General features: G+C 72.1%; 111 protein-coding genes, 9 pseudogenes and 1 riboswitch (1 of these 121 running past the window's edge). Of the genes and pseudogenes, 66 read left to right on the top strand and 54 right to left on the bottom strand.

Annotated elements, in window-relative coordinates; all coding sequences use genetic code 11:
- Positions 1–3: 3 nt before the first annotated feature.
- A pseudogene (locus ACLZOT_RS08360) lies at positions 4–117 on the top strand (IS5/IS1182 family transposase); the annotation flags it as partial.
- Positions 118–181: 64 nt separating this feature from the next.
- Here ACLZOT_RS08360 and ACLZOT_RS08355 read toward each other — a convergent pair.
- Positions 182–919, bottom strand: a complete 738-nt coding sequence (locus tag ACLZOT_RS08355; RefSeq protein WP_416968117.1) for a phosphotransferase family protein — start codon at positions 917–919, stop codon at positions 182–184.
- 331 nt (positions 920–1250) lie between these two features.
- On the opposite strand from ACLZOT_RS08355, the gene ACLZOT_RS08350 reads away from it, so the two are divergent.
- The 3 genes from ACLZOT_RS08350 (at position 1251) to ACLZOT_RS08340 (ending at position 3401) form a co-directional block, all read left to right on the top strand.
- Positions 1251–1856: a dihydrofolate reductase family protein gene (locus tag ACLZOT_RS08350; protein ID WP_416968116.1), complete on the top strand. Its 606-nt coding sequence runs from the start codon at positions 1251–1253 to the stop codon at positions 1854–1856.
- 416 nt (positions 1857–2272) lie between these two features.
- On the top strand, positions 2273–2854 hold the full coding sequence (locus ACLZOT_RS08345) for a sugar O-acetyltransferase (protein ID WP_416968115.1): 582 nt from the start codon (positions 2273–2275) through the stop codon (positions 2852–2854).
- Positions 2855–2858: 4 nt separating this feature from the next.
- Positions 2859–3401, top strand: a complete 543-nt coding sequence (locus ACLZOT_RS08340; RefSeq protein WP_416968114.1) for a TetR/AcrR family transcriptional regulator — start codon at positions 2859–2861, stop codon at positions 3399–3401.
- 127 nt (positions 3402–3528) lie between these two features.
- Here ACLZOT_RS08340 and ACLZOT_RS08335 read toward each other — a convergent pair whose 3' ends face one another.
- The 4 genes from ACLZOT_RS08335 to ACLZOT_RS08320 form a co-directional block, all read right to left on the bottom strand.
- Complete coding sequence (locus ACLZOT_RS08335; protein WP_416968113.1) at positions 3529–4884, bottom strand: MATE family efflux transporter; 1356 nt, start codon at positions 4882–4884, stop codon at positions 3529–3531.
- Entirely contained in the window at positions 4881–5867 is a 987-nt protein-coding gene (locus ACLZOT_RS08330) for a phosphotransferase family protein (protein WP_416968112.1), read from the bottom strand. Before ACLZOT_RS08330 ends, ACLZOT_RS08335 begins: the two co-directional genes overlap by 4 nt.
- A gap of 102 nt (positions 5868–5969) precedes the next feature.
- On the bottom strand, positions 5970–6509 hold the full coding sequence (locus ACLZOT_RS08325; protein WP_416968111.1) for a GNAT family N-acetyltransferase: 540 nt from the start codon (positions 6507–6509) through the stop codon (positions 5970–5972).
- An 88-nt stretch (positions 6510–6597) separates the two neighbouring features.
- On the bottom strand, positions 6598–7092 hold the full coding sequence (locus ACLZOT_RS08320; RefSeq protein WP_416968110.1) for a MarR family winged helix-turn-helix transcriptional regulator: 495 nt from the start codon (positions 7090–7092) through the stop codon (positions 6598–6600).
- Between the two features lie 68 nt (positions 7093–7160).
- On the opposite strand from ACLZOT_RS08320, the gene ACLZOT_RS08315 reads away from it, so the two are divergent.
- The 4 genes from ACLZOT_RS08315 (at position 7161) to ACLZOT_RS08300 (ending at position 10952) form a co-directional block, all read left to right on the top strand.
- Positions 7161–7643 carry an allene oxide cyclase barrel-like domain-containing protein gene (locus ACLZOT_RS08315; protein WP_416968109.1) on the top strand — a complete coding sequence of 161 codons (483 nt, stop codon included), beginning with the start codon at positions 7161–7163 and terminating at the stop codon, positions 7641–7643.
- Positions 7644–7672: 29 nt separating this feature from the next.
- Complete coding sequence (locus ACLZOT_RS08310) at positions 7673–8317, top strand: NAD(P)-dependent oxidoreductase (RefSeq protein ID WP_416968108.1); 645 nt, start codon at positions 7673–7675, stop codon at positions 8315–8317.
- A gap of 129 nt (positions 8318–8446) precedes the next feature.
- Positions 8447–9679, top strand: a complete 1233-nt coding sequence (locus tag ACLZOT_RS08305) for a hypothetical protein (RefSeq protein WP_416968107.1) — start codon at positions 8447–8449, stop codon at positions 9677–9679.
- A 94-nt stretch (positions 9680–9773) separates the two neighbouring features.
- The gene (locus tag ACLZOT_RS08300; protein WP_416968106.1) at positions 9774–10952 is read left to right on the top strand and encodes a fructose-specific PTS transporter subunit EIIC; all 1179 of its coding nucleotides are present in this window, start codon (positions 9774–9776) and stop codon (positions 10950–10952) included.
- A gap of 11 nt (positions 10953–10963) precedes the next feature.
- Here the strand turns inward: ACLZOT_RS08300 and ACLZOT_RS08295 are convergent, their stop codons facing one another.
- Genes ACLZOT_RS08295 through ACLZOT_RS08280 form a run of 4 tightly spaced genes read right to left on the bottom strand, consistent with a single transcriptional unit; the run spans position 10964 to position 14208 of the window.
- Positions 10964–11647, bottom strand: coding sequence for a GntR family transcriptional regulator (locus tag ACLZOT_RS08295; RefSeq protein ID WP_416968105.1), 684 nt, complete (start codon positions 11645–11647; stop codon positions 10964–10966).
- A 34-nt stretch (positions 11648–11681) separates the two neighbouring features.
- On the bottom strand, positions 11682–12185 hold the full coding sequence (locus ACLZOT_RS08290; protein ID WP_416968104.1) for a flavin reductase family protein: 504 nt from the start codon (positions 12183–12185) through the stop codon (positions 11682–11684).
- 24 nt (positions 12186–12209) lie between these two features.
- Entirely contained in the window at positions 12210–12635 is a 426-nt protein-coding gene (locus tag ACLZOT_RS08285; RefSeq protein WP_416968103.1) for an ester cyclase, read from the bottom strand.
- Positions 12622–14208, bottom strand: a complete 1587-nt coding sequence (locus tag ACLZOT_RS08280; RefSeq protein WP_416968102.1) for a BCCT family transporter — start codon at positions 14206–14208, stop codon at positions 12622–12624. Before ACLZOT_RS08280 ends, ACLZOT_RS08285 begins: the two co-directional genes overlap by 14 nt.
- A 240-nt stretch (positions 14209–14448) precedes the next feature.
- Between ACLZOT_RS08280 and ACLZOT_RS08275 the strand changes: the two genes are divergently transcribed.
- The 10 genes from ACLZOT_RS08275 to ACLZOT_RS08230 all read left to right on the top strand — a co-directional run bounded on the left by ACLZOT_RS08275 (position 14449) and on the right by ACLZOT_RS08230 (position 25030).
- Positions 14449–15075 carry an amino acid synthesis family protein gene (locus ACLZOT_RS08275; RefSeq protein ID WP_416968101.1) on the top strand — a complete coding sequence of 209 codons (627 nt, stop codon included), beginning with the start codon at positions 14449–14451 and terminating at the stop codon, positions 15073–15075.
- The gene (locus ACLZOT_RS08270; protein ID WP_416968100.1) at positions 15072–15623 is read left to right on the top strand and encodes an amino acid synthesis family protein; all 552 of its coding nucleotides are present in this window, start codon (positions 15072–15074) and stop codon (positions 15621–15623) included. Before ACLZOT_RS08275 ends, ACLZOT_RS08270 begins: the two co-directional genes overlap by 4 nt.
- Positions 15624–15631: 8 nt before the next feature.
- The gene (locus ACLZOT_RS08265; protein WP_416968099.1) at positions 15632–16363 is read left to right on the top strand and encodes an alpha/beta fold hydrolase; all 732 of its coding nucleotides are present in this window, start codon (positions 15632–15634) and stop codon (positions 16361–16363) included.
- Positions 16356–17843 carry an aldehyde dehydrogenase gene (locus ACLZOT_RS08260; protein ID WP_416968098.1) on the top strand — a complete coding sequence of 496 codons (1488 nt, stop codon included), beginning with the start codon at positions 16356–16358 and terminating at the stop codon, positions 17841–17843. The genes ACLZOT_RS08265 and ACLZOT_RS08260 overlap by 8 nt, the downstream gene beginning before the upstream one ends.
- A gap of 1 nt (position 17844) precedes the next feature.
- Positions 17845–18060, top strand: coding sequence for a tautomerase family protein (locus tag ACLZOT_RS08255; protein ID WP_416968097.1), 216 nt, complete (start codon positions 17845–17847; stop codon positions 18058–18060).
- Positions 18057–19100: an LLM class flavin-dependent oxidoreductase gene (locus tag ACLZOT_RS08250; protein WP_416968096.1), complete on the top strand. Its 1044-nt coding sequence runs from the start codon at positions 18057–18059 to the stop codon at positions 19098–19100. Before ACLZOT_RS08255 ends, ACLZOT_RS08250 begins: the two co-directional genes overlap by 4 nt.
- 142 nt (positions 19101–19242) lie before the next feature.
- Entirely contained in the window at positions 19243–22950 is a 3708-nt protein-coding gene (locus ACLZOT_RS08245; protein WP_416968095.1) for a WD40 repeat domain-containing protein, read from the top strand.
- Positions 22951–23109: 159 nt separating this feature from the next.
- Positions 23110–23760, top strand: coding sequence for a hypothetical protein (locus ACLZOT_RS08240; RefSeq protein ID WP_416968094.1), 651 nt, complete (start codon positions 23110–23112; stop codon positions 23758–23760).
- Between the two features lie 3 nt (positions 23761–23763).
- The gene (locus ACLZOT_RS08235) at positions 23764–24633 is read left to right on the top strand and encodes a glycine betaine ABC transporter substrate-binding protein (protein WP_416968093.1); all 870 of its coding nucleotides are present in this window, start codon (positions 23764–23766) and stop codon (positions 24631–24633) included.
- 34 nt (positions 24634–24667) lie between these two features.
- Positions 24668–25030 carry a hypothetical protein gene (locus ACLZOT_RS08230; protein WP_416968092.1) on the top strand — a complete coding sequence of 121 codons (363 nt, stop codon included), beginning with the start codon at positions 24668–24670 and terminating at the stop codon, positions 25028–25030.
- On the opposite strand, the gene ACLZOT_RS08225 is transcribed toward ACLZOT_RS08230, so the two are convergent.
- Positions 25020–25757 carry a response regulator transcription factor gene (locus ACLZOT_RS08225; protein ID WP_416968091.1) on the bottom strand — a complete coding sequence of 246 codons (738 nt, stop codon included), beginning with the start codon at positions 25755–25757 and terminating at the stop codon, positions 25020–25022. The two genes, ACLZOT_RS08230 and ACLZOT_RS08225, sit on opposite strands and share 11 nt — an antisense overlap.
- Before the next feature lie 188 nt (positions 25758–25945).
- Here ACLZOT_RS08225 and ACLZOT_RS08220 point away from each other — a divergent pair, with 188 nt between their 5' ends.
- Positions 25946–26833, top strand: a complete 888-nt coding sequence (locus tag ACLZOT_RS08220; RefSeq protein ID WP_416968090.1) for a helix-turn-helix transcriptional regulator — start codon at positions 25946–25948, stop codon at positions 26831–26833.
- 22 nt (positions 26834–26855) lie between these two features.
- Here the strand turns inward: ACLZOT_RS08220 and ACLZOT_RS08215 are convergent.
- Positions 26856–27650, bottom strand: a pseudogene (locus ACLZOT_RS08215) (MFS transporter); the annotation flags it as partial.
- Positions 27651–27966: 316 nt separating this feature from the next.
- Here ACLZOT_RS08215 and ACLZOT_RS08210 point away from each other — a divergent pair.
- Positions 27967–28986: an aldo/keto reductase gene (locus tag ACLZOT_RS08210; RefSeq protein WP_416968089.1), complete on the top strand. Its 1020-nt coding sequence runs from the start codon at positions 27967–27969 to the stop codon at positions 28984–28986.
- 9 nt (positions 28987–28995) lie between these two features.
- On the opposite strand, the gene ACLZOT_RS08205 is transcribed toward ACLZOT_RS08210, so the two are convergent.
- Positions 28996–29235 carry a hypothetical protein gene (locus ACLZOT_RS08205; RefSeq protein ID WP_416968088.1) on the bottom strand — a complete coding sequence of 80 codons (240 nt, stop codon included), beginning with the start codon at positions 29233–29235 and terminating at the stop codon, positions 28996–28998.
- Between the two features lie 329 nt (positions 29236–29564).
- Positions 29565–30038, bottom strand: a complete 474-nt coding sequence (locus ACLZOT_RS08200; RefSeq protein ID WP_416968087.1) for an NADAR family protein — start codon at positions 30036–30038, stop codon at positions 29565–29567.
- A gap of 123 nt (positions 30039–30161) precedes the next feature.
- Between ACLZOT_RS08200 and ACLZOT_RS08195 the strand changes: the two genes are divergently transcribed.
- The gene (locus tag ACLZOT_RS08195; protein ID WP_416968086.1) at positions 30162–31172 is read left to right on the top strand and encodes a S66 peptidase family protein; all 1011 of its coding nucleotides are present in this window, start codon (positions 30162–30164) and stop codon (positions 31170–31172) included.
- On the opposite strand, the gene ACLZOT_RS08190 is transcribed toward ACLZOT_RS08195, so the two are convergent.
- From ACLZOT_RS08190 to ACLZOT_RS08180, 3 genes are all read right to left on the bottom strand, one after another.
- Positions 31169–31672: a hypothetical protein gene (locus ACLZOT_RS08190; RefSeq protein ID WP_416968085.1), complete on the bottom strand. Its 504-nt coding sequence runs from the start codon at positions 31670–31672 to the stop codon at positions 31169–31171. The two genes, ACLZOT_RS08195 and ACLZOT_RS08190, sit on opposite strands and share 4 nt — an antisense overlap.
- Positions 31672–32064, bottom strand: a complete 393-nt coding sequence (locus ACLZOT_RS08185; RefSeq protein ID WP_416968084.1) for a helix-turn-helix domain-containing protein — start codon at positions 32062–32064, stop codon at positions 31672–31674. Before ACLZOT_RS08185 ends, ACLZOT_RS08190 begins: the two co-directional genes overlap by 1 nt.
- An 87-nt stretch (positions 32065–32151) precedes the next feature.
- Positions 32152–32946 (bottom strand): SDR family oxidoreductase, encoded by a 795-nt coding sequence (locus tag ACLZOT_RS08180; RefSeq protein ID WP_416968083.1) that lies wholly within the window; start codon positions 32944–32946, stop codon positions 32152–32154.
- A gap of 111 nt (positions 32947–33057) precedes the next feature.
- On the opposite strand from ACLZOT_RS08180, the gene ACLZOT_RS08175 reads away from it, so the two are divergent.
- Together ACLZOT_RS08175 and ACLZOT_RS08170 are read left to right on the top strand one after the other, a co-directional pair.
- Positions 33058–33942 carry an aldo/keto reductase gene (locus ACLZOT_RS08175; protein WP_416968082.1) on the top strand — a complete coding sequence of 295 codons (885 nt, stop codon included), beginning with the start codon at positions 33058–33060 and terminating at the stop codon, positions 33940–33942.
- A gap of 106 nt (positions 33943–34048) precedes the next feature.
- Positions 34049–34417, top strand: a complete 369-nt coding sequence (locus ACLZOT_RS08170) for a cytidine deaminase family protein (protein WP_416968081.1) — start codon at positions 34049–34051, stop codon at positions 34415–34417.
- Between the two features lies 1 nt (position 34418).
- Here ACLZOT_RS08170 and ACLZOT_RS08165 read toward each other — a convergent pair whose 3' ends face one another.
- Positions 34419–34994 (bottom strand): TetR/AcrR family transcriptional regulator, encoded by a 576-nt coding sequence (locus ACLZOT_RS08165; protein WP_416968080.1) that lies wholly within the window; start codon positions 34992–34994, stop codon positions 34419–34421.
- A 136-nt stretch (positions 34995–35130) separates the two neighbouring features.
- Between ACLZOT_RS08165 and ACLZOT_RS08160 the strand changes: the two genes are divergently transcribed.
- Both ACLZOT_RS08160 and ACLZOT_RS08155 read left to right on the top strand, forming a co-directional pair.
- Entirely contained in the window at positions 35131–35895 is a 765-nt protein-coding gene (locus ACLZOT_RS08160) for an NADPH-dependent F420 reductase (RefSeq protein ID WP_416968079.1), read from the top strand.
- A gap of 32 nt (positions 35896–35927) precedes the next feature.
- The gene (locus tag ACLZOT_RS08155; RefSeq protein WP_416968078.1) at positions 35928–36434 is read left to right on the top strand and encodes a GNAT family N-acetyltransferase; all 507 of its coding nucleotides are present in this window, start codon (positions 35928–35930) and stop codon (positions 36432–36434) included.
- Between the two features lie 48 nt (positions 36435–36482).
- Here ACLZOT_RS08155 and ACLZOT_RS08150 read toward each other — a convergent pair whose 3' ends face one another.
- The 3 genes from ACLZOT_RS08150 to ACLZOT_RS08140 form a co-directional block, all read right to left on the bottom strand.
- Positions 36483–38876, bottom strand: a complete 2394-nt coding sequence (locus ACLZOT_RS08150; RefSeq protein ID WP_416968077.1) for a DHA2 family efflux MFS transporter permease subunit — start codon at positions 38874–38876, stop codon at positions 36483–36485.
- Positions 38877–38963: 87 nt separating this feature from the next.
- The gene (locus ACLZOT_RS08145) at positions 38964–39425 is read right to left on the bottom strand and encodes a MarR family winged helix-turn-helix transcriptional regulator (protein WP_416968076.1); all 462 of its coding nucleotides are present in this window, start codon (positions 39423–39425) and stop codon (positions 38964–38966) included.
- A 106-nt stretch (positions 39426–39531) separates the two neighbouring features.
- The gene (locus ACLZOT_RS08140; protein WP_416968075.1) at positions 39532–41193 is read right to left on the bottom strand and encodes a BCCT family transporter; all 1662 of its coding nucleotides are present in this window, start codon (positions 41191–41193) and stop codon (positions 39532–39534) included.
- Positions 41194–41656: 463 nt separating this feature from the next.
- On the opposite strand from ACLZOT_RS08140, the gene ACLZOT_RS08135 reads away from it, so the two are divergent.
- The 3 genes from ACLZOT_RS08135 (at position 41657) to ACLZOT_RS08125 (ending at position 44582) form a co-directional block, all read left to right on the top strand.
- Complete coding sequence (locus ACLZOT_RS08135) at positions 41657–41806, top strand: hypothetical protein (RefSeq protein WP_416968074.1); 150 nt, start codon at positions 41657–41659, stop codon at positions 41804–41806.
- Complete coding sequence (locus tag ACLZOT_RS08130) at positions 41803–42666, top strand: phosphotransferase enzyme family protein (protein ID WP_416968073.1); 864 nt, start codon at positions 41803–41805, stop codon at positions 42664–42666. Before ACLZOT_RS08135 ends, ACLZOT_RS08130 begins: the two co-directional genes overlap by 4 nt.
- Positions 42667–42815: 149 nt before the next feature.
- Positions 42816–44582 (top strand): ATP-binding cassette domain-containing protein, encoded by a 1767-nt coding sequence (locus tag ACLZOT_RS08125; RefSeq protein ID WP_416968319.1) that lies wholly within the window; start codon positions 42816–42818, stop codon positions 44580–44582.
- Positions 44583–44622: 40 nt separating this feature from the next.
- Here ACLZOT_RS08125 and ACLZOT_RS08120 read toward each other — a convergent pair whose 3' ends face one another.
- Positions 44623–45153, bottom strand: a complete 531-nt coding sequence (locus ACLZOT_RS08120; RefSeq protein ID WP_416968072.1) for a hypothetical protein — start codon at positions 45151–45153, stop codon at positions 44623–44625.
- Between the two features lie 145 nt (positions 45154–45298).
- Here ACLZOT_RS08120 and ACLZOT_RS08115 point away from each other — a divergent pair, with 145 nt between their 5' ends.
- Positions 45299–45856 carry a DinB family protein gene (locus tag ACLZOT_RS08115; protein WP_416968071.1) on the top strand — a complete coding sequence of 186 codons (558 nt, stop codon included), beginning with the start codon at positions 45299–45301 and terminating at the stop codon, positions 45854–45856.
- Positions 45857–45901: 45 nt separating this feature from the next.
- Here the strand turns inward: ACLZOT_RS08115 and ACLZOT_RS08110 are convergent, their stop codons facing one another.
- Both ACLZOT_RS08110 and ACLZOT_RS08105 read right to left on the bottom strand, forming a co-directional pair.
- On the bottom strand, positions 45902–46141 hold the full coding sequence (locus tag ACLZOT_RS08110) for a cellulose binding domain-containing protein (protein ID WP_416968070.1): 240 nt from the start codon (positions 46139–46141) through the stop codon (positions 45902–45904).
- A complete protein-coding gene (locus tag ACLZOT_RS08105) occupies positions 46138–47595 on the bottom strand; it encodes a cellulose-binding protein (protein WP_416968069.1) in 1458 nt (485 codons plus the stop codon). Before ACLZOT_RS08105 ends, ACLZOT_RS08110 begins: the two co-directional genes overlap by 4 nt.
- 297 nt (positions 47596–47892) lie before the next feature.
- Here ACLZOT_RS08105 and ACLZOT_RS08100 point away from each other — a divergent pair, with 297 nt between their 5' ends.
- Together ACLZOT_RS08100 and ACLZOT_RS08095 are read left to right on the top strand one after the other, a co-directional pair.
- The gene (locus ACLZOT_RS08100; RefSeq protein ID WP_416968068.1) at positions 47893–50052 is read left to right on the top strand and encodes an MMPL family transporter; all 2160 of its coding nucleotides are present in this window, start codon (positions 47893–47895) and stop codon (positions 50050–50052) included.
- Between the two features lie 37 nt (positions 50053–50089).
- On the top strand, positions 50090–50383 hold the full coding sequence (locus ACLZOT_RS08095; protein WP_416968067.1) for a DUF6479 family protein: 294 nt from the start codon (positions 50090–50092) through the stop codon (positions 50381–50383).
- Positions 50384–50389: 6 nt separating this feature from the next.
- Here the strand turns inward: ACLZOT_RS08095 and ACLZOT_RS08090 are convergent, their stop codons facing one another.
- Together ACLZOT_RS08090 and ACLZOT_RS08085 are read right to left on the bottom strand one after the other, a co-directional pair.
- A complete protein-coding gene (locus tag ACLZOT_RS08090; RefSeq protein WP_416968318.1) occupies positions 50390–51349 on the bottom strand; it encodes a glycoside hydrolase family 43 protein in 960 nt (319 codons plus the stop codon).
- A gap of 60 nt (positions 51350–51409) precedes the next feature.
- Positions 51410–52318 (bottom strand): TIGR03619 family F420-dependent LLM class oxidoreductase, encoded by a 909-nt coding sequence (locus ACLZOT_RS08085; RefSeq protein WP_416968066.1) that lies wholly within the window; start codon positions 52316–52318, stop codon positions 51410–51412.
- 145 nt (positions 52319–52463) lie between these two features.
- Here ACLZOT_RS08085 and ACLZOT_RS08080 point away from each other — a divergent pair, with 145 nt between their 5' ends.
- Entirely contained in the window at positions 52464–53051 is a 588-nt protein-coding gene (locus ACLZOT_RS08080; protein WP_416968065.1) for a hypothetical protein, read from the top strand.
- On the opposite strand, the gene ACLZOT_RS08075 is transcribed toward ACLZOT_RS08080, so the two are convergent.
- The 7 genes from ACLZOT_RS08075 to ACLZOT_RS08045 all read right to left on the bottom strand — a co-directional run bounded on the left by ACLZOT_RS08075 (position 52997) and on the right by ACLZOT_RS08045 (position 59060).
- Complete coding sequence (locus ACLZOT_RS08075; RefSeq protein ID WP_416968064.1) at positions 52997–53392, bottom strand: GNAT family N-acetyltransferase; 396 nt, start codon at positions 53390–53392, stop codon at positions 52997–52999. The two genes, ACLZOT_RS08080 and ACLZOT_RS08075, sit on opposite strands and share 55 nt — an antisense overlap.
- The gene (locus ACLZOT_RS08070; protein WP_416968063.1) at positions 53389–54117 is read right to left on the bottom strand and encodes a FadR/GntR family transcriptional regulator; all 729 of its coding nucleotides are present in this window, start codon (positions 54115–54117) and stop codon (positions 53389–53391) included. Before ACLZOT_RS08070 ends, ACLZOT_RS08075 begins: the two co-directional genes overlap by 4 nt.
- Entirely contained in the window at positions 54117–55040 is a 924-nt protein-coding gene (locus ACLZOT_RS08065) for a sugar kinase (protein WP_416968062.1), read from the bottom strand. The genes ACLZOT_RS08070 and ACLZOT_RS08065 overlap by 1 nt, the downstream gene beginning before the upstream one ends.
- A complete protein-coding gene (locus tag ACLZOT_RS08060; protein ID WP_416968061.1) occupies positions 55037–55669 on the bottom strand; it encodes a bifunctional 4-hydroxy-2-oxoglutarate aldolase/2-dehydro-3-deoxy-phosphogluconate aldolase in 633 nt (210 codons plus the stop codon). The genes ACLZOT_RS08065 and ACLZOT_RS08060 overlap by 4 nt, the downstream gene beginning before the upstream one ends.
- A gap of 104 nt (positions 55670–55773) precedes the next feature.
- Positions 55774–56973: a serine hydrolase domain-containing protein gene (locus ACLZOT_RS08055; protein WP_416968060.1), complete on the bottom strand. Its 1200-nt coding sequence runs from the start codon at positions 56971–56973 to the stop codon at positions 55774–55776.
- 128 nt (positions 56974–57101) lie between these two features.
- Positions 57102–58217, bottom strand: a complete 1116-nt coding sequence (locus ACLZOT_RS08050) for a GH12 family glycosyl hydrolase domain-containing protein (protein WP_416968059.1) — start codon at positions 58215–58217, stop codon at positions 57102–57104.
- 150 nt (positions 58218–58367) lie between these two features.
- Positions 58368–59060, bottom strand: a complete 693-nt coding sequence (locus ACLZOT_RS08045; RefSeq protein ID WP_416968058.1) for a FadR/GntR family transcriptional regulator — start codon at positions 59058–59060, stop codon at positions 58368–58370.
- 208 nt (positions 59061–59268) lie between these two features.
- Here ACLZOT_RS08045 and ACLZOT_RS08040 point away from each other — a divergent pair, with 208 nt between their 5' ends.
- Entirely contained in the window at positions 59269–61467 is a 2199-nt protein-coding gene (locus ACLZOT_RS08040) for an alpha-L-fucosidase (protein WP_416968057.1), read from the top strand.
- 107 nt (positions 61468–61574) lie between these two features.
- Entirely contained in the window at positions 61575–63347 is a 1773-nt protein-coding gene (locus ACLZOT_RS08035) for an ABC transporter ATP-binding protein (protein ID WP_416968056.1), read from the top strand.
- 82 nt (positions 63348–63429) lie between these two features.
- Here ACLZOT_RS08035 and ACLZOT_RS08030 read toward each other — a convergent pair whose 3' ends face one another.
- Entirely contained in the window at positions 63430–64356 is a 927-nt protein-coding gene (locus ACLZOT_RS08030) for an SCO2400 family protein (RefSeq protein ID WP_416968055.1), read from the bottom strand.
- Positions 64357–64891: 535 nt separating this feature from the next.
- On the opposite strand from ACLZOT_RS08030, the gene ACLZOT_RS08025 reads away from it, so the two are divergent.
- The gene (locus tag ACLZOT_RS08025) at positions 64892–65338 is read left to right on the top strand and encodes an SseB family protein (protein WP_416968054.1); all 447 of its coding nucleotides are present in this window, start codon (positions 64892–64894) and stop codon (positions 65336–65338) included.
- Positions 65339–65365: 27 nt separating this feature from the next.
- Here the strand turns inward: ACLZOT_RS08025 and ACLZOT_RS08020 are convergent, their stop codons facing one another.
- On the bottom strand, positions 65366–66100 hold the full coding sequence (locus ACLZOT_RS08020) for a GAF domain-containing protein (protein ID WP_416968053.1): 735 nt from the start codon (positions 66098–66100) through the stop codon (positions 65366–65368).
- Between the two features lie 24 nt (positions 66101–66124).
- Positions 66125–66877: a GAF and ANTAR domain-containing protein gene (locus ACLZOT_RS08015; RefSeq protein ID WP_416968052.1), complete on the bottom strand. Its 753-nt coding sequence runs from the start codon at positions 66875–66877 to the stop codon at positions 66125–66127.
- Positions 66878–67115: 238 nt separating this feature from the next.
- Here ACLZOT_RS08015 and ACLZOT_RS08010 point away from each other — a divergent pair, with 238 nt between their 5' ends.
- Entirely contained in the window at positions 67116–70202 is a 3087-nt protein-coding gene (locus ACLZOT_RS08010; RefSeq protein ID WP_416968051.1) for an amidohydrolase family protein, read from the top strand.
- Here ACLZOT_RS08010 and ACLZOT_RS08005 read toward each other — a convergent pair.
- The 7 genes from ACLZOT_RS08005 to ACLZOT_RS07975 form a co-directional block, all read right to left on the bottom strand.
- Entirely contained in the window at positions 70199–71248 is a 1050-nt protein-coding gene (locus ACLZOT_RS08005; RefSeq protein WP_416968050.1) for a 2-aminoethylphosphonate ABC transporter substrate-binding protein, read from the bottom strand. The two genes, ACLZOT_RS08010 and ACLZOT_RS08005, sit on opposite strands and share 4 nt — an antisense overlap.
- A gap of 20 nt (positions 71249–71268) precedes the next feature.
- Positions 71269–72066, bottom strand: coding sequence for an ABC transporter permease (locus ACLZOT_RS08000; protein ID WP_416968049.1), 798 nt, complete (start codon positions 72064–72066; stop codon positions 71269–71271).
- Complete coding sequence (locus ACLZOT_RS07995; RefSeq protein ID WP_416968048.1) at positions 72053–72835, bottom strand: 2-aminoethylphosphonate ABC transporter permease subunit; 783 nt, start codon at positions 72833–72835, stop codon at positions 72053–72055. The genes ACLZOT_RS08000 and ACLZOT_RS07995 overlap by 14 nt, the downstream gene beginning before the upstream one ends.
- Entirely contained in the window at positions 72832–73851 is a 1020-nt protein-coding gene (locus tag ACLZOT_RS07990; protein ID WP_416968047.1) for an ABC transporter ATP-binding protein, read from the bottom strand. Before ACLZOT_RS07990 ends, ACLZOT_RS07995 begins: the two co-directional genes overlap by 4 nt.
- Positions 73848–74501 (bottom strand): HAD family hydrolase, encoded by a 654-nt coding sequence (locus ACLZOT_RS07985; protein ID WP_416968046.1) that lies wholly within the window; start codon positions 74499–74501, stop codon positions 73848–73850. The genes ACLZOT_RS07990 and ACLZOT_RS07985 overlap by 4 nt, the downstream gene beginning before the upstream one ends.
- A 5-nt stretch (positions 74502–74506) precedes the next feature.
- Positions 74507–75631 carry a TIGR03364 family FAD-dependent oxidoreductase gene (locus ACLZOT_RS07980; RefSeq protein ID WP_416968045.1) on the bottom strand — a complete coding sequence of 375 codons (1125 nt, stop codon included), beginning with the start codon at positions 75629–75631 and terminating at the stop codon, positions 74507–74509.
- Positions 75632–75771: 140 nt separating this feature from the next.
- On the bottom strand, positions 75772–76527 hold the full coding sequence (locus ACLZOT_RS07975; RefSeq protein ID WP_416968044.1) for a GntR family transcriptional regulator: 756 nt from the start codon (positions 76525–76527) through the stop codon (positions 75772–75774).
- A gap of 112 nt (positions 76528–76639) precedes the next feature.
- On the opposite strand from ACLZOT_RS07975, the gene ACLZOT_RS07970 reads away from it, so the two are divergent.
- From ACLZOT_RS07970 to ACLZOT_RS07955, 4 genes are all read left to right on the top strand, one after another.
- The gene (locus tag ACLZOT_RS07970; protein WP_416968043.1) at positions 76640–77833 is read left to right on the top strand and encodes a cytochrome P450; all 1194 of its coding nucleotides are present in this window, start codon (positions 76640–76642) and stop codon (positions 77831–77833) included.
- Entirely contained in the window at positions 77827–78042 is a 216-nt protein-coding gene (locus ACLZOT_RS07965) for a ferredoxin (protein WP_416968042.1), read from the top strand. Before ACLZOT_RS07970 ends, ACLZOT_RS07965 begins: the two co-directional genes overlap by 7 nt.
- Positions 78043–78091: 49 nt before the next feature.
- On the top strand, positions 78092–78388 hold the full coding sequence (locus tag ACLZOT_RS07960; RefSeq protein WP_416968041.1) for a hypothetical protein: 297 nt from the start codon (positions 78092–78094) through the stop codon (positions 78386–78388).
- Between the two features lie 530 nt (positions 78389–78918).
- Positions 78919–79542, top strand: coding sequence for a TetR family transcriptional regulator (locus ACLZOT_RS07955; RefSeq protein WP_416968040.1), 624 nt, complete (start codon positions 78919–78921; stop codon positions 79540–79542).
- A gap of 272 nt (positions 79543–79814) precedes the next feature.
- Here the strand turns inward: ACLZOT_RS07955 and ACLZOT_RS07950 are convergent, their stop codons facing one another.
- The gene (locus tag ACLZOT_RS07950; protein WP_416968039.1) at positions 79815–80456 is read right to left on the bottom strand and encodes a maltokinase N-terminal cap-like domain-containing protein; all 642 of its coding nucleotides are present in this window, start codon (positions 80454–80456) and stop codon (positions 79815–79817) included.
- A 104-nt stretch (positions 80457–80560) separates the two neighbouring features.
- Between ACLZOT_RS07950 and bla the strand changes: the two genes are divergently transcribed.
- A complete protein-coding gene (gene bla, locus ACLZOT_RS07945) occupies positions 80561–81442 on the top strand; it encodes a class A beta-lactamase (protein ID WP_416968038.1) in 882 nt (293 codons plus the stop codon).
- 48 nt (positions 81443–81490) lie between these two features.
- Here the strand turns inward: bla and ACLZOT_RS07940 are convergent, their stop codons facing one another.
- Positions 81491–82162, bottom strand: a complete 672-nt coding sequence (locus ACLZOT_RS07940) for a hypothetical protein (RefSeq protein WP_416968037.1) — start codon at positions 82160–82162, stop codon at positions 81491–81493.
- A gap of 198 nt (positions 82163–82360) precedes the next feature.
- On the opposite strand from ACLZOT_RS07940, the gene ACLZOT_RS07935 reads away from it, so the two are divergent.
- The 7 genes and pseudogenes from ACLZOT_RS07935 to ACLZOT_RS07905 all read left to right on the top strand — a co-directional run.
- A complete protein-coding gene (locus tag ACLZOT_RS07935) occupies positions 82361–83878 on the top strand; it encodes an alpha-N-arabinofuranosidase (protein ID WP_416968036.1) in 1518 nt (505 codons plus the stop codon).
- 3 nt (positions 83879–83881) lie between these two features.
- On the top strand, positions 83882–84904 hold the full coding sequence (locus ACLZOT_RS07930; protein WP_416968035.1) for a LacI family DNA-binding transcriptional regulator: 1023 nt from the start codon (positions 83882–83884) through the stop codon (positions 84902–84904).
- Complete coding sequence (locus ACLZOT_RS07925; protein ID WP_416968034.1) at positions 84901–85851, top strand: glycosyl hydrolase; 951 nt, start codon at positions 84901–84903, stop codon at positions 85849–85851. The genes ACLZOT_RS07930 and ACLZOT_RS07925 overlap by 4 nt, the downstream gene beginning before the upstream one ends.
- 10 nt (positions 85852–85861) lie before the next feature.
- A riboswitch (cobalamin riboswitch) is annotated at positions 85862–86011 on the top strand.
- A gap of 35 nt (positions 86012–86046) precedes the next feature.
- Complete coding sequence (locus tag ACLZOT_RS07920) at positions 86047–86262, top strand: CbtB domain-containing protein (RefSeq protein WP_416968033.1); 216 nt, start codon at positions 86047–86049, stop codon at positions 86260–86262.
- Between the two features lie 22 nt (positions 86263–86284).
- Positions 86285–87031: a CbtA family protein gene (locus tag ACLZOT_RS07915; protein WP_416968032.1), complete on the top strand. Its 747-nt coding sequence runs from the start codon at positions 86285–86287 to the stop codon at positions 87029–87031.
- Between the two features lie 72 nt (positions 87032–87103).
- Complete coding sequence (locus ACLZOT_RS07910) at positions 87104–87388, top strand: hypothetical protein (protein ID WP_416968031.1); 285 nt, start codon at positions 87104–87106, stop codon at positions 87386–87388.
- 16 nt (positions 87389–87404) lie between these two features.
- Positions 87405–87623 (top strand): annotated as a pseudogene (locus ACLZOT_RS07905) (MFS transporter); the annotation flags it as partial.
- A gap of 103 nt (positions 87624–87726) precedes the next feature.
- On the opposite strand, the pseudogene tnpA reads toward ACLZOT_RS07905, so the two are convergent.
- Positions 87727–88152: pseudogene (gene tnpA / locus ACLZOT_RS07900) on the bottom strand (IS200/IS605 family transposase).
- A gap of 50 nt (positions 88153–88202) precedes the next feature.
- Between tnpA and ACLZOT_RS07895 the strand changes: the two are divergent.
- Positions 88203–88940: pseudogene (locus ACLZOT_RS07895) on the top strand (RNA-guided endonuclease InsQ/TnpB family protein); the annotation flags it as partial.
- Here the strand turns inward: ACLZOT_RS07895 and ACLZOT_RS07890 are convergent.
- Together ACLZOT_RS07890 and ACLZOT_RS07885 are read right to left on the bottom strand one after the other, a co-directional pair.
- Entirely contained in the window at positions 88924–89472 is a 549-nt protein-coding gene (locus tag ACLZOT_RS07890) for a transposase (RefSeq protein WP_416968317.1), read from the bottom strand. The pseudogene ACLZOT_RS07895 and the gene ACLZOT_RS07890 sit on opposite strands and share 17 nt — an antisense overlap.
- Complete coding sequence (locus ACLZOT_RS07885) at positions 89469–90008, bottom strand: winged helix-turn-helix domain-containing protein (RefSeq protein ID WP_416968030.1); 540 nt, start codon at positions 90006–90008, stop codon at positions 89469–89471. Before ACLZOT_RS07885 ends, ACLZOT_RS07890 begins: the two co-directional genes overlap by 4 nt.
- 66 nt (positions 90009–90074) lie before the next feature.
- Between ACLZOT_RS07885 and ACLZOT_RS07880 the strand changes: the two are divergent.
- Together ACLZOT_RS07880 and ACLZOT_RS07875 are read left to right on the top strand one after the other, a co-directional pair.
- Positions 90075–90566: pseudogene (locus tag ACLZOT_RS07880) on the top strand (RNA-guided endonuclease InsQ/TnpB family protein); the annotation flags it as partial.
- 28 nt (positions 90567–90594) lie between these two features.
- Positions 90595–91011 (top strand): annotated as a pseudogene (locus ACLZOT_RS07875) (MFS transporter); the annotation flags it as partial.
- A gap of 31 nt (positions 91012–91042) precedes the next feature.
- Here ACLZOT_RS07875 and ACLZOT_RS07870 read toward each other — a convergent pair.
- A complete protein-coding gene (locus tag ACLZOT_RS07870; RefSeq protein WP_416968029.1) occupies positions 91043–91702 on the bottom strand; it encodes a hypothetical protein in 660 nt (219 codons plus the stop codon).
- Between the two features lie 215 nt (positions 91703–91917).
- On the opposite strand from ACLZOT_RS07870, the gene ACLZOT_RS07865 reads away from it, so the two are divergent.
- From ACLZOT_RS07865 to ACLZOT_RS07840, 6 genes and pseudogenes are all read left to right on the top strand, one after another.
- Positions 91918–92673, top strand: a complete 756-nt coding sequence (locus ACLZOT_RS07865; protein ID WP_416968028.1) for an SDR family oxidoreductase — start codon at positions 91918–91920, stop codon at positions 92671–92673.
- A 33-nt stretch (positions 92674–92706) separates the two neighbouring features.
- Positions 92707–93393, top strand: a complete 687-nt coding sequence (locus tag ACLZOT_RS07860) for a TetR/AcrR family transcriptional regulator (protein ID WP_416968027.1) — start codon at positions 92707–92709, stop codon at positions 93391–93393.
- Positions 93394–93510: 117 nt separating this feature from the next.
- The gene (locus tag ACLZOT_RS07855) at positions 93511–94539 is read left to right on the top strand and encodes an aldo/keto reductase (RefSeq protein ID WP_416968026.1); all 1029 of its coding nucleotides are present in this window, start codon (positions 93511–93513) and stop codon (positions 94537–94539) included.
- 380 nt (positions 94540–94919) lie between these two features.
- Positions 94920–95390: a 2Fe-2S iron-sulfur cluster-binding protein gene (locus ACLZOT_RS07850; protein ID WP_416968316.1), complete on the top strand. Its 471-nt coding sequence runs from the start codon at positions 94920–94922 to the stop codon at positions 95388–95390.
- Positions 95333–96163: pseudogene (locus ACLZOT_RS07845) on the top strand (FAD binding domain-containing protein); the annotation flags it as partial. The gene ACLZOT_RS07850 and the pseudogene ACLZOT_RS07845, both read left to right, overlap by 58 nt.
- Positions 96164–96225: 62 nt before the next feature.
- Positions 96226–96315: pseudogene (locus tag ACLZOT_RS07840) on the top strand (sulfurylase large subunit); the annotation flags it as partial.
- A gap of 325 nt (positions 96316–96640) precedes the next feature.
- Here ACLZOT_RS07840 and ACLZOT_RS07835 read toward each other — a convergent pair.
- Together ACLZOT_RS07835 and ACLZOT_RS07830 are read right to left on the bottom strand one after the other, a co-directional pair.
- Positions 96641–97777: a globin domain-containing protein gene (locus ACLZOT_RS07835; protein WP_416968025.1), complete on the bottom strand. Its 1137-nt coding sequence runs from the start codon at positions 97775–97777 to the stop codon at positions 96641–96643.
- 74 nt (positions 97778–97851) lie between these two features.
- Positions 97852–98295 carry an RrF2 family transcriptional regulator gene (locus tag ACLZOT_RS07830; protein ID WP_416968024.1) on the bottom strand — a complete coding sequence of 148 codons (444 nt, stop codon included), beginning with the start codon at positions 98293–98295 and terminating at the stop codon, positions 97852–97854.
- A 72-nt stretch (positions 98296–98367) separates the two neighbouring features.
- Here ACLZOT_RS07830 and ACLZOT_RS07825 point away from each other — a divergent pair, with 72 nt between their 5' ends.
- The 3 genes from ACLZOT_RS07825 to ACLZOT_RS07815 all read left to right on the top strand — a co-directional run bounded on the left by ACLZOT_RS07825 (position 98368) and on the right by ACLZOT_RS07815 (position 102257).
- Positions 98368–99144 (top strand): aminoglycoside phosphotransferase family protein, encoded by a 777-nt coding sequence (locus ACLZOT_RS07825; RefSeq protein WP_416968023.1) that lies wholly within the window; start codon positions 98368–98370, stop codon positions 99142–99144.
- Positions 99145–99258: 114 nt separating this feature from the next.
- Positions 99259–101334, top strand: a complete 2076-nt coding sequence (locus ACLZOT_RS07820) for a PEP/pyruvate-binding domain-containing protein (protein ID WP_416968022.1) — start codon at positions 99259–99261, stop codon at positions 101332–101334.
- A complete protein-coding gene (locus tag ACLZOT_RS07815) occupies positions 101331–102257 on the top strand; it encodes a hypothetical protein (protein ID WP_416968021.1) in 927 nt (308 codons plus the stop codon). The genes ACLZOT_RS07820 and ACLZOT_RS07815 overlap by 4 nt, the downstream gene beginning before the upstream one ends.
- Here the strand turns inward: ACLZOT_RS07815 and ACLZOT_RS07810 are convergent.
- On the bottom strand, positions 102254–102949 hold the full coding sequence (locus ACLZOT_RS07810; RefSeq protein ID WP_416968020.1) for a TetR/AcrR family transcriptional regulator: 696 nt from the start codon (positions 102947–102949) through the stop codon (positions 102254–102256). The two genes, ACLZOT_RS07815 and ACLZOT_RS07810, sit on opposite strands and share 4 nt — an antisense overlap.
- A gap of 161 nt (positions 102950–103110) precedes the next feature.
- On the opposite strand from ACLZOT_RS07810, the gene ACLZOT_RS07805 reads away from it, so the two are divergent.
- Positions 103111–103926 carry an SDR family oxidoreductase gene (locus tag ACLZOT_RS07805; protein ID WP_416968019.1) on the top strand — a complete coding sequence of 272 codons (816 nt, stop codon included), beginning with the start codon at positions 103111–103113 and terminating at the stop codon, positions 103924–103926.
- Between the two features lie 6 nt (positions 103927–103932).
- Here the strand turns inward: ACLZOT_RS07805 and ACLZOT_RS07800 are convergent, their stop codons facing one another.
- Positions 103933–104973 carry an LLM class F420-dependent oxidoreductase gene (locus ACLZOT_RS07800; RefSeq protein WP_416968315.1) on the bottom strand — a complete coding sequence of 347 codons (1041 nt, stop codon included), beginning with the start codon at positions 104971–104973 and terminating at the stop codon, positions 103933–103935.
- Between the two features lie 77 nt (positions 104974–105050).
- Here ACLZOT_RS07800 and ACLZOT_RS07795 point away from each other — a divergent pair, with 77 nt between their 5' ends.
- From ACLZOT_RS07795 to ACLZOT_RS07780, 4 genes are all read left to right on the top strand, one after another.
- A complete protein-coding gene (locus ACLZOT_RS07795) occupies positions 105051–105548 on the top strand; it encodes a DoxX family protein (protein ID WP_416968018.1) in 498 nt (165 codons plus the stop codon).
- An 80-nt stretch (positions 105549–105628) separates the two neighbouring features.
- Positions 105629–106357, top strand: coding sequence for a response regulator transcription factor (locus ACLZOT_RS07790; protein ID WP_416968017.1), 729 nt, complete (start codon positions 105629–105631; stop codon positions 106355–106357).
- A gap of 166 nt (positions 106358–106523) precedes the next feature.
- Positions 106524–106991 carry a VOC family protein gene (locus ACLZOT_RS07785; protein ID WP_416968016.1) on the top strand — a complete coding sequence of 156 codons (468 nt, stop codon included), beginning with the start codon at positions 106524–106526 and terminating at the stop codon, positions 106989–106991.
- A 49-nt stretch (positions 106992–107040) separates the two neighbouring features.
- On the top strand, positions 107041–107859 hold the full coding sequence (locus ACLZOT_RS07780; RefSeq protein WP_416968015.1) for an SDR family oxidoreductase: 819 nt from the start codon (positions 107041–107043) through the stop codon (positions 107857–107859).
- A gap of 63 nt (positions 107860–107922) precedes the next feature.
- Here the strand turns inward: ACLZOT_RS07780 and ACLZOT_RS07775 are convergent, their stop codons facing one another.
- The gene (locus ACLZOT_RS07775; protein WP_416968014.1) at positions 107923–108105 is read right to left on the bottom strand and encodes a hypothetical protein; all 183 of its coding nucleotides are present in this window, start codon (positions 108103–108105) and stop codon (positions 107923–107925) included.
- A gap of 148 nt (positions 108106–108253) precedes the next feature.
- Here ACLZOT_RS07775 and mftR point away from each other — a divergent pair, with 148 nt between their 5' ends.
- Positions 108254–108847: a mycofactocin system transcriptional regulator gene (mftR, locus tag ACLZOT_RS07770; RefSeq protein ID WP_416968013.1), complete on the top strand. Its 594-nt coding sequence runs from the start codon at positions 108254–108256 to the stop codon at positions 108845–108847.
- On the opposite strand, the gene ACLZOT_RS07765 is transcribed toward mftR, so the two are convergent.
- Positions 108809–109250: the final stretch of a GMC family oxidoreductase N-terminal domain-containing protein gene (locus tag ACLZOT_RS07765; protein ID WP_416968314.1), read on the bottom strand. It continues 1028 nt past the right edge of the window; the window shows 442 of its 1470 coding nt (coding positions 1029–1470); its start codon lies beyond the right edge, outside the window; it ends in the stop codon at positions 108809–108811. The two genes, mftR and ACLZOT_RS07765, sit on opposite strands and share 39 nt — an antisense overlap.

Raw genomic sequence — 109250 nt, 5'->3', positions numbered from 1 at the left:
ACCGGTCCGTCCCCGGTGGACCGGGGCAGGCCGACAGCAAGCACCGGCGGCGACCGCGATGACGTCACCCAATTGATCCCGCTTGTCCGGGCAGCCCCGCCGATCCGCGGGAAGCGCGTATCCGCTGGGAGATCCGCGACGACATCCACCACGCGTTCGTAGTAGTCAGGTCCGCGCGGCCTCACATGCGGGATCTCAGCACGTCGACCTCGCAGCCTGGCGCGAAGGGATCGAGGCCCTGCTCGATCAGGGAGCGAACTATCAGCAGGCTTCGCAATGACCACCACGCGTGGATCACGTCGAGGTCGATGTCGGTGCCGTAGCCGGCGATGACGTCGTCGAGGTGCTCCTCGTGTCCGAGCGTGAAGGTGGCGAGGTCGAACAGGGCATCACCCTGGGCGGCCTCGGACCAGTCGATGATGCCCGTGACCTCGTCGCCGTCGACGAAGACGTGAGCGATCTGGAGGTCGCCGTGCGTGAACACCGGCGTCCACGGCCGGAGCGCGGCCTCGGCGACCTCGCGGTTGCGGGTGACCAGGTCCGCGGGCAGGACGCCGTTCGTCACGAGCCACTCGCACTCGCCGTCGAGATCCGCCACCAGAGCGGCGATGCTCCGGCCGGGCCGGGGCGGCAGCGGCGCGTCGTGCAGCTTCCGGATGGCGGCGCCCGCCGCTGCCCACGCCGCCGGCGACCCGGTCGACGGTCCGCCGAGGCGCCCGAGCGTCGTCCCTGGGAGTGCGGCGGTCGCGAGCACGGGCGGCTTGTGCCACAGGACCTCCGGGGTCGGGACCGGCGCGAGGGACATCGCCTCGATCTCGACGTCGATGCGCGTCTGATCGGTGTCCACCTTCAGGAACACATCGCCGACACGCAGCGTCGCGCGCTGGGAATGGGCGACGACGACTTTGACCTCATCCATGGGCGACCAGTATCCCGGGGGTGATCGCCGACGTCGCCGGGTTTCTCACGTGCGATGACGCGACTGACCGCGTTGCGAGGACATCTGCTGCAAGCCGGTCTCCACCGACCGACCCAAGGCGATTGCTGGCCAGGTCACTGCCGGGCCCGCGAGGAACAGCGGTGCGCACACGCTGTGCGACAGCACCAGTTTCTGGCGGTCGGATTCAGCCGTCACGTTGGTGAAAGAGGATGCGGTCGAAATGGATTCTCTGGTTGCTGCACGGCGCGGCCGATGAGTTTGTGGCTCCCGGCCGGTCCAAGCTCGTGACACCTAGGGAAAGGACCCCGTCATGTCGGAGCTTCTCGTCGACTTCATCACCTCCCTCGACGGCTACGCGTCGGGAGAGGGCTGGCCCGGGTTCTGGGGCCTTGAGGGGCCGGAGTACCTCGCGTGGCTCGGCGAGCAGCCCGAGGTCACCTATCTGATGGGGGCGAACACCTACCGCCTGATGTCGGGCTTCGCCGCAGGCGAAGTCCCCAGCGGCCAGGACGACTTCAGGCCCGAGGAGGAGGCGTCCGTCGACGAACTCACGCAAGCCTCCAAGGTCGTGTTCTCCTCCTCGCTCGCGGAGCCGCTGACGTGGGCCAACTGCACACTCGTCCGCGACGACGCCGTCGAGACGGTCCGCGCCATGAAGGCGAACGGCTCGGGGCTCCTCAGCACGATCGGCAGCGTCAGCCTGTGCCGCTCCCTCCTGAGCGCCGGACTCGTCGACCGCTTCCGGGTCGTGATGTTCCCGGTGATCACCGGGGCCACGGGCGAGGAACGCATCTACGACGGCTATCCGGACGTCGCCCTCGACATGACCGAGCACCGCACCTTCGACGGCCGCATCCAACTGGTCGAGTACAAGCCCCGCGTCCTCGAACACCCACCGCTCGCCGTCCCTGAGTGACGCCGCCCCGTCCGCCGGTCCGGACGCCCGCCAGGCCGGCGCCGACGGGTACGGCCTGAGAGCGGGGGACAGCCAACGTCAGAACGCGCGGTCCCTGCAAAGGAAGGCATGGCCCAAGGCAACAGCAGGACTGGAACCCGCCTTCTGGTGTAGGAGTTGATATGCCAGTTGTCTGTTGGCAAGGCGACCGGACCGCCGCGTCGGAGGACCTGCTTGGCGCGCTGGACGAAGAAGGTGCTTCCCGCGGACGCGGGGGTAAACCGACGGGCTCGTGCGCCGGGAGGTCTATGCCGAGGTACTTTCCGCGTTCGCGGAGGTGAACCGTGAGTGCGGCATCAAACCATGTCTGTCCATCCGTTAGCGCGTACTGCTTCTAGCCGAGGGACACGCGCCTCCCGGAGTGTACGATCGTACGCATGCCCACCGACCACTTCGCAGGCGACCCCCGCTCCAATCTGGAGCGCATGCGCGCGGGCGATCTCTACATCGCCGACGATCCCGAGTTCGCCGACCGGCAGCACCGGGCGATGCGGCTGGCCGCGCGTTATCAGGCAGTCTGTCTGGAGGCGCCGGAGAAGGCTCGGCCGGTGCTGGAGGAGTTGCTCGGCTTCGTGGGGGAGGGGGCCGAGGTGCGTCCGCCGTTGTTCGTCGACTACGGCGTCAATATCAGCATCGGCGCCCGGACCTTCGTGAACTACAACCTCACCGCGCTGGACGTCGCGGCGATCAGCATCGGTGAGGACTGTCAGATCGGTCCGAACATCCAGTTGCTGACGCCGACTCATCCCGTGGAGCCCGAGCCCCGGCGCGACAAGCTGGAGGCCGCGCGCCCGATCATCATCGGGGACAACGTCTGGCTCGGCGGCGGTGTCATCGTCTGTCCTGGTGTGAGTATCGGGGACGACAGTGTCGTCGGCGCCGGGTCGGTCGTCACGAGGAACATCCCCGCCGGTGTCGTCGCCGTGGGCTCGCCCGCCCGGCCCGTCCGCGACGTCTGAGTCGATGGCGACCGGATACGCAGACCCCCGGCGGCGCGAGCACATCCTCGCCGCCACGCTCGATCACATCGCCGCCGAGGGGGTCGCGGGCGTCTCGCACCGGAAGATCGCCGCGCGTGCGGGTGTGCCGCTCGGCTCGATGACGTACCACTTCACCGGTATCGACGACCTGCTCCGGGAGGCGTTCACACGGTTCGCGGACCATATCGTCGAGGTGTTCGACGAGTATCTGGGCGGCGCGGCCGACACCGAACAGGCCCGGCAGGCCGTCATCGACCTCGTCCACACGATCTCCGACGGCCCGCAGCGCGACCTCGTCCTCACCCAGGAGCTGTACACGCTCGCCGCCCGCCGCCCCGAGTACCGCGAGCTGACCCGTACGTGGATGGCCCGCAGCCGCGACCTCCTGGAACGGCACTTCGACCCCGACACCGCCCGCCAGCTCGACGCGCTCATCGAGGGCCTCACCCTCCACCGCGCCCTCGACACCGCTCCGCACGACCGCGCCCTGACGACCGAGGCGGTCCGGCGCATCACCGCCGCCTGAACGCGGCCACCGAACAGCCTGCGGGGGCACGAACCTGACAAGGTGCCCTCGCAGGCCCGTACGGCGTCACCTGACCCGTCTGCCTGCCGACCGCCTCCCCACAAGGCCGCCCGCCGACCCGCCCGCCTCACACCCCCGAAGCATCCCGGCGCAACCGCCGCAGCAGCAGGAGCGCGACCCCCGCGGTCGCCAACTCACCAGCTGTCAGCGCCCACCACACCCCGCCCGTGCCCAGCCGCCCCAGAACCGCGACCAACGGGACCTTGATGAGCAGCAGAGCCCCGATGGAGATCAGGTACGCGGGAGCAGGCCGTCCCAGCGACTGCGCGTACGCCGCCGTCAGCGGACCGATCCCGGCGACGGCCAGACCCAGTGAGAGGACACGCAGCGCCTGACCGGCGGAGGTGACGGTCGCGGCGTCGTTGAGGAAGAGCCCGGCCACCGGCTCGGCCAGCAGCGCGAGCGTCGCCGCGGTGAGCACCCCGTACACCAGCGACCCGCGCAACGCGAGGTCCCGCGCCTTCAGCGCACGGTCGCCCAGCCCCCGTCCGGCGTTGTAGCCGACGATCGGCTGAAGCCCCTGGCTGATCCCGGTGTGCGGCATCATCGCGAACGTCTGGAGGCGGGCGCAGACGGCGTACGCGGCCAGCGCGGTGGCCGAACCGGCGGTCGCGAGCGTGGAGTTGACGAGGACCGCCAGGAGCGTGACCCCCGTCCCGGCCAGGAACGAGGGCAGGCCGACGCCCAGGAGCGCCCGCAGCGTCGGGCCGTGCGGCAGCAGGTCCGGGAGGGCGATGCGGTAGGGCCGGTCGCGCCGGCCGAAGAAGAACCACAGGCTCATCGCCGTGGAGACGGCCTGCCCGCCGACGGTACCGAGCGCGGCACCCCGTACGCCCATGTCGAACCCGAAGATCAGCAGTGGGTCCAGGGTGATCTGGACGGCGACGGCCACGAGCCACAGCAGCGTCGAGTAGCCCACCCTGCCCTCGGCGCGCACCAGGCTGGAGAAGCCGGTGGAGACCAGCGCACCGCACAGGAGCACCACGGCGTAGGGGCGGGCGCTGTCCCGCAGTTCGCCCTGCGCGCCGAGCAGGGAGAGCAGCGGGTCCAGGAAGGCCAGGCCGAGGACGGTCGTGGCGGCAGCCGTGGCCCAGAACAGAACGAAGGAGTTGCCCGCGGCCCGCGCGGCCGACCGCCGGTCCCCCGCCCCGAGCGCGCGGGAGACCAGGGACGCGCCGCCCGCGCCGACGGTCGTGGACACCGCGCCGAGCAGCAGCATCAGCGGGGCGACCAGGTTGACCGCCGCCATCGCGCTGTCGCCCACGCCGTGGCCGACGAACCAGGCGTTGGTCAGCGCGTAGACGCCGTACACGCCGACCGCCGCCGTGGTCTGGGCGCAGGCGTGCCACAGCAGCCGGCCGACCGGCTCGGTGGCGAGCCGGGTCGTGTGGTCGGACGCGGTGGCGGTGGGCGCCGCGGTCACCGGCGGGTGCGGCCAAGGAGTGCCATGGCCTCGTCGAGGCGGGGGCGGGCCCAGTCGTACTGTGCGGTGTCGGTGTGGCCCCGGTACACGGTCTCGATGACCATGATCAGCATCAGGTGGAGGCAGTACAGGCGACGGCGGACCCGCTCGGTCTCCGTCAGCTCGGGGTGGCCGTAGCCGCGCATGAAGGGGGTCGCGTCGCCGAACGCGGGAAGCTGCGTACCGGTGAAGCCGGCCTCGATCAACGGGTCGCCCCAGAAGGCGCGTTCGTGGTCGATGACGCAGGCGATCTTGCCGTCGCGGACCATGACGTTACTGTCCCACAGGTCCCACTCGACCAGCCGCGGTTCGGTGACCTCGTCGAGGCTGCCGGCGTGCTCGGCGAGGACCTCGCGGACGGTGTCGTAGTCCCAGCCGATGTCGACGCGGCGGCGTTCGCCGTCGGTCAGGACGTCCTCGACGATGCCCGTGAACACCCGCCGCCAGCTCGGGTCACCCGGCCCGGCCAGCGGCCCGAAGGCGTCGCCGCGCAGGGAGTTGATCTCCCGGTTCGCCGCGCCGACCTGCTCCAGGTACGCGTCGCGTTCGGCGGCGGGCAGTTGGTCCTTGACGATGCCGAGGTTGTCGGCGTCGACGTACGGCATGAAGAAGTAGTCCGCGTCGCACAGTTCGTGGCTGCGGTCGGCGAAGTCGACGACGGGCACCGGCACCGAGGTGCGCGAGCGCAGGAGGTCCAGCGTCGTCAGCTCGATCGCCATGGCGCCGCGCTCGTACGTCATCACCTCCACCTGCGGCGGCGGGGCGATCTTCAGGACGACCTCGGCGCCGTCGCGCAGGCGGATGCGGTAGGCCACGTTGAACCAGCCGTGCCCCAGCTCGCTTACCCACCCGTCCGCGGCCGGCACCTGCCCGGGCCCGTAGGCGCGCTCGACCATGGCGCGCAGAACGTCCAGGGACTGCCTGTTCTTTGTGATGCTCTCCACGCCCTGTCCTTCCCGGGGTGACGCGAACGACTCGAATACCTAAGCCTGTTCGGAAATCTCCAGGAGGAGTGTACGTTCGTACATGCCGGGGGTCGAGAGTGGTCAGGGGCGTTCCGGGCGGCAGTTCGCCACCGCCCCGTCGGCGGGATGCGGGCCCCACGCGATCTCGAAGTACCGGACGTGCTCGTCCTGCCCCACCGACCGCATGCCGGCCGCCGTCATCACATGGTGGGACGCGACGTTGTCGTGGTCCGCGTCGCCTCTCACGCGGGTGGCACCCTGCGCCCGCGCGAACAGCAGCAGCGCGCGGAGGGCCTCCGAGGCGTACCCCTGGCCGTGCGCCGCCGGGACGAGGCCGTAGCCGATCGTGACACCGCCGTCCGCGTCCACGGGCCCATGGAACCCCAGGCCGCCGATCGCCCGACCGTCCTTCCGGCGACGGATCTCGAAGATGCCGAACGGCCGGGGATCCCCGGCCGCCGCACAGACGCCGAGGAAACGCCGGGCGGCGAACACGTCCCCGTCGGTGGGGTATTCGGACGCCCACCGCACATTGCCGCTCGGCTCGCCCGTCACCAGGTGCTCGGCCTCGGAGACGGTCAAGGGATGAAGCAGGAGGCGCGCTGTCGCAAGATCGTCCATGGTCGGGAGGATGCCACGCGGGGTGGTGGGGGAGCACGGGGATTGTCCGCCTGGGAGGGGCGCATCCTCTGGGGTATCGGCCGCGGCGTCAGTCGTTCGCGTCCCGCAGTGTCCGCAGCACGCGTTCCAGATGCCCCCGGTCCTCGGCCGAGAGCGGCGCCGTGACATGGGTGCGCAGGTGTGCGACATGGACGGTCATCGCGTGGTCCAGTGCCAGTCGGCCGGTGTCGGTGAGGACGGCGTAGGCGGCTCGCCGGTCCGCGGGGTCGGGTTCGCGGCGGATCAGGCCCTCGGCCTCGATGCGGTCGGCGAGGCGGGTGAAGCCGCCCGAGCTGAAGGAGACGGCCTGCGCCAGGTCTGTCATGCGGAGGCGGTGGCCGGGGGTGCGGCCCAGGCGGAGGAGTACCTCGAACCAGGTGTCGGGGACGCCCAGGTCGCGGTGCACCAGGGGTTTGAGGCGGGTGAACGCCTCTACGAACAGGCCGTAGAGCGTCACGTCGTCGGCGTTGAGCAGTTCCTCGTCCACCTGGACAGGGTGACAGATGTCGGCGTCCGGAAGAAGCTGCCGTTGCAATATCTGCATCGGCAGAGATAGTGTCTGTGTCAGCAGATACTTATCCGGTTCAGCCCCCCCACGGACGGAGCCCGCTCATGCGCAGCCGCATCCTCCCCGCCCTCGGCCTGGCCGGCGTCCTCGCCGTCGGCCTCTCCCTGGGATCCGCCTCGGCGGACGCCGCCCCCGCGCCCCGTACGACCACCATCGAGGTCGTCGAGAAGGGCACCGCGATCAACCTGGTCGACGTCGCCCCCGCCGACTCCGCCCTCGGAGACCAGCTCATCGGCACCGGCGACCTCATCGGCCGCGACGGCCGCAAGGTCGGCACCAGCAGCTTCGTCGGCGTCTCCACCGACGCCAGGCCGCGCACCGCCGAACTCCTCACCTTCGTCTACGAGTTGCCCGGCGGGAAGATCACCACCTCCGGCACCGCCCGGCTCTCCGCCACTGGCCCCGTCTTCGACGAGACCTTCGCCGTCACCGGCGGCACCGGCACCTACAAGAACGCCTCAGGCGAGGTGCGCGTCGTGCAGGAGACCGTGGAGCGGGCGAAGGTCACCTTCCGGATCCAGCGCTGACAACACCCCGCACACCTACGGAGTCCCCTGTGAAGATCCTCCTCATCGGCGCCACCGGCATGATCGGCTCCCGCATCGCCGCGGAAGCACTCGGCCGGGGCCACGAGGTCACCGCCGCCACCCGCTCGGGCCGCGTCGAGACCCAGCACCCCGCGCTCACCGCACTCGCCCTCGACGCCTCCGTGGCGGGCAAGGTCGCGCAGGCCGCCGCCGGCCACGATGTCGTCGTCTCCGCCGTCTCCCCGCCCCGCGACGGCTCCGACCCGACCGCTCCGCTCCTGTCGACGTACCGCTCCCTGGTCACAGGGCTGCGCGAGGCAGGCGTACGGCGCTTGGTCGTCGTGGGCGGTGCGGGCAGCCTGCGGACGGCATCCGGCGCTGACCGGGTGGACACGCCCGACTTCCCCGCGATGTACAAGGCCGAGTCCCTCGCCCAGCGCGAGGTGCTGCGCCTGCTGCGCGCCGAGGTCACCGACCTCGACTGGACCTACGTCTCACCCGCCGACGAGATCGCCCCCGGCGACCGCACCGGCACCTTCCGCCTCGGCGGCGACGACCTGCTGACCGCCGAGGACGGCACGAGCTTCATCAGCGCCGAGGACTACGCGGTCGCCCTGGTCGACGAGGCGGAGAAGAGCACGGCGATACGGCGCCGCATCACCCTGGCGTACTGAGGGTCTCCCCGCCGGCCGCACGCCGATCACGATCGCCGATCGTGATCGGATCGCCGGACCGTCGTCAAAAACGGTTGGTTTCTTTACGCACGTTCCCACTCCACCTGAGTGAATCGAGGAGCTGTGCAAGTGAGAAACCGCCCGATCCGGCTGGTCCTGACGGCTGTCGCCGCAGGGGTGCTGGCCGTGGGCGCTCCGGCCGTCGCGCTGGCGGCGGCCACTGAATCGTCAGCCGCCCCCGCCCAGAGGCAGACGGCGCCCACCGAGAGCCAGTGGAAGCAGCTCGACCACCTCGCCGCCACCCCCGCCGTCCTCGGCGTCGCGGACTCCGGCGCGATGCTGAGGCTTGCCGCCGGCACGTCGGCCGTGGACAAGGCCGAGGTGCAGAAGCTGCTCCCGGCGGGCGTGCCGACGGCCGTTCAGGCCAGCCGGTTCAGCAAGGACACCCTGGACAGGATCCAGACGGCGATCACCGACCGCGCCTGGAACAGCGACGCCGACAAATACGGCGTGGCCACCTCGTACGACGCCGCCACCGACAAGGTGACGGTCTACACGGACGCCCCCGGCTCGGTCACGAAGTCGCTGACCAGCGCTTACCCGGGCGCCGTCGACATCCAGCAGGCCCGCCTCGAACCCCAGCAGAGCCGGTTCGCCGACGCCCAGCCGTTCTGGGCCGGGGCCGCGCTGATCGGGACCGAGGGCACCTCGGCGTACAAGTGCACGGCCGGTTTCGCCGTCAAGCAGCACGCCACCGGGCACCTCTACATGACGACCGCCGGGCACTGCTACGGCAACCTGACGCACGTCTACAGCCGGGGCCAGAACAACGGCTTCGGCAACTGGGTCGGCCAGGTCACGCGCCGCAACCAGAACATCGACACCGAGCTGATGTCCGGCAACACCGCCAAGCCCTATGACAGCTTCATGTTCACCGGGGGACTCGCCGGCAGCGGCGCCTCGATGTTCGTCCACGGGACGGAGCTCCCCGATAACGGCACGAAGGTCTGCGTGAGCGGTTCCGTGTCGTTCAACCACTGCGGCCACCCGATCTCCAACAGCAGGTTCAGCATCTGCTACTCGGGCGGCGTCAACTGCATCAAGGACGGCAAGGGCTTCGTCTACGACCAGGGCGGCACGAACTGGCCGGCCTACGACAATGGGCAGCTCACCCAGCCGGGTGACTCCGGTGCCCCCATCTACACGACGGACGACACCGAGTCCGGGGCGTGGATCGTCGGCGGGCACTCGGGCGTGGTGTGGCAGGCATCGAGCCCCTGCCACTGCTCAAGGGAACACATGGTCGGCGTGAACATCGCGGCCATCACCCAGGACTTCGGAGTCGACGTCGTCACCAGGTGACGTTCCCGGAGCACCCGCGTCGCCGGCCGCTTCCCCATGGCGGCCGGCGACCCCCGTCACTCAAGGCACCCCCTCTTCTCCGACCGGAGCCCTCATGTCCCGCCCCCGTAAGCCCTCCCGTCCCCAGCGGGACGCCGCCCCGACCCCGCCCCTCGGCCTCGGAACCGGCCGCTGGCTGGCCGCCGGCGTCCCCTGGTTCGCCCCCTTCACCGGGATCGCGGCGGCGATGACCGTCCTTGCCCTCACGATCTCGGGCCCCGACCTCACCGACACAGCCGACCGCATCCTCGCCACCGCCGACTGGACCCAGCCCCACACCTGGGCCGCACTCCTGCTCAAACTGGGCGCCAGCGGACTGAGCTTCCTGCCGGTGGGCCTCGCGGCCTACCTCGCGTACGGCATCGCCGGCGGCCCGGCGCTGGTGCCCGGCCTGCTGGGCGGCATGGCCGCGATGGGCGTCCAGGGCGGCGTCCTCGCCGGGCTGCTCGCCGGCCTCGTCGCGGGCGGGGCCACCCTGGCACTCGTACGCATCTCCGTCCCGCCCCGGCTGCGGGACATCACCTCGACCGTGCTGGTGCCGCTGCTGGCCAGCCTGGCCACGGCCGCGCTGGTCATCGCGTTCGCCGGGGACCAACTCACCTCCCTGACCGGGTGGTTGCACGGCGAGCTGGTGTGGCTGGAGTTCCACCACACCGCCCTGACCGGCGCGCTCCTCGGCCTGATGGTCTGCTGCGACCTCGGCGGCGCGATCGGCAAGTCGGCCATCGCCTTCGGTGTCGTCGGCGTGAGCGGGGTCGACCCCACCAAGTTCAGCCCGGCCGACATGACGATGATGGCCGCCGTGGTCGCGGCCGGTATGGTGCCCGCGCTCGGCATGAGCCTCGCCACCCTCGCCCGGGGCAGGCTCTTCACCCCCGCCGAACGGGCGTACGGCAAGGCGGCGTGGCTGTTCGGCGCGGCCTCGATCCCCGAGGGCGCCGTCCCCTTCGCCTTGGCCGACCCCCTGCGGGTGCTCCCGGCGGGCATCGCGGGCGGAGCCGTCACCGGCGCCCTGACGATGACCTTCGGTGCCACGATCACGGTTCCCTACGGTGGTTTCCTCGCGGTCGGAGACATGGGCAAGCCTCTGCTCCTCGCCCTCGCCGTCGTCCTCGGAGCGCTGGTCAACGCCGCGACGGCCGTCGGCCTCAAGGCGCTCGGCAGGCAGTCCGCCGAGGCGCGCTCGATGAGCCCCGCGCCCACGTTCCGTGCGAAGGTGCCCGCGGCCCGGTGAAACCGCAGGTGTCAGGAGTCCGGGCCGCCGAAGGGCAGCCCGGCCAGGACGGCGCGTCTGCTGGCGCGGACGTGCTCGCGCATCACGTGTTCGGCGCTGTCGCCGTCCTTCTCCAGGATCAGTTCCAGGACGTGATGGTGTTCGCGGTCCGACTGCTGGACGCGGCGCGGCCGGCTGAGGGAGGTGTTGACCAGCCGGGGGTAGGAGAGCTGGTTCATCAGCATCCGGTAGTGGGCCTCCAGCTTGCTGTTGTCGGCGCCGGCGACGAGCAGGTCGTGGAACTCCTGGACGAGTTCGGCGTACCGCCCCCGGTCGTCGCGTTCCACCGCCGCGTCGGCCTCGCGCAGGTTGCGCTCCAGCAGGTCGATCTCCGCGACCCGGCCGCGCCGGGCGAGCAGGCGTACGGCCGCGCCCTCCAGGAGCCCCTTCATCTCGAAGAGTTCGGTGATCTCGCGGCGGGAGGGGATGGTGACGAACGTCCCGACGCGGGGGCGGATCTCGACCAGCCCCTCGGTCTGGAGCTGCTTGAGGGCTTCGCGGACCGGGGTGCGGCTGACGCCGAACTCCTGCGCGAGGGCGATCTCCGAGAGCGGAGCCCCGGGTCCGACGGCGCCCCTGATGATCCGCTCCCGCATGTCGGCGATCACCCGGGCCTGCATCGACCCGTTCTTCGGCCTGTCCTTCGCCTGATCCACCGAGCCCTCTTCCGCCTTCCCGGCCGTCCGTCGGTCAGTCCAGCGGAGCGAGTGCGCCGCCGTCGAAGAACCTACCCGCGCTGTAGACCATGGGCTGACGCTCGTCGACCGAGGCGTGCACCACCCGGCAGATGAACACGGTGTGGGTGCTGGCCTGGAGGCGTTCGCGGATCTCGGCCTCCATGTGCGCGGCGCTGCGGGCGAGCAGCGGGCTGCCGAACGGGCCGCTCTCCCAGGCGATGTCCTTGAACTTGTCGTCGGACTTGCCCGCGAACGTGCCGACCACGTCGAGCTGGTCGGTGGAGAGGATGTTGATCGCGAGGTGGCCCGCCCGGAACAGGCAGTCGTGGGTGGAGGAGGTCCGCTGGACGCACACCATCACGGTGGCGGGGTCGAGGGAGATGCTGGAGAAGGCGTTGACCGCGAGCCCTCGGGGGGTCTGCCCGTCCATCGCCGTCACGACGGTGACACCGGTGACGAACTGTCGGTTGACCTGCTTCATCACGTCGAGGTCGGGCGTCGCGGCGAGGGCTGTCATGGGGGTGCTCCTGTTCATCTGTCGTCAGTCCTGTCCCACCTGGATGATCCCCAGCGCCGCGAGGAGCGCCCGGGGGTCCCACGTCACGTGCTCCTCGACGATCCGCTCGCCCTCGAAGCGGGCGAACGTGGCGCCGCTGACCTCCACGCGCCGCCCGGTGGGCGGGACCCCGAGGAGCGCGTTCTCGTGGGTGCCGGTGCTGTGCCAGCGGATCGCGGCCCGGTCGCCCTCGACGAGGATGTCGTCGAGGGTGGTGACCAGGTCGGGGAAGGCCGTCCGGGTCGAGACGATCGCGGACTTGAAGCCGTCCAGGTCCTGGGGGTGCGGGTCCTGGCTGTGGCGGAGGTAGGCCGGGCTCAGCAGGGTGTCGAGGGCGTCGACGTCGCCTCGGCCCCAGGCGGCGGCCCACACCTGCTCGATGAGTGCCCGGCGGGCGTCAGCGCGAGACATCGGTCTTCTCCTTGAGGGGTCTGAGATCCTTCTGGTCCGCGCGCAGTTCCTTCCAGAAGGACACCGCCAGCCCGGCGATGATCACGAGGAACGGCAGGGACGTCACGATGACGGTGTTCTGGAGGGCGTTGAGTCCGCCGGCGAGCATGAGGACGACCGCGGTGATGCCGGTGAGGACGCCCCAGAGGATGAGCACCGGGCGGCGCGGGGTGAGGGACCCGCCCGTGGTCATCATCGACAGCACATAGGTGTTGGCGTCGGCGCCGGAGACGAAGAACATGATGACCAGGAGGATGGCGATCGCCGAGGTCAGCGAGGCGAGCGGGAAGTGGTCGAGGGTCGCGAAGAACGCGCTGTTGATGTCGGCCGCGGTCTGTTTCGCGATGTCGCCGCCCTCGTAGAGGTCGATGTGGATCGCGGTGCCGCCGAAGACCGTGAACCAGGTGAAGAAGACGACGCTGGGGACGACCAGGACGCCCATGACGAACCCGCGGATGGTGCGGCCGCGCGAGATGCGGGCCAGGAAGACGCCGACGAAGGCACCCCACGAGACCCACCAGGCCATCATGAAGTAGGTCCACCACTGCATCCACTGGAGCCCGCCGAACGCGGTGCCCTGAAGGCTCATCCGGAAGAAGTCGGTGGCCCACTGGCCGACGGCCTCGGTGTACAGGTTCGCGATGAACACGGTGGGGCCGGCGACCAGGACGAACACGAACAGGACGACGGCGAGCCAGGTGCTGCCCTGGCTCAGGAACTTGATGCCCTTGCTGACCCCGGTCACCGCCGAGAGCGTGAACACGGCGGTGACGGCCGCGATGATGAGCACCTGGCTGACGTCGTTCACCGGCATCCCCCAGAGCCGGCCGAGCCCGTTGTTGACCTGGAGCGCGCCCAGGCCCAGGGAGGTCGTGGTGCCGAAGAGCGTCGCGAACACCGCGAGGACGTCGATGGCCTTGCCGACCGGCCCGTTCACACGGTCGCCGAGCAGCGGCGTGAACAACTGGCTGACCAGGGTGCGCCGGCCCTTGCGGTGCGTCGAGTACGCGATGGCGAGACCGAAGACGGCGAAGATCGCCCAGGCTTGCAGGCCCCAGTCGAAGTAGGAGTACTGGAGGGCGCGGACCGCCGCCGCGGGGGTGTTCGGCTCGGCGAGTCCGTGCGGCGGCGACGCGAGGTGGGAGATCGGTTCGGCGACGCCGTACGAGACCAGGCCGATGCCCATGACCGCGCTGAGGATCATCGCGAACCAGGCCGGGGTGGAGAACTCGGGGCGGTCGTCGTCCCTGCCGAGGCGGATGTCGCCGGCCGGGCTGAAGGCCAGGAACACCAGGAAGATCAGGAGGGCGAGCGTGACCACCAGGTAGGACCAGCCGAACGTGGACGTCACCCAGTTCAGCGAGTCGGTCGTGACCTTGTTCAGGTTGTCCGTGAACAGGGCCGCCCACGCCACGAAGACCGCGGAGACGCCGAGCGAGGTCCAGAAGACGGAACCGAGCGTGCCGTCCGGCCGAGTGCTCTCCGAGGGGGGTGTGGGCGGCGCTGTCGCGTCCGCTTCCAGGGGTCTGGACATGGAACTCCTCGGGTCCGGGGCCTGCTGGCCACCCGCTCTGGCATACAAGCAGCAGTAAGGCACGCTGCCATGGGAGCGTCAATAGGTCGGGCCGCGAAAACACCGCAACCGCCTGGATCCTTTAATCGCCGCAGATAGAACGCGTGTTGTCGGACCTGGAGGGGAGGGTAGGCGGTTGCTCGGTCCGCCTTCCTCGCGGTCCCTTGACCGGTCAGAGGGCGGCATCTATCGTCCTGTGCCATGCAAGAGCGTATGCATCACCTCGACGAGACCATCGGTCTGCGCAAGTTGGTGGTCTACCGCGACGTCGTCCTCAGCGAAGGCGGCGAGACGCTCGCCCGGCCCCTGCGGCGGGCCAGCGCCGCCGCGGTGATCCGCAACCCGTGGGCGGGCACCGGCCCCTCGGCCGACCTGTCCGCGGAACAGGCCCGCGTCGGCCCGGTGCTCGCCCGGCTGCTGACCGACCGCCTCATCGCCTCCCTCGGCGGCGCGGACGAGATCGAGGCGTTCGGCAAGGCCGCGCTCGTCGGCGCCGCGGGCGAGGTCGAGCACGCCGGCGCCCTCATCCACACCCCGTACTTCGGCAACCTGGTCCGGGAGTTCCTGGCGGGCGAGTCGGTGATCTGCTTCGCCGACACCCGCGCCGAGGCAGGTGAGACGCTGACCGTCCCGCTCTGGCACAAGACCAGGGCCTCGACACGCAGCCACTACCAGACCGTCAGTGCCCGGGTCCCCGACGCCCCGCGCGCGGACGAGATCGTCGTCATCGCGGGCGCGTCCACCGGAGCGCGCCCGCACCCCCGCATCGGAGACCGGGCGACGGACCCCGTCGTCACCGCCGAAACCCTGGAGGTAGTGCCCTCATGAGCGTCCGCAAGATCGTGACCGTCGTCGAGGAGATCCGCACCGAGGGCGGCCGGGCCGTCGAGAGCCCCGCCCGGATCGCCGTCGTGGCCGCGGTGATCGACAACCCCTGGGCCGGCCAGGGCTTCGTGGAGGACCTCGCCCCCGGCATCGCCGCGCACGCCTCCGACCTCGGCGCCCTGCTCGCCCCGGCGGTCCTCGACGCCCTTCAGGCCCCCGCCGAGGCGTACGGCAAGGCCGCGATCGTCGGCCTGGACGGCGAGATCGAGCACGGCTCGGCGCTGATCCACACGCTCACCTTCGGCGACCACTTCCGCAAGGCCGCGAACGCCACCACGCTGCTGCCCGCCGTCGAGAAGCGCGGCCCCGCGGGCGTCGTCTTCGACATCCCGCTGAAGCACATCACCGACGCCACGATCCGCTCCCACCACCAGAGCTTCGAGGTCCGCGTCGCCGACGCCCCCCACCCCGGCGAGATCGTCATAGCGCTGGCCGCGGCCGCCCAGGGGCGCCCCCAGCAGCGCCTGGCCCCCCTCTCGACCGAACAGTAGGCGGCCCCATGAGCAAGCCCGTCGTGGTCCTGCTCCACGGTGTCGGACTCGACCACACCATGTGGGAGCCCGCAGCCAGGCTCCTGTCCGACCGGTTCACCGTCCTCACCCCCGACCTGCCGGGCCACGGCGCCCGCCCGCCCGTACCCGCCGCCGTGACCCTCGCCGACCTGGCCGACGGGCTGACCGGCGAGATCCCGGCGAACGCGCACCTGGTCGGGTTCTCGCTGGGCGCCCTGATCGCCCAGCGGATCGCGCTGCACCGCCCCGACCTGGTGGCCACCCTGACCTCGGTCAGCTCCGTGTGCGCCCGCACCGCCGAGGAGCGGGCCTCCGTACACGACCGGCTGCGCACCGCGGAGGCCGATTTCCCGGCGAGCGTGGCCGCGTCCCTGAGCCGCTGGTACGACGGCACCGGCGTCGGCCCCGACCGGGTCGCCCGCACCGAGGCCACCCTGCTCGCCAACGACCCCGCGTCCTTCCTCGCCTGCTACCGCGTCTTCGCCACCGCGGACGCCGACCTCGCCCCGCACCTGGCCGCCATCGCCGTACCCGCCCTGGCGGTGACCGGCGAGAACGACCCCGGGTCCACCCCCGCGATGACCCACCGGCTCGCCGCGGCGATTCCCGGCTGCCGTGCGGCCGTCATCCCCGGGGCCCGCCACATGCTGCCCGTCGAGCGCCCCGAGGCGTTCGCCGACTGCCTCAGCACCTTCATCGGAGAGTGCGCACATGTCTGACCTCACCACCCTGCGGCACTTCATCGACGGCGCCCCCGCCGAGCCCGCGTCGGGCGAGTACTTCGAGAGCGCCAACCCCGCCACCCGCGAGACCCTCTACCGGGCCGCACGCGGAAACGCCGCCGACGTCGACCGGGCCGTGGCCGCCGCACGCAGGACGTTCGAGGACCCGCGCTGGCGCGACCTCAGCCAGACCCGGCGCGGACACCTCCTGCGCCGCCTCGGCGACCTCATCGCCGAGAACGCCGAGGACCTGGCCCGGGGGGAGACCCTGGACAACGGCAAACTCCTGCGCGAGATGCGCGGGCAACTGGCCGCCCTGCCGGAGTACTACCACTACTACGCCGGGCTCGCCGACAAGATCCACGGCGACGTCATCCCCACCTCCGACCGGCAGGTCCTCAACTACACGGCCCGCGAACCCCTCGGCGTGGTCGGCGCGATCACCCCGTGGAACTCCCCGCTGACCCTCACCAGTAGCAAGCTCGCACCCGCGCTCTGCACCGGCAACACCGTCGTGATCAAACCCTCGGAGCACACCTCGGCGACCGTCCTCAGACTCGCCGAACTCGCCCTGGAGGCCGGGTTCCCGCCGGGCGCGGTCAACGTCGTCACCGGCTTCGGCGCCGAGGCCGGACAGGCCCTCGTCGACCACCCCGACCTCGCGAAGATCTCCTTCACCGGCTCCACCGCCACCGGGTCCCGCATCGCCGCGGCGACCGCCAGCCGCTTCATCGGCTCCACCCTCGAACTCGGCGGCAAGTCACCCAACATCGTCTTCGAGGACGCGAACATCCCGAACGCCGCGATGGGCGTCGTCGCCGGCATCTTCGCCGCCGCCGGACAGACCTGCATCGCCGGCAGCCGGGTCTTCGCCCACCGCTCCGTCTACGACGAACTCCTCCAGCGGGTCACCGAGCGCGCCCGGACCATCGTCATCGGCGACCCCCTGGACGCGAAGACGGAACTGGGCCCGCTGGCCTTCGAAGCCCAGCGCGACAAGGTCGCCGGGTACGTCGACCTCGGACGCGAGGAAGGCGCCCGCGTGCTGACCGGCGGCCGGGCCACCGACGCCGGCCTGGGCGGGTACTTCTACGAGCCGACCGTCCTCGTCGACGTCGACAACGACATGCGCGTCGTCCGCGAGGAGATCTTCGGCCCCGTCCTCGCGGTCATGCCCTTCGACACCGAGGACGAGGCCGTACGCCTGGCCAACGACACCGCGTACGGGCTCGCCGCCGGCGTGTGGACCACGAACCTCTCCCGCGCGCACCGCACGGCCGCCCGCCTCGACGCCGGAACCGTCTGGGTCAACACCTACCGGGCCATGTCCCCGATGTCACCGCGCCAGGGCTTCAAGACCAGCGGCACCGGCGTCGAGCACGGCACCGAGACCGTCAAGGAGTACACCCGCCTCAAGAGCGTCTGGATCAACACGAGCGAGGAGCCCGTCGCCGACCCCTTCACGATGCGGAGCTGACATGCCCCAGGTCGCCATCACCCTCGGCGCGGGCCGCACCCCCGAGCAGATCCGGGCGCTCATCCACGAGGTGCACAGCGCGGTCCTGCGCACCGTGAACACCCGGCCCGAACACATCCGCGTCGTCGTCCACGAGGTACCCCGCGCGCACTGGGCCACCGGTGACGTCACCCTCACCGAACTGGACGCCGCCACAGCAGCTCAGGAGCAGTCATGAGGTTTTCGTTGTTCGCGCACATGGAGCGCTGGGACGAGGAGGTCAGCCACCGGCAGCTCTTCGAGGACCTCTCCGAGCTGGTCCTGACGGCCGAGGCCGGCGGGTTCTCCACCGTGTGGATCGGCGAGCACCACGCGATGGAGTACACGATCTCCCCGAGCCCGATGCCGCTCCTCGCCCACCTGGCCGCCAGGACCTCGACGATCCGGCTGGGCGCGGGGACCATCATCGCCCCGTTCTGGGACCCCATCCGGGTCGCCGGCGAGTGCGCGCTCCTCGACGTCATCAGCGACGGCCGCATGGAGGTCGGACTCGCCCGCGGCGCCTACCAGTTCGAGTTCGACCGGCTCGCGGGCGGGCTGCCCGCCGCCGACGGTGGAAAGCACCTGCGTGAACTCGTTCCCGCCGTCCGCGCCCTCTGGCAGGGCGACTACGCCCACGACGGCGAGATCTGGCAGTTCCCGACCTCCACCAGCGTCCCCAAGCCGGTGCAGCGGCCCACCCCGCCCATGTGGATCGCCGCCCGCGACCCCGCCTCCCACGACTTCGCCGTCGCCCAGGGCTGCAACGTCATGGTCACCCCGCTGATGAAGGGCGACGAGGAAGTCGTCGACCTCAAGCGGAAGTTCGACACCGCCGTCGCCGCCCACCCCGAGGTCGCCCGCCCCGACCTCATGGTCCTGCGGCACACCCACGTCCACTCCCCGGACGAGCCCGACGGCTGGCGCCCCGCCGCGGAAGCCGTCAACCGCTTCTACCGCACCTTCGACGCCTGGTTCGGCAACAAGACCACCCCCGTCAACGGCTTCCTGCCCCCCAGCCCCGAGTCGAAATTCGCCGACCGCCCCGAGTTCCAGCCGGAATCCCTCCACCGGACCGCGATGATCGGCACCCCGGCCGAGGTCATCGCCCGGCTGCGCGCCTACGAGGAACTCGGCGTCGACGAGTACAGCTTCTGGATCGACAACAGCCTGCCGCACGTGGAGAAGCGCAGGTCCCTGGAGCTGTTCATCAAGGAGGTCGTGCCGGCTTTCGCGTGAGGCGCCGGCGAGCACCGCCTGTCGCCCTGACCACATCGCGCAGGGATCGAATGACGGCAGACCGGCCGGAAACGTAAGGTGCTGCTCTCCCGATGTCCGAATGTCCGGACGTCCTCCGCACGCGTCAGGGAAGCAGGTGGCCATGGGCCGTCCGGAGAGGCCGTTGGACCCGGCGGCGGGCCCCGTGCAGCGGTTCGCGCACGGGCTGCGGGAGTTGCGGGAGGCGGCGGGGCGGCCGACCTACCGGGCGATGGCGCAGCGCGTGCAGGTCTCGGCGGCGGCTCTGGCGCAGGCCGCGGCGGGGAAGAAGCTGCCGTCCCCGGAGGTCGTCAAGGAGTACGTGCTGGCCTGCGGCGGTGAGCCGGGGGAGTGGGAGGGGCGCTGGAAGGAGGCGGAGGCCGAGGTCGCCGGGCAGGCGCGGGACGAGCCCGACGCGGCGCCGCCGTACCGGGGGCTCGCGCGGTACGAGCCGGGCGACCGGGACGTGTTCTTCGGCCGGGACCGGCTGATCGAGGACGTACGCGCGCTGGTGTGCGGGCAGCGGTTCGCGGTGGTGTTCGGGGCCTCCGGGAGCGGCAAGTCGTCCCTGCTGAGGGCGGGGCTCGTGCCCCGGCTCAGGGAGGAGATCGCAGAGCCCGCCGTCCTGCGGGTGCTGACCCCCGGACCCCGGCCCGCCGCGACGTACGGGCATCTGCTCGCGCCGGGGGAGGGGGAGCCGGACAGCTGGGTGGTGGTCGACCAGTTCGAGGAGGTGTTCACGCTGTGCCGGGACCGCGCGGAACGGAACCGGTTCATCGACCTGCTGCTCACCGCCCGCGACCCGGACAGCCGGCTGCGCGTCCTGATCGCCCTGCGCGCCGATTTCTACGGCCGCTGCGCCGAACACCGCGACCTCGCGGACGCGCTGCGCGGGGCCGGCCTCCTGGTCGGGCCGATGACCGCCGAGGAACTCCGCGAGGTCGTCGTCCGGCCCGCCCGGACGGCCGGACTGATCGTGGAACGCGAGCTGACCGCCCGGATCGTCGACGAGGTCCTCGACGAACCCGGCGGCCTCCCCATGCTCTCCCACGCCCTCCTGGAGACCTGGCGACGCCGCCGCAGCCGCATGCTGAGCCTCGCCGCGTACGACGCGGCCGGCGGAGTGGGCGGCGCGATCGCCGCCAGCGCCGAGAGGGCGTACGCCACCCTCACCCCCGAACAGGCCCGAGCCGCCCGGCAGTTGCTGCTGCGGATGGTCGAACCGGGCCAGGGCACCCCGGACACCCGGCGCCCCCTGCCCAGAGCCGAACTCGACGCGTGGGCCGAGCCCGGCGTCCGCGTCGCCGTCGAGACCCTGACCCGCGCCCGCCTGCTGACCGGCGACGAGGACGGCGTCCACCTCGCCCACGAGGCCCTGATCAGCCGCTGGCCCCGGCTGCGGGACTGGATCGAGGAGGACCGGGAACGGCTGCGCCACCACCGCGCGCTCACCGAGGCCGCCCACGCCTGGGTGGAGCACGACCGCGACCCCGGCACCCTGTACCGGGGCACCCGGCTCGCCCGAGCCGAGGAGACCTTCCCCCGGCACGCCGACGACCCCGTCCTGACCGCCACCGAGCGGGCGTTCCTGGCCGCCGCCGTCACGCACCGGGACACCGAGCGCGAGGCGGCCGTACGCGGTGCGCGGCGGGCGAGGATGCTGGTGTCGACCCTGTCGGCGGTGGTCGCGGTGGCGCTGGTCGCGGGGCTGCTCGCCTGGCAGCAGCACCGCGACAACGAGCGGCGCCGCACCGACGACGCGGCCCGCCGGATCGCGGAGGTCGCCGACGGGCTGCGCACCACCGACCCGCGTACGGCGCAGCTCCTCGGCGTCGCCGCCTGGCGGGTCGCGCGGCTCCCGGAGACCCGGCGGGCCCTGCTCGGCTCCCTCACCCAGCCCGAGACCGGCACCTTCACCGACCCGGCGCCCGGCGACACCACCACCCGCTTCCTCACCGACTCCGGCCGTACCCTCCTGTCCGTCGACGGCACCACCTGGCGCACCTGGGACGTCACCGACGGCACCCGCACCGGGTCCGGGCCGCTGCCGGACGGCGACGTCGTGTCGGCCGCACCGGACGGCCGGCTCCTCGTCGTCCAGGAACCCGACGGCACCACCCGCGTGTGGAACACCGCCACCGGCCGCTGGACCGGCCCGGTCCTGTCCACGGCCACCACCGTCGACCTCGTGGCCGGCGGGATCCTCGCCCAGAGCGACGTCGACGACGGCCGCTTCCTGCTGCGCACGGCCGCCGACGGCCGCCGGCTCCTGGCGGTCGACGCACCCGCCCGGATCGACGCCGCACTCAGCCCGGACGGCCGCACCGCGGCCGTCTGCCCCACCGGCAAGGCCCCGGAGGTCTTCGACGTCACCCGCCGCCGGGCCCTGCCCGGCGACTGGCGGACAGCGGCCGGCACCTGCGACGACGACCACGCCGAACTCGTCCTCGGCGGCGGCCGGCTCGCCGCCGTGACCGCCGACGGCGTCCGCGTCTGGGACATCGCCACCGGCCGCCAGGTCACCCGCCTCACCGCCCCCGGCATCGGCGACGCCGCCGTCAGCGCCGACGGCGCCTTCCTCGCGACACTCGACCCGAACGAGATCAAGATCTGGCGGCTGTCCCGGCCCGAGGCACCGGTCCAACGACACGCGCTCGACAACCAGTTCGTCTACAACCACCTCGTCTGGGACACCCACCACCCCCTCCTGCGCTACCTCGAAGGCGGCACGGTCCACACCCTCGACACCGCCCCGGTCACCACCCCCGCCTGGCCCGCCCGCCCCCTGTCCGCGACCCGGCTCAGCCCGGACGGCCACACCCTCGCCACCGCCGAATCCACCGGCCCCACCTACCGCGTCCAGCTCCGCGACGGCACCACCCTCCGCACCCTCCCGCCCCCACCCCTGCCCGCAGCCCTCGACCCCGCGAGCCCGGTCGGCCCCGCCGACACCATGCCCCTGCTGGCGTTCAGCCCCGACGGCACCACCTTCGCGTACGGCGTCGCCCTCCCCGGCCGGGACGCCGTCGCCCAGCACGTCACCGTCTGGGACCGCGCCCACGCCCGCGTACGCACCACCCTCGACCTGACCGCGCCCGCACCCGCCGGCGCCGTCACCGCCCTCGCCCTCGACCCCGGCGGCCACACCCTGTACGCCGTCCGCACCCCCCGCCTCAGCGCCCCCGACGTCGAGGCGTGGGACGTCGCACACCACCGGCGGACCGCCGTGTTCCTGGCGGCCAACGGCAACCACCTTGCGCTGCGCCCCGACGGACGCCTCCTCGCCAGCGACGACCGCGCCCTGCGGCCGCCCTCCGGCGAGATCGTCGCCCCCGACCTCACCCGGGACGCCGGAGCGACCGCCCTCGGCTTCGCCCCGGACGGCTCCCGCCTCGCCGTCGGCGACGAGGACGGCCGCGTCGACCTGTGGGACGGCGACGCCCGCCACCGCGCCGGCGTCCTGCGCAACGTCTTCCCCGCCGCCCTCGGCGACGGCCCCGAGCAGATCAGCGCCCTCGCCTTCAGCCCCGACGGCACCACCCTCGCCGTCGGCGGCGACGCGGGCACCCTCCAGCTCTGGGACGTCGCTGCCCAACAGCCCCTCGGCGGCCCCCTGCCCACCGCCGGCGAGGCCGTCACCTCCCTCGCCTTCGCCCCCGACAGCACCACCCTGTACGCGTCCGGCGCACACGTCCCCCTCCAGCGCTACGACATCGACCCCGCCCACGTCGTCGCCCGGATCTGCGCCCGCACGGGAGACGCGGACCTGACCCCGGCCCAGTGGCGGACGTACGCCCCCGACGCCCCGTACCGCCGCGTGTGCGGGGAATAGCCCCTCTTACCTTTCTTACTGATCCGGCATTGAGGAAGTGAACAGAAAACCCTGAGCCATTCCCTGAGGGAGCGTTGATCTCCAGCGACGCGGGCGCCTGTGTAATCGACACAGCCGGCGAGGAAATCGACCGGAACCCCCCTCCGAAAGGAATCGGCCATGGAATTCGTGCGCCGTAGGCCCCGGGCCGTCAAGCGAATGCTGGGCGCCGCCGGAGCGGCCGCCGCCCTCGCGGTGGCCACCACGGTGATCGTGGCCCCCCAGGCGTCCGCCGAGGACAAGCCGAGCGTCGCCGAGCTGCTGAAGCAGTGCAACACCACGAGCAGCCTGTGCAAGTTCCACCCGCAGCGGAGCACGGAGTACATCGGACCGAACCACCTGGTCGGCGCCATCACCTACAACTGTGCGGGCGGCGGCGAGAAGAGCGTCGGCGGCGAGGACCAGACCACCTCCAGCGACTCCGTCGGTGTCGCGATCACCACCACCGCCGGGTTCGAGGGCGTCTTCGAGGTCAGCTTCGAGGCGAGCTACAACCACACGTGGGAGCGCAGCCACACCGACAAGGAGGAGTTCAAGAAGAACCTCGACTCCTTCGAGAAGGGCTGGGTCGAGAGGGGAACCCCCAAGGACAAGGTCCTCGGCTGGTACGAGATCCAGTTCAAGAAGCGCTATTACGGCCACTTCGACTGGCGGATCACCAACTACGAGGAGTCCGGTTTCGACACGGCCCGCCCGTCCGCCGGTTATGTCAATCTCCTCAAGGCGCCGATGACGGCGAAAGAGAAGCACGACCACTGCCACGTGGGCTGACCCGTGACCGCGACACCCCTCCGGGCCGCCGCCCTCGCCGTCTGCTCCCTCGCCGCCCTCACCGCCTGCACGGTCGGCGGGAACGACACCTCCGGCAGCGCGAGCGACCACGCGGACTGCGTACGGCCCATCGTGATCGGCGCCGACACCTCGGCCGAGAGCCAGGTCGTCGCGGCCCTCTACGGGGAACTCCTCAGCTCGGCCGGGGAAGGGGTGCGGATGTCGGCCACCCGGTACGCGTCCGCCCCCGACACCGTCCACGCCGTGGTGGAGGGCGACCTCGACCTCGCCCCGGCGTACGAGAGCACCACCCTCGGCGCACTCCCACGCGCCCAGACCGTCCCCGGCGACATGGACACCACGCTCAGCATGGCCCTGCCGCCGGGGATCGACGCCCTGCCCCCGGCGGCGGCCCAGCGAGGCGTCGTCCTCACCGTCACCCGGGACGACGCCGGCCGCCACGGGCTGCGGACCGTCGCCGACCTGGCCAAGATGCCCGGCCGCGTCACCCTCGGCGGCGCGGCGGCGACAGCACCGGACGCCCCCTCGGCCGTACGGCTCCGGCAGACCTACGGCGTCACCCTGACCCCGGACGGCGCGTCGGACACGGCGGACGTCCAGATCCTGCACAGCACGGATCCCCGGGGCGGCCGGGTCGTGCTCGGCGACCCCCGGGGCGTCGTCCCGCCGGAACACGTCTTCCCCCTGATCAGCGCGCCGTGTGCCCGTCCCGACGGCAGAGCGGTCCTGGCCCGGCTCGGCAGCGCGCTGACGACCGGCCGGCTCTCCGAACTCGCCGCGTCCGTGGCGGCGGGGCGCACTCCTTCCCAGGCGGCGCGCGCGTGGCTGCACGCCGAGGGACTGCGCCCCTGAACCCCCTCCTCCTACGCAAGAAAGCGGTAACTCGATGAACGTCAAGCGCAAGGTGACCATGGCGGTACTGACCGGGGCCGCCGTGCTCGGCGGACTGGCGGCGCCCGCGACGGCCTCGGCCGCCGACAAGTTCGCCCAGATCCAGCTCTGCAACCACTCGAACGAACAGGTCAAGTTCTTCATCGTCGGCGGCAACCAGCACCAGGAGTGGGGCGGCTCGCGCTTCTGGGAAGCGGCCCCCCACACCTGCGCCCTCGCCAAGGACTACTGGTGGAAGCTGGGCGAGTCGGTCGAACTGCACCACCGCAAGCCCAGCACGGGCTGGCGCACGGACCTGCGGCTGCTCCCGGCCAACGGCAACCCCAACGGCAGCACCGTCACCCTCGTCATCGGCTGAACACCCCGTCCGTACGGGCCGGCGCGGGCTCCCCGCCGCACACCATGTAGCCCGCGCCGCGCACCGTCCGGATCAGGGACCGGCACGAGTCGTCCAGCTTGCGCCGCAGCGTGTAGACGTACGTCTCCACGACCCCCGACTCGCCCTCGAAGCCGTAGTTCCACACGACGTCCAGGATCTCCCCCTTGGAGATCACCCTCCCCGCGTTGTCCATGAGCAGCCTCAGCAGCGCGAACTCGGTCGCCGAGAGCGCCACCGTACGGCCGTGCAGCCACACCTCGCGCGAGCGCACGTCCAGTTCGAGCCCGGCCGCCCGCAGCCGCCCGGCAGCCGGCACCCCGCGCCGCGAACGCCGGATCAGCGCCCGGATCCGCGCGCTCAGCTCGGTCAGGTCGGCCGGCGCGGTCACGTAGTCGTCGCCGCCCATCGCCAGCGCGTGGCACTTGTCCTCGACGGCTCGGCGCGCGCTCAGGAACAGCACCGGGGTGTCCACCCCGGCCTCCCGCAGCCGCCGGCAGACCTCGAACCCGCTCAGGTCGGGCAGGTCCGTGTCCAGCAGCACGACGTCCGGATCCCGGCGGCGCAGCTCCCCGACCGTCTCCGCCGCCGTCCCCACCGCGTGCGCGTCCAGGCCGAGGAAACGCAGCGCCGTGACGAGCGCGGCGGAATCCGCCCCCCGGCTCACCAGGACGCAGGGACGGTCGGGTACGCACGGTTCGTTGTTCATGCCTGGCGCTCTCTCGCTCGGTGACCTGTCATGTCGAGCCCCCCTCGCACCCAGCCTGACCAGCGAAGAGTTGTCTACGAAGCCCCTGTGGTCACCGTGGACAACTCCGCGGCCGTGCCGGTCAGGGGGAGTCACAGGGCCCCTCACCCGGCCGCCACACAGGCCGCCGCTTGTCCACACTGGAGGGCATGACATCCGAGACCGTCGGCGGCACCGAGCTGGGCCGCTTCCTGCGGGCCCGGCGCGCTCGGCTGACGCCCACCGAGGCCGGACTCGCGGCCGGCACCGGCGTACGGCGCACGCCGGGCCTGCGCCGCGAGGAACTGGCCACCCTCTCCGGCATCAGCGTCGACTACTACACGCGCCTCGAACGGGGCCGGGAGAGCCGCCCGAGCCCCTCCGTCGTCGACGCGCTCGCCCGCGCCCTGCGGCTGGAGGACGACGAACACCGGCACCTGCGCACCCTGGCCCAGCTCGCCTCCCGCAGGACACCCCCGGCACCCGGCGTCCCCGCGCGCACCGTCCGCCCCGGCATGAAGCTGATGCTGGAGGCGCTGCGGCCCAACCCGGCGTACCTCGTCAGCCGCACCAACGACCTGCTCGCGGCCAACCCCAGCGGGCTGCGGTTGCTCGCCGGCATGGAGGACTACCCCGTCACACAGCGCAACATCGCCCGGTACGTCTTCCTCCACCCCACCGCGCGCACCCTGTTCGACGACTGGAACAACCAGGTCCGAGGCTGCGTCGCCCGCCTCAGGGCCCTGGCAGGCGCCGACCCGGACGCCCCCGACCTGACCCGGCTCGCCGGCGAACTCCTCCTCAAGAGCCCGGAGTTCGCCCGCCTGTGGGAACGGTACGACGTGAAGGCGCGCAGCCACGGCCGCAAGACCTTCCACCACCCGGACGTCGGCGACCTCACGCTCGGCTACCAGTCCCTGCACCTGGAAGGCACACCGGGACAACGCCTCCTCGCCTACCACTGCGAACCGGGGAGCGCGGAACACGACGCCGTGACGCTGCTGGACATGCTCGGCACCCGGCCCAGGACACCCGAACCCCCGAATCCGGCGCCGTGAGGATGCTCAGGCTCAGCGCGCTGCCGAGCTGGTGGACGGTGTTGACCGGCCCCGACCCCGCGCCGACGTCGCCGGGAGCGACACCGGCGACACCGCTGGAGGTCAGCGGGGCCAGCGCCAGGCCCTGCCCCGCCCCGATCAACACCATCGGCAGCGCCACCCCCGTGGCGTACGGCGTGCCGAGGCCGAGGCGGCTGAGCCACACCATGCCCGCCGCCGTCAGGGCGACGCCCGTCACGAGCGTCACGGAGGCGCCGATCCGGTCGATGAGCCTCGGCACGCAGACGGCGAGGGCGAAGTTGACCAGCGTCATCGGCAGGAAGGACAGCCCGGCCCGGAGCGGCGTCCAGTCGTAGACGCTCTGCACGAACTGCGCGGTGAAGAAAAAGAACCCCGTCATGCCGCCCATGTAGAGCATCCGGGCCAGATAGGCGCCACCGCGCTCACGGCTGGCGAACAGGCGCAGCGGCACGATCGGCTGCGCGGCCCGGCGCTCGGCCAGGAGGAACAGGCCCAGCAGGACCGCCCCCGCCCCGAGCAGCACGAGGGTGGACGCCTCCACGATGCCCAGGACCAGCGAGGCCGCCCCCAGCGTCGCCAGCAGCGCGCCCAGCACGTCGAAGCGGCCCCGCTGCCGGACGGTCTCCGGAAGGAACCGCGCCGCCAGGGCGAACATGAGGACGCCGATCGGCACATTGAGGAGGAACCCGGCCCGCCAAGAGACCAGGTCCGCCACCAGCTCCCCGACGACCAGCCCGAGGGCGGCCCCGACCAGCAGCGAGGCGACGGAGAACACGACCAGCGAGAGCAGGAACATCCGGCGGTGCCCGAACAGGTCACCGGTCCGGGCGCCCAGGAGCAGCAGGCCGCCGAAGGCCGGGAGGCTGACGCAGATGATCGCGAGGATCAGGGCGGGGCGGGCCGGGACGGGCGCGTCCGACGCCTGCTCGCCCGCTGCGCGCACGGGTGCTGAACGCACGTTCTTCCTTCGGTTGCGGGGTTCGGTCCCTCCATGCAACGCCCCCTCGCGTGCGGGTGGCAGTGCCTGCTGTCAGGGGGAGTGACAGTGCCTCCCAGAAGATCGCCGGCCGACCTACGGTGAGGAGTCGACACCACACGACGGGAGCAGTGACATGCAGTACCGACCGCTCGGCCGCACCGGCGTCCAGGTCAGCCCGCTCTGCCTGGGCGCGATGATGTTCGGCCCCTGGGGCAACCAGGACGAGACCGACTCCGTACGGATCATCCATCGCGCCCTCGACGCCGGCATCAACTTTGTCGACACCGCCGATGTGTATTCCGGCGGCGTCTCGGAGGAGATCGTCGGGAAGGCGCTCAAGGGGCGGCGCGACGACGTGTTCCTCGCGACCAAGTTCTTCATGCCGATGAGCCAGGACGACCCCAACCACCGGGGCGGATCCCGGCGTTGGATCATGCGCGCGGTCGAGGACTCGCTGCGCCGGCTCGGCACCGACCACCTCGACCTCTACCAGGTCCACCGGCCCAGCCCCGACACCGACGTCGCCGAGACCCTCGGCGCCCTCTCCGACCTCGTCCGCCAGGGCAAGGTCCGCTACCTCGGCTCCTCCTCGTACTCCGGCTCGCAGATCGTCGAGGCCCAGTGGACCGCGCGGGAACGGCACCTGGAACGGTTCGTGACCGAGCAGCCGCCGTACTCGGTCCTCGTGCGCGGCATCGAGGAGGACGTGCTGCCCGCCGTCCGCCGCCACGGCATGGGCACGCTCACCTACAGCCCGCTGTCCGGCGGCTGGCTCTCCGGGCGCTACCGCAAGAACGCCGACGAAGGCCCCGCCTCCGCGGCACGCCCGCGAGCCCGCTTCGACATGAGCACCCCCGCCAATCAGCGCAAGCTCGACGCCGTCGAGCAGCTCGCGCTCCTCGCGGAGAAGGCCGGCCTCACCCTGATCGAGCTCGCCGTCGCCTTCGTGATCAACCATCCCGGCGTCACCTCGGCGATCATCGGCCCCCGCACGATGCAGCAACTGGAGGCGTTCCTCCCGGCCGCGGACGTCACCCTCACGCCCGAACTTCTCGACAGCATCGACGAGATCGTGGCCCCCGGCGTGACCGTCAACCCCGTCGACAACAGCTACGGCGACTTCGACCTGCGGGCGGACCAGCGGCGACGCTGACCCGGCTCGTCAGTGACCGAGCGCGGAGAGGCCGATCTTTCCGCGCTGCACCTGGGAGTGGGGCGGGGCGTTCAGGCCGCCGTCGATGACGTACAACTCGTCACCGCGCACCGCCGTGGCGCTGGGGGAGGCGAGGCCGCCGGACGCGGTCAGGACGGTCCGGATCCTGCCGTCCGGGTAGATCACGGACACCTGGCCCGGCACGTTCTGCGAGGCGGCGGTACGGCCTGCACCTCTCCGACCCCTCACCGGACAGCACCTGGGCCGTCCACTTCCCCCGGCTCGTTCCGACGGCCCCCTCCTTGACGCCCTTGCCACCGGCAACGCGCCCGAGGGCCTGCTCGCCCTTCGGCGCGGAGCCCGGCGAGGAGTGGGAAGAAGAGCTCGCCGTGATCGAACACCCCGGACTCCGCGCCCACCTCGGCTATTTCTGCACCGCCGGCGAAGAGGGTTTGATGCCCTGGGCCGATGAAGAGGCCGCGGCCCGTTGGCGTGTGTGACGGGCACGGCCGGCTCGACATCCGGGTCGTCCGGCTCAGGGACCGCGCCCGTCCGGCACGGGCTGACCCGGCAGGGGATCACCGCCCCGCGCGGCGGCCGTCCCCCTCGGGGGCTTCGGCGCGCAACTGGCCGCGCGTACGCACCAGAATCCGCCCGAGCATGTTCTTGCCGTTCCCGGTCCTGCCCCGCCCCCAGTAGTGATCGGCGGTGGTGTCCTCGACGATCTCCTCGTCGCCGGTCGACAGCAGAACGTCCCGGATGTCGGCGTGCGCACGGAACTTCGCGGCCACCGCGCGGCGCATCACATCGTCTTTGACCCGCTCCCAGTCCCTCCGCAGCGGCCGGGACGCGTCACGGCCCAGCTCCGCCGCCCGCAACGGCGTCCGCGCACGCCGGACGAGATCCGCGTGCCGGGTGCCCTTGAACTTCTGCGCCTGGAAGTAGTGCTCCGAGGTCGGCCACCAGACCCCGTCGAGGTCGAAGCCGTGATCGGAGAAGTTCGAGAAGCACCCGTACGGGACTTCGTCGGCGCCATAGAAGTAGATCGTCACGGGAACCTCACAGATGTCACGGAAACCCGCACGATGTCAGGCGGGCCCCAGCCCCCACAACCCGTTTTGACCGGCGGGCGAAAATGCGTGGCCCGTTGCCGGAGGCGTCGGGATACTGCCGCGGTGATCAGTACCCAACTGCCTCAGCTGCTGCGGCCCCGTGCCCTCGGACCCGGGGATCTCGTCGTCGTCGCGGCACTGTCCGGGCCGCTCGACGCCCGGTACGCCCCCGACCTCCGGCGGGCGGTGGCCGAGATCGAGCGGATGGGGTTCCGGGTACGCCTGGCGCCGCTCCTCGAAGCCGGGCGGCGGCGCTGGTGGAGCGCGGCGCGGCCGGAGGAGATCGCCGAGGAGTTCAACGGTCTGCTGCGTGATCCCGAGGTGCGCGCGATCGTCGCGCACGACGGCGGCCAGACGGTCTTCGGCTACCTCGACCTGATCGACTTCGACGCGATCAGGGCCGACCCCAAGCCGATCCTCGGCTACAGCGACATCTCACTGCTGCACCTGGTGCTCCACGCCCGCACGGGCCTGGTCGGGTTCCACGCCGACGTGGCCACGCCCGGCCTCGGAGGGCACTGGCAACGAGTGTCCGCCGCCCGCCGGGACGAACTGGGGAAGCTGTACGCGACGCTGCTGACCGGCACGGAGCCGCTCGGCGCGCTGCCCACCGGCCCGTCGTGGGAGTGCTGGCGTCCCGGGCGTGCCGAAGGCCCGCTGATCGGCGGGGTCATCAACCGCGTCGTGCTGGCACAAGCGACCCCCTTCGCGCTCCCGCTCGAACGCTTCGACGGCGCCGTGCTGTTCTGGGAGGAACTGGGCGGCCAGGCGTCGCACGTGTGGACCTACCTGCACATCCTGCGGCACAGCGGCGTTCTCGACCGGATCGGCGGCATGGTCGTGGGCGTTCCCCAGGCGATCGACGGCCTCGGCTCGCCCGACGGCCCCCCGAACCTCGCCGAGATCGTCCTCGACGTCCTCGGCGACCGCGACATCCCGGTCCTGGGCAACGTCGACATCGGACACGCGGGCCCGAACCTGCCGATGCCGCTCGGCATCCGCGCCGCCCTCGACGCGCAGAAACGGACGCTGTCGCTGCTCGAACCGGCGGTGCGGCCACGCACGGACGGCTAGCGCCTCGCCGCCGACGGACACGCCGCGTCCTGCCCGGTCCCCGCCATGGTGTCGAGGAGGACCAGCTTGTCGTGGTCGGGGGTGCCGGGCTCGGCGTAGTAGACGACGAGGCGCTGGGTGTGGGTGCCCTCGATCTCCATCTTCTGGTAGCCGGGCGTGAGGTCGCCGACCTCGGGGTGGTGGAAGGTCTTGCTGCCGTGGGTGTGGATCCGTACGTCGTACCGCTCCCACAGGTCGGTGAACTCCTGGCTCTCACCGAGGAGTTCGTCGATGAGCGCGGCCAGCCCGGGGGCGGCGGGCTCCAGGCTGTGCAGGGAGCGGAGCCGGCCGACGGCGGCGCGGATCTGGTCGTGCCAGTCGTCGAACAGTGTGCGGGCCTGCGGGTGGAGGAAGACGTAGCGGACGACGTTGCGGCGGTCGGCGGGCCAGTCCGCCAGCCCGGCGAACAGCCGTAGCCCGCCCGGCGTGCAGGCGAGGACGTCCATGGTGCGGCTGAGCACTACGCGGGGAACGGCCGCAGCCGCTCCAGCAGCAGACCGACCCCCGGCAGGATCGTCTCCGGCGCTGTGGCCGGGGGTTTGAGGTCGGCCGCGCCGGCCGCCCGGGCGACGAGGACCCGCAGATGCTCGTGCTCGGCCGCGTCCAGCAGCAGGGCCCGCGCGAGGGCGTCGACGACGGCGGGGCTGGGGTGCGTCTCCTTGCCCCGCTCCAGACGGACGTAGTAGTCGACACTCACCCCGGCGAGCGTGGCCAGCTCCTCCCGCCGCAGCCCCGGAGTACGCCGCAGCCCCGGCCCGACCGGCAGCCCGGCCGCCTCAGGAGTGACCCCTTCCCGGTGGGCCCGCAGAAAGATCCCGAGCCCTGTCCCACCGCTGCCGCTCGAACGTGCCATGCACCCAGTGTGACAGGCGGTGCCTGTGTGTTCCTCCGCCGAGACATGGCGCTTCGCGGAACTGCGGCGCAGCGTACGGGAGCAGCGCTACCGGGCCGCCCGTCTCCTGGCGGCCTCCAGGTCGTCCCGTACTCGCTGCGGCTCCGTCGGCAGCGGCATGTTCGCCTCGTCGTGGACACCGTCCAGAGCATCCGGCGGGTCCTGGTCCAGAGCGGTGAACAGCGGACCGAGGCCGGCGGGCGCCGGGCCCCGCTCGGCGACCAGTTCGAAGGTCCGGCCCGTCGCCTCCGGCGAGCTGAGCGCGGACACCAGCACCCGGGCGATCTGCTCCCGGGCGATGACCCCGTCGGACGGGCTGCCGGAGCGGCGCGTGTCGCCCTGGAGGAGGACGAGGCGCTGCTCGCCGGGGTCGTTCATGTCGAACCAGCCGGGGCGGACGATCGTGTACGGCAGCCCGCTGGCCCGGACGAGCCGCTCGGAGCGGCGTTTCCAGTCGAGGAGGTGGCCGTAGGCGCTGCCCCGCGCGGTGACGCCGATCGCGGTCATCAGGGCGATGCGGGGACGCCGTCCGGCCAGGGCGTCCAGGAGGTTGCGGACGCCCGCGTAGTCGACCGTCTCGGGGGAGGAGCCCGCGCCGGAGCCGTGGGCGAGGACGATCGCGTCCACGCCGGCCACGGCGCCGGCCAGCGTCTCGGGCCGGGTGAGGTCACCGGTGACGAGGCCGACGCCCAGGGGGAGCCGGGCACGTACGGGATCGCGGACCAGGGCGCGCGTGGTGTGCCCGCGCGCCAGGCACTCGGCGACGACGAGCCGGCCGATGCTGCCGGTCGCGCCGACGACCAGCACGGTGAGGGGAGTCGGGGTCTTGGCTCGTGCGTTCATGTGCCCAGCCTGGAGCCGGCCGGGACGAGATGGCAGGCCGTGTCGTGCGGGGGAATGACACGGCCCCCCAGCCAGGTGGAAACCCGCGCGGACGGCGCGCACGATGGGGACATGACCATGATCACCCTCAACAACGGCGTCACCCTGCCCGCCCTCGGCTTCGGTGTCTTCCAGAGCCCCGCCGAGGAGACCGCCGCCGCCGTCGACACGGCCCTGCGCACCGGCTACCGGCACATCGACACCGCCGCCGCGTACTTCAACGAACGCCAGGTCGGCGAGGGCCTGCGCCGCTCCGGCGTCGACCGCGCCGACGTGTTCGTCGAGACGAAGATCTGGGTCTCCGACTACGGCTACGACCAGACGCTGCACGCCTTCGACAAGAGCGTCCGCAAACTCGGCACCGACCGGCTCGACCTGGTCCTCCTGCACCAGCCGGTGCCCGAGCGGTTCGACACCACCGTCGCCGCCTACACCGCGCTGGAGAAGCTGTACGAGGACGGCCGGGTCCGCGCGATCGGCGTCAGCAACTTCATGCCCCACCACCTCGCCGAACTCCTGCGCCGCACCAGCGTCGTCCCGGCCGTCAACCAGGTCGAGCTGCACCCCTACTTCACCCAGCCGGACGTCCAGAAGGCGAATGCCGAGCACGGCGTCCTCACCCAGGCGTGGTCCCCGATCGGCGGCATCACCTTCTACTGGGACAAGGACGGCACCGGCCGCAGCACCCTCCAGGACCCGGCGATCGGCGCCGTCGCGCGCGCCCACGGCAAGACACCCGCCCAGGTCATGCTGCGCTGGCACCTCCAGCGCGGCCGCAACGCCATCCCCAAGTCCACGAACCCGGCCCGGATCGCCGAGAACTTCGACGTCTTCGACTTCACCCTGACGGACACCGAACTCACCGCGCTCGACGCCCTCGACACGGGCGTACGCGGCGGGCCGGACCCCGACGTCACGGCGCCGGAGCGGTTCGAGGTCGTCATCCCGGAGGGGTAGACCCGAACGTTCCGAGCCCAGCAACATGGCGCAAAGCGCCGCCCCTCAGCCCCTGCCTGCGCAATCCGCTTGCGTGCACCCGCCCCCGACCGCGATCGTGGCCCACGTGGATCATGAACTTGTCGAAGCCGCCGCCCACCTCGCCCGCACCCGCTGCCAGGGCGACAACCACACGATGGCGGCGGCGGCCCGGGCCTCCGACGGCCGGATCGTCACCGCGCTGAACGCCTACCACTTCACCGGCGGGCCCTGCGCCGAACTCGTCGTCATCGGTACGGCGGCCGCCCAGGGCGCCTACGACCTGCGGACGATCGTCGCCGTCGGGGACCGCGACCGGGGTGTCGTCCCGCCGTGCGGGCGCTGCCGGCAGGTCCTCCTGGACTACTTCCCCGGCATCGAGGTCATCGTCGGGGACCGGGCGCTGCCCATCGCCGACCTGCTGCCCGAGACCTACGTGTGGGCCGACCACCAGTAGCTCACCGCGTGCTGTAACCGGTCTCGATGAGCTGACGCAGGGTCGGCAGGGCGTCGTCGTCGACGGGGGCGCCCCGCGTCCAGGCGAGGAAGAGGGCGGCGAGGAAGAGGTCGTGGGCCCGGACCGTCGGGCGGGCCGTGCCGCGTTGCTGGGCGGCGGTGAGGAACTCGTCGGTGACGGCGAGGAGTTCGTGGCAGGAGACGGCGAGCGGCGAGTCGTCCTGGGTGAGGGCCGCGAGGACGGGCGCCGGCAGACCGGTGAAGGTGCCGAAGTACTTCTCCAGCGTCAGCAGCCACCGCCGCAGCCCCTCGTCGGGATCCTCGACGGCCCGCAACTCCTCGCGTCCGGCGAGGAGTTCACCCGCCGGGGTCTCCAGCGCCGCCGCGAGCAGCGCCTCCCGCGTCGGGAAGTGCCGGTACAGCGTGGCCGGACCGACCCCGGCGTCCCGCGCGATCGCTTCGAGCGAGGTCCCGGCGCCGCACTCCGCGAAGTGGCGCAGCGCCGTGTCGAGGATCCGGGCCCGGTTGCGCGCGGCGTCGGCGCGCGGCTTGCGGCATGTCGTCGGGGTGGTGTCCACGGGGTTCCTGTTCCTCTCGGGCGGCTCGAACCAGTCAACCATCACGCCAAACGGACGCACCCTCCACTTGTCGTGATAGAAGTGGAAGGTGCCTCCGGATAATCGTCCGGGCCACCGACACCTTATGGAGTACGCCATGCCCCGCACCCTCGGCCTCATCGGCAGCGGAAACATCGGAACCGCCGTCGCCCGCCTGGCGATCACCGCCGGCTGGGACGTCGTCCTCAGCAACTCCCGAGGCCCCGAGACCCTCACCGACCTGGTCACCGACCTCGGCGACAAGGCCCGCGCCGCCACCCCCGCGGACGCCGCCCGCGCCGGGGACCTGGTCGTCGCGACCGTCCCCCTGTACGCGTACGACAAACTCCCCGTCGACGCGCTCGCCGGCAAGACGGTCCTCGACACCCTCAACTACTACCCCGCGCGCGACGGACGGATAGCCGAACTGGACGCGAACGACCTCACCAGCAGCGCCCTTCTCCAGCGGAGCCTCCCCGGCTCCCGGGTGGTGAAGGTGTTCAACAACATCGGCGCCCACCAGCTCTTCACCCTCGCCCGCCCCGCCGGCGCCCCCGACCGCAGCGCCCTGCCCATCGCCGGGGACGACCCGGCCGCCAAGAAGGAGGCCGCCGACCTCCTCGACGCTCTCGGCTGGGACGCCGTCGACACCGGCACCCTCGCCGAGAGCTGGCGCAGCGAGCCGGAGACCCCGGTCTACGTCAAGCCGTACGCGGGGGAGTCCCCGGCGGGCCTGTCCCCGCTGGAGTGGTTCGGCTGGATGCAGGGGACCCCCGGCGTCACCGTCCCCGCCGCCCGCGTCCGCGAACTCACCGAGTCCGCCGTACGCGGCCCCGCGGGCGGCGTCGTCCCGGAGGGTGCGACCTTCCCGGAAAGGCGGTAGAGCGCCCGCGGGGCCTGTGCTTCGATGCGGCGGTGAACACCGAGAACACGGTCAGACCCCGTACGGACGACGACCTCACCGCCTGCGCCGAGGCCCTCGCCGAGGTCCACCGGCACGACGGCTACCCCGTCAACTGGCCCGAGAACCCCGGCGATTGGCTGACCCGGGCGGCCGGGCTGGGCGCGTGGGTCGCCGTCCTCGACGGGCGGATCGCCGGTCACGTCGCCCTCGACCGCGGCGACGAGGACGACCTCGCCCCCGGCCTGTGGGGAGACACTGCCGCGACGGCCGTCGTCAGCCGCCTCTTCGTCGCCCCCGAGGCCCGCGGCCACGGCGTCGGTGTACGGCTCATGGAGCGAGCCGTCGCGGAGGCCCGTCGCCGCGATCTCCATCCGGTGCTCGACGTCGTGGCGAGCGATTCGGGAGCGGTGGCCCTGTACGAGCGGCTGGGGTGGAGGCTGCTGGCGACGGTCGAGCAGCGGTGGAGCCCGGAGCAGACGGTGACCGTGCGCTGTTACGCGGCGCCGGCCGCCGTCTGACACCGGGGCGGGCGGCGGCCGGAACACCGCCGCCCGCTCCGGTGCGGCTCACTCCCCGGGGTGCGACAGCTCGATGTCGTGGCCGTCGACCCCGGATCCGCCCACGGTGACCTGCGTGGCCCGGGGCGGATACCCGGTCGCCGTCAGCGTGTACGCGCCGCCGCCGAGGTCCGTGAACGCGTACCCGCCGTCCTCGCCGGTGACGGCGGTCGCCACGACGTTGCCGGTCGCGTCGACCAGGGTCACCCGCGCGTCGTTCACCGGCCGGCCCGAGGCCGTCACCGCGCCCCGCACCCGCGACCCCGCGATCAGCTCGACCTCGGTCCGCGTCACTCCGCGCACCGTGATCTCGACAGGCAGCGCCACCGGCCGGAACCCCTCCGCGCTCACCGCGACGGTCACCGGCCCCGGCACCAGGTCCGCGAACCCGAAATCACCGTCGGCCCCGGTCACCCCGGACGCGACGATCTCTCCGCGTACGTCGGCGGTGACCACCAGCGCCCCCGCCACCGGCTCCTGCCCGCCGGCGGCCCGGACGGTCCCGGCCAGCCCGCTCGTCCCGGCGAGCAGTACGTCGTACGCCACCGGCTCCGCGCCGACCACGACGGTCGCCGCCTGCGGACGGCACCCTTCGGCGGACGCGATGAGGACGTAGCTCCCGGCGCCGGGGGCGTCCACGCGGTACGACCCGTCGGCGCGGGACACGACCCGGCCCACCTGGCGCCCGCCGAGGGAGATGAGGGTGACGGCGGCGCGGGGGACGGGGGCGGAGTCGGCGCCCCGGACGTGGCCGGTGACGGGAACTCCGGTGGTGGTGGGGGGAGTTGGCGCGGTCTGGGGTTCCGACGACGCCGCCGGACCCGGCGTCCGCACCGCCGTACGCCCGCGCAGCCCCACCACGGCCAGCGCCGCCCCGACGAGCGCGAGCACCCCCGTCACCACGGCGGACGTGTGGACGCCCGCCATGAACGCGTCGTGGCTCCCCTCGACGACCGCCGCCCGCAGCTGCCCCGGCATCGCGTCCGACACCGGCGCGACGCCCATCGCGACGGCGTCCTTCGCCTCGCCGAGCTGTTCGGCGACGGTGTGGGGGACGCCCGCGCCGGTGAGTTCGTCGGTGAGGGTGGAGCCGACCCGGCTGCTGATGACGGACACCAGGACGGACGTCCCGAGCGCGCCGCCGACCTGCAAGGACGTGGCCTGGAGGCCGCCCGCGACGCCGCCGTCCCGCACGGGCGCGTTGCCGACGATCGCGTCCGACGACGCGGACATCACCATGCCGACGCCGAGGCCGAGCGCGACGAACGGCGGCCACATCGTGGCGTACGAGGAGTCCGCGCTCCACGCGAGCATCGTGAACGCGGCCCCGCTCTGGAGGACCATCCCCAGCGGCATCGTGACGCGCGGCCCGAACCGCTCGGTGAGCTGCGCGCCCAGCGGCGAGGCGAGCATGGAGGCGATGCTGAGCGGCAGCGTCCGTACCCCCGACTCGACGGGCGTGAACCCGCGGACGTTCTGGAGGTACAGCATCACGAAGAAGATCACCCCGAGCAGGATGAAGAAGTTGAGCGCGGTCACGACCGCCCCGACGGTCAGCGCCGGGCTGCGGAACAGCCGCATCGGCAGCAGGGGATGGGCGATTCGCGTCTCGTACCAGCCGAACAGGACGAGGACGGCGAGCCCGCCGCCGATCGCGCCGAGCGTGCCGCCCGAGGTCCAGCCCCAGGTCTCGCCCTTGACGACGCCGAAGACGACCGCGAGCAGTCCGCCCGCGAGCAGGACGACCCCGGGGACGTCGAACGTCTCGCCGGCGGCGGCCTCGTTGCGGGACTGCGGCAGCACGGCCAGGCCGAAGACGAGCGCGATCACGCCGATGGGCGCGTTGATGTAGAACACGGACTCCCAGTTCACGTGCTCGACGAGCAGCCCGCCGACGATCGGCCCGAGCGCGGTCGACACGGACGAGATCATCGCCCAGATCCCGACGGCCATCCCGAACTTCTTCGGCGGGAACACCGCCCGCAGCAGCGCGAGCGTGTTCGGCATCAGCAGCGCCCCGAACAGCCCCTGGACGGCGCGGAAGGCGATGACGCCCTCGACGGAGCCGACGAGCCCGATCGCGACGGACGCGGCGGTGAACCCGGCGACCCCGACCAGGTAGAGGGTGCGGCGGCCGAGGCGGTCACCGAGCTTCCCGCCCAGGATGAGGGCCGCGGCGAGGGCGAGGAGGTAGGAGTTGGTGACCCACTGCAACTCGGCGGTGGACGCCTTGAGGTCACGGGCGATCTCGGCGTTGGCGATCGACACGACGGACCCGTCGAGACCGACCATGAACAGGCCGAACGCGACGGCGACGAGCGTGAGCCAGGGGTTGGCGCGCAGATCGCGGGGCGGTGTGGTGGAGGTGGGCGCGGGCGCTGTGGAGACAGCGGTGTCAGACATGGGGTCCTCTGGACGTACCGGCGCGCGTTCGCGGCGCGCGTGAAGCACACCGGTTGGGGGCGTGCGGAAAGAGAGGGAAAGGGGGGATCAGTCGTCGCGCAGGGCGTCGGCGAGCGCGACGAGGGCGCCGAGCGCCGAGCCGAGGGCGTCCAGATCACCGTCGGTGAGAGTGCGCAGCGCGGCCGAGATCCGCCGCGTGACCAGGCCGTCCACCTCGGCGATCCGGCGCCGGGCCTCGGCGGTCACGCGCAGGCGTGCCACCCGCTTGTCGGCCTCGTCCTGGTGCCGCTCCAGCAGCCCGGCCGCGGTGAGGCGGGTGACCAGGGCGCTGACGTTGTTGGGCATCATCCGCAGCGCGTCGGCCGCGCTCTGGACGGTCGCCCCGTCGTGCTCGGCGACGTGGTGCAGCAGCGCCAGCTGGCGCTCCGGCGGCTTGGGATACGGCAGATGGCCGTCGAGGTGCCGCTTCACGGACCGGTGCAGCACAGGCAGGCACTCCGCGAGGCCCTCGGCCACACGGTCGGCACTGCTCGCGCTGGTTCCGGACACCCGGGCAGGTTAGGTATGACGAGACACCTATGTCAACATAGCCATTGCTGTCGCCCGGTCGGCGAGGCGGGCCGGGAGACCCGTGCCCGCCCCGCCTCCCACTGCCTCAGGACGCCGACGGCGGCCCGATCCGCAGTTCGAACTCGCCGTCGTACTTCTCGTGTCCGGCGATGACGGCGCTGTCGATGGCCTCCTCGCCGCGTTGGCCCCGGACGATGAGCGGGTCGTGGCGCAGGTCCCGGGTGAGGGCCACGCACAGGCCGACCATGACCAGGGTGAAGGGCGCGGCGGCCAGGATGGTGAGGTTCTGCAGGCCCGTCAGCGCGTCACCGCCGCCCCCGCCGACCAGCAGCATCACGGCGGCGACCGCGCCGGTCAGCACCCCCCAGAACACGACCACCGAGCGGCTCGGCTCCAGTGAGCCGCGCTGCGAGAGTGTGCCCATGACGATGGACGCGGCGTCCGCGCCGGAGACGAAGAAGATGCCGACGAGGACCAGGACGACGACACAGGACAGGGTCGCCGCCGGATACTCCTGGAGCATGCCGAACAGGCGGCTCTCCGGGGTCGTCGCGTCGGTCAGCCGGCCCTGCTCGCGCAGCCGCATCGCCGACCCGCCGAAGACCGCGAACCACAGGAGGCTCACCGTGCTGGGCACGAGGATGACGCCGCCCACGAACTGACGGATCGTGCGGCCCCGGCTGATGCGGGCGATGAACATGCCCACGAAGGGCGCCCACGAGATCCACCACGCCCAGTAGAAGATCGTCCACCCGGACAGCCAGTCCGAGACGCCCTCGCCGCTGGACGCCTGCGTACGGCCCGCCATCTGCGGCAGGTCCCCGACGTAGGAGCCGATCGAGGTCGGCAGCAGGTCCAGGACGAACACGGTCGGGCCGACGACGAACACGAACACGGCGAGCGTCAGCGCCAGCACCATGTTGATGTTCGACAGCCACTGGATGCCCTTCGCGATCCCCGACACCGCCGACGCGACGAACGCGACCGTCAGCACGGCGATCACCGCGACCAGCAGCCCCGTGCCGACGCTGTCCATCCAGCCCAGCTCGGTGATCCCGGAGCGGATCTGGAGCGCGCCCAGGCCCAGGGAGGCCGCCGAGCCGAAGAGGGTCGCGAAGATCGCGAGGACGTCGATGAGCTTCCCCACCCACCCCTCGGCCCGCCGCCTGCCGATCAGCGGGGTGAAGACGGCGCTGATGAGCTGACGCCGGCCGCGCCGGAAGGTGCTGTAGGCGATGGCGAGCCCCACGACGGCGTAGATCGCCCAGGGATGCAGGGTCCAGTGGAACAGGGTGGTGGCCATCGCCGTCTCGACGGCCTGCGCGTCGCTGGTGGGGGAGGTGCCCGGCGGCGGGGAGGCGAAGTGCGAGAGGGGTTCGCTGACGCCGTAGAACATCAGGCCGATGCCCATGCCGGCGCTGAACATCATCGCGACCCAGGAGACGGTCCGGAACTCCGGCGGCTCGTTCTCCGCGCCGAGCGTGATCCGGCCGTACCGGCTCGCCGCCAGCCACAGCGCGAACACCACGAACCCGGAGGCGGTGAGCACGAACGCCCAGCCCGCCTGGTCGATCAGGCCCGTCAGGAGATTCCCCGACACCCGCTTCAGCGTGCCGGTGGACACGGCCCCCACCAGGACGAAGACGAGGGTGAGGGCCGCCGCGACGCCGAACACGACCGGGTCGGTGCCGCTCGCCTCCCCGCCCCGTTCTCGCAGCCCGCGCTCCTCCACCGTGGTTCCCGTCATACGCCGTCCCTTCCCGGTCGGGCACCATCGGCCACCCAGCCGTCATCACATGGCGGAACAGTCGCCACGATGCGGAACAGGCTCCCGCCGCCGGGGTACCCCGTCAACCCTTCGCGCAGGCGGAGGTTCACCCGGCCGGCCCACCGGGAACAGCGAGTTCGAGCCACTTCGCCGGACGCGTGACCGCACGCATCGGCCCCGCCGGACGCGAATCCTTTCTGCCGCCGTCCGCCCAGGTCACCGCCGTGCGACAACCCCCTTGGACACCGCCGCGCCGGCCCTGAGGAATGTCCGGATCCCGGCGCCGGACCCCGCCGATTGTCAGTGGCGGCGGAGAGGGTGCGGATCACCGAGCACGTCCCCGGCCTCGCGACGGAGCCGCGCCCGGCCGACCGCCCGGTGCTCCCCGCACCACCCCTGTGACCAGGGGAGTTCACCGGGCCCCCGCTACCGAGGAGAAGCCATGCATACCGTCCGCCCCCGCACCGCCCATCGGCCCGCGTCCGAGAATCCCCCCGCCCAGGCGGCCCGCGCCGCCTCCCGCCGCCCCGTCGACGTCCGCCGCGCCCTGTTCTCGTCCGCGTCACGCCCCTCGTCGAGGTGGGGCGCATGACCGGCCTCGCACCCGCCGTCCTCGCCTGGGCCGCCGGCACCCTCGGCGCCCGCCCCGAGGCGGAGGACGCCTCCCGGCCGCGGACCGACGCCCGTGTCTGGAAACTGACCCTGCCCGACGGCGCCCGCTTCTACCTGAAGCTCTCCCCGCGCCCCCTCATGTACGAGCGCGAGACCCTCGCCCTGCGCCACGCCGCCCCCGCCCTCGGCGCCGGCCACGCACCGAGGCTGCGCGCCTCCAACGCCCAGCACCTCGCCCTGCTCCTCACCGCGGTCCCCGGCCGCTCCCTCGAACAGCAGACACTCACCCCCGCCGACGAGGCCCGCGCCCACCGCCACGGCGGCGTCCTCCTCGCCCGCCTGCACCGGGCCGGCGAACTGTCCGGACCCCGCCGCAAGGAAGCCGCCGCAGCCCTGCGCGCCGCCGCCGACGGAGCCGGCAACCACCTGCACCGCGCCGGACTCACCGCACCCGAGCGCAAACTCGTCCGCGGCCTCACCACCCGCCTGCGCACCCTCCCCCCGCTCCCGCTCGCCTTCACCCACGGCGACGCCCGCGAACGCAACCTCCTGTGGTCCCGGACCCACCGCCAGGCCGGCTGGATCGACTTCGACCGCTCCCGGTTCGCCACCGCCGTCCAGGACTTCGTCCCGCTGGCCTGCACCACCTGGACGGACCGCCCCGACCTGCGGGCCGCGTTCCTCCAGGGCTACGGCCGTGACCTCACCCCCGAGGAGAAACAGGCGCTGACCTGCCTCGCGGGCATCGACGCCGTCAACTGCCTGGCCCACCACGACCCCACGCTCACCGCCCGGGGCCGCCGTACCCTGGACCGGCTCATGGCGGGGGTGTTCGCGTGACCGCCCAGCCCGACAGCGCGTCGCTGCCCGCCGCCCGCACCCAGCACCCCGAACCGGCCACGGACCTCCCCCAGCCGTCCGCGCCACCGGAACTCGACTACAACGGCCGCAAACACCGCCACGCCATGGAGGACGCCACCCTCTGGGACATGGCCCGCCGCATCCCCACCGCGCTCCTCCAGACGGCCCGCCTCGCCTGGCGGGTCGACCGCCGCATGGTCGTCACGATCGCCGTGTGCCAGCTCCTGTCCGGCCTCGCCACGGCCGTCATGCTCGGCGCCGTCGCCCAGGCCCTGCCCCGCCTCACCGGCGCCGACCCCCGCGAGGGCCTGGAGCGGGCCTGGCCCGCGCTGACCGTCGCCGTCACGGCGATGGCCGCCGGCGCCGCCCTGTGGATCCTCGCCGACTGGGCCACCCGACGCCTCAACCCCCAGATCGCCTCGGCCGCCGACCTCACCCTCGTCGACCTCCACATGCGCGCCGAACTCGCCGCCTACGACACGGAGGGCTTCCGCGACCGCAGCCAGGCCGCCGAGATCGGCGCCCTGCGCGCCGTGGACCTCGCCGACGACGCCAAGACCCTCACCAACGCCCTGGTCCAACTCCTCTCGGCGGCAACCGTCCTGACCTCCCTGCACCCCCTGCTCCTCGGCGTCCTCCTGCTGTCCGTCGTCCCGCGCGGCCTCGGCGGCGTGATCGCCGCGCGCATCGACTACCGCGTCCACGACCGCACCATCTCCGCGCGCAACGTCCGCGGCATGATGCGCTGGTGGCTCACGACGGCCGAACTCGCCGACGAACTGCGGGCCAACACCATGCGCCCCTACCTGCACTACTGGTACCGGGCCATGTGCGACCGCGTCGAGGGCCGCGCCCTGGAAGGCGCCCGCCCCTACCTGCTGGTCACCATGCTGGCCGCGTCCCTGGGCGGCCTGTTCACCCTCGGGATGTGGATGTCACTGGCCGGACTGGTCCTCGCCGGGGCCATGTCCACGGCACTCGCCGGGACCGCCGTCGTCGCCTCGCAGACCGCCGGACGCGCCCTCAACTCCATCGTCCGGTACAGCACGGTGATGTTCCACCACGGCCTCTACCTCTCCGACTACCACGACTTCGTGGACGAGGTCCGCGCCACCACCACGGCACGCGGCACCACACAGGCCACCGCACCCGGGCGGATCCGCCTGGAGAACGCCACCTACGCCTACCCCGGCAAGGACACGCCGGCCGTGGGCCCCGTCACCCTCACCCTGAACCGGGGCGAGGTCGTCGCCCTCGTCGGCGAGAACGGCGCCGGGAAGTCGACCCTGATCCGCATGCTCACCGGCCTGACCGTCCCCACCGGCGGCCGGGTCCTGTGGGACGACACCGACCTGGCCGTCACCGACGCCGAATCGGTGTGGCGGCACGTCGGCCTCGTCCCGCAGAAGAACGGCCACTGGCCGCTCGCCGCCCGCGAGAACATCACCCTCGGCCAGCCCCGCGAACACGACGACGACCGCATCTGGGACGCCGCCCGCCGCGTCGGCATGGACGAGGCACTCACCGCCCTGCCCGACCGCCTCGACACCCTGCTGGCCCGCTCCGTGTGGGGCGGACACGAACTCTCCGGCGGACAGTGGCAGCGCGTCGCCTGCGCCCGCGCCCTCTACCGCGAGCCCGCCGTCCTGGTCCTCGACGAACCCACCAGTGAGATGGACGCGCGCGGCGAGCACATCGTCTTCCGCGAGCTGCGCGCGATGTCCCCCGACCGCGTCACCGTCGTCGTCACCCACCGCCTCGACAACGTCCGCATGGCCGACCGCGTGATCGTCCTCGACCAGGGGCGCATCCGCGAACAAGGCACCTTCGACGACCTCGTCAACACGGAAGGGAGCCTGCTGGCCGAGCTGTACGCCCTCTCCCAGGACCGCTGAGCACCGAGGCGTGCCCCACCCGGGGCACGCCTCACCTCACCTACCAGGTGTGGGCGACGTCCACCACGAGCCGCCCGTCCAACTGGAGCACCCGGAACGGCAGCCGCGCGCGGATCCCCAGCCCGAACTGGCTCTGCCCCTCGAAGGAGCCCGCGTACACGGCGTCCCGGAACGTCGGGTACCCGACCGGCTTCGGCGCCGGACCCGGATAGGTCGGCGTCCCGGTCTCCGGGTCGTACGTCGGTGCGTGCACGACGACTTCGAGGATGGCCCCGCCGGTCACCGGGACCGGATCGCCGCTGGGGTCGTGGATGAGGGTGTCGACGTAGCGGACGGTGTACCCGAGCTGGCTCGCCGTCGCGCCGGGGACGTCGACCACGAAACGGTCGTAGCAGTCGTGGGTGCCGATCCGGACGTTGGTGATGTACTCGCCGGACGTGCTGGACCAGTTGTTCTTGACCAGGCTGCCCCAGCCGGTCGGACAGGCGACGGCCGTCCGCGCGGAGAGGTCCGCCGCGGCGGCGGGCACCACGGCCGCGCCGAGGGCCGCGGTCGTCAGAGCGGTGATCATGAGGATGGCGCTGCGTCGTAACACTTGTTCCCCCAAGCGTCGGGTGTCCCGTTACGGGATGAGACAACCGGATCGCCCCGAAGGTTGCGCCCGGCCGCCCGGTGCCGGTGAAATCCGCTGGCGTGCCGCAGGCCCGGCCGGGACCATGACGCGCATGAGCGACACTCCCGAACGATGGACCCAGGCGAGCGTCTACCCCGACATGTGGGTCGACCCGGACGACGACCCCCGCGAGGGCGCGAGTCCGGACGGGGAGCTGGCGACGCTGCTCGACTTCCTCTCCGGGTACCGCCTGACCCTGCTGATGAAATGCGAGGGCCTGACGCCGCAGCAGCTCGCGGAGCGCTCGGTCCCGCCGTCCACGATGTCCCTGCTCGGCCTCCTGCGGCACCTCGCCGAGGTGGAGCGTGACTGGCGCGGCTGGTTCGGGGACCCGCTGCCCAAGCTGTACGGCGCACGCGACGCGGACTTCCTGGGCGCCGTGGCCGACCAGGCCGTCGTGGACGCCGCGTACGCCGACCTCAAGCGGGAACAGGACGCGCTGGACGAGGCGTTGGCCGCGTTCCCCGACCTCGGACAGCGGGTGGGGAAGGACCAGGTCTCGATCCGGGAGCTGATCGTCCACGGGATCGAGGAGTACGCCCGGCACTGCGGACACGCGGATCTGCTGCGGGAGCGGGTGGACGGCCGGGTCGGGCAGTGAGAGGGGCGGGCGGGGCCGCCGGATGTCACCCCGCCCGCCCCGCTCTCAGGGGCTCGCGCAGCTCAGACCGCTCGGCGCGGTCGTCCCCCCACTGACCGTGAACCCGAACGTGGTGCTCGCCCCGACGCCCAACGCCCCGTTCCAGGACGCGTTGCGCACGGTCACGTTCCCCGTGGTGCCGGTGCTCTGACCGCTCCACAGACTGGAGACGGTCTGCCCGGCGGGCAGCGGCAGCGTGACCGTCCAGCCGGCGAGGGCGGCGGAACTCCCGTTGGTGACGGTCACCTCGCCCTGATAGCCGCCCTGCCACGAACCGACGGTCCGGTGCACGGCGGTACAGACGGCCCCCGGCTCACCCCCGCCGGTCGTACCGCCCGTAGTGGTCCCGGTCGTCGTACCCGTCGTTGTCCCCGTGGTCGTCCCACCCGCAGCGGTCCCACCCGTAGTGGTCCCCCCTGCCGTGGTCCCACCCGAAGTGCTCCCCCCCCACCCGAAAGCACCGGCGTGCTCCAGTCCCGCCACTGCCCCAGATTCCCCGCCTTGTTCGCGGCGACCCGGAACACCCCCGGCGAACTCCCCGTCCCCTTGAGGAACTTCGCCAGGCTCTGCTGGAGCGGCGCCCGCCACTCCGCCCGGGACGCGCAGTGCGTCCCGTCCTGGACGTCCGACCAGTAGCTGATGTTCGCCCCCGCGCCCAGCGCCTTGTACACCTCGGCGCCGCCGAGCGCGCCGACGCTGCCGGAGCGTGCGCCGAGCCAGTCGATGTGCGGGTTGTCCATGACGAACAGCCCCCGGGGCGCGACCATCCCGACGATCTCGTGGGTGTCGACGGGCAGGGCGTTCGGGTTGCCCACGTACGGGCTGAAGGCGTCGCCGAACCACGGCTGACCGTTGTACGCGTTGGTCAGCGGCTCCGACCCGCTCTCCCCGGGGATGCCCCGCCAGATCGGCACACCGGCCGTCCCCGACTCGATCGGCATCGTCAGCGCGATCCGCTGGTCGAACGCCCCGGCGACGAACGCGCCCTTCCCGAACCGCGAGCACCCGGTCACGCCGGTCGCGTCGGCCTTGAGGACGGAGCCGCCCGCCTGCTCGACGACGTCGATGATCCGGCTGACGCCCCAGGACCAGGCCATCAGGAGCCCGGTGCTGCTGGTGGAGCCGTACAGGCTGTAGAAGGCGCCCTGCTTGTTGTTGCGGGGCGTGTTCTCGGCGCCGACCGCGTACGGGTCGTAGCTGATGACGGCGACCCCGGCGGCCTTGATGGTCGCGGTGTCCGCGCCGAACCCGCCGTACACGATCACGGCCGGGAACGGCCCGGTTCCGCTGGGCAGTTCGACGCCCGCCGAGAAGCTCGCGCTCCTGCCCTGGTCGCTGACGTCGACGGTGATGCGGCTGGAGGTGACGGATCCGGTGACCGAGGCGGGTTTCGCCGGCTTCTGGCCGTAGACGGTGCGTTCCGCCAGTTCCCGGATCTCCGCGCGCCGGCACCGCCAGTCGGCGACCGTGGTGACCCGGGAGCCGTCGATCCTGGTGAACGGGTCGGGGAGCAGCGCCTTGGACGCCGTCGGCGTCGCCGCCACCGGGCAGTCGAGCCCGTCGTCCTCGACGCCGGCCGCGAGGACGGAGCTCGCGGGCAGGGACTGGTGGACCGTCGTGCCGACCAGGGCCGCGACCCCGGCGAGAGCGGTCGCCACCAGCAGTCCGGGGCTGTGGCGACGTAAGCGGAAGGAGCGCATGGCACCTCCTGGAGGGGTTACCGGTACTAGGGGTGGGAGCGCTCCCACCATAGGAACGCGCCAGAGGGGCGGCAATGCGCTGCGTCAGGTATTTCCGGCCAATTCCCGGAAAGGAGCCGAAAGTTTCGTCCGGTGGGATCGGACGATGTTGATATCAGAGGCGCGCGGCGGTGCCCGTCCCTACGATGAAGAGCTGAGACATCCGTTCGGCCGGCTCGACGGGGAGCCGGCCGGGTCGCCGATGCCAGGGACCGCTCCCCGGGTGTGGTGATCTTCCTGATCAGGAGGGGTCCCGCAATGTTCCGACGTATGGGCGACACTGTCGTCCGGCATCCGGTCTGGACGATCCTGGCCTGGCTGATCGCGGCGGTGGCGATCGCCGCGACGGCTCCGAGTCTTCCGTCCAGCAGTGACGAGTCGAGCTTTTTGCCCAAGAGTTATGAGTCCATCAAGGCGGCGGACCTCCAGGAGAAGGCGTTCCCCAGCGCCTTCACGCCGTCCGCGATCGCCCTCTTCCAGCGCGACGACGGCGGGAAGCTGACCGCCGCCGACAAGCGGGACGTCACGCGGATCACCCAGGAGCTGGGCGCCAAGAAGATCGACCAGGTGCAGAAGGTCGTCGAGGGCCAGCCCTCCGAGGACGGCCGCTACACGATGACCCTCGTCCAGATGGACAGCAAGAACGCGGGCCAGCCGAAACAGGCGGACGCGGCGAAGATCCTGCGCGACGACGTGAAGGCGCTCGCGCAGGGCACGGACCTCCAGGTCAAGCTGGGCGGATCCGCCGCGCAGGCCCTCGACCAGCAGGACTCCTCCAAACGCGGTGAAGCCCTCATCGGCATCGGCACGTTCGTGATCATCCTGGTCACGCTGCTGATCATCTTCCGGGCGCCGATCCTGGCGTTCCTCCCGCTGGTCCTCATCGGCATCGTCGCCGTGATCGCCAACTCGCTCATCGCGTACGCCACGAAGCTGTTCGACCTCCAGGCCAACAGCTCGATCTCGTCGATCCTCATCGTCGTGCTGTTCGGCGTGGGCACCGACTACTTCCTGTTCCTGATGTTCCGCTACCGAGAACGCCTGCGCGCCGGCGACGAACCCAAGCAGGCCATGGTCAACGCGGTCGCCCGGGTCGGGGAGGCCATCGCCTCGGCGGCCGGCGCCGTCATCATCGCGTTCCTCGCGCTGGTCCTGTCCACGCTGGGCTTCCTCAAGCAGATGGGCCCGGCTCTCGCCATCGCGGTGACCGTCACCCTCATCGCGGGCCTGACCCTGATCCCGGCGGTCGTCTCCCTGATCGGGCCGCGCATCTTCTGGCCCTCGAAGTCCTGGCAGCACGAACCCTCCGACGCCCGCTTCGCCGCCCTCGGCCGGGCCGTGCAGCGCCGGCCCGCACTGACCGCCGCGGTCTCCGGGATCGTCCTGCTCGTGCTGTCGCTGGGCACCCTCGGCTACAAGGCGACCTTCGACCTCGCCTCGGGCTCCATGCCGAAGACCAAGGAGTCGATGGTCGTCCAGGACGAGATGGGCAAGGCGTACTCGGCGGGCGCCGCCGCGCCGACCGACGTCTACCTCTCCAGCACCGACGGCCGCCCCCTCGACCGGTCCGCGTTCGCGTCGTACGCCGAGAAGCTCGGCGCGGTCGACGGGGTCGCCAGCGCCAAGATGACGCAGACGAACAAGGAGGGCACGACCGCCGACTTCACCGTCACCCTCAAGTACGAGGCGTCCACCGACAAGGCGCTGGACGCGGTCGGCAAGGTGCGCTCCGTCGCCCACGACCAGGCGCCCGAGGGGACGAAGGCCCTGGTGGGTGGCATGTCGTCGATCTACAAGGACATCCAGTCGGCCGTCAACCACGACTACCGCACGGTGTTCCCGGTCGCCGCCGCGCTGATCATGGTCATCCTGGGGCTCCTGCTGCGCAGCGTCGTCGCGCCCTGGTACCTGATCGCCTCCGTGGGGCTCGGCTTCGGTGCGACCCTCGGCGCCACCGTGTGGATCTTCCAGGACATGCAGGGGCACTCGGGGCTGATGTTCATGCTCCCGGTGATCATGTATCTGTTCGTCGTCGCCATCGGCACCGACTACAACATCCTCATGATCGCCCGGCTCCGCGAGGAGGCCCGCGAGGGCCGCAGTCCCCGCGAGGCCGCCGGCATGGCCCTGCGCCACGCCGGGCCGACCGTCGCCGCGGCCGGGTTCATCCTCGCCGCGACCTTCGCGACGATGATGCTCGCGGGCAACTCCCTCCTCACCGAGATGGGTTTCGCGGTCTCCTTCGGCATCGCGATCGCCGCGTTCGTCATGGCGATGTTCTTCACACCCAGCCTGACGGCCCTCATCGGCCACGCCGCGTGGTGGCCCGGCCACGCGGACCGCGCGGTCACCCCGCCTCCGGACCCGGGCCGCACGGGCGGCACGCCGGTCAGGGACACGGCGGGACGGCGCGAGTAGCACGCATCGGACCCCGGGTACTGGGTACCCGGGGCCGGTGAACACGACAATCGTGGGTTCGGTGGCCGTCGTCCTGTGCGGTCTGCTCCTGACCGCCGCCCTGGTGTGGGCCGTCCGGTTCGGCACCCGGGTGCGCCGGCGCGAGCAGTCGCCGGGACGACTCCCGCCCCAGGAGCCGGTCCGGCAGCCGGTCGACGAGTCCGAGCACCGCCAGACCCGGGAGCCGAACGAGGTGCCCCGCCTCCCGGACGACGCGCCCCGCCCCACCCCGCACGACCTCGGCAACGCCCCCGACCGGCCCGGCCGGCACCGGGGCGGGTCACGCTGGTGAGCCGGGTCAGCCGTCGAGGTCCGTGCGCTGCCGCACGACGCTCAGCTCATGGCCGTCGAGCCGCATCTCGTACAGCTTGCCGCGCGCGTTCTCGAACGGCCGGTGCAGGATCATCATCAACTCGCCCTCGAAGGTGCGGAACAGCATGCCGTGGCCGCTGTCCTCGCGGACCAGGGGGCGGCGCTGCGTCCACGGCCCGGTGAGGGCCCCGGACTCCGAGACCGCGTACGTCTGGACGTAGTCCCCGGACAGGGAGCCGTCCGCGCCGGGCACGTTCTTCTCGTACGTCGACCACAGCATGAGCAGCGCGCCGTCGGGGGCGCGGACCAGCTGGGGGCCGTCGGTGACGTACGGCGGGAGGCGGTACGGCGTGCCGGCGGGGATCTGCTCGTTCAGCCAGAACGCGTCCGAGCCCCGGAAGAGGTGGACCGGGTCGCCGACCGTGCCGGAGAGGTCCGCGGTGAGACGGACGGCCTCGATCGTGCCGTCGACGGTCTGGAGCCATTCGTGCGCGTACACCATCCACGGCTGCCCGTCCGGGTCGGTGTAGAGCGTGCCGTCGAGCGTCATCAGATGCCCGGGAGTCGTCGGCCGGGACGGGTCCAGGACGGTGAACGGGCCCAGCGGGGAGTCGGACACGGCGGTGACCGTGCCGCGCATGTACGTCCCCTCCGCCAGGCGCCGTTCCTCGTTGTGCAGCGTGGTGAACAGGTAGTAGCGGCCCGCCCGTTCGTGCACCTCGGGCGCCCACGCGCCGTCGGTCGCCCAGATGCCGTCCTGCGCGGCGGCGCGGAAGACGACGACCGGCGGCGCCCAGTCACGCAGGTCGGTGCTGCGGTAGACCATCGTCCCCGCGCCCTCGACGCCCGACACGGACGGTTCGTTGGACGTGTAGAGGTGGTAGGTGCGGGACTTGGCGTCGGCGACGACGTACGGATCGTGCAGCGGCATGCCGGGCAGCCGCATCAGTTCGGTGGCAGTCACGCGCGGAGGATACGTTCGCCGCCGCCGCGCCGGACAGCCGGGTCAGCGTGACAGTTCGAGGACCTGCCCGGCCAGGTCGAGGGCCTGGTCCACGCTCTGGTCGACCAGGTAGACGAGGTCCGCGAAGACGTGGTCCAGCTCTGTCTCGTCCCGGGTGCGCCGGACGACGTCCGCGATGTCCCGGGGCGTCGAGCCGGCCGCGACGTTGATCCGCAGGATCGCGCCGACGCCGGCCGGGTCACGTCCCTCGGCCTCGGCGAGCCGGCGGAGGTCCCGGAGCGGGGCGGTGACCGTCGCCGCCGGGTCGTAGCTCCCGCCGGGCGTCACGAAGGCGACCGGCATGATGCCGTCCGCGCGGCGGGCGGCGCGGCGCTGCGAGGCGGGCGAGAACGCCGAGAGGTAGACCGGCGGGCGGGGCCGCTGGACCGGCTTCGGGCCGATGTGCGCGGCCGGGACGGAGTGGTGGGCGCCGTCGTACCGGGGGACGGGGGCGGCGGTCCACACCGACTCCAGGATGTCGAGGGACTCGTCCAGCCGGGCGCCCCGCTCCTTCCAGGGCACCCCGACGCCCTCGTACTCCTCCGGAGACCAGCCCGAGCCGAGCCCGGCGATCAGGCGGCCCCGGCTCACCACGTCGATGCCGGTCAGCGAACGGGCCAGCAGCAGGGGCGGGTACCAGGGGGCGATGAGGGTGCTGGTGCCGAGCAGCGCCCGGTCGGTGACAGCCGCTGCCACGGAGAGGGCGACGAACGGGTCCAGCGCGGCGTGCAGCTCCGGCGGGATCGTGGTGCCGCCGCCGTAGCCGACGGCCGGGTCGAGCGCCGCGAGCACCCGGTCGCCGACCCACAGGCTGCCGGCGCCGAGTTCCTCGGCCTCCCGGGCGAAGCGGGCGAGCTGGTCGAACTGCCGGTCCATCGGGGCGAACTGGGGGAGTGAGAAACCTGTACGCACGTGCTCCTCCTGAGCGAGGCCGAGAAAGGTGACGTATCATCTAATCGCGCGCTGCCCACCCTAACTCCGGTGCGGGCATGGCGAGTTAGGCCACTTCGGCGAGGCCCGGATTCGGCCTGTTCCCGTCGCTGGGCGTCCTGATCCGATGGCCTCACGCGCCCACGGGCTGCCGGACGGGGCCGAGCAGGGCCCGCCCGTCCCGCTCGACGCCGGACGGGCACGCGATTCCCCCTACGTGGGGAACCGGCCACGCGCCGATGATGTCCGGTCATGCGTGGAGGACTTCCTGTATCTCGCCGTCATGTTCGCGCCGTTCGTCACGCCCTGGGTGGCGCTGGCCGCCCTCGTGGCCGCCGCCCGGCACCTGCGGGGAGCGGGCCGGCCCCGTACGGCGACGTACGCCCTGGCCGCCCTCGCCGCCGGGGCCTCGGCGTTCGGGGCGTACGGGTGGGGGGTGATGTCCGGCTTCCACATCCTCGACCCGGACCAGATGTGCGCGGCCCAGGGCCTGCCCGGCGACCGCATCGTCACGCGGATGACGCTGCCGGTCAGCGCCCAGTGCGTCACCGGGGACGGGGTGGGGAGCGAGTTGGTGCCGGGGTGGGTGAATCCGGTGGTGTACGCCGGGATCGCGCTGTCCGTCCTCGCGGCCGGGGCGGCGGTGTGGAAGGCGGGGCGTCAGAGGGCCAGCAGCCCGGCGGCGGTCTCCCGGAAACCGCAGGCGTCCAGGTAGAACGGACGCAGGTGCTCCTCGAAGTCGACGTGGAGCCAGGCGCATCCGGCGGCGCGGGCTCCCTCGGCGGCAGCGGCGACGAGGGCGACGCCGATGCCCTCCTGCCGGCGGTCCGGGGCGACCACCGTGTCCAGGAGGAAGGCGTGACTCCCGCCGTCCCAGGCCACGTTGACGAACCCGACGAGGACACCGCCGTCGACCGCGCAGACCCAGCCGAGGCTGTGCCGCCGCAGCCGCTCCGCCCACCTCGTGCCGCCCGCCGGATACCCGAAACCCTCGGCGTGGAGCCGGTCGAGGGCGTCGTCGTCGATCTCACCCCGCCAGGCGTACGTGATCGTCATGCCGGGATCGTAGCCGTGCCTGTGCCGGGCGGGACACCGGCGGACCTGACGTCCTCGGCCGCCCGCGCGAGCAGCTCCAGCATCGTGAACTCGGCGCGTGCGGCGTCCTGTTCACGGACGGCGTCGAGGACCGCGCGGTGGCCGGGGACCGGGTCGCCGGCGTCCGCGTGGGCGTGGATCATCCGGTCCCGCTCGCGCAGGCCCGGCTCCAGGAGGAGGTCCATCCGGGCCAGCAGCTCGTTCCCGGTGGCCGCGAGCAGCGCGCGGTGGAAGGACACGTCCGCCTCGGCGGCGGCCAGGGCGTCGCCCCGCGCCCGACCCATCGCCTCCAGCGCCGCGTCGAGCACGGCCAGATCGGCGTCCGTACGGTGCAGGGCCGCCCGGCGTGCGGCGGCCGGCTCGACGATCGCGCGGACGTCGGTGAGGTCGCGCAGGAGCCGTTCGCCGTCGCCCGTCTCCATCCGCCAACGGATCACGTCGGCGTCGAGGAGGTTCCAGTGCGCCCGCTCCCGCACGAACGTGCCCCGCTTCTGCCGGGCGTCGGTCAGGCCCTTCCCGGCGAGCACCTTCAGCGCCTCCCGCATCACGGTCTGGCTGACGTCCAGTTCGGCCCCGAGCGCGCCGACGTCCAGCGTCGCGCCGACGCCGATCGCCCCGCCCACGATGCGCGCGCCGAGCGTGTGGACGACCTGACCGTGCACACCCCGGCCGGAGTAGGCGGCCATCAGCGGATCGCGCTGCCGGACGGCGCGTCCAGCAGGGCGAGTTCGTCACGGTGCGGCAGCCCTTCCCAGTCCCCGCGCGAGGCCACCGCGAACGCCCCGGCGACGGCAGCGCGCCGCAGCCGCTCACCCGGCGCCAAGCCGTCGAGCAGCCCGGAGAGATACCCCGCGCAGAACGCGTCCCCGGCGCCGACCGTGTCCACCACCCGTACCGGCAGGGCGGGTTGACGCAGCCGGCCGCCGTCGGCGGTGTACAGGTCGGCGCCGTCGCCACCCCGCTTGACCACCACCTCCCGCACCCCGGCCGCCAGCAGCTCCCCGATCTCGTCGGCGACCAGGGGCAGTTCGTCGTCCGAGGCGACCAGTACGTCGATCTGGCCGCGCAGTTGACGCAGGCAGTCCGCCGCCGCGTCCCGACTCCACAGGCGGGAGCGGTGGTTGACGTCCAGGACGACGGTCCAGCCGTACGCGCGGGCGTGCTCGACGGCCGCCGTCACCGCGTCGCCCGCTCCGATCGCGCAGGTGATGCCGGTGACGTGCAGCAGCCGGGCCCCATCGGCCAGGGCGGCGGCGAGGTGCTCGGGACGTTGCCGGGAGGCGGCGGAACCCGTGCGCCAGTAGTGGACGCGGGTCACGTCGCCCGCGAGGCGTTCACGGAGCATGGCCCCCGTCGGCGCCTCGGGGTCGGTGGTGGCGTGCCGGACGTCGACGCCCTCGCCGCGCAGCGCCCGCAGGATCGTACGGGCCGGTTCGTCCGCGCCCAGCCGGCCCGCCCAGGAGGCGCGGTGACCGAGGCGGGCGAGCCCCACGGCGACGTTCGACTCGGCCCCGGCGATCGACGTACGGGCCGTGGCGCCCACGGTGAGCGCACCCTCGGCCTGGAGGGACACCATCGTCTCGCCGAAGGTCAGGACGTCCGCGCTCACGCCGTCACCTCGCGGAACCGCCGTACCCGCGCCCGGAGTTGAGCCAGGTCGCCGCCGTGTGCCGCGTCCCCGACGAGGGGCGAACCGACGCCGACGGCCAGGGCCCCGGCCGCGAACCACTCCGGCACCGACTCGGCGTCCACGCCGCCCACCGGGACGACCGGCATGTCGGGGAACGGGTCCTTGAGGGCCCGCAGATAGGCCGGGCCGCCCAACGAGGCGGGGAACAGCTTCACCGCGCTCGCCCCGGCGGCCAGCGCGGCATGCGCCTCCGTCGGCGTCAACGCGCCCGCGAGGACGGGGAGTTCCTCCGCCACGGCCGCGTGGACGCCCTCGCCCAGGACCGGGGTGACGATCCAGGAGGCCCCCGCGTCCCGGGCGCGCAGCAGCTGGTCCCGGGTGACGACGGTGCCCGCGCCGATCAGGGCGTCGCCGCCCGCCGTACGGACGGCTCGCGCGATCACCTCGTACGCCTCCGTCGTGTTGAGGGAGACCTCGACGAGGCCGATCCCCTCCTCGACGAGGGTGAGGACGGTGTGCAGGGCGGCGTCCGCCGAGCGGCCGCGCACGATCGCGGCGAGCCGGTCGCGGCCCAGGCGCGCGGTGAAGTCCGCAGGGGTGATCGTCATGGCCGCCATTTAATAATAATTAATGACTGTGGCCAATGGTGGGGCTAACTGAGCGGCGGTGGCTCCGGGGTCCCGCCCACCCTGCGAGCGGGACCCCGTCGGACTCAGCGCTGCTCGGCGATGTCCGCCTCGGCCGTCCGGAACTTCGCCGCGGCCGACGGCTTCTTCCCGCAGAACGCCGCCTCCAGCGTCCCGCCGAGCGCCGTGTTCGCGGACCCCTTGTTCGACGTGTTCGCCATCGCGGACAGCGCCCGCTTGCCGTCCTTCGTCGCGAACGTGTACGTGTAGAAGCCCTGCACGGTCCCGGTGTGCCCGAAGACCTGCGTGCCGCACGTCAGGTCGTAGCGCCGCAGCCCGAGCCCGTAGAAGCGCGTGTTGGTGGTGTCGGTCGGGGTGACCGTCGTCATCGCGTCCAGCATCTGCGGGGACAGCAGCCTGCCCCGCATCAGCGCGGTGGTGAACGTGTTCAGGTCGGCCGGGCTGGAGATGATCGCCCCGGCGGACTGCGCCCAGGACACCGTCTGCTCCGTCGAGTCGACCAGCGGGGCGCCCGCCTCGTCGGGGTGCAGGTAACCGCGCACGTGGAAGCCGGGGATCTTGGCCTCGGGGTGCACGTACATCGTGTCCTTGAGGTGCAGCGGCTCGAAGATCCGCTGCTCGTACTGGGCCGCGACCGGCGTCCCCGTCAGCTTCTCGATGAGCATCCCGACGACCACGAAGTTCGTGTTGGAGTAGCGGTACGACACCCCGGGCTCGGTGGTGCGGGGCAGCGCCAGCGACAGGTTCAGCAGCTCCTGGTAGCTGAACACCCGGTTCCGGACGGACTCGAAGCCCGGGACGGTGTGCTCGAACATGTCGTCCGTGTAGTCCGCGAGACCGCTGCGGTGCGTCAGCAGGTTGCGCACGGTGATCCGGTCGTCCGGCAGCAGCCCCGGCAGGTACTGGTTGACCGGCGCGTCCAGCGTCAGCCTGCCCTCCTGGACGAGCTGGAGGAGGACCACGCTGGAGAACGTCTTGGTGACACTGCCGACGCGGAACCGCGCCTTGATGTCCATCGGGGCGCCCGACTCGCGGTCCCGCACGCCGACCGTGCGCACCTGCGCGCCGTACGGGCCCACGTAGCGGGCCATCGCGCCGGGGGCGCCCTGGGCCATCGCCGCCTTGAGGGCGGTCTCCACGCCGTCCATGTCGGCGGCGGGGGTGGTCGGGGCCGGAGCGGCGTACGCGGCGGTGGCCGGGAGGACTCCGGTGGCGAGGGCGGCGATCAGGGTGGCGCCGGTGATGAGGCGTCGTGCGTGCGACAACGTGGTTCCTTGTCTCGTCGGTGAAGATCGTCGGTGGGGAAGACACCTCACAAGAGGCACAAGATCCACCGATCGGTTCCGGCGACGCACAGATTTCTCACAGCGTCACCCCGACGCCACCCGTCAGATCACGCGGATGAGCAGGGAGTTCCGTTCAGGGTGAAAACAGTCGGCGCGGCGAACGTCCCGCTGTACGTCCCCTGGAACCCGAACGACTGGGTCCCGCCGGGCGCGATGCTCGCGTTGTGCGCCACCGGCGCCACCGTCACCGACCCCGAGGACGGGGTGACCGACGCGTTCCAGGCGCTGGTGATCTGCTGCCCCGACGGCAGCGCGAACGCCAGCCGCCAGTCCGTGACCGGCGCCGAACCCGTGTTGCCCACGGTCACGTTCGCCGTGAAGCCGCCGGTCCACACGTTCGTCGCATACGTCACCGAACAGGCCGTACCGCCACCGGGAGTTCCCGGCCCGGTGCCCGTGTTCACGCTGGACGAGAAGGAGTTGACGGCGAGCCCCGTCCCGTTCTGCCACGGCTCGAACCCGGCCTGGACGCTCGTCAGATACCAGTTGTTCTGCGCCAGTCCGCGCGCGACCGTCTGCCGCACGAAGTCCATGACGTCGAAGCTCCACGAGTCGATGGCCGACGGCGCGACGAACGACAGCACGTCGTTCGTCCCGTTCCCGCCCTGCCACATCTGCCAGCTCCGGCCGCCCACGGTCACGTTCCCGACCGGCGACCCGATTGGCTGGATCGTCCCGACCCGGTTGAACCAGATCATGATCTCGGTCCGGTTCACCCCGTCGGTACGGGGCGTCGGGTCCAGCCAGATGTCGTACGACGCGTTGTACACGGCGTCCGACACGTACCCGTACGAGATGCTGCTCGGCGCGCTGGAGATCCCGGACACCTGCTTGGGCAGGCTCGTCCCGGGCGAACAGACCGTGTAGTGGCAGCCGTTGAAGACGGACGGGTACGACTTCGGCGCCCCGTTCGTCGGCACGGAGCCGTCCGCCCGGGTCACCCGGAACCCGGTGTCGGTGGAGGTGACGCACTGCGCCTGGGACGTGCCCCACCGGTTGTTCTGGACGACATAGCGCCCCTGGATCGTGGTCGTCCCGTACTGCTCGCACAGCAGAGTGTCGGCCTGCGCCGACGAGGTCACGGTGAAGAGCGCGGCGACAGTGACCAACGCGGTCACGAGCGCGCCGAGCAGGGAGTGGGGGAGGTGCGGTTTCGGTCGCATGCGGGGGCCTCTTTCGGAGGTACGGCCGGATACGGATACCAAGCCGGGGCACCCTCACCTCCGCACTGGTGGGAGCGCTCCCATAGCGTGTTGGACGGGACTATAGGGAACCCCGCTGTCCCTGTCACCCCGTCGAACGCAGATCGACGCTCACGCGTGCGACCGCAGATGCTCCCTCAGCCACTGCTCCGTGTTGCTCACGTGCAGCAGCGCGGCGGCCTGGCTGAGGACGGCGTCGCGGGTGGCGAGGGCCGTGTAGATCGCCTCGTGTTCGGCGAGGGTGCGGCCCGAGGCGCGGTCGTCGACCAGGCCGCGCCAGATGCGGGCGCGCAGGGTGCGGCCGGAGATGCCCTCCAGGAGGGCGAGGAGGGTGTCGTTGCCGGTGGCGGTGACGACCGCGCGGTGGAAGGCCGCGTCGTGGGCGTTGAGCTGTTCGACGTCGTCGCGGGCCTCCCGCATGGCGTCCAGGTGCCGTTTGACCTCGGCGAGTTGGGTGTCCGTCATGCGGGTCGCCGCGAGCGCGGTCGCCGCCGGTTCCAGGAGCCGGCGTACCTCCATGAAGTCCTTGAGGGCCGCCGAGTCGCCCTGGAGGAGTTCCACCGCGCCGCCGAGGCCCTCCAGGAGCAGGCTGGGCTGGAGGCTGGTGACGTACGTGCCGTCGCCCCTGCGGACCTCCAGGACCCGGGCCACCGCCAGCGCCTTGACGGCCTCGCGGGCGAGGTTGCGGGAGAGGCCGAGCTGGGCGGCGAGATCGGGCTCCGGGGGGAGCTTGGAACCGGGGGGAAGCGCGCCCGTCCGGATCAGTTCGCGGATCTGCGCGATGGCCTTGTCCGTCAGCGACATACCGCTTCCCTCCCGTTGATCCGCTGGCCCGATGATAATGCCGCCAGACATGCGATGTCTCATGGGTGACAAGCTGGATGAAAGGTAAGGGAAACGCCCCAACTTCCCTGCTCGGCACAGTGATTCATCCCTTCAAGCCCGTTGACACGCCCCACCCCCAGGCCCGACCTTCGTGTCTGACGAAGCCCCCCACAGCAGGGATGTCCCCATGTCGAACTCGTTCAACAGGCGCCGCTTCCTGGGCGGTTCCACCTGCGTGGCCGCCGCAGCTGTCGCGGGCGGGATGTTCGCACCCGCCGTCGCGCAGGCCGCGCCAGCCGCCTACACCCCCGACTGGGCCTCCCTCGACCGGCACCCGGCGGCCCCGGAGTGGTTCCGGGACGCGAAGTTCGGGATCTACTTCCACTGGGGTGTCTTCAGCGTCCCCGCCTACGACAACGAGTGGTACCCGCGCAACATGTACGAGTCCGGCAGCCGCGCCAACCGCCACCACGTGGAGACCTACGGACAGCCCGCCGACTGGCCCTACCACCAGTTCGTCACCGGCGCCGACGACGCGTCGGGCCGGCGCGTCCAGTTCGCCCCGAAGCTCAGGGCGCAGGGCGGGAACTTCGACCCCGAGGAGTGGGCGCGGCTCTTCGCCGCCTCCGGCGCCCGGTTCGCGGGCCCGGTCGCCGAGCACCACGACGGGTTCTCCATGTGGGACAGCCAGGTCAACGAGTGGAACTCGGTCGACCGGGGCCCGCGCCTGGACCTGCTGCGGATCTTCGCCACCGCCATCCGCTCCCAGGGCCTCAAGCTGCTGGTGGCGATGCACCACGCCTACAACTTCACCGGCTTCTACGAGCACGCCCCCGCCCAGAGCGACCCGAGCCTGCGCAAGTTCTACGGCCAGCTGGGACCGGCCGCCGAGAACCAGCTCTGGTACGACAAGCTCAAGGAGGTCGTCGACCGGGCGCACCCCGACATCCTCTGGCAGGACTTCAACCTGACCGCCGTCGACGAGAGGCGCCGCCTCGACTTCCTCGCCTACTACTACAACCAGGCCGACAGCCGGGGCCAGGAGGTCGTCGCCACCTACAAGGACGGCATGAACGGCAAGGGCGAGGTCTTCGACTACGAACGCGGCGGCCCCGCCGACCTCACCGCCCCCTACTGGCTGACCGACGACAGCATCTCCAGCAGCAGCTGGTGCTACACCCAGGGCATCGGCTACTACACCGTCCAGGAGATGCTGCACTCGTTCCTCGACCGCGTCAGCAAGAACGGCAACGTCCTGCTCAACATCGCGCCCATGGCCGACGGCACGATCCCGCAGGCCCAGCGGGACATCCTCCTCGGCATCGGCGACCACCTGCGCCGCTTCGGCGAGTCCGTGTACGCGACCCGGGCCTGGACGGCGTACGGCGAGGGCCCCACCAAGATGGGCGGCGGCTCCTTCACCCGACCGCACGCCGGGACCGCGCAGGACATCCGCTTCACCCGCGACAAGGCGGGCCGTGTCCTGTACGCGACCGTCCTCGGCTGGCCCGGAGACTCCCTGACGATCACCACGCTCGCCACCGACCGCATCGACCTCTCGACGCTGGCCTCGGTACAGCTCCTCGGCTCCGACGCCGGAACCTACCTCGACCTGCCCGCCCCCACCCAGGGCCCCGCCGGACTGCGGGTCGCCCTGCCCGCCGGCGCCCCCTACAGCGCGGGCGCCTACGTCCTCAAACTCACCTTCGCCGGCCCCGTACCCCACCTGCGCCCCCTGTCCGGCACCGTCGCCCACCAGGACCGCGACGCCGCCGTCCTGCCCGTCGGCGACTACCCGGCACCGGCCCTCACAGCGGCGGGACTGCGCTCCCGTACCCCCTTCTCGCTGCGCCTGGCCCCCGGCTTCCAGGTCGTCGGCCACAGCGCGGACGACCTCACCGGCCCCTTCCGGACCGTCACCGAGGACGCCTCCGGCCTGCGCTTCGGCTCCCTGAAGGTGCAGTTCGCGCCGTCGGCCCGGTTCAGGATCACCAACGTCACCAGCGGCCTCGCCCTCGACAGCGGCGGCGACGTCGCCTCGGGGGCGGGACTCAAGCAGTGGACCTGGGACGGCAGCCCGAACCTCCAGTGGCAGGCCGTCGAGACCGGCGACGGCTGGTACAAGCTGGTCAACCAGGGCAACGGGATGGTCGCCGACGGCTGGGGCGCCACCGCCGACGGCTCCGCCGCCCGGCAGGCGGCCTGGAACGGCTCCGCCGCCCAGCAGTGGCGGATCGTCCACCGCGGCGACGGCCGCCACACCATCGCCAACCGCGTCACCGGCCTCGTCCTCGACGGCGGCGGCGCGGTCCCCTCCGGCTCGGTCACCAAGCAGTGGACGTACGGCAGCAGCACCAACCTGCTCTGGACGTTCACCGCGCTCTGACCGCGCTCCCGCCGGTCGGCGGGGGTGTTCCCCCTGGCCGGGGGATGATCGAGAACCCGCGACGCGCTGGGATGGAAGGCCGGACCAGCAGCGCGAGGAGCACACGGATGAACAGCGGCGGACCCGAGGCCACGGTGGAGACACCGCCCGCACGGGAGACCCTCAAGGCGCTGGGCGGGTACGTCCGCCCGCACCGCTGGGCCGTCGCGCTGGGGCTGCTCCTCGCGCTGGTCGGCGCGGCCGGCGGGCTGGTGCAGCCCCTCGCCACGAAGGCGCTCCTGGACCGGCTGTCGGCGGGGGAGGCCGTCGCCGGGATCCTCTTCGCGCTGACCGCGCTGGTGGTGCTCGGCACGGCCGCCGAGGCCCTCGGCGGATACGTCCTGGAGCGCACGGCCGAGTCGGTGGTCCTCGCGGCCCGCCGCTCCCTCGTCGGACGGCTGCTGCGGCTGCGGCTCGTGGAGGTGGAGCGCGTCCCGCCGGGCGACCTCATGTCCCGGGTCACCTCCGACACGACGCTGCTGCGGGCCGTCACCACCCACGCGATCGTCTCCGCCGCCACCGGCTCCGTCGCGTTCGTCGCCGCGCTCGCCCTGATGGCCGCCCTGGACGCCGTCCTGCTGGGCGTCACCCTGGGCGTCCTCGTGGTGATCGGAGGGGCCGTCGCGCTGGTCATGCCGAAGATCGCGCGGGCCACGGAACGCGCCCAGGAGTCGGTGGGGGAGATCTCCACCGTGCTGGAGCGGGCCTTCGGGGCGTACCGCACCATCAAGGCGTCCGGCGCGGAGGAGCGGGAGACCGTGCGCGCGCAGGCCGCGGTGCGGCGGGCGTGGCAGCACGGCGTACGGACCGCGAAGTGGTCGTCGGCGGCGGACGCCTCGGTCGGGTTCGCCGTGCAGGTGTCGTTCCTCGCCGTGCTCGGCGTCGGCGGGATGCGGGTCGCGTCCGGCGCGATCCCCGTGTCGACGCTGATGGCGTTCCTGCTGTACCTCTTCTACCTGATCGACCCGGTGTCCCGGCTCGTCGACGCCGTCACCCAGTACCAGGAGGGCGCCGCCGCGATCTCCCGCATCACCCGCGCCGAACGCCTCGCCACCGAGCCCTGGGCCTCGGCGAACCCCGCCCCGCCCGCGCCGGGCTGCGCCGCGCGGGTCCGCTTCGAGGACGTCTCCTTCCGTTACGGTCCAGATCTCCCGCCGGTCCACGACCGGGTGAGCTTCGACATCCCCGCCACCGGCCTCACCGCCTTCGTCGGCCCCTCCGGCGCCGGCAAGTCGACGGTGTTCGCGCTCCTGGAGCGCTTCTACGAGACGGACTCGGGACGTGTCCTCGTCGACGGCACCGACGTACGCGACTGGTCCCTGCCGCATCTGCGCTCCACCCTCGGGTACGTCGAGCAGGAGGCGCCCGTCCTCGCCGGCACGCTCCGCGAGAACCTCCTCTTCGCCGCGCCCGGCGCGAGCGACGAGGACCTGCGCGACGTCCTGGCGCGGACCCGGCTCACCGGGCTCGTCGACCGGCTCCCGGACGGCCTCGACACGCCCGTGGGACACCGGGGTTCGGCCCTCTCGGGCGGTGAGCGCCAGCGCGTCGCGATCGCCCGGGCCCTGCTGCGGCGGCCCCGGCTGCTCCTCATGGACGAGGCGACCTCACAGCTCGACGCGGTCAACGAACTCGCCCTGCGCGACCTCGTCGAGGAGACCGCCCGCGACACGACCGTCCTCGTCGTCGCCCACCGCCTGTCGACCGTGACCCGCGCCGACCGGATCGTCGTGATGGAGGCGGGACGCGTGCGCGCGGTCGGCACCCACGAGGAACTGCTCGCCGGGGACCGGCTGTACGCGCGGCTGGCGACGACACAGCTGCTGGCACCGGCGAACTGACGGGCTGTACGGCGATGGGCGGGCCCCGTGGAATGCGGGGCCCGCCCATGTGCCGCTCGGCCCGGCTCGGCCCGGCTCAGGCTCAGGTGATGCAGACCAGCCCGAGCAGGCACAGCCCGGCGGGGTCGGTCGCGTCCGAGGAGGTGCCCGACCCGGACGTCCCCGAGCCGGAGGTCCCGGAACCCGAGGTGCCCGACCCTGACGTACCCGACCCCGACGAGCCCGTTCCCGACGCGGAGTCCCCGGACGGCGTCGGCGAGGGCGCGGGCGTCGGCTGCGTCGCCGTCCCGGAGCCGCCCGGCGTCGTGGAAGCGCCCGTCGACCCGGTGGAGGGCGCGGCAGGCGTGGCCTGCTGGGCGGACCGCCCGCTCACCGGGGCGGCCTGCGGCTGCGCGGCGGCCTGCCCGCGCGGCGTGTTCGGCGTGTGCGCGCTCGGCGCGGAGGGCGTGGACCCGGTCGTATCCGTGCCCGCGCCCGTGCCGCGCGCCGCCGAGGAGCGGCCCGGCGCCGTACCGGGCGTGGTGCGCTGCGCATCGGACAGGGAGGTGCCCGGGGTGGGCTGCCCGATCTCCTCCTCGGCGACCCCCATCGTCTCCCGGTCCGGCGCGGACGCGGCCTGGGTGCGGTCCGTGGAGTGCCGGTTCATCGAGGAGACCGTGAGCCCGCCGCCGACGAGGGCGACCGCGGTCGCGACCAGCGCCCGCCGCTGGGTCTTCTTCCACCGCTCACGCTGCCGCCGGCGCGCGGCCCGCCCGTCGGGGACGGCGCTGTCGTACGGGGTGTCCGCGTCGTACGCGGTCTCGGCGGGCTCGGTGTCGAACGAGGCGTCGTACGGGGTGACTTGGCGGGTCTCGGCCGGGAAGGCGTGCTGGACCTGTGCCGCCGTGCCCGACGCGATCGGTGCGGGCGCTCCGCCGGGGAGCGGGGCGATGTCCGGGGCGTAGGCACCGCACCCGGGGCACACCAGTGCACCGTTGAGATGACGACGGCACGTGGAGCAGTAGTCCATCCGTGGCCTTCCTGACTCGACTGTGCCATCGGCTCGGTGCGCCGTGGCCTGGCTGCCCGTTCGCACGGGGGATCGAACGGCCAGAACGCTAGCGAGCCTTTCGACAGGCCGTGCGCAGCCTGTGTGAAGCAGTTGCGCAGATGCCGTCGGCATTGTCGGGACAGGGGCATGGGAAGGGGCTTACCGGATCCTCACACCGGGCGATACCCGTACTCCCTTGCCCGGTAAGGGAGTTGAGGCGCCGACAGCCCCGCGGGCGCCGGTTCCGGCTCGGGTGTCGGCTCGGGGTCCGGGAGCGGAGGCCGTGGCGGGGGAGGAGGGACGGGCCGGGGCGGCAGCGGGTCCGGGCGGGTCGGGTCGGGCTGGCCGGGCGGCCGGGGAATGGTCATGGTCCTTGCTCCGGAGGGTGCGTGTACGCGTGCCGGGTCTCCCGTCGTGCGCCGCGCAAACCCGGCGGCGGCCCCGGGCATGGGACACATCGGGCAGGGCACCCGGGGACGACGCGTACCCCCTGACACGAATCGGAGTGGATCCCGTGACCGACCACTTTCCCAACGGTGCCGACTCCGCCGTCCGTCTCGCCCTGAGGGCGGTCGTCACGGGCGACGCGGACCGGGCCGAACTGCGCACGCTCGCCGCGAGCGAGATCCTCGTCCCGGTCGGCGAGCCGCCCGGCGAGGAGCCGCCCGTGACGGTCGCCGTCCCCGTCTACGAACAGCCCGACGGCACCGAACTCGTCCCGGTGTTCACCTCGCGGGACCGCCTGACCCGGGCCTTCCCGCAGGTCACCCGGCACCGCAGGGTCCTCCTCGGCGCTCTCGCCCAGGAATGGCCGGCGACGGGTCCCATGCTGGTCATCGACGCGGGCACCCCGGACGAGGTGACGCTGACGGCCCGGGGCGTCCGGGACCTCCTGGACGACGGGTACGACGGCACCGGGTTCGACGACACCGGGTACGGCCCGGGCGGCGGGGCGATCTGACGAGCGGGACGGCCCGGCAGCGCCGTCTCAGTCCCGCGGCTGCCCCTCCAGCACCGCCGACAGCTCCAGGGTCCGGTCGACCAGCGCCTGGGCCGTCCCCGTGAGCCGCACCCCCTGATGATCCGCGTAGGCGGCGAGCAGCCGGGCCGCCTCGCGGATCGTCGTGCCCGCGTACTCGGCCACCATCCCCTTGGCGATCTCCAGCGTCGCCTTGGCCGCGATGACACCCTGCACCCGGGACACGACGTCGTCCGCGCGCACCGGTTCGGCCGTCCAGTGCACGAGCGCGAGGGCCGCGAGGTCCGCCAGCGCCTGCGTGAGATCCGTGTCGTCGTCGACGAACGGCTCCGGGGAGACGCGTACGAGGGTGAGGGCGCCCAGCGCGTGGGCGTGCACCCGCATCGGGAGCGCCTGGAGGCAGGCGTACCCGGCGTCGGACATGGCGGCGGCGAGTGTCGGCCAGCGCTCGGAGGCGGCGGGGCCCGGGACGGTCACCCGCTCGCCGGTGCGGTAGCTGTCGGCGGCGGGGCCGTGGCCGTTCTGGAGGTGCAGGAGGTCGGCGAAGGCGCTGCCGTCGGCGGTCGCCGCCATGGTCCTGAGCCCGCCCCGCGCGTCGGCGATCATGACGGCCGCCGCGTCCACGTCCAGGAGGTCCTGGCAGGTGTGCACCAGCCGGTGGAAGAGGTGCAGCGGGTCGAATTCGGCGGCGTACGTGTCCGACAGGGCCACGAACGCCCGCACCAACTGCCGTTCGCGGTTCATCGTGCCTCCCAGGCGGTCGTCCGCTCAGTCATCGCGCAGGTCCAGGGTGCCGTCGATGATGCCCCGGGCGACCTCGGTGGCGGTACGGCCCTCGGAGAAGGTGCGGGCCCGCAGCCGCAGCAGCGCCTCCTCGGCGTTCACCCCGAGCCGTACCATCATCATCCCGGTGGCCTGGTGCACCTCCTCGCGGTCCGTCTCGGCTCCCGCCAGCCACGTTACGACTCCTTCGGGGTCCGCAGAAGCGTGGTCGAGGGCGAGGACGGCGAGCGCGACGGCGTCGGCGACCAGCAGGGCGGTGCGGACATGGGCGTCGCTGAGGGAACCGGACGTCTCGCGGTAGAGGTCGAGGGTGCCGAGCGTGCCCGAGCCGTCCGCCAGCGGCAGCGAGAACGCGGCCTCCGCGCCCGCCTTCGCGGCCTGCACGGAGAACAGCGGCCAGCGCCGCGTCGCCGGGGGGCTCGTCAGGTCGGCCGCGAACACGGGCGCCCGCAGCCGTACCGCCTCCATGCCGGGGCCCTCCCCGAGCGTGTACTGGATCTCCGCGAGCCGCGCCGCGACGTCGTCGCTCGCGCACAGCACGACCCCGATGTCCGTGCTGTCGCCGAGCACCGACACCGACAGCCCCGAGGCCACCGGGAGCAGCGCGACGCACGCCCGGCACAGGGCCTCCGGCACCTGGGACGCCGGCAGCCCCTGCACCCCGGCGATGAGTTCGTGCGTGACGCGGGCGCGCTCGACGTGGAGTCCGTCCTCGGCGTTCCCGTCGTCCTCGGCCATCCTCATCACCTCCCGGTCCTACCGGATCTTGACACAGGACACCGGCGCTCCGTCCGCCGTACGGCCCGGGTGTCCCCCGGGAGGTGAGGGAAACCGCGCGCGGGGGAGGGGCCGCTTTCCGGCCATACGGTGCGCGCGTGGGTGCGCGACACCCGTCCCGTCTGATCTCATGACCATCGGCCCAGCACTGACATGCCCATGGCTATGACGCCGGTACGGTCACAAAGGGGACACCCGCATGGACGGACGCGTGTACGACATCAGCCGCAGGGGGTTCATCGGAGGAGCCGGCGCCTCGGCCGCCCTCCTGCTGACCACCCCCGCGCACGCCGCCGCCCCCGGGAGAACGTTGTCCTTCACGTCCGGCACCAACGCGGGCGTGACCGTCGCCCCCGACGGCGAACGCCTGATCATCGAGGTCCAGGGCGTGCTGTGGTCCCTGCCCGAGCACGGCGGCACGGCCACCGCCCTCACCGACGTGACCCTCGAACCCACCCGGCCGGCCTGGTCCCCGGACGGCACGGCCGTCGCCTTCTGCGCCTACCTCGGCGGCGGCTTCCACCTGTGGACCATGGCCCCCGACGGCACCCGGCTCCGGCAGCTCACCTCGGGACCCTGGGACGACCGGGGCGCGAGCTGGTCCCCGGACGGCCGCCGCCTCGCCTTCTCCTCCGAACGCGGCAGTGACGACGTCACCGGCGGCTCCTACGACATCTGGACGATCGAGGTCGCCACCGGCCGCCTCACCCGGCTGACGTCCACCCCGGACGCCGACGACCACGACCCGGCGTGGCATCCCGACGGCGACCGCGTCCTGTTCGTCCGCGCGCGCAGCGGCGTCGCCCGCACCATCGCCTCCGTGCCGGTCACGGGCGGTGACGCCACCGTCGTCCACACCATCGACAGCGGCACCCTCCTCGCACCCGCCGTCGCCCGCGACGGGCGGCTCGCGTACGTCCGCCTCAGCGCGCCGACCGTCGCCACCTACTCGGACAGCGCCTCCCTCGTCGTGGACGGCACGGTCGTCTCCGGCGCCGAGGACGTGTCACCGCAGCCGCCGAGCTGGACGGCCGACGGGGCGATCGTGTACTTCGCGGACGGCAAGGTCGTCCGGCGTACCGGCGCGACACGGACCGTCGTGCCGTTCACCGCGCGCACCCGGGTGAGCCGGACGCCCCGCCCGGACAAGCGGCGCGACTTCGACTCCACCGCCGCCCGGCCCGTACGCGGCGTGCACTTCCCGGTGCTCGCCCCCGACGGGCGCTCGGTCGCGTTCTGCGCGCTGGGCGCCCTGTGGCACCTGCCGATCGGCGGCCGGCCCCGCAAGCTGGTCGACGCCGACCCCGCGCACTACGTACAGATGCCGTCGTGGAGCCGGGACGGCCGCAGCCTCGTCTACGTCGACGACCGCGACGGCCTCGCCGCCGTCCGCCGTATCACCCTCGCCGACGGCACGGACACGGTCCTCGCCACCGGAGGCCGCGTCAACCCGGCGCTCGCGCCCGACGGTTCGCGGCTCGCCTGCCACGACGTCACCGGCAACCTCCTCGTCGTGGACCTCGCCGACGGCACCGAGCGGCTGCTCGCCGCGCCGCTGGGCGCCAACGGACTGCCGGGCAGGCCGAGTTGGTCACCCGACGGCCGCCACCTCGCCCTGTGCGACCGCAACCGGCTCAACCAGCGCTTCCGCGAGGGCTACAACGTCATCCGGATCGTCGACACCCGCGACGGCACCTCCCGCACCTACCTGCCCCGCCCGCACACCTCCCTCGCCGACCGCTACGACAGCGGCCCCGTCTGGTCGCCGGACGGGAAACACCTCGCGTACGTCGCCGAGTCCGCCCTCTGGATACTGCCGGTCCGCCCGGACGGCACCCCCGACGGCGAACCGCGCCGCCTCACCGACGACCCCGCCGACCACCCCTCCTGGTCCGGCGACTCCCGACGGCTGCTCCATCTCTCGGGCACCGCCCTGCGGTTGACCGGCATCGACGGCACCGGAACCCGGACCGTGCCCGTCCCCCTGCGCACCGCCCGCCGCCTCCCGCCCCGCACGGACGTCGTCCGCATCCACGCGGGCCGCCTGTGGGACGGCACCGGGGACCGCGTCCGCGAGAACGTCGACATCGTCGTCGAGGGCAACCGCGTCACCGCCGTCGAACCCCACCGCACGGCCCGCCCGGGGGAGAAGGCGGTGGACGCCTCCCGCCAGACCGTCCTGCCGGGCCTGTGGGACGCCCACACCCACCCCTACCAGAACATCTACGGCGGCCGGCAGACCCGCCTCAACCTCGCCTACGGCGTCACCAGCACCGCATCCCTCGGCGGATTCGCCTACGAACAGGCCCGGCTGAGGGAGGCGACCGACAGCGGCACACTGACCGGCCCCCGCATGTTCACGACCGGCGAACTGATCGACGGCACCCGCGTCGCCTACAGCATGGGCCGCGCGCACGCCACGCCGGACGGGGTGCGCCGCAGCCTCGAACGGGCCGTCGCCCTCGACTACGACTTCGTCAAGACGTACGTCCGCGCCCCCGTCGGCACGATGGAGCGAGCCGCGCGCACGGCACGTGAGTTGGGTGTCCCGGCCGGGAGTCACCTCCTCACGCCGGGCCGCCAGTCGGGCCAGACCCTGACGACCCACCTGCTCGCCACCCAGCGCCAGGAGTACAGCCGCGCCCTCTCCCCGACCGGCCGCTCCTACGGCGACGTCCACGAGATCTACCGGGGCGGCGAGTTCGCGCTGATCGTCACCCCGTTCGCCGCGCTGTACCTCCTCGGCGTCGACCCCTCGCTCGCCGAGGACCCCCGGGTCACGTCCCTCATGCCGCCGTGGGACGTCGCGACCGTGCGCAACGCGGCGGCCACCGCGCCGACGCCCGACCAACTCCGGGGCCTGGGCATCGAGATGGGGAACTACCGGAGCATCTTCGACGAAGGCGGGGCCGTCGTGCTCGGCACGGACGCCCCGCTCACCCCGGTCGGCCTGCACGTCCACCTCGGGCTGCGGGCCCTGCACCGGTACGGCGGCTTCACCCCGGCCCAGGCGCTCAGCCGCGTCACGTCCGAGCCCGCGCGCGTCTTCGGGGTCGCCGACGACCTCGGCACCGTCGAGGCGGGCAAGCTCGCCGACCTCACCGCCGTGGACGGAGACCCGTTCACCGACTTCGACGACCTGGTCCGCACGGCGTGGACGATGCGCGACGGCACCGTCCACCACCCGGCCGACCTCCTCGACGACATGCCCCCCACCCTGGCCGCCGGGACGGACTGGCTCGCCGTCGGGGAGATCCTGCACCGGGACGGGTGCTGCGCGGGTTAACTGCCCGTCGCCGACTTCCAGTTCTCCACGTACTCCGGCAGGTTCGCGGCGACGTCGTTCCAGTCCGGCGTGAAGACCTCGACGCCGGTCATCAGCTTCGCCAGCGCGGCGGCGTCCGCGTCCGTCGCCCGCACGTCCTTGCGGGCGCTGAAGCCGCCGCCGACCGAACTGACCTCCTGCTGGGCCTCGCGGGTCAGCAGGAAGTCGAGGAGCTTCCTGCCGTTCGCGGAGTGCGGGGCCCCGGTGACCAGGCCGGCCGCGTAGGGGAGGGCGAAGGTGGTCGGCCTCCCGCCCTGCGGCGCCGGGAACCAGATCCCCAGGTCCGGCATCGTCTTCGCCTGCGCGTAGTTCATCTGCACATCCCCGTTCGCGACGAGGAGTTCCCCCTTGTCCACCTTGGGCGCGAGCTTGCCGGTCGACGCGGACGGGCCGACGTTGTTGGCCTGGAGCCTGCCGAGGTACTCCAGGGCGGGCTTCTCGCCGCCGAAGTCGTGAACCGCCTTGATCAGCACGGCCGTTCCGTCACCGGCGACACCGGGGGTGGAGTACTGGAGCTTGTTCTTGTACTTGCCGTCGAGAAGCTCCTGCCACGTCGTCGGCGGCCGCTTCAGCTCCTTCTTGTTGTAGACGAACCCGAAGTAATTGTCGACGACGGACGTCCAGGTGCCGTCGGCCGCCTTGGCCGCGGTGTCCGAGCCCTGCGGCGTGTACTTCTGCAACAGGCCCTTGCCGTCGGCCTGCTGGATGAACGGCGGCAGCGTGACGAGGACATCGGCCTGCGGGTTGCTCCTCTCGCGCAGGACACGCTGCACCATCTCGCCCGAACCCCCCTCCACGTACGCGACCTTGATACCGGTCCGCTTCGTGAAGTCGGCGAAGACCTTGTCGTACCAGCCGTCCCCGTTCTCGCCCTTGAGGCCGTCGGCGCTGTACACGGTGACGACCTTGGCGTCGGAGGAAGCGGACGAGGCGGGCAAGGCCCCACAGGCAGAGGCGAGGGCGAGGAGGGAGACGGCAACGCTGAGCTTGAGCGCTTTACGGGGCATGGCGGTTGGACTCCAGAGTTTCAGCGGTACGACGCCCTGGCGCGGACCCGGGACACGGCGGACAGGACGAGAAGGGTGGCTGCCATCAGCACCACCGCGAGCGCGGACCCCGCGAACAGGGCGCCCCGGTCGGTGGCGGAGTGGATCAGGACCGGCAGCGGGGTCCAGTCCGGCGGATACAGCATCACCGTGGCGCTCAACTCGCCCATGGACAGGGCGAAGCAGAGACCGACGGCGGCGGTGAGCGAGGGCAGCAGCAACGGCAGCCGCACCCGCCACAGCACGTACGAGGGACGCGCGCCCAGCGACGCCGCCGCCTGCTCGTACACCGGGTCCAGACGGGACAGCGCCGCCGACACCGACTGGTACGCGAACGCCGTCACCAGCACCGTGTGCGCGAGGATCACGATCCACCGCGTGCCGTTCAGCAGCAGCGGCGGCTTCGAGAACGCGACCAGCACCGACAGGCCCACCACGACCGAGGGCACGGCGACGGGGAGCACGAACAGGGCGTCCAGGAGCCGCCGTTCACGCTTCTTCAGCGCGGCTCCGGCGAGGGCGGCCCACGTACCGACGGCCAGCGCCAGCAGGCTCGCGGCGGTCGCCGTGAGGAGGCTCGTGGTGAGCGCCCGGAGCGCGTCTCCGCTCGTCGCGGAACGGTAGTTGGCCGTCGTCGGCCCCGACGGCAGGACGCCGGACCAGTGCGTCGCGAACGACGCGCCCAGGATGACGAGGAGAGGCAGCGCGAACAGCGGCAGGAACAGGACGAAGAACACCGCCCACACCGCCCACCTGGCCCTGCGGCTATGCACCAGCACGACGGCTCACCACCCGGTACACCGCGTAGAGCCCCACGGACAGCACGACGTTGACGACCGCCACCACACACGCGCCCGCGTAATCCGACTCCAGGATCGCCTTGCCGTAGATCAGCAGCGGCAGCGTCGTCACACCCTTCGCCCCGGTGAACAGCACGATCCCGAACTCGTTGAGACACAGCACCAGCACGAGGCTCCCGCCGGCCGCGAGCGCGGGCAGCGCCTCCGGCAGGATCACCTGCCGCACGATCCTCGGCGCCCGCGCGCCCAGACTCGCCGCCGCCTCGATCTGCGCGGTGTCGAGTTGCGAGAACGCCGCGAGCAGGGGCCGCATCACGAACGGCGTGAAGTAGGTGACCTCGGCGAGCAGCACACCCCAGGGCGTCGTCAGGAACGGGAAGGAGCCGACGATGCCGGTCGTGCCGTAGACGAACAGCAGCGCCAGCGTGATCAGGAACGACGGGAAGGACAGGAACACGTCCACGAACCGCGCGACCGCCCGCGCCCCGGGGAACGGGACGAACGCGATGACCAGCGCCAGGAAGAACCCCAGCACCAGACAGCCGGCGGTGGCGGCGAGCGCCAGCCAGACCGTCGTCCACAGCGCCTGCCGGAAGGCTTCGGAGGCGAAGACGTCCGCGTACGGCTGGAGGGATGTGCCGCCGGAGTCGGGCCGGAAGGACTGCTGGACGACGAGCGCCAGCGGGTAGAGGAAGAAGACGGCGAGGAGGGTGACCGGAGGCAGGGTCCACAGGAGGCGTCTGGTCATGGCAGCAGCACCGCGTCCCCGGGGGAGAAGTGCAGGGCGACCCGGTCGCCGAGGGCCGGGGGCTCCCGCAGCTCGCGCACGTCGGCCACGACGGTGTGCCCGGCGACCTCGACGTACAGCCGGTGCGTGGCACCACGCCACTGGATCTCCCGTACGGGGCCGGTGAGTCGGTTCGGCCCGTCGCCCAGCCCGACCAGGTGCGGCCGGACGCACAGGGTCGCCGGACCGGTCACGCCCCTGGTGTCCAGCTTTATTTGCGTACCCGCGAACTCCGCGACCCCGCCCGCGACTTGCACCGGCAGCAGGTTCGCCCCGCCCACGAACGACGCCGTGAACGCGTTCCCCGGCGCCCGGTACAGCTCCCGGGGCGTCCCGCACGCCTTCAGCCGCGCCCGGTCGAGGACCGCGATCCGGTCCGCCAGCGTCAGCGCCTCGACCTGGTCGTGTGTGACGTACAGGATCGTCACGTCCGGCAACTCCCGGTGCAGCCGGGCGAGTTCGGCGAGCATCTCGGACCGGAGCCGGGCGTCCAGCGCCGACAGCGGCTCGTCGAGGAGCAGCACCTCGGGGCGGATCGCCAACGCCCGCGCAATCGCGACGCGTTGCTGCTGCCCGCCGGACAACTCCCGTGGCCTGCGCCGCGCGTACGCCCCCATCCCGGTCAGCTCCAGCGCCTCGCCGACCCGCCGCCGGATCTCGGCCCTGTCGACGCGCCGCGCCTTCAGCCCGAACGCCACGTTGTCCTCGACCCGCAGATGCGGGAACAGCGCGTACTGCTGCACGACCATCCCGATGCCCCGCCGGTACGGCGGCACGTCGGTCACGTCCCGGTCGCCGAGGAACACTCGCCCCGCCGACGGCCGCACGAACCCGGCGACGGCCCGCAGCGCGGTCGTCTTCCCTGACCCCGACGGCCCGAGCAGCGCCATCACCTCACCCGGCTCGACGGTCAGGTCGAGCGCGTCGAGGACGGTGTTCCCGTCGTAGGCGACGCTCACGGAGTCGAAGCGGATCACGTCAGCACCCCGGGCAACTCGGCGACAGAGCCCAGGACGTGACCGGCCCCGGCCGCCCGCAGCGCCTGCGCGTCGTGCGCCCCGGTGAGCACCCCCGCGACGACCCCGGCCCCCGCGCGCACCCCGCTCAGTACGTCGTACGAGGTGTCCCCGACGACCGCGACCTGCCGGACGCTCCCCGCGGCCTTCGTCCGGACGAACGCCTCCAGGACCATGTCGGGGTACGGCCGTCCGCGCCCGCCCGCGTCCGCCGGGCACAGGGTGAGCGCGGCGAGGTCCTGCCAGCCGAGCGCGTCGAGGATCGCGTCCTGGGTGACGCGGGCGAAACCGGTGGTCAGGACGACGGTGCGGCCCTCGGCGGTGAGGTGCTCGATGGTCTCGCGGGCGCCGGGGACGGGGGTGATCAGGCCGTCGGTGACGAGGTCGCCGTACGCCTGCTCGAAGGCGGTGTTGGCGTGCTGCGCGGTGGCCTCGTCCTTGAAGAGGTGGCGGAAGACGGAGATCTTGGACTCGCCCATCGTGGCCCGCACATAGGCGAGTTGATCGGGGTCCGAACCGAGGGCCGTCGTGAAGGCGCGTTCGACCAGGCCGCCGTCGGCGACGGTCGTACCGGCCATGTCGAGGACGACGAGGCGGATGTCATGGGGCATCTGGTTCACCAGCCCAACTGGTCTGCGGTGGTCTCGGCGATGGCGGGCGCGCAGGTCATCCCGCGTCCGCCGGGGCCCGTGACGAGCCAGACGCCGTCGCGGACCTGCTGGCGGTGCACGACACGGCTCGTGTCGAGGCACTGCGCGTACACGCCCGCCCAGCGGCGGCGGATCGCGGGGAGCGGGCGGCCGAGGAGTGACTCGGCGACGCCGGCGAGGTGCTCGTAGGGGTCCTCGACGGTGTCGAAGGAGAAGGGGTGCTCGTACTCGTGGGTGTCGCCGACGGTCAGGCCACCGTCCGCGCGCTGGACCATGAGGAGCTGCATCCGGTGCTCGGCGGCCCTATCGGGCTGCGGCTGACGGGAGTTGAGGGCGTCCAGGGCGGGGGAGGCGTACGCCGGGTAGTAGCGGAAGCTGTCCGCGTCCGCGACCGACGTCGTCAGCGGCTCGCCGAGCGGCGCGGTCTGCATCATCTGCAACCGGACGCGGCGCACCGGGAGTTCGGGCCCGGCCAGCTCGCGCACCAGGCCGCCCAGCCAGGCGCCGGTGCACAGGACGACGGCGTCGCCCGTGTGGACGTCCCCGTGGTCGTCGCGGACCGCGTGCTCGCCGACCACCGCACGGACCTCGCGGCCGGGTAGGAAGGTGTAGCGCGGGTTCCTCGACAGCTCGGCCCGCAGGGCGCGTTGCGCGGTCCGGGGTTCCACGGCCGCGTCCCGTGCGCAGTACAGGGCCGCGTCGAACTCCCCGCGCAGCGCCGGGTTCAGCGCCCGCGCCTCGCCCGGCGTCAGCAGCTCGAACCCGCGCGCGTCCGCGTCACCCCGCGCGGCGGCGTACTCGGCGACGGCGCGTTCGAGGCCGCCGCGTACGACGGTGAGGGAACCGTTCGCACGGAAGCCCAGCGCCGGGACGCGTTCGCCGATCCCCTCCCACAGCTGTCTCGCGCGCAGCGCGGCCGACAGCTCCCCGCCGTCCGCGCGCCCGCTCACCCAGACGAGCCCGAAGTTGCGCAGCGACGCGCCCCGGGCCTCCGCCTCGCGCTCGATCTGTACGACCTCGTGGCCGCGTTCCAGTGCTTGCCAGGCGTGCAGGGTGCCCACCACGCCGGCTCCGACGACTATCACTCTCACGACGGTCACGCTCCTCGCCGTGCGGGAACCGGGAGGGTCCGGCTTCCGACGGGAGCATGAACCGGCCATCACATTTGGGCTAGACCCGTTATCTTGTCGTTACTTTTCGGTGGTCGGGCAATCGGCCTGAACTGCGCTCTTCAGTTCGTGAGGTGCGTCGAGAACGAGAACCGGTCCCCCCGGTACAGGATCCGCACCCGCTCCAGCGGACGCCCCTCCGCATCCCGCGACACCCGATGGATCAGCAGCATCGGCAGCGCAGGCGGCGTCCCGATCAGCAGCGCCTCGCGCGGAGTGGCGAGCACCGTCTCGATGCGCTCGTCGGCCTGGCCGAGCCGGATGCCCTGGCCGCCCATGTAGGCGTAGAAGGAGGAGTCCGGGTCGAACTCGGCGTCCAGGCGCGGGAGTCGGGCGACGGAGACGTACGTGCTCTCCAGGCCCACCCGCTCGTCGTCGGCCAGCAGCACCCGCTCCAGGTGCCACACCGGCTCCCCGCGCGTCAGGCCCGTCTCCTCGGCCAGCGGCGCCGGGCACGGGAACCGGTCGAGGGCGACGAGGGAACGGCCCGGCGTCCGGCCCTGCCGGCGCACGCCCTCCGTGTAGCTGGCCAGCGCGAGGGGCTGCTCCAGCTTCGGGCCCGCCACCACGGTGCCCCGCCCCCGCCGGCGCAGCTTGCCTTCGAGGAGCAGCTCCCGCAGCGCTTGGCGCACCGTCTCGCGGGCCACGTCGTACCGCTCGGCGAGATCCCGCTCGGTGGGGATGACGGCGCCCTCGCCGAGTTCGCTCACGAGGTCGTCTATGCGGGCCTTGACCGCGTAGTACTTGGGCACACGGCCGTGCTCGGGGACCCCGGCGCGGACGGGGGCGCCGGGGTGCTGATCATTCGGGTAGTCCACAGGTGGACCGTACATCGACCCCGCCGCGCCCCCGCCTCACGACGGCCGAACCGCTCCTTGCTGCATCATGCACATCTGCGTAGCGTCGGTATCGGTCCCACGGAGGTGCGCGATGGCCGAGCTCCGACTCCCCTTACCCGCCGACGGTCCGCTGGAGCCGCCTCCCGCCTGGGAAGACCTGCGCCGGGAGTGCCCGGTCGCGCCGGTCCGCCTCCCCAGCGGCGACGAGGCGACCCTCCTGACCCGCTACGACGACGTACGGACCCTGCTCTCCGACCCCCGCTTCGCCCGCCCCACCGCCGAGGACGGCGCCGCCCGGCTCGCCCCCGAGGGCGCGGGCGGCCCTGTCGTCGACGGCGAGCTCCAGGACGTCGTACCCGACCGCGGCGAGGGCCACCAGCGGTGGCGGCGGCAGGTCGGGAAGTACTTCACCGCCAAACGCATGACCGCCCTGCGCCCCGCGATCACCGAACGGGCCGAGGCACTCGTGGACGGCATGGTCGAACAGGGGCAACCCGCCGAACTGAAGGCCGCGTTCGGGTTTCCGCTGCCCGTCTACGTGATCTGTACGATCCTGGGGGTCCCCGCCGAGGACAGCGACCGCTTCTCGCACTGGTCCGACGCCTTCCTGAACGTCAGCCGGTGGACGAAGGAGGAGAGCGCGGCGGCGTACGAGGAGTTCGACGCGTACATGTCCCGGCACCTCGCGCACGTCCGCGAGCGGCCCGGCGACGACATGCTCAGCATGCTCATCGCCGACCAGCCCGACGTCACCGACGCCTGGCTGCTGCGCACCGGCATGGGGCTGCTGGTCGCCGGGCACGAGACGACCGCCAACGCGATCGGCAAGACCGTCGCCATGCTCCTCGCCGACCGTGAGCTGTGGGAACGCCTGCTGGCGGAACCGGAGTTGGTGCGCACGACCGTCGACGAGGCGCTGCGCCTGGACGTCAACCTCGGCTTCGGGCTGCGGCGTTACCTCACCGAGGACGTCGAGGTGGGCGGCTCGGTGCTGCCGCGCGGCGCCACCGTCGTCTGCGCCCTGTCCGCCGCCAACCGGGACGCGGCCACCTTCGAGGAACCGGACCGCATGCTGCTGTCCCGCAGCCCCAACCCGCACCTCGCGTTCGGCGCGGGCCCGCACGCCTGCCTCGGCCAGAGCCTCGCCAGGACCGAACTCCAGGTCGCCCTGGAAGTGTTGCTCCGGCGCCTGCCCACTCTGCGGCTCGCCGTGCCGGTCGGTGAACTCCGGCGCGTCGAGGGCCTGTTGGTGGGCGGACTGAGCGAAGTGCCGGTCACGTGGTGAGAGTCGCCGTCGACCGCTCGCTGTGCTGCGGCGCCGGGAACTGCGTCCTCGTCGCGCCCGGGGTCTTCGACCAGGACGAGGACGACGGGGTCGTGGTGCTGCTCACCGAACGGCCGGCCGGGCCGGACGAGCGGGCGGCGCGGGAGGCGGCGGTGATGTGCCCGGTCTCCGCGATCACGGTACGTGAGGACGTGGCCCGGGATGCGTGACCTGTGAGCCGACCTCAGGGTGAGGCCGCGCCCGCCCGAAAGGTCGACGATGAGACAGCTTCCGTCGGCACCGGCCCTGGCCGCTGTCACGGCGCTCGTCTGCTCCTGCGGCAACGGATCCGCCCCGGACCCGGGACAGCGCGCCGCCGCCGTGAACCTGGCCGGCAAAGCCGACTTCAAGGTCGTCACGACCGGTCTCGGTGACCCGTACGAACTGCTCCAGGGCCCCGACGGGCACCTGTGGCTCACCGAGAGAGCCGTCCGCGCCAAGGGCGGCAAGGGCGGCGTCCTCGGGCTCGCGCTGCACCCCGACTTCGGCAAGTGGATTCCACCGCGGTTGTCGTGATCGCGTGGCAAGGGAACGTGCACAGGTCCGGCTCGTTGACGCTCAGGCACATGCCGCTCGGGGGACGTGGAATCTTCGTTTCAGCCGGGAGAACACTTCAAGGAGGGGGCTGTGCAACCGGGCCGCGCTCATGCCGGGACGGGAGCGGGCGCACGAGGTCGTGGGGGGCGGGGGGGATGGAGGTGATCTGGGTTGTGCCGGGCTCTTGCGACGGGGTGGCGAAAGCCTGCATGGGCGGCTGGGGCGCGATCTCGCTGACCGTCGCCCCCGCGTTCGACGCCTACCGGGGGAGTGACTGGTTGCCCGACCCGTGCCGGTCCTGTTCCCGCAAGGAGGCCGACTTCGGCGGGTGCCGGTGCCAGGCGTTCGCGCTCACCGGGGACGCCGGGCGTACGGGCAGAGGAGTTCGTGTATCGGGGGCACACGGGCGGAAATCGTCAGTGTGTCCACGGGCCGACTAGAGTGCGGTGATCGTCGACGCGTACCCCGAAAAACCAGGTGTACGCCTCTGAGAGACGGAGAATCACGGAATGACCCGGGGGAGACCCGAGCGGAAGCAGCGTGCCAACGGCGTGGAGTCGCGGCGGCGCATCCTCGAAGCGGCCGTCGAGATCGCGGGGGAGCGAGGGTACGAGGGCACGTCGATCGCCGCCGTCAGCGGCCGGTGCGGGCTGCCCGCCAGTTCGATCTACTGGCACTTCAAGGACAAGGACGACCTGATCGCCGCCGTCATCGAGCGCAGCTTCGAGACCTGGCTGACAGCCGTCGAACTCCCCGGCGAGGACGCGGGGAGCCCGCTGGAGCGGGTCATGACCATGGGCGCGAACGTCGCCCGCTCCCTGCTGGACGCGCCTGATTTCCTGCGCCTGGGCCTCATGCTCGCGCTGGAGCGCCGGCCCGTCGAACCCCGGGGGCGGACCGTGTTCCTGGACGTCCGCGAGGCGGCCCGGCAGCGTATCGCCGAGGTCGTCCGCGCGCTCTTCCCCGGGCTGGACGAGAGCGCCGTGCACACCCTCGTCACGTACGCCGTCGCCGGGTCCGACGGGCTGTTCGTGCAGCGGGAGATCAGCGGGGACATCGACCTCGTCATGCTGTTCGAGCTGCACGCGCGGACGGTGTACGAGATGGCGGAGAGGATGCCGGCCGGGGGGTGAGTGCGGGCGGCCTGGGTTTTTTTGGGGGGCGGGGGTTCGGGTGGCGCGCACCGCGTCTCGGCGGGGGTGCGGCGGGGCGCGCGCCGGTTTCCTGCCGAGGCTCGGGGCCCGCGCCGGTTTCCTGCTGAGGCTCGGGGCCCGCGCCGCGTTCTTGCCCGGGCGTGGATCTGGGCCCCGCGCCGCGTTCCTGCCCGGACGCTGGCGTGGCCCCGCGCCGTGTTTCCGCCGGGCGCGGGTCTCGGCTCCGTACCGTCTTCCCGCCGGAGCAGGTCTCAGCCCTGTGCCTCGATCACCGCGAACACCCCGCGCACCCGGTTGCCGTCCAGGTCGGTCCACGCGCCGGTCACATGGCCGAGCGCGTCCGCCGGAGGGGTCTGCGGGACGCCGGTCAGGAGGCGGTGGAAGCGGACCGCGGGGCCGTCCGGCGTGGTCAGCGTCGTGCCCTCGGCCGTGTCGGTGACCGTCACCTCGCCGGTCAGCAGCGGGACTTGGGCCGTACAGGCGTACGCGACCTCCTCGTCGAGGGCGTCGCTCGTGCTCTGCGCCTGCGCCGGGATACGGCCCGCGAGGTACGCGGCGAGGGCGCCGGTCAGCACCGGGTCGTGGACGCCGTCGTACACCCAGCGCTGCCCCAGGACGCCGTGCTCCAGCGTGCTGATCAGGGCGTGGTCCGCGCCGGGGAGCGGGGCCGAGCGGTAGGTGAGGGGGAACAGGTAGGCGTCCTGGCCCCCGGCGTCGGTGGCCACGAAGAACTCGATGCCGACCTCGCCCTCGGGGTCGTCGAGACGGAAACCGCCGGCCTTGGCGAGCTGCGGGACGGCCGCGCCACCCCGGTACCAGGGACGGGTGGGCAGCCACGCGGTGAGCAGTTCGGGCTTGGTCGGCTTGAGCCAGGTGCGATGAATGATCGACATGTTCAGGGATTCTCCATGAGTGATCGCGATGATCGAAACTGTTTCCTCCGAGGTCGCGTCCTGAACGACTGAGCCAAGATCAACGACCGTGAGGACGGACGACCATGGCACAACCGAACACGACCGCGCTGCACCGCCGCACACTCCTCGCCCTGGGAGCGGGAGCCGCCCTGACCGCGAGCATGGCACCCCCGGCGCAGGCCGCCACCCGGGACGCCTTCGGCGACCTGGAGCGCGAGTACGCCGCCCGGCTGGGCGTCTTCGCCTACGACACGGCGACCGGGAGGACGCTGACGCACCGCGCCGACGAACGGTTCCCCATGTGCTCGGTGTTCAAGGCGCCGGCCGCCGCGGCCGTCCTGCGCGACGGCGTGGACCTCACCAAGCGGATCCACTACACCCAGCAGGAGCTGACGGACTCCGGATACGCGCCGGTCACCGAGAAGCACCTCGACACCGGCATGACCGTCGAGGAACTGTGCGCCGCCGCCGTCTCCCACAGCGACAACGCCGCCGCCAACTTCCTCCTGCGCGAGCTGGGCGGCCCCACCGCCATCACCCGCTTCGCCCGCTCCCTGGGCGACCCCGTGACCCGCCTCGACCGCTGGGAGCCCGACCTCAACTCCGCCGAACCCTGGCGCGAGACGGACACGACGAGGCCCCGGGCGATAGCCCGCACCTACGCGAAGTTCATCCTCGGCGACGTCCTGCGGCCCGCCGACCGCACCCGCCTCACCTCCTGGATGATCGCCAACTCCACCAACGTCACCCGCTTCCGCGCCGGACTCCCCGCCGACTGGGTCCTCGCCGACAAGACGGGCGGCGCGAGCACCTACGGCGTCGCCAACGACGTCGGCGTGGTGTGGCCGCCCGGCAGGCCGCCGCTGGTGATCGCGGTCCTGACGACGACGTACGCGGCGGAGGGGCCCTCGAAGAACGAGTTGGTCGCGCGGGTGGCGGGGGTGGTGGCGGCCGAACTGACCTGACACGGCTGGGGCCGGTGGGGCACGCCTTGTGTCCCCCGCCGGTCCCGGTCAGCTTTCCGGGTGGCGGTCCGCCGTCGCCGTCCCGTCGATCACCCGCCGCTTGACGTCCTCGTGCGTGATCGCGCCGAGGCTCACGCGGAGCTTGAGCGCGCGGAAGCCGTAGAAGAGCTGCCGGTACCACTCGCCGTGCTCCTCCAGCTCCGGGGGCGCGTCGACGAGATGGGTGTCACGGGCGGCGTCGGTGTGTTCGTGGGTGCGGTAGAGGGTGACCGGGTGGCCGGAGCCGTGGTCCTGGGGGTCGTGCGGGTCGCGGACGACGGTGAAGTGCCAGGCCCTGCCCCACGCGGGGACCTCGTGCCGGCCGGGGGCGAGGATCAGGGCCGCACGGTCGCAGCGGTACAGGCGGGGCCTGATGCGCAGGGCGACCGAGTCCCAGACACGCCACGGGGGTTCGTCGCCGTGCTGGGTGGAGTCGAGGAAGAGCGCCTCGCGCAGGTCGGAGTAGTCGGCGGCGGCCCGGGACAGGGCGAGCGCGTCGTGGGCGAGCTGGACGCGGTTGTCGCAGGAGTCGATCAACCGCCGGTACGCGGCGAGGCGTTCGCGGATCCGCGGCCCGAGGAACCCCTCCAGCGCGCCGAGCCGCCAGGCGTCCTCAGAGGTCTCCACGGTGAACAGGGCGCCCTGGAGGCCGTGTTCGTACTGCTCGTCGAGCGCTGTCACCCTGTTCGCTCCCCCGTCGGAACTCGTTGCCTGCCGGGACAGTAGTAGCAGTCACGACCGGCCGGGGAGCGAAAGTTTCCGTAACCCCGGTGGGGCCGGGTGACCTTGACGCCCCCGGCGGCGCGATGGCAGCTTTTTATCGCTACAAACGATCACCTCAACGTCGTACAAGTCACCGCATACCTCCCGGGAGCAGCCGTGCCCAACGCCACCGCGGTCGTCAACCTCGACATCGAAGGGCCGACGATCAGCCGGCACCTCTACGGCCACTTCGCCGAGCACCTCGGCCGCTGCATCTACGGCGGGTTCTGGGTCGGCGAGGACTCGGAGACACCCAACGAGGGCGGGATCAGGCTCGACGTCGTCGAGGCGCTGCGGGCGCTGAACATCCCCAACCTGCGCTGGCCGGGCGGGTGTTTCGCCGACGAGTACCACTGGCGCGACGGCGTCGGGCCGCGCGAGGAGCGGCCCCGGATGGTCAACACGCACTGGGGGAACGTCGAGGAGAACAACCACTTCGGCACGCACGAGTTCATGGCACTGTGCGAACTCCTCGGCGCCGAGCCCTACATCAGCGGGAACGTCGGCTCCGGGACCGTGCGCGAGATGAGCGAGTGGGTCGAGTACCTGACCCGCGACGGCGACAGCCCCATGGTGCGGCTGCGCAAGGACAACGGGCGCGAGGAGCCCTGGAAGGTCACGTACTGGGGCATCGGCAACGAGACCTGGGGCTGCGGCGGCAACATGCGCGCCGAGTACTCCGCCGACCTCGCCCGCCAGTACGCCACGTACTGCCGCGACCACGGCGACAACAAGCTGTACCGGATCGCCTCGGGCGCCTCGGACGCCGACTACAAGTGGACCGAGACGCTGATGCAGCAGATCAGCTGTTTCGGATGCGACGCGACACCCAGGAACTTCTTCCAGGGCGTGTCCGTTCACTACTACACACTGGCCGGACCGTGGGAGGCGAAAGGCAGCGCGACCGACTTCGACACCGACGACTACTACCGCACGATGCTCGCGGCCCGCCGCATCGACGACATCCTCACCGGACACTCCACCGTGATGGACATCTACGACCGTGGACGCACGGTCGGCCTGGTCCTCGACGAATGGGGCACCTGGTGGGACGTCGAGCCGGGCACCAACCCGGGCTTCCTCTTCCAGCAGAACACCATGCGCGACGCGCTCGTTGCCAGCACGCACTTTGACATCTTCCACAAGCACGCGGCCCGCCTCCACATGGCGAACATCGCCCAGACGGTCAACGTCCTCCAGGCGATGATCCTCACCGACGGCGACCGGCTGGTCCTCACTCCGACGTACCACGTGTTCGAGATGAACAAGGACCACCAGGACGCCACCTCACTCGCAGTCCACCTCAAGGCCGACGAGGCCCGACGCACCGTCGCCGGGACGGAACTCACGACCGTCTCCGTCTCCGCCAGCGTCAAGAACGGCCAGGTCCTCGTCTCCCTCTCCAACCTCGACGCCGAAGAGCCGGCCGAGGTCACGCTCGACCTGCGGGGAGGAACCCTCGGCGACCCCGTCGCCCGGCTCCTGACGGCCGGCCGGCTCGCCGACCACAACACGCCCGAACAGCGGGAGACCGTCGCCCCGCGCCCCTTCGACGGGGTGAAGACGACCGACGGCGGCCTGACCCTCACCCTGCCCCCGCACTCGTTCCTCACGCTCCAGGCCCCGCTGACCTGACCCGTGGCGACCATCCAGGACGTGGCGAAGGCGGCCGGGGTGTCCGCGATGACCGTCTCCAACGTCATCAACGGCCACCCCAACGTACGGCGGGAGACCCGCGAGAGGGTCCTCGCGGCGATGACCCGGCTCGACTACCGGGTCAACGTCGCCGCCCGCAACCTCCGCAAGGGCCGCACCGGCACCATCGGCCTCGCCGTCCCCGAGGTCGACAGCCCCTACTACAGCCGCCTCGCGGCCGGGGTGATCACGGCGGCGGCACGGCGCGGCCTGCGCGTCGGCATCGAGCAGACCGGCGCCACCCGGGAGAGCGAACTCGACGCCCTCTCCCTGTCCCGCAACCGCCTCTACGACGGCCTCCTGCTCAGCGCCGTCGGCCTCGGGCAGAGCGACGCCGAACGGCTCACCGCCGAACACCCCGTGGTCGTGCTCGGCGACCGCATCACCGGCGGACCCGTCGACCACGTCGGCATGCCGAACCAGGAGGCGTCCCGGGCGGCCGTCACCCACCTCGTCGGGCGGGGCTGCCGGCGGATAGCGCTGGTCTGCGGGGAGACGGCCGAGGTCGACACCTCCAGCCTGCGCCACGCCGGCTACCGGCAGGCCCTCACCGACGCGGGCCTGCCCTACGACCCCGGGCTGGTGCGCAAGGTCGGCCGGTTCGGGCTCGCGCAAGGAGCGCACTGCGCGCGGGACATGGTGGCGGGCGGCCTGGACTTCGACGGCGTGTTCTGCGTGACCGACACCCTCGCCATGGGCGTCCTGCGCGGCCTCGCCGACCACGGCGTCCGCGTCCCCGGCCAGGTCAAGGTCATCGGCTTCGACGACATCGCCGAGAGCGCCTACCTCGTCCCGTCCCTGTCCAGCGTCGACCCCGACCACGATGGCATGGCCGAACACGCCGTCGCCCTCCTGACCACCCGCATCGACCAGCACGAACCACCGCCCCGGTACGAGGAGTTCGTGAGCGGCTTCACGCTCGTGATCCGCGAGTCGACCGGCGGCCCGCGAGGAGACACCCGATGAACCCCGCGCCCCTCTTCCGCGACCCCGTGTACGACGGCGCCGCCGACCCGACGGCGATCTGGAACCGCGCGACCGGGGAATGGTGGCTGGTCTACACCAACCGCCGCACCACCGCCCAGGGCCCCGGCGCCGCCTGGGTCCACGGCACCGACCTCGGCGTCGCCGTCTCCGCAGACGCCGGCCGCACCTGGACCTACCGGGGCACCCTCCCCGGCCTCGACACCGAATGGGGCCGCAACACGTTCTGGGCCCCGGAGATCCTCTGGCACGACGGCCTGTACCACCTGTACGTCAGCTACATCCAGGGCGTCCCCGACTCCTGGGCCGCCCCCGCGAGCATCCGCCACTACACCAGCCCCGACCTCCTCACCTGGACCCACCACGGCCCCCTCGACCTCGACTCCGGCCGCGTCATCGACGCCTGCGTCCACCCCCTGCCCGACGGCGGCTGGCGCATGTGGTTCAAGGACGAGACCCGGTCCTCCGCCACCTGCGCCGCCGACAGCCCCGACCTGTACTCGTGGAAACCGACCGGCGTCGTCGTCGACCACCGCCCGCACGAGGGCCCCAACGTCTTCACCCTCGGCGGCTTCCACTGGATGCTCGTCGACGAATGGCGCGGCCAGGGCGTCTTCCGCTCCGACGACCTCACCACCTGGCACTACCAGGGCCTCGTCCTCGACACCCCCGGCCACCGCACCGACGACGGCAACATCGGCCACCACGCCGACGTCGTCGTCCAGGGCGACACCGCGTACGTCTTCTACTTCACCCACCCCGGCCGGCCGCCCGGCATCACCGACGACGACGGCACCCACCGCACCCGCCGCTCCTCCCTCCAGGTCGCCACGGCCACGGTCGCCGACGGCGTCCTGCACTGCGACCGGGCGCCCGTGGAGCTGAACCTCGGACCGGACCCGACCCACACGGAGGAAAGTGCCTGGTGACGCGGGGTTGGTCGGGTACACGTCACGCGGTATCGTCACCCCGACAACGACGGCAGGACGGAAGCCGGTGAGAATCCGGCACGGTCGCGCCACTGTGTGCCCCTCGCGCTCCTTGAGGCGGGGGTGAGTCAGACCCGTAGCCGTCGTACGGAGCACCACCGAGACGGGACGCGAACTCCCGAAGGAGGCCCTGCCATGGCGCAGCACGTCGCCCAGCCGACCACCGCCACCACCCCGCTCAAGCTGCCGTTGAAGGACATCGCCCCCTGGGCCGTCTTCTTCGGCGTCCTCATGCTGATCCTGCTGTACTTCGTCGGCGCCGAACAGGGCGCCCTGTCGGTCTTCTCCGGCGAAGAGGTCCACGAGTGGGTGCACGACGCCCGCCACCTGCTCGGCTTCCCCTGCCACTGACCCGAGGGACGCCGACACCCCCATGAACTCCACCACCGTACGGAACCTGCTCGTGCGGGGCATGCTCGCCGGTCTCGCGGCCGGCGTGCTCGCCCTGATCGTCGCCTACTTCCTCGGGGAACCCTCCGTCGACAAGGCGATCGGCTTCGAGGAGGCCCACTCCCACGAGCACGGCCACGAGGTCGAACTCGTCTCCCGCTCCCTCCAGTCCACCGCCGGCCTCGCGACCGGCGTCCTCGTCTACGGCGTCGCCTTCGGCGGCATCGCGGCCCTCGCGTACTGCTTCGCGCTCGGCCGCGTCGGACGCTTCAGCCCCCGGGCCACCGCGCTGCTCCTGTCCGGCGTCGCGCTGGTCGCCGTGTACGTCGTCCCCTTCCTCAAGTACCCGGCCAACCCGCCCGCCGTCGGCAACGGCGACACCATCGGGAAGCGCACCACCCTGTTCTTCCTGATGCTGGTGCTCAGCGTCCTGCTCGCGGTCGCCGCCACCCTCCTCGGCAGACGGCTCGCGCCGGGGCTCGGCAACTGGTGGGCGACGGTCGTCGCGGTGACCGCGTTCATCGCCGCGGTCGGGCTGGCGTACGCCTTCCTGCCCGTCGTCAACGAGGTGCCCGCGGACTTCCCGGCCGCCGTCCTGTGGCGGTTCCGGCTCTCCACGCTCGCCATCCAGGCCACCCTGTGGACCGGATTCGGGCTCGCCTTCGGGGAGTTGGCACACCGGCTGCTGCGGCCCGACCCCGTGGTCCGGCGGGAGACCGTCACCGTCTGACACGTGAGGGCCTCGACCGCGAGGCCCTCACGTGTTTCCGGCTTTGGCTTCGGCGAGGAGCGGAGGAACCACGTGCCCAACACACCCCGGCCCCGCCGCATCACCCTCGGCGGGCGCGAGGCGGTGGCGCTCACCGTCCCCGAGTACGAACGGTTGATCGCCAGCCGGCGGCAGGTCGGCGGGCAGAGCGCGCGGGTACGGGTGCTCGGGGAGCAAGTGAGGCGTACGGAGCGGTTGTTGGCGGAACTCGAAGCGCTGGTCGGAGGGCCGGCGCCGTGCCATCGGGCGCCGGACGACGACTGTCTGCGGTGTGCGGTCGCCGGGGTGCTGCGGAGGTATCGGGGGCAGCGGGCGTGAAAGGGGAGGTCTGGAGATGACCGCCACCGCGACGACCCCCTCGACGGATCCCGCCCAGGCCCAACGCCGGGTCCTGCGCGTCCTGGTCGCCTCCCAGATCCTGAGCGGCATGGGGCTGGCCGCCGGTGTCACCGTCGGTGCGTTGCTGGCGCAGGACATGCTGGATTCCACGCGGCTCGCGGGGCTGCCCAGCGCTCTGCTGACCGGGGGTTCCGCCCTCACCGCCGTAGCCATCCTTTGATCTTCGCAGGGAATCCCGGCGTTTACGCCGGGAGGGAATGCGATCCCTGGCCCGGAGGCGCGGAGCGTCGGAGTTCTCTGCGCTTCTGTGAGGACGGTCAGTCGGGTCGCTTCTGGTTCTCGATGTAGGCCTTGACGATCTGGATTGGCGCCGCCGCAGGAACCGGCGAAGCACGAGGGGCCCACAGGTGGACGTGCATGATCGTCTGGTTCATCGTGCCCGTGTACACCTGCCGCAGGTAGTGGGAGCTGGCGCCCTTCAAGTTGTTGACCAGCTTGGACAGGGCGACCTTCGGCGGGTAGTGCACCAACAGGTGTACGTGGTCGGCCTCGCCGTTGAACTCCCGAAGCTATGCCTCGAATCCCGCGCATACGTCGCGCATGACCTCTTCGCAGCGGGTCAGCATGTCGTCGGTGAAGACACCGCCCCGGTATTTGGTGACGAAGATCAGATGTGCGTGGAGGTTGTAGATGACGTGGCGGCCTCGGCGGATATCGGGGCTTGGTTCCCCATGTGGTGACATAGACCAAGCGTAGAATGATCAAGCGAACTCGACCGGAAGGGGTGGGCCGGATGATCCGTGCGTACAAGTTCCTCATGCGGCCCACAGTGGGCCAGGCCGCCGCGTTGACCGCGATGCTGGCCGATCACTGCTCGCTCTACAACGGGGCGTTAGAGGAACGCCGCGACGCCTATCGGCACAGCTCGAAGACGAGCATCAAGTACGGGATGCAGTCCGCACAGCTCAAGGACATCCGCGCGTTCGACCCGGCGCGTCAGGGCCGCTGGTCGTTCTCCTCCCAGCAGGCCACCTTGCGGCGTCTCGACAAGGCGTTCGCCGCGTTCTTCCGCCGGATCAAGGCCGGCGAGACGCCCGGCTATCCGCGCTTTCGTGGCGTGAACTGGTTCGACACGGTGGACTTTCCCCAGGACGGGGACGGCTGCCGGTGGGACTCCACCCCGCACGATCCGGTGACCCGCGTCCGCCTCCAGAGCGTCGGACACGTCAAGGTCAATCAGCACCGGCCGGTGATCGGTAGGGTCAGGACCGTCAGCGTCAAACGCGAGGGCCGTAAGTGGTTCGTCGTGCTGGCCGCGGAGCAGGAGCAGCCCGAGCCGCTGCCGAACACGGGCAGTGTCGTCGGCATCGACATGGGCATAGCGAACTTCCTCGCCGACTCGAACGGCGAGTTCGTGCCTAACCCGCGCCACGGCCGGAAGGCCGCCGCGAAGCTGGAAGCCGCGCAACAGGCATTGTCCCGGTTCCCGCGCCGCAAGGCCAAGGAGCGCACCGCTACTGACGTTGTCGCCGTGATGTCGTCAAGGTGAGGCCGGTTTCGGCGAGGCATCCGTTGATGAGGTTGCTGCGGTACTGGATCTGGCGGAGGCCGTGTCGGAGCGTGCTGATGAGGTGGTCGGGGTCGGTGCAGGCGGTGTTGACCTGGCTGCTGCGCCGCAGCAGGGACCAGATGCCCTCGACCGGGTTGAGGTCCGGTGCATAGGCAGGCAGGAAGTAGCAGGTGATCCAGTCGTGGGTGTCGATGAACTCCCGCAGCCGGCGGTCCTTGTGGACGTTGAGGTTGTCCCACACGAGCACAAGGGGTGCGCCGAGCTGCTGGTGCGCGGCGATGAGCAGGTCGCGGTAGTCGGTCCAGGTGAAACTGCGTCTGCCGCCGCGCTTGTGATCGAGATGCCGCTTGGGCCTGTAGATCAGCCGTGAGCGTTCACCATGCTTGTAGCAGGCCAGAGCTGCGATGGAGAAGCGGCGCTGGGAGCGTCCCCTCACCCGGATGACGGGTGTGCGTCCGCGCCGGGCCCAGGTCCGTGTGGTGGGCGGCGTCATCGAGAAGCCGGCCTCGTCTTCGAAGCACAGCCAGGCGTCGAGCGCCGCCATGGACCTTCCACCTGCGGCCAGGTCTCCTTCACCCAGCCCGCCACGGCCTGCTCGTCGCGCTCGATGGCCCGGCGGACGGGGACCTGGTGGCTGAAGCCGTGCCGGTGCAGCATCCGCGCGATCGCCGACAGCGTCATGCTCTTGTGGAACCGGCGCCCGATCAGCGTCTTGATCCGCGTCAGCGTCCACGTCTGGTCCGGCCAGCCATGCGCGACCGGCCCTTTCGCCAGCTCCTGCTCGAGCACGGCGAACAGGGCCTCGCTCAGCTTGGGCCGTGAGACGGGACCGGCAGACCGCAGCCCCTCGATGCCGGCGTCGTGCCAGGCTCGGCGCCAGCGCTGCACCGAGCGCACACTCACCCGTAAGTCCTTGGCGACCTCCGTGTTGGAGGCACCCCCAGCGAATCGCTCCGCGGCCTCCAGCCGGATCCGCTCGCGAAACACCTGCCGTTCAGGCGTCAGCCCACCACCCTGCGGATACCTCACACAACAGGCATACCGCGACGATCACACATCGTCAGCCCTCAACGACACCACGCTGCAAAGGTCAGTAACCATCAGCGTGCCGTGGAGAAGGTCGCCAAGCTGCACGGCAAAGTCCGCCGCCAACGGCTCGACCACGCGCACAAGACCGCGCTCGGCCTGGTCCGTGAGCACGACTTCATCGCGCACGAGGACCTCAAGATCCGCAACATGAGCCGGGCCCCCGTGCCGAAGCCCGACCCCGACAAGCCGGGCGGCTTCCTGTCCAACGGGGCCGCAGCGAAAGCTGGGCTCAACAAGTCGATCCACGATGCCGGATGGGGGGTGTTCCTGACGATCCTGCGCGCCAAGGCTGAGAGCGCCGGACGGGAAGTGATCGCCGTGGACCCCCGCAACACCTCCCGGCGCTGCCCCGAATGCGGGCACACCGCCAAGGAGAACCGGCCCACACAGGAGGAGTTCCACTGCGTCTCGTGCGGCCACAACGCGCACGCGGACACGGTGGGTGCCCTGAACGTTCTACGGGCCGGGCTGGTCCGTCGCGACGCCAACCAGGCATAGCGAGAAGCCCCCTCGTTTACGAGGGGGAGGAGTCACGTACCTCCCCTCACCGCTGACCGGCCGCCTCACCGACCGCCACGGGCCCCTCCGTACGGCGACGGCCGCCGCGCTCACCCTCCTGGCCGCCGGCCTCGTCGCCGCGACCGCTCCCGAGGACTCGGTCCCCCTCCTCACCCTGGCCCTCGCCCTCCTCGGCCTCGGCTGGAACCTCGGCCTCGTCTCCGGCGCCGCCCTCATCACCGACTCCGTCCCCCTCGCCACCCGCGCCAAGACCCAGGGCCTCGTGGACGTCTCCATCTCCCTCGCGGGCGCCACCGGCGGCATCTCGTCGGGCCTCATCGTCACGGCGACGGGTTATCCGACGCTGGCCCTCGTCTCGGGAGCCCTCGCCCTGACGCTCCTCCCGGTGATCGCTGCGACGGCGTACACGAACCGCAGGCCGTGACCCCTCGGGGCGGGTGCGACCGCGTCCGGCCTCATGCCGGTTCGAGCGGCAGACCCGAACGCTCGCGCAGGGATCCGAGCGCGGTGGGGTCCACGGCCCCGACGCGCAGGGTGTCGGTGTTGTAGGAGTAGCTGGCCACCATGCGTCTCGACGGGTCGATGAAACTCAGCCAGTCGCCGCCCTTCTGCATCTCGCGCGACCCCAGGTAGCCGAGCGCCGAATCGACGATCCCGAGCTGCCGCTCACGGATCCGGCACGTGGCCTGGTGCGGAAGCGACCGCACGGCCTGCCTGCCGGCGGCATTGATCAGGAAGGACGACAGCCTCCGGGACTGGCTGTACCACTTCTCGCCCGGCTCGCTCCGGCCATGGACCCGGGAGTCGGGCCAGCCGAAATCGTCCGGACGCACACTCAACCGGGCGGCCTCCCGGTTCACCCCGCCGAAGACCAGATGCCCGTCCTCGACGCTCAGATGCTCCGGAGCGCTCAGCCGGAGGGTGTACTCGCGGCCGGTCGTCCCCATCAGCTCCGGATGCCGACCGGCAGCGGCGTAGTAGTCACGCAAGGCGTCGGGCAGGCCGATGCCCAAGCGGTCCTCGGCGGCTGCGAGTTCGGCATCAGTGCAACCGTCTTCCGGGGCCCACGCACCGAACGCGGTCGACGTCAGCTCCTGAAGCAACTCTTTGATCATGGCAGGCCCCGAGTCGATGGGTCATCACACACCGCGAGTGAGTATTCCGTCGGATGATCATAAGTGACCTGTTTGCGGGCTTGGTCGTGCACACCGCCATGGCCGCACCGCTCCGAAAAGGTAAGTGGGTCGACTTGCCTTATGGGTGACGGGGGAGTTACCTTCGAAAGGTGAGTCCATCGACTTACCTTACGACTCGGCAAGGAACCATGAACATGACTCGTCTTGCGGGCAAGCGCGCCCTCATCACCGGCGGCACGAGCGGGATCGGTCTGGAGACCGCCCGGCGTTTCGTCGCGGAGGGAGCCGAGGTGCTGGTCACCGGCGTGACCCCGGCCAGCATCGACCGGGCGCGGCAGGTCCTCGGGGACAAGGTGCCGGTGGTGCAGGCCGACGCACGCGATCTCGATGCCCAGCGCGGTCTGGCCAAGCAGGTGGGTGAGCACTTCGGGAGTCTGGACGTGGCGTTCCTGAACGCCGGCGTCTCGGACTGGCGGCCGTTCGAGGACCACACGGAGGACAGTTTCGACCGCCTCTTCGACATCAACGTCAAGAGCGTCTTCTTCCTCACGCAGGCCCTGGTGCCGGTACTGGCCAACCCGTCCTCGGTCATCCTCAACGCGTCCGTCAGCGCGCACGGCGGCTACGGGAACGCGAACGCCTACGCCGCGACGAAGGCGGCGGTCTCCTCCCTGATGCGGTCGTGGAACGCGGACCTGCTCAAGACTCACGGCATCCGGTTCAACGCGGTCAGCCCCGGCCCGGTGGACACCCCGCTCTACTCCAAGCTCGGCATCAAGGACCCCGCGGTGCAGGCGGCGGTCCTGGAAGGGATCAGCGCCGGCATCCCGCTGGGACGCATGGGCCTGCCGGAGGAGGTCGCGGAGGCGGTCGTGTACCTGGCCTCCGACGCCTCCGCCTTCGCGGTGGGCCAGGACCTTATCCTGGACGGAGGCCAGACCGTCCTCTGACGGCAAGGACACGGACGGGCGAGGGGCGAGGGCATGCCGGTGGCGGACCGAGCGGAAACCGGTGGCGACACCTGCCGGACCGGATATCACGCCCAGATCAAGGAGGAGAACCGCGCGCGCATCATCCGCGCCGCCCGCGACCTCTTCCTGGCCCGGGGATACGACAAGACCTCCCTCGCCCAGATCGCCAAACAGGCCCGCGTCTCCACCGGCACCCTCTTCAAGCGCTACCCCACCAAGGCCGCGCTGTTCGCGGCCGTCACCTCCGAGCAATGGCAGCTGGACGTGGAGTACGCCGCCCCGCCCCCGCCCGGTGATCCCCGGTTCGGCCTGGACCACATCGGCCGCGACTACGCCTGCCTGGTCTCGCGGCCCGGCACGGCGGCGCTGTGCCGCCTCATCATCACCGAACTTCCCCAGATGCCGGAGCTCGCCGACATCGTCGGCACCGGCTTCGCCATCGACCGCGGACCCTTCTTCGACCGGCTCCGCGACTACCTGGACACCGAGGCGCAGGCCGGCACCCTCGACTTCCGTTCGGCCGACGGGCAGCCACAGCCGGCCTCCGCGGTCGCCGAACAGTTCCTCGGCATGATCTGCAGCCAGTTGCTGTGGCCACAGCTCGTACGGACCGACTTCGTCCCGCCCAACGCCACCGACCCCGCGATCGTGGACGAGGCCGTCGCCCTCATGCTCCACCGCTACAGCACCCGATCCTGAACCCCGGAACACCGGTCCAGGCAGGGGTGACTCGACCGAAAACGTTCCGCGTCGATCGAAAGTACGGCACCGACAGCGTGCTCACTTCGACCCCGACCACACCTCAGGAGAGCCCACATGCGGTACCGCACCCTCGGCCGGACCGGTATCAGGGTCAGTCCCTACGCACTCGGCGCCATGATGTTCGGAGCCTCCGGCAACCGCGACCACGATGACTCGATCCGCATCATCCACAAGGCCCTGGACGCCGGGATCAACTTCGTCGACACCGCCGACGCCTACAGCCGCGGCGAGTCGGAGCAGATCGTCGGAAAGGCCCTCAAGGGACGCCGCGACAACGTCGTCCTCGCGACCAAACTGCACATGCCGATGGGGGACGATCCCAACCAACGGGGGAATTCGAGGCGCTGGATCGTCACCGCGGTCGAGCAGTCGCTGCGACGTCTGCAGACCGACCACATCGACCTCTACCAGATCCATCGGCCGGACCCGGACACCGACATCGAGGAGACGCTTTCCGCGCTCTCGGACCTGATCCACAGCGGCAAGGTCCGCGCGATCGGCTCATCCACGATGCCCGCCTCCGACATCGTCGAAGCCCAGTGGGTGGCCGAGCGGCGCGGCCTGGAACGGTTCCGCACCGAACAACCGACCTACTCGATTCTCAACCGTGGCATCGAGACCGAGGTCCTGCCCGTCGCCCAGCGCTACGGCATGGGCGTCCTGGTCTGGAGCCCGCTCGCGAAGGGGATGCTCACCGGGCGAATCCGCAAGGGCCGGCAGACCGACCTGCGCCGCGCTGCCATGTTCACGAGCTTCGGTGACGAGCGCCGGCTCGACGCCGTCGAACAGGTCGTCCCGCTCGCCGAAGACCTGGGCCTGCCGACGACCCACCTCGCCATGGCGTTCGCCATCGCCCATCCCGGCGTGACCAGCGCGATCATCGGGCCCCGCACGATGGAGCAGCTCGACGACCTGCTCGCCGGCGTCGACGTCACGCTCACCGACGACATCCTCGACCAGATCGACAAGATCGTTCCACCCGGCGCCGACGTCGGCGCCCCCGACCAGTCCGCCTATCTCCCTCCGGCCCTCCGGCACCCGGCCCTGCGCCGTCGGCCCGCCGGCGAGCGAGCCGCCGCCTGACCACCGGCCCGCTGCGATTCTGTCCGTCGTCACCACAGACCGACCGCGCCGGCCCCCGCGTGGACGAGGCCGGGCCCGGCGCGTACTTCGCGGCGTTCCTGGACCGCCTCCGGGCGCGGCCGTTCGAGATCTCGTTCAGGCCCGGAGGCAGCGACCCCGGGGCCATGCCGGCCCCGCTGCGACGGTGTCGGCCTTCCGCGGCGTCGACCACCCGCAAACAGCGCGTGATCTGAAGAAGATCATCATCCGCGAGCGTCGGGAAGCAGACGCAGCGTTTCGGATCAGAGCCCCTCTGGCCTTGTCCCATGTGCCTGATGGCGCCCGCTCATGCCGTCATGAGAACGAGCCCACGGGGGAACCGGAGGAATGACACGGTGGAGATGGAGCTGCGGATCAACGGGTCCGCCCATCGGCTGGACGTCGCACCGCAGGTGAGCCTGCTCGACGCGCTGCGCGAGTACCTGGGCCTGACCGGCACCAAGAAGGGTTGCGACCAAGGCGCCTGCACGGTGCTGGCCGACGGCCGGCGGATCAACGCCTGCCTCGCGCTGGCGGTGCAGTACCAGGGCCGCGAGATCACCACCATCGAAGGCGTGGACCATCCGTTGCAGGCGGCGTTCGTCCGCGCCGACGGTTTCCAGTGCGGCTACTGCACGCCGGGCCAGATCTGCTCGGCGATCGGCATGCTCGCCGAGCACGAGGCGGGCGTCCCCAGCGCGGCGACCGGGCATCTCGCCGCCACGGGCGGGGAGCTGGACGAGGCGGAGATCCGGGAGCGGATGAGCGGCAACCTGTGCCGCTGCGGCGCCTACAACGGCATCGTCTCGGCGATCAAGGAGGTCGCGAAGTGAAGTCGTTCTCCTACCTCAGCGCACCGGACACGGCGACGGCGCTGCGCACGATCGCAGGCGGCGAGGACGTGAAGTTCCTCGCGGGCGGCACGAACCTCGTCGACCTGATGCGGGAGGACATCGAGCGCCCGGCGACGGTCGTGGACATCACCCGCCTGCCACTGACCGGGATCGAGGAACTGCCCGGCGGCACCCTCCGCGTCGGCGCCCTGGTGACCAACAGCCGACTCGCGGCGGACCCCCTCGTCAGGACCCGCTGTCCGGCGCTGGCCAAGGCGATCCTGCTGGGGGCCTCCGCCCAGCTGCGGAACATGGCGACCGTGGGCGGGAACCTGCTGCAACGCACCCGCAGCCTGTACTTCTACGACGAGACCTCCGCCTGCAACAAGCGCGCACCCGGCAGCGGCTGTGACGCGATCGGCGGGTTCTCCCGCGGCGGCGCGGTGCTGGGAGCGAGCGAGGACTGCATCGCGACGCACCCCTCGGACATGGCGGTGGCGCTGGTGATGCTCGACGCGGTCGTCGAGGCGGAGAGCGTACGCGGCATCCGTCGTATCCCGGTCGCCGAGTTCCACCGCGTGCCCGGCGACACCCCGCACATCGAGACGGTGCTGGCCGCCGACGAGCTGATCACGGCGATCGAGCTGTCGCCGGTGCCGGTCGCGGCCCACTCCCGCTACCGCAAGGTCCGCGACCGCGCGTCCTACGCCTTCGCCCTCGTCTCCGTCGCCGCCGCGCCGGCCGTCGAGGACGGCCGCACCACCGATGTCCGCCTCGCACTCGGCGGCGTCGCCACCAAGCCGTGGCGGGCACACATCGCGGAAGAGCTGCTGCTGGCGCCCGCACACCCGAGGAGACCGCTCTGTCCATCGCCGCTGAAATCGTCGCCGCCCACCACGGCGGAACATTCCTGCCCCTGAGCGGTTCGGAGACGTGGACGCCGGAGCACTCCTCATGGCGTACCTGCCGGGTCGAACGCGCCTCGGCGACAAGGTGTTGCCGAGCGCATCCCCCTGCTGGCCCGTCAACTCGTCGCGATCCACGCGCCGCGGCCCGCCGAACGGCCCCCGGCGTACGAGACGCGCAGGACCGCGGACACCGTCGTGGTCCCGGACGGTGCCGATTCGGTGGCCTGGGCTGGGGCGATCGCGGCCCGGAGTGGGGGCGGAGGTTCGTCGAGGCGTACAGGGAGGCGGGGGGAAGTTGACGACGCGGGTCGTGGAGGGGCGGTTGGACGCGTATATGAGAGGTCAGGGTTGGGTCAACCAGTGGTCGGGGGTGAAGAGTTCGTAGTGGACGGCGTCCGACGGGACGCCCTTGTCCAGGAGTTGGGTGCGGACCGCGCGGAGGAAGGGCAGGGGGCCGCACAGGAGTGCGGTGGTCGTCGGGGGGATGTCGACGGCGTCGAGGGTCACGTGGCGGTCGTAGCAGAGGTGGAGGGTCGCGCTCGGCAACGCCTCGACCAGGCGCAGGAGTTCGGCGCGGTGGGCGTGGGAGGACGGGGTGCGGTCCGCGTGGACGACCGTGACGGGGCGGGCGGAGTCCGTCGACGCGAGGTGGTCCAGCATCGACAGGAGCGGGGTCGTGCCGATCCCGGCGGAGGCGAGCAGGAGCGGGGTGTCACCGTTCGGGAGGGTGAGGGTGCCGTAGGGGGCGGAGACGGTGAGGGTGTCGCCCGGACGGGCGTGCGTGTGCAGCCAGTTGGAGACTTCGCCGTCGGGACGGAGGGGATCGTGGACGCGCTTGACGGTGATGCGCCAGCCGGGGTGCCGGGGGCCGCGCGAGAGGCTGTACTGGCGGATCTGGCGGGCGCCGTCGGGGAGGTGGACACGGACGCTGACGAACTGGCCCGGCAGGAAGGTGCCTTGAGGGTCGCCCAGGGTGAGGGAGATGACGTCCGGGGTCTCCCGGCGGCGTTCGGTGATCGTCAGCTCCTGCCAACTCCCCTTCTCCTCGCCGAGGTTCGCCTCGGCGGCGATCAGGGTGTCGGCCATCAGCCAGTACACCTCGTCCCAGGCGGCGGCGACCTCGGGTGTGACCGCGTCGCCGAGCACTTCCGCTATCGCGGCGAACAGGTGCGTGTGGACGACCTTGTACTGCGCGGGCTCGATGCCGAGGGACGCGTGCTTGTGCGCGATGCGGGCCAGCATCGCGTCCGTGCGGGCGTCGGGCCGGTCGAGGAGCATGCCGGCGTAGGCCGCGATCGAGCCCGCGAGCGCGGTGCGCTGCTCGCCGTTGGCCTGGTTGCCGCGGTTGAACAGGTCGCGCAGGAGTTCGGGGTGGGCCGCGAACAGGTTCTCGTAGAACCGTCCCGCGATCTTCTCGATGTGCGCGCCCACGACGGGCAGCGTCCGACGGATGACCGGGACCGATCGCTCGGAGAGCATCGGGACCTCCTGAATTCGCTTCTCAGATTCCAATTAAAGGGCGGGAAACGCGAGCGGCTGACCGCACGGCCGTGTCACCCCGGGCGGCGCACCGCGAGCCCGACGAGCACGGGCCCCGTCGGCGACGCCACCAGATCCGCCACCACCAGCGGATCGAGCGCCGCGAAGAACGCCTCCTGCGCGTCCCGCAACGCCCCCCGCAACCGGCATGCCGCGCGCAGCGGACACGGCGGATCCCCCTCGCAGGCGACCACCTCCGTCTCCCCCTCCAGCTCCCGCACGAGCCACCCCACCGACGCCTGCCGCCCCAGCCCGGTCAGTGCGAGCCCCCCGCTGCGACCCCGCCGGGCCTCGACCACGCCGAGATGCTGGAGCCGGCTGATGGCCTTCGCCATATGGCTGTACGGCACGTCCATCGCCTCAGCGACCTCCCGCGAGGTGAGTGACGTGCCCTCTTCCGCGACCGCGAGCCGCATCACGGCCCGCAGGGCAAGGTCGGTGAACTTGGTCAACCGCATGAGCCGACCGTAGCAAATACGCATGACGGATACCTATTTGCGGGTGGGGTGGGATACGTCATAGACAGAGCCATGGACCTTCCTGAAGCAGAGCAAGTCACCGTCCACGAAGGACAGTTCCACCGAGTCGTCGTCGGCCCCGACCGGGTCGTCTGCCATGCCCGCACGGACGCCGCCGCCCGCCGGCTCCCCGCCCGCGCGGCGATCCTGCGGACGGTCGCCGGCCTCGGCCTCGGCTTCCGTACGCCCCGACCGCTGGCGGAAGGGGACGGCTGGCTCGCGCTGAGCCGCATCCCCGGGGAACCGCTCAAGGGTGACGGGGGAGACGAGGTGGCCCGGCAGTACGTGCACCTGCTGAACGCGCTCGCGCGGGCCGGCGAGCGGGCGCGGGGTGCGGTGCCGGTGGGGGAGTGGGACGGGTTCGTGACCGGCGTACGGGACGGGCTGTGGCCGTTGATGTCCGCCACCGGGCGTGCGCGGGCCGCCCGGGAACTCGCCGCCCTGGAGGGCCTGCCCCGCATCACCTCCGCCCTCGTGCACGGCGACCTCGGCCGCGAGAACGTCCTGTGGGAGACGGTCGGGGGTGTGCCCCGGCTCGGTGGCGTCGTCGACTGGGATGAGGCGTGCCTCGGGGACCCGGCGGAGGACCTGGCGGCGATCGGGGCGAGCCATGGGGAGGGGCTGTTGGGGCGGGTGCTCGCGCTCGGCGCGTGGGACCACCCGGACCTCGTACGGCGGATCTCGGTGATTCGGGGGACGTTCGCTCTCCAGCAGGCGCTGCACGCGTGGCGCGACGGGGACGAGGGGGAACTCGCGGACGGGTTGCGGGGGTACCGGAGCCATCCGTGAAGACCCGGCGGAAACCCTTGATTGACGCAATCAAATGAATATGCTTGTCTGAGTTAAGCAAGTAGATGCCCGGAGCGGGGCGCTGGCCCGTTCCCACCGGCGTGAGGGGCAAGCATGAGATCTCAGATGACGGACCTGGCCGTGGTCCCCCTGGACACGGAACAGGCGAAGGACGCGTCGGTCACCGGAGCGAAGGCGGCGAACCTGGCCCGCTCGGCGGTCGCGGGCCTGCCCGTGCTCCCCGGTTTCGTCCTCGTACCGGCCGACCGCGCACCGGACGCGCCCGTGGGGGAGGACGCGGTCAGGGCGGCGTGGGAAGCGCTGACCGGGACGGCCGACGCCCTGGTGGTCCGCTCCTCCTCCGCGCACGAGGACACCGAGGACTCCTCGATGGCGGGCCGCTTCGACTCGGTCCTGGACGTCAAGGGCTGGGACGACTTCACGCGGGCCGTCCGCACGGTCCTGGACTCCGCGCGCCGCGTCCAGGTCCTGCGCCCGGCGGCGGACGCCCCCGAGGGCGACGGCATGGCGGTCCTCGTGCAGCCCATGCTGCGCGCGGCGATCGGCGGCGTGATGTTCACGGCGGACCCGGTGGCGGGCCGCACGGACCGCATCCTGGTCAGCGCGGTACGCGGCGGCCCCGACCAGCTCGTCGACGGCAGCACCCAGGGCGTCCGCTACCAGCTCACCCGCTTCGCCCGCCTGGTCCGCACCGACCCGCCCGAGCCCCGCGCCGAACGCCTCCTGACCCGCCGCCCGATCACCCGCCTCGTCGCCCTCGCCAAGAAGACCGAGCGGGTCTTCGGCGGCCCCCAGGACATGGAGTTCGGCTTCGGCGCGGACGGCAGGCTGTGGCTGTTCCAGGCCCGCCCCGTCACCGCGATGGCCGCCCGCCCGGACCCCGGCGCCCGCCTGCTGGGCCCGGGCCCGGTCGCCGAGACCCTCCCCGGCGTCCTCCAGCCGCTGGAGGAGGACCTGTGGGTCACCCCGATGTCCCACGGCCTCACCCTCGCCCTCGACATCGCCGGCGCGGCACCCCGAGGCGCCCTGCGCCACCTGCCCGTCGTCACCACCGTCGACGGCCGGGCCGCGGCCGACCTGCGCCTCCTCGGCGCGGTCCCCTCCGCCCACCCCGTGCTGGACTTCATCAACCCCGCCCCCAACGCCCGCCGCGCGGGCGCCGCCTGGCGCACCGGCCGCCTCAAGTCGGCGCTCCCGCTGCTCGCCGTGGACCTGATGGCGGACGTCGACCGCTCGCTGGCCGACCTCCCCGAACCGGGCCAACTCCTCGTCGGACAACTCCTGGACGCCCTCTCCTGGGGCCGCGAGGCACTCTCCTCCCTGCACGCCCAGGAGTCCCTGGCCGGCGCCCTCCTGGGCCCGGGCTCGGGCGCCACCGCCGCCGGGGAAGCCCTCGCGACGCTCGCCGAGGGCCGCAGCCGGGACCTCACCGACGACGAACTCCTCGACCAGTACCCCGTGTTGCTCGCCCTCCTCCCGCCCACCCTCGGCCGCCGCCCCGAACTCCCCGACCACACCGGCTGGACGACCCTCCCGCGCGGAGTCGGCGCCCTGCCCGTCCGCGAAGGACTGCGGCTGCGCATCCGCTGGGTCCAGGAGATGCAGGCCCAGGCCGTACGGGAGTTGGCCAACCGCTCACGCCTCGGCGAGTGCGCCCCGGGCCTGTCCCGGCTCACCCTGCTCACCTGGGCGGAACTCGTCCAGGCCACGGACGACGGAGCACCACCCGCCGACATCCGCGAGCGCGAACCACGCCCCCTGGACGCAGCCCAACTCCCCACCGCCTTCCGTCTCGCCGACGGCGCACCCGTCGCCGAACCCCTCCCCGGCCGCCGTGACACGGGCGACGGCCAGGGCGCGGGCGGCGGCTTCGGCGCCGGAACCGCCTGGGACGGCAAGGGAGTTCGTCCCGCGCACCCGGTCCTCGTGGTCCGCTCGCTCGACCCGGCGCTCGCGCCGCTGCTGCCCGGACTCGCCGGGCTCGTCGCGGAGACCGGCAGCGCCCTGTCCCATCTCGCGGTCCTGGCCCGCGAGTTCAAGGTCCCCACCGCGGTCGGCGTCCCCCGGGCGGTGGACCGCTTCCCGGACGGCACCCCGCTGACCGTGGACGGCACGACCGGAGCGGTCGCCGACGGCGGCCCCGCGCACGCAGAGGAGTCGGCGGCATGAGAAGCGCGCGCCTGGTCGGATACACCTTCGGCGGCCTGTCCGCCGCGTACGCCGGCTACTACATGGTCCTGTACCTCACCCGCTGGGAGTGGCAACGCGCCCTCATGTCCGGGGTGTTGCTGCTCGTCGTCGAGGTGTTCCTCGCGACCGTCGTCCTGCTGACCCGGTTCGCGCGGATCGAGGAACGGATGGAAGCCTCCGACGCCCGCGTCGAGGAGGTACGCCGCCGCCTGGAGCAGAGCAGGCAGCAGCACCCCGGCCAGTTCCGCTGGGTGCGCTCGGTCGACATGCAGGAACTCGACGGCACCCAGCGGACGTTCGTCTTCGTACCCGTCCTGATGGCGGCCGGGGCCGCGCTGTCCGGCGTCGCGATGGTCATCCAGAAGATCGCCGGAGCCACCGCCCGGCCCGGCGCCGAACGCCGCCTCGCCGGACGCCTCGCGGCCCTCACCGCACCCGAACTGGGCCCCCGCGACCCCCGTACGACGATCGAGAACCGCCCGGCCACCGCACCCGCCCGCACGGGACGCAAACTCACCGCGGCGGCAGCCGCGCTGGGCGGGCTGATCCTCGTCCCCGTCCTGTGGTCCGCGCTCGCCGACGCCACCCAGACCCGCGCCGAGGACACCCCCGACGCGGCCGGCACCACCGTCGTCTTCCAGGTCGACTACAGCGGCACCGGCGGCGAGGCGGCCCGGCAGCTCGCCGCGCAGGACCTGTGGGAGACCTGCCGGCGCTCCACCGCCGCCCAGAACGACAAGGCCACCCTCAGCCGCCTCGACGACGGCGTCTACAGCGCCGTCCTGCGGCCCGCCCTGCCCGACCACGACCTGATGCGGCTGCGCGGCTGCATCGAGGACGCGAGCACGAACCGCGCCGTCGCGACCGTGCTCGGGGAAGGACAGGCGTACAGCGAGAACTAGCCCTGCTCCCAGGTCTCCTCGGGATCGAGGGGGAGACCCGGGTGCTCGCGCTTGAACGCCTCCGCCTGCTCCTCGACCTTCGGCAGCAGGTGGTCGGGGGCGCCGAAACCGCGGAAGAGGGTCGCGCAGTACTCGCGGGACAGATAGGGGGCGTCCCAGTCGCCCTCCGGATTCACCCACTGGTAGGTGTGGTTGTGCAGGTTGAGGAACTGGAGCGTGGCGAGCCGCGGCGGCATCGCGCGGAACGTGCCCTGTTCGACGGCCTCTTCGAGGAGGTCCGACACCGACTGCTCGAACCCGGACCGCTGGCCCAGCAGCGTCTTCAGCTCGACGCCGCTCAGACTGCGGTAGTCGTGCTCGTAGACCCAGATGTGGTCCAGACGGCGGAAGATGATCGTCAGGAGCGACTCCGACAGCAGCCGCAGCCGCAGCAGGGGCGTCTCGTCGAGGTCCGCGATCTCGCGGGTGCGCGTCAGCAGCGGGCCCATCACCCGCGACTGGATCTCGACCAGCAGGTTCTCCTTGGAGCCGATGTAGTAGTACAGCGCCCCCTTCGCGAGTCCGACGGCCTGGCCCAGGTCGTTGATGGACGTCGCCGCGTACCCCTGCCGCGCGAACAGCGCCGCCGCGATGTCGATGATCTTCTGGCGTCTGACCTCGAAGCCCGGTCCGTGGCCCGGCGGTCGTGGCATGGGTTCCTCTCCCCGTTGTGCGACGTGACGACGTACCGATTAAAGCCGACGCACCCGGCCCCCGTGGCCGGGGCGGTCCGGGAAACGCCCCGCGAGGGGTCGGAAACACGCAGGTCGGGAGAGACTCGACCGAGCACGGAGCACTCAAGGAGGAGTGGCGCATGACCACGGTAGGAATCGTCACCGGCGCGGGGAGCGCGACCGGCGAGGCCGTCGCACGGCGCCTCGCGGGCACCGTCGGCACCCTGCTGCTCGCCGACCGCGACGCCGCGGCAGCCGAAGCCGTCGCGAAGGACCTGGCCGGGCACGGCGTCGTCGAGCCGTACGCCGTGGACGTCACCGACACGGTCGGACTCGACCGCCTCGCGCGCCACGCCGCGCGCCTCGGGACCCTGCGGGCCGTCGCGCACACCGAGACCGTCGACCCCGAGGAGGCCGACTGGCGCCGCATCCTCGACGTCGACCTCAGCGCGGCCGTCCGACTCGCCGAGGCCCTGCGCCCGTCGGCCACGACAGGCACCGCGTTCGTGTACGGCGCGTCCGTCTCCCCGCTCCTCGCCCACATCGACCCGACGCCGCTCGTCGCGGCCGTCCTGGACTCGGCGGCGGACGGCGACCTCGCCGACCGCCTCCACGACGCGATCGGCCCGGCCGTCGAGGATCCCGCCTGGGCCTACCCCTGGGCCACCTACGGCGTCCAGCGCTTCGTGCGCGCCGAGGCCGTACGGCTCGGGCTGCTCGGCGCCCGAGTGTGCTCGGTGTCGCCGGGCGCCGTCGGCACGCCCGCGCCGCACGCGGGCGCCGTGCGGGACGAGGCGGTGCGGCTGCTCGTCGGCCGGACCCCGCTGGAGCGCGTCGGACGGCACGACGAGGTCGCGGCCGTCGTCGCGTTCCTGCTGTCGGACGGCGCGAGCTTCATGACCGGCGTGGACGTCGTCGTCGACGGCGGCCTGTGCGCGGCCGTCGCCGAGGAGTGAACTCGCCTACGCCACCAGCCCCTTGAGCCGCTCCACGTCCGCGAGCCGCCGCCCCGGATCCGGGTCCAGCGGCCGTACCTGAAGCGTCGTCACGCCCGCCGCGCGGAACACGGCGAGGCGCTCGGCGACGTACGCGGCGCTCCCCACGAGGGACGTCGCCCGCACCAGGTCCTCGGGGACGGCCGCCGCCGCGGCCTCCTTGCGGCCGGACAGGTACAGGTCCTGCACGGCGGCGGCCTCCTCGCCGTAGCCGTAGCGGCGGGCCAGATCCAGGTAGAAGTTGTGCCCGCGTGCCCCCATCCCGCCGAGGTACAGGGCGAGTTGGGGGCGCGCGAGGCCGAGGAGGGCGTCGGCGCCGGGGCCGATCGCCAGCGGCGGTGACACGACGACGTCGAGCGGGCCGAGGGCCGGGTCCCGGCGGGCCGTTCCCTCGGCCAGCGCCGCACCCCAGACCTCGCCCGCCCGCTCGGGGTGGAAGAACATCGGCATCCAGCCCTCGGCGATCTCGGCGGCCAGGGCGACGTTCCTCGGCCCGAGCGCGGCCAGCACGATCGGGATGCGCTCACGCAGTGGGCGGTTGATCAGCTTGAGGGGCACCCCGAGCCCCGTACCCTCTCCGGGCGGCAGCGGAATGCGGTAGTGCCGCCCCTCGTGGACCAGCTTCTCGCGGCGCCACACCGCCCGGCAGATCTCCACGACCTCCCTGGTCCGCGCCAGGGGAGCGGTGTACGGCTGCCCGTGGAACCCCTCGATCACCTGGGGCCCGGAGGCGCCGAGACCGAGCGTGAAGCGGCCGTCGGAGACGTGGTCGAGGCCCGCCGCCGTCATCGCGGTGAGCGTGGGGGTGCGGGTGGAGACCGGGAGGATGCCGGACGCGAGCTCCAGGCGGTCGGTGCGGGCGGCGATGTAGCCGAGCCGGCTGACCGCGTCGTAGGAGTAGGCCTCGGGGACGAAGACGATGTCCAGGCCGGCCTTCTCGTAGTCGCGCAGCAGGCCGACGGTCTCCTTGAAGCCGCCGCTGTAGCTCAGGGGCATGCCGATCCGCATTCCGGGCTCCCGTCCCATGCTCACCTCCACCGAATAAAGTACACTCTATCGCTGGTGAGGCTCTGGAGGGAGATGCTGTGGACGGGACGGATGTGGCCCGGTACGCGCTGCGCGCGGTGGTCGGCGGGACGATGATCGCGCACGGGGTGCGGCACGCCCGGACGCTGGAGGGAACAGCCGGTTGGTTCCGGTCCGTTGGCTTCCGCGGGCCGAAGGCGCAGGCCGTGGCGAGCGCGGTCGTGGAGGTGGGGGCCGGGGTCGCGCTGGTGGCGGGGGCGGCCACCCCGCTGGCCGCTTCGGCGGTAGTGGGGACCATGGGCGTGGCGGCGGGTTCAGTGCACTCAACCAACGGGTTCTTCGTCATGAAGGACGGGTACGAGTTCGTCCTCAACCTCGGGGTGGCGGCGGTGGCGGTCGCGGCGCTGGGGCCGGGGCGGGTGAGTGTCGACCGGGCGCTGGGGGTCGACGCCCGGCTCGACGGGCCCCGGCGTGCGGCGCTCGCGGCGGGGCTCGGGCTCGGGGCCGCGGCGGCTCAGCTCGGGCTCTTCTGGCGGCGCCCGGACGATATTGCTTGAGTTACGCAAAGAGCTGCTAAAGTGGTCCGGCGGCCGTGGCTGCGGCGGCCCGGTCGCCTCCCGCGCGAAAGGCATCGGCCATGACGAACGTACTCCACCAGCCGTCGACCCTCCGGTGCACCGGACGGGACGTACTGATCGTCGCGGGGGACACGGGCGAGGTCGACCTCCTCACCACCACACTCCAGCTCGCCGGGTACACCGTCGGCGGCGCGGTGGCCACCGGCGCGGAGGGCCTGGCCCGGATCGCCGGGCGCCGCTACGACCTGGTCGTCTGGGACGCCACGCTCCCCGACCTCAGGTCCATGCCCAGGGGCCTGCGGCACACCACGGCCCGGATCCCGCCGCTCCTCTTCCTGATCACCTGCGAGTACCTGCACACCCTCCTGCCCGAACTCGGCCGCCGCGCCGAGGACTACGTCACCAAGCCGCTGCGCACCACGGAAGTCCTCGCCCGCGCCGAACTCCTCCTGCGCGACCGCCGCACCGCCCGCGCGCCCGCCGTCTCGGTCTACGGCGACCTCGTCCTGGACGACGCGACCTGCCGGGCCCGGCGCGGCGCCCGCCCCCTCGGGCTCAGCCCCGCCGAGTACCGCCTCCTGCACCACCTGCTCGCCAACGCCGAACGCGTCGTGTCCAAGGAACAGATCAGCCGGCACGTGTGGGGCGAGGGCCGGGCCGGCGAGGCCATCGAGAAACTCGTCTCACGCCTGCGGCAGAAGGTCGACCAGGACGTCGGCCAGGGCGAGGTCACACTGATCCACACCGTGCGCGGCTTCGGCTACTGGTTCGGCCGCCCGCGCGACTGACCGCACACCAAGCACCCCCCGACACCGCCTCGAAGAACAGCGCCTCCACAGCACCCTCCCCACGTGACCCCCATCACGTCCGGGAACTGTCAGGAAGCGGTCCGAGAGGTGTCGGCTCTCCTTGATTCCCTGGGGCCACGCACGGCACCACCAGCGAGGAGAGACCATGTCCGGCATCCTGCGCCCCACCGACCAGTTCCACGTGGGCATCGTCGCCGAGGACTACGAGGCCACCAAACAGCGGCTCACCGACCTGTTCGGCTTCGAGTGGCACGACGACATGGGCGGCGCCGCCGACGTCCGCCTCCCCGCCGGGGACACCACCATCGACTTCCGCTGCACGTACTCGCGGATGTCCGGTACGGGACCCCGGCTGGAGATCGTCCGCCAGGTCCCCGGCACCCTCTGGGAGCCCACCGCGGGCTCGGGCATCCACCACTTCGGCTACTGGTCCGACGACGTCGCCGCCGACACCGCCGCACTGCAGCGCCACGGCTACGAGATCGAGGCGACGCGTATCGGCCCCGACGGACGCCCGTTCTTCGCGTTCCTGCGCAGCACCGCGCAGACCGCGTTCCGCATCGAGCTGGTCAGCAGGGCCGCCCAGCCGTCGCTGGAGAGGGCCTGGAGCTGATGAGGCCGCCGCGCGTGCACCCGTACCCCGTTCTCACCGAGGAGCAGACATGACGACCGTAGGAATCGCCACCGGCGCCGGACGCGGCATGGGGGAGGCGTGCGCACGGCGGCTCGCCGACCTGGTGGACGTCCTGCTGCTCGTGGACCGCGACGAGACGACCGTCTCCGCCGTCGCGAAGGACCTCAACGCCGCCGGACACCGCGCCACCGCCGAGGCGTTCGCCCTCGACGTCACCGACCGCGCGGGCCTGGCCCGCCTCGCCGACCGCGTCCGCGAGACCGGCACCCTGCGGGCCGTCGCCCACGCCGCCGGGATCTCGCCGACCATGGCCGACTGGCGCCGTATCTTCGAGGTCGACCTCATCGGCACCGCCCTCCTCGCCGAAGCCCTGCGCCCGCTGGCCACGCAGGGCACCGCGCACGTCTACTTCTCCTCGATGTCCCACCTCCTGGCCCGCGTCGAACCCGACGCCGCCACCGCCGAGATCCTGGACGAGCCGCTCCACCCGGCCTTCCTCGACCGCATCCGCGCCGCCGTCGGACCCGACGTCGAACAGTCCGCGCTCGCCTACCCGTGGGCCAAACACGGCGTCGCCCGCTTCGCCCGCAAGGAGGCGGTCCGCCTCGGCAAGGCCGGCGCCCGCGTCTGCGCGCTCGCCCCCGGCATCATCGACACCCCGCAGGGCCGCCAGGAGGCCGCCGAGCACACGACGATGCAGCAGCTCGTCGCCGCGACCCCGCTCGGCCGCACCGGACGGTCGGAGGAGGTCGCGAACGTCGTCGCGTTCCTCCTCTCCGACGAGGCGAGCTTCGTCAACGGCATCGAGATCCTCGTCGACGGGGGAGTGGTCGGCGCGGTGCGCTGACCCCGGACACACGGAAGAGGGCGGGTGGGTCGACGCTGACCCACCCGCCCTCTTCACCTGCGCTCAGCCGTGCTGAGGCCGCCCCTTGTACAGCGCCACACCCATCCCGAGCGCGACCACACCCATACCGGCGCTGGTCATGTACCCCTGCGAGTTCTCGGCGATGAGCGGCGCAGCTATCGCGGCCGTGGTGTTGAACAGGAACAGGGTCCACAGAACGGTGCGGTTGGAGAGCATCGCCTTCACGGGGTGGCCTTTCGGTGCGTCGGGCTGATGTGATCAACCTTTCCGCGACCGGCTCGACGCGACGAGGGAGCGACCACCCCGGTCCGTGGTGGAGTTGGCTGCACCTGCGCTCGTCGTACGAGGACCGCAGTACAGGAGGTGAGGCGGGATGGGGTCGACCGAGACCGTGATGGGTAGGCCGCGCGCCACGTCGAGGCCCGCGCTCGAACGGCTGGGGTTCGAGCTGTTCGCCCGGCGGGGCTTCGACCGGACGACCGTGGACGACATCGCGGACGCGGCCGGTATCGGACGGCGCACGTTCTTCCGGTACTTCGCCTCCAAGAACGACCTCGTGTGGGGCGACTTCGAGGAGCAGTTGGTCAGGCTGGAGACACTGCTCGCCGCTGCCGACCCGCAGACGCCGATGATGGACGCCGTGCGCGAGGCGGTCGTCGAGTTCAACCGCTTCGACCCCGCGGTCGTCCCCTGGCACCGCCAGCGCATGACCCTGATCCTCGAAGTCCCCACCCTCAAAGCGGACTCGGCCGTCCGCTACGCCTCCTGGCGGGCCCTCGTCACCGAGTTCGCGGCACGACGCCTCGGCCTCCCCGCGACCGACCTGCTGCCCCGCCTGATCGGCGGCACCGTCCTGGCCGCCTGCGTCGCCGCCTACGAACAGTGGCTCACCGACGAGGACGCCGACCTGAGTGACCTCCTGTCCACGTCAATCAGCCAACTGGCCGCCGGATACGCCCACTTGTAGCATCCCGGCGGCGACCACCTCCCCGACGAGCACGGCCGTCGCGGCCGGACCCCGCAGCGGGGGAGCGGGCAGGACCGACGTGTCCGCGACCCGCAGCCCCCGCACCCCGCGCACCCTGCCGTACGCGTCCACGGCCGACCCCAACGGCACGGTCCCGCACGTGTGCTGAGCCGTCCCGAGGCGCTCCAGGATCCAGGCGTCGAGGAGTTGATCGTCCCGCAGCGTCGGGAACCCCGGCGCGACCAGCCCGCCGCCCGCCAACTCGGCGGTGACCCGCACGACTTCACGCATCCGGCGCCGGTCGTCGCCGCTCGCCAGATACCCGTACGCCAGCGCGGGCGGCCGGTGCGGGTCGGCGCTCACCGTCCGCATCCGGCCCGTCAGCCTGGGCGTCTGCACGGAG

The organism is Streptomyces sp. 4F14 (assembly GCF_048159485.1).
In the GTDB taxonomy this organism is placed as follows: domain Bacteria; phylum Actinomycetota; class Actinomycetes; order Streptomycetales; family Streptomycetaceae; genus Streptomyces.
Note: the sequence above shows the minus strand (reverse complement) of the source record. Positions and strands in the feature narration are given on the sequence as shown.

Bases quoted from the DNA above. Each gene is read 5' to 3' on its own strand.
- ACLZOT_RS08355 (WP_416968117.1), bottom strand. From the start codon at position 919: ATGGATGAGGTCAAAGTCGTCGTCGCCCATTCCCAGCGCGCGACGCTG.
- ACLZOT_RS08350 (WP_416968116.1), top strand. From the start codon at position 1,251: ATGTCGGAGCTTCTCGTCGACTTCATCACCTCCCTCGACGGCTACGCG.
- ACLZOT_RS08345 (WP_416968115.1), top strand. From the start codon at position 2,273: ATGCCCACCGACCACTTCGCAGGCGACCCCCGCTCCAATCTGGAGCGC.
- ACLZOT_RS08340 (WP_416968114.1), top strand. From the start codon at position 2,859: ATGGCGACCGGATACGCAGACCCCCGGCGGCGCGAGCACATCCTCGCC.
- ACLZOT_RS08325 (WP_416968111.1), bottom strand. From the start codon at position 6,509: ATGGACGATCTTGCGACAGCGCGCCTCCTGCTTCATCCCTTGACCGTC.
- ACLZOT_RS08320 (WP_416968110.1), bottom strand. From the start codon at position 7,092: ATGCAGATATTGCAACGGCAGCTTCTTCCGGACGCCGACATCTGTCAC.
- ACLZOT_RS08315 (WP_416968109.1), top strand. From the start codon at position 7,161: ATGCGCAGCCGCATCCTCCCCGCCCTCGGCCTGGCCGGCGTCCTCGCC.
- ACLZOT_RS08300 (WP_416968106.1), top strand. From the start codon at position 9,774: ATGTCCCGCCCCCGTAAGCCCTCCCGTCCCCAGCGGGACGCCGCCCCG.
- ACLZOT_RS08290 (WP_416968104.1), bottom strand. From the start codon at position 12,185: ATGACAGCCCTCGCCGCGACGCCCGACCTCGACGTGATGAAGCAGGTC.
- ACLZOT_RS08285 (WP_416968103.1), bottom strand. From the start codon at position 12,635: ATGTCTCGCGCTGACGCCCGCCGGGCACTCATCGAGCAGGTGTGGGCC.
- ACLZOT_RS08280 (WP_416968102.1), bottom strand. From the start codon at position 14,208: ATGTCCAGACCCCTGGAAGCGGACGCGACAGCGCCGCCCACACCCCCC.
- ACLZOT_RS08275 (WP_416968101.1), top strand. From the start codon at position 14,449: ATGCAAGAGCGTATGCATCACCTCGACGAGACCATCGGTCTGCGCAAG.
- ACLZOT_RS08270 (WP_416968100.1), top strand. From the start codon at position 15,072: ATGAGCGTCCGCAAGATCGTGACCGTCGTCGAGGAGATCCGCACCGAG.
- ACLZOT_RS08265 (WP_416968099.1), top strand. From the start codon at position 15,632: ATGAGCAAGCCCGTCGTGGTCCTGCTCCACGGTGTCGGACTCGACCAC.
- ACLZOT_RS08260 (WP_416968098.1), top strand. From the start codon at position 16,356: ATGTCTGACCTCACCACCCTGCGGCACTTCATCGACGGCGCCCCCGCC.
- ACLZOT_RS08255 (WP_416968097.1), top strand. From the start codon at position 17,845: ATGCCCCAGGTCGCCATCACCCTCGGCGCGGGCCGCACCCCCGAGCAG.
- ACLZOT_RS08250 (WP_416968096.1), top strand. From the start codon at position 18,057: ATGAGGTTTTCGTTGTTCGCGCACATGGAGCGCTGGGACGAGGAGGTC.
- ACLZOT_RS08245 (WP_416968095.1), top strand. From the start codon at position 19,243: ATGGGCCGTCCGGAGAGGCCGTTGGACCCGGCGGCGGGCCCCGTGCAG.
- ACLZOT_RS08240 (WP_416968094.1), top strand. From the start codon at position 23,110: ATGGAATTCGTGCGCCGTAGGCCCCGGGCCGTCAAGCGAATGCTGGGC.
- ACLZOT_RS08230 (WP_416968092.1), top strand. From the start codon at position 24,668: ATGAACGTCAAGCGCAAGGTGACCATGGCGGTACTGACCGGGGCCGCC.
- ACLZOT_RS08225 (WP_416968091.1), bottom strand. From the start codon at position 25,757: ATGAACAACGAACCGTGCGTACCCGACCGTCCCTGCGTCCTGGTGAGC.
- ACLZOT_RS08220 (WP_416968090.1), top strand. From the start codon at position 25,946: ATGACATCCGAGACCGTCGGCGGCACCGAGCTGGGCCGCTTCCTGCGG.
- ACLZOT_RS08210 (WP_416968089.1), top strand. From the start codon at position 27,967: ATGCAGTACCGACCGCTCGGCCGCACCGGCGTCCAGGTCAGCCCGCTC.
- ACLZOT_RS08185 (WP_416968084.1), bottom strand. From the start codon at position 32,064: ATGGCACGTTCGAGCGGCAGCGGTGGGACAGGGCTCGGGATCTTTCTG.
- ACLZOT_RS08180 (WP_416968083.1), bottom strand. From the start codon at position 32,946: ATGAACGCACGAGCCAAGACCCCGACTCCCCTCACCGTGCTGGTCGTC.
- ACLZOT_RS08175 (WP_416968082.1), top strand. From the start codon at position 33,058: ATGACCATGATCACCCTCAACAACGGCGTCACCCTGCCCGCCCTCGGC.
- ACLZOT_RS08160 (WP_416968079.1), top strand. From the start codon at position 35,131: ATGCCCCGCACCCTCGGCCTCATCGGCAGCGGAAACATCGGAACCGCC.
- ACLZOT_RS08150 (WP_416968077.1), bottom strand. From the start codon at position 38,876: ATGTCTGACACCGCTGTCTCCACAGCGCCCGCGCCCACCTCCACCACA.
- ACLZOT_RS08140 (WP_416968075.1), bottom strand. From the start codon at position 41,193: ATGACGGGAACCACGGTGGAGGAGCGCGGGCTGCGAGAACGGGGCGGG.
- ACLZOT_RS08135 (WP_416968074.1), top strand. From the start codon at position 41,657: ATGCATACCGTCCGCCCCCGCACCGCCCATCGGCCCGCGTCCGAGAAT.
- ACLZOT_RS08130 (WP_416968073.1), top strand. From the start codon at position 41,803: ATGACCGGCCTCGCACCCGCCGTCCTCGCCTGGGCCGCCGGCACCCTC.
- ACLZOT_RS08125 (WP_416968319.1), top strand. From the start codon at position 42,816: ATGGCCCGCCGCATCCCCACCGCGCTCCTCCAGACGGCCCGCCTCGCC.
- ACLZOT_RS08120 (WP_416968072.1), bottom strand. From the start codon at position 45,153: ATGATCACCGCTCTGACGACCGCGGCCCTCGGCGCGGCCGTGGTGCCC.
- ACLZOT_RS08115 (WP_416968071.1), top strand. From the start codon at position 45,299: ATGACGCGCATGAGCGACACTCCCGAACGATGGACCCAGGCGAGCGTC.
- ACLZOT_RS08105 (WP_416968069.1), bottom strand. From the start codon at position 47,595: ATGCGCTCCTTCCGCTTACGTCGCCACAGCCCCGGACTGCTGGTGGCG.
- ACLZOT_RS08100 (WP_416968068.1), top strand. From the start codon at position 47,893: ATGTTCCGACGTATGGGCGACACTGTCGTCCGGCATCCGGTCTGGACG.
- ACLZOT_RS08090 (WP_416968318.1), bottom strand. From the start codon at position 51,349: ATGCGGCTGCCCGGCATGCCGCTGCACGATCCGTACGTCGTCGCCGAC.
- ACLZOT_RS08080 (WP_416968065.1), top strand. From the start codon at position 52,464: ATGGCCTCACGCGCCCACGGGCTGCCGGACGGGGCCGAGCAGGGCCCG.
- ACLZOT_RS08075 (WP_416968064.1), bottom strand. From the start codon at position 53,392: ATGACGATCACGTACGCCTGGCGGGGTGAGATCGACGACGACGCCCTC.
- ACLZOT_RS08070 (WP_416968063.1), bottom strand. From the start codon at position 54,117: ATGGCCGCCTACTCCGGCCGGGGTGTGCACGGTCAGGTCGTCCACACG.
- ACLZOT_RS08060 (WP_416968061.1), bottom strand. From the start codon at position 55,669: ATGACGATCACCCCTGCGGACTTCACCGCGCGCCTGGGCCGCGACCGG.
- ACLZOT_RS08050 (WP_416968059.1), bottom strand. From the start codon at position 58,217: ATGCGACCGAAACCGCACCTCCCCCACTCCCTGCTCGGCGCGCTCGTG.
- ACLZOT_RS08045 (WP_416968058.1), bottom strand. From the start codon at position 59,060: ATGTCGCTGACGGACAAGGCCATCGCGCAGATCCGCGAACTGATCCGG.
- ACLZOT_RS08040 (WP_416968057.1), top strand. From the start codon at position 59,269: ATGTCGAACTCGTTCAACAGGCGCCGCTTCCTGGGCGGTTCCACCTGC.
- ACLZOT_RS08035 (WP_416968056.1), top strand. From the start codon at position 61,575: ATGAACAGCGGCGGACCCGAGGCCACGGTGGAGACACCGCCCGCACGG.
- ACLZOT_RS08030 (WP_416968055.1), bottom strand. From the start codon at position 64,356: ATGGACTACTGCTCCACGTGCCGTCGTCATCTCAACGGTGCACTGGTG.
- ACLZOT_RS08020 (WP_416968053.1), bottom strand. From the start codon at position 66,100: ATGAACCGCGAACGGCAGTTGGTGCGGGCGTTCGTGGCCCTGTCGGAC.
- ACLZOT_RS08015 (WP_416968052.1), bottom strand. From the start codon at position 66,877: ATGGCCGAGGACGACGGGAACGCCGAGGACGGACTCCACGTCGAGCGC.
- ACLZOT_RS08010 (WP_416968051.1), top strand. From the start codon at position 67,116: ATGGACGGACGCGTGTACGACATCAGCCGCAGGGGGTTCATCGGAGGA.
- ACLZOT_RS08005 (WP_416968050.1), bottom strand. From the start codon at position 71,248: ATGCCCCGTAAAGCGCTCAAGCTCAGCGTTGCCGTCTCCCTCCTCGCC.
- ACLZOT_RS07995 (WP_416968048.1), bottom strand. From the start codon at position 72,835: ATGACCAGACGCCTCCTGTGGACCCTGCCTCCGGTCACCCTCCTCGCC.
- ACLZOT_RS07985 (WP_416968046.1), bottom strand. From the start codon at position 74,501: ATGCCCCATGACATCCGCCTCGTCGTCCTCGACATGGCCGGTACGACC.
- ACLZOT_RS07970 (WP_416968043.1), top strand. From the start codon at position 76,640: ATGGCCGAGCTCCGACTCCCCTTACCCGCCGACGGTCCGCTGGAGCCG.
- ACLZOT_RS07960 (WP_416968041.1), top strand. From the start codon at position 78,092: ATGAGACAGCTTCCGTCGGCACCGGCCCTGGCCGCTGTCACGGCGCTC.
- ACLZOT_RS07955 (WP_416968040.1), top strand. From the start codon at position 78,919: ATGACCCGGGGGAGACCCGAGCGGAAGCAGCGTGCCAACGGCGTGGAG.
- ACLZOT_RS07950 (WP_416968039.1), bottom strand. From the start codon at position 80,456: ATGTCGATCATTCATCGCACCTGGCTCAAGCCGACCAAGCCCGAACTG.
- bla (WP_416968038.1), top strand. From the start codon at position 80,561: ATGGCACAACCGAACACGACCGCGCTGCACCGCCGCACACTCCTCGCC.
- ACLZOT_RS07925 (WP_416968034.1), top strand. From the start codon at position 84,901: ATGAACCCCGCGCCCCTCTTCCGCGACCCCGTGTACGACGGCGCCGCC.
- ACLZOT_RS07920 (WP_416968033.1), top strand. From the start codon at position 86,047: ATGGCGCAGCACGTCGCCCAGCCGACCACCGCCACCACCCCGCTCAAG.
- ACLZOT_RS07915 (WP_416968032.1), top strand. From the start codon at position 86,285: ATGAACTCCACCACCGTACGGAACCTGCTCGTGCGGGGCATGCTCGCC.
- ACLZOT_RS07890 (WP_416968317.1), bottom strand. From the start codon at position 89,472: ATGACGCCGCCCACCACACGGACCTGGGCCCGGCGCGGACGCACACCC.
- ACLZOT_RS07870 (WP_416968029.1), bottom strand. From the start codon at position 91,702: ATGATCAAAGAGTTGCTTCAGGAGCTGACGTCGACCGCGTTCGGTGCG.
- ACLZOT_RS07865 (WP_416968028.1), top strand. From the start codon at position 91,918: ATGACTCGTCTTGCGGGCAAGCGCGCCCTCATCACCGGCGGCACGAGC.
- ACLZOT_RS07860 (WP_416968027.1), top strand. From the start codon at position 92,707: ATGCCGGTGGCGGACCGAGCGGAAACCGGTGGCGACACCTGCCGGACC.
- ACLZOT_RS07855 (WP_416968026.1), top strand. From the start codon at position 93,511: ATGCGGTACCGCACCCTCGGCCGGACCGGTATCAGGGTCAGTCCCTAC.
- ACLZOT_RS07850 (WP_416968316.1), top strand. From the start codon at position 94,920: ATGGAGCTGCGGATCAACGGGTCCGCCCATCGGCTGGACGTCGCACCG.
- ACLZOT_RS07835 (WP_416968025.1), bottom strand. From the start codon at position 97,777: ATGCTCTCCGAGCGATCGGTCCCGGTCATCCGTCGGACGCTGCCCGTC.
- ACLZOT_RS07830 (WP_416968024.1), bottom strand. From the start codon at position 98,295: ATGCGGTTGACCAAGTTCACCGACCTTGCCCTGCGGGCCGTGATGCGG.
- ACLZOT_RS07825 (WP_416968023.1), top strand. From the start codon at position 98,368: ATGGACCTTCCTGAAGCAGAGCAAGTCACCGTCCACGAAGGACAGTTC.
- ACLZOT_RS07820 (WP_416968022.1), top strand. From the start codon at position 99,259: ATGAGATCTCAGATGACGGACCTGGCCGTGGTCCCCCTGGACACGGAA.
- ACLZOT_RS07815 (WP_416968021.1), top strand. From the start codon at position 101,331: ATGAGAAGCGCGCGCCTGGTCGGATACACCTTCGGCGGCCTGTCCGCC.
- ACLZOT_RS07810 (WP_416968020.1), bottom strand. From the start codon at position 102,949: ATGCCACGACCGCCGGGCCACGGACCGGGCTTCGAGGTCAGACGCCAG.
- ACLZOT_RS07805 (WP_416968019.1), top strand. From the start codon at position 103,111: ATGACCACGGTAGGAATCGTCACCGGCGCGGGGAGCGCGACCGGCGAG.
- ACLZOT_RS07800 (WP_416968315.1), bottom strand. From the start codon at position 104,973: ATGCGGATCGGCATGCCCCTGAGCTACAGCGGCGGCTTCAAGGAGACC.
- ACLZOT_RS07790 (WP_416968017.1), top strand. From the start codon at position 105,629: ATGACGAACGTACTCCACCAGCCGTCGACCCTCCGGTGCACCGGACGG.
- ACLZOT_RS07785 (WP_416968016.1), top strand. From the start codon at position 106,524: ATGTCCGGCATCCTGCGCCCCACCGACCAGTTCCACGTGGGCATCGTC.
- ACLZOT_RS07780 (WP_416968015.1), top strand. From the start codon at position 107,041: ATGACGACCGTAGGAATCGCCACCGGCGCCGGACGCGGCATGGGGGAG.
- mftR (WP_416968013.1), top strand. From the start codon at position 108,254: ATGGGGTCGACCGAGACCGTGATGGGTAGGCCGCGCGCCACGTCGAGG.